The organism is Bradyrhizobium japonicum USDA 6 (assembly GCF_000284375.1).
GTDB lineage: Bacteria > Pseudomonadota > Alphaproteobacteria > Rhizobiales > Xanthobacteraceae > Bradyrhizobium > Bradyrhizobium japonicum.
Window position 1 is genome coordinate 2,651,050 of sequence record NC_017249.1, and the last position, 115,343, is coordinate 2,766,392.

The 115,343-nt window shown below is 64.7% G+C and carries 102 protein-coding genes and 1 pseudogene (2 of these 103 only partly in view); 46 read left to right on the forward strand and 57 right to left on the reverse strand.

Annotated features, from left to right (window positions below):
- Positions 1–1,017 carry the 3' portion of a carboxylesterase family protein gene (locus tag BJ6T_RS12445; protein WP_014492717.1) on the forward strand. Its footprint begins 468 nt before the window's first position, so only the last 1,017 of its 1,485 coding nucleotides appear in the window; its start codon lies off the left edge, out of view; it ends in the stop codon at positions 1,015–1,017.
- A gap of 25 nt (positions 1,018–1,042) precedes the next feature.
- Positions 1,043–2,707, forward strand: coding sequence for a carboxylesterase/lipase family protein (locus tag BJ6T_RS12450; RefSeq protein WP_014492718.1), 1,665 nt, complete (start codon positions 1,043–1,045; stop codon positions 2,705–2,707).
- 66 nt (positions 2,708–2,773) lie between these two features.
- On the opposite strand, the gene BJ6T_RS12455 is transcribed toward BJ6T_RS12450, so the two are convergent.
- Positions 2,774–4,468, reverse strand: a complete 1,695-nt coding sequence (locus tag BJ6T_RS12455) for a GMC family oxidoreductase (RefSeq protein ID WP_028170624.1) — start codon at positions 4,466–4,468, stop codon at positions 2,774–2,776.
- A 262-nt stretch (positions 4,469–4,730) separates the two neighbouring features.
- On the opposite strand from BJ6T_RS12455, the gene BJ6T_RS12460 reads away from it, so the two are divergent.
- Positions 4,731–5,471 (forward strand): metallophosphoesterase family protein, encoded by a 741-nt coding sequence (locus BJ6T_RS12460; protein WP_014492720.1) that lies wholly within the window; start codon positions 4,731–4,733, stop codon positions 5,469–5,471.
- A gap of 27 nt (positions 5,472–5,498) precedes the next feature.
- Here the strand turns inward: BJ6T_RS12460 and BJ6T_RS12465 are convergent, their stop codons facing one another.
- The 8 genes from BJ6T_RS12465 to BJ6T_RS12500 all read right to left on the reverse strand — a co-directional run bounded on the left by BJ6T_RS12465 (position 5,499) and on the right by BJ6T_RS12500 (position 12,594).
- On the reverse strand, positions 5,499–6,131 hold the full coding sequence (locus tag BJ6T_RS12465; protein ID WP_014492721.1) for a hypothetical protein: 633 nt from the start codon (positions 6,129–6,131) through the stop codon (positions 5,499–5,501).
- A gap of 8 nt (positions 6,132–6,139) precedes the next feature.
- The gene (locus tag BJ6T_RS12470; protein ID WP_014492722.1) at positions 6,140–8,389 is read right to left on the reverse strand and encodes a xanthine dehydrogenase family protein molybdopterin-binding subunit; all 2,250 of its coding nucleotides are present in this window, start codon (positions 8,387–8,389) and stop codon (positions 6,140–6,142) included.
- Between the two features lies 1 nt (position 8,390).
- Positions 8,391–8,852 (reverse strand): (2Fe-2S)-binding protein, encoded by a 462-nt coding sequence (locus BJ6T_RS12475; RefSeq protein ID WP_014492723.1) that lies wholly within the window; start codon positions 8,850–8,852, stop codon positions 8,391–8,393.
- A 357-nt stretch (positions 8,853–9,209) separates the two neighbouring features.
- Positions 9,210–9,662 (reverse strand): universal stress protein, encoded by a 453-nt coding sequence (locus BJ6T_RS12480; protein WP_014492724.1) that lies wholly within the window; start codon positions 9,660–9,662, stop codon positions 9,210–9,212.
- A gap of 75 nt (positions 9,663–9,737) precedes the next feature.
- The gene (locus tag BJ6T_RS12485) at positions 9,738–10,166 is read right to left on the reverse strand and encodes a universal stress protein (protein ID WP_014492725.1); all 429 of its coding nucleotides are present in this window, start codon (positions 10,164–10,166) and stop codon (positions 9,738–9,740) included.
- Between the two features lie 167 nt (positions 10,167–10,333).
- Positions 10,334–11,092, reverse strand: a complete 759-nt coding sequence (locus BJ6T_RS12490) for an amino acid ABC transporter ATP-binding protein (RefSeq protein ID WP_014492726.1) — start codon at positions 11,090–11,092, stop codon at positions 10,334–10,336.
- Positions 11,089–11,751, reverse strand: coding sequence for an amino acid ABC transporter permease (locus BJ6T_RS12495; protein ID WP_014492727.1), 663 nt, complete (start codon positions 11,749–11,751; stop codon positions 11,089–11,091). Before BJ6T_RS12495 ends, BJ6T_RS12490 begins: the two co-directional genes overlap by 4 nt.
- 6 nt (positions 11,752–11,757) lie before the next feature.
- Positions 11,758–12,594 carry a transporter substrate-binding domain-containing protein gene (locus tag BJ6T_RS12500; RefSeq protein WP_014492728.1) on the reverse strand — a complete coding sequence of 279 codons (837 nt, stop codon included), beginning with the start codon at positions 12,592–12,594 and terminating at the stop codon, positions 11,758–11,760.
- Between the two features lie 239 nt (positions 12,595–12,833).
- Here BJ6T_RS12500 and BJ6T_RS12505 point away from each other — a divergent pair, with 239 nt between their 5' ends.
- The 10 genes from BJ6T_RS12505 to BJ6T_RS12550 all read left to right on the forward strand — a co-directional run bounded on the left by BJ6T_RS12505 (position 12,834) and on the right by BJ6T_RS12550 (position 22,164).
- The gene (locus BJ6T_RS12505; protein WP_014492729.1) at positions 12,834–13,751 is read left to right on the forward strand and encodes an NAD(P)-dependent oxidoreductase; all 918 of its coding nucleotides are present in this window, start codon (positions 12,834–12,836) and stop codon (positions 13,749–13,751) included.
- Between the two features lie 15 nt (positions 13,752–13,766).
- Positions 13,767–14,120: a RidA family protein gene (locus tag BJ6T_RS12510; RefSeq protein ID WP_014492730.1), complete on the forward strand. Its 354-nt coding sequence runs from the start codon at positions 13,767–13,769 to the stop codon at positions 14,118–14,120.
- Positions 14,121–14,129: 9 nt separating this feature from the next.
- Complete coding sequence (locus BJ6T_RS12515) at positions 14,130–15,356, forward strand: pyridoxal phosphate-dependent aminotransferase (RefSeq protein ID WP_014492731.1); 1,227 nt, start codon at positions 14,130–14,132, stop codon at positions 15,354–15,356.
- Positions 15,353–17,014: a thiamine pyrophosphate-binding protein gene (locus BJ6T_RS12520; protein WP_014492732.1), complete on the forward strand. Its 1,662-nt coding sequence runs from the start codon at positions 15,353–15,355 to the stop codon at positions 17,012–17,014. The genes BJ6T_RS12515 and BJ6T_RS12520 overlap by 4 nt, the downstream gene beginning before the upstream one ends.
- Before the next feature lie 3 nt (positions 17,015–17,017).
- Positions 17,018–18,283, forward strand: a complete 1,266-nt coding sequence (locus BJ6T_RS12525; protein WP_014492733.1) for an NAD(P)/FAD-dependent oxidoreductase — start codon at positions 17,018–17,020, stop codon at positions 18,281–18,283.
- A gap of 9 nt (positions 18,284–18,292) precedes the next feature.
- A complete protein-coding gene (locus tag BJ6T_RS12530; RefSeq protein ID WP_014492734.1) occupies positions 18,293–19,036 on the forward strand; it encodes an aspartate/glutamate racemase family protein in 744 nt (247 codons plus the stop codon).
- Between the two features lie 120 nt (positions 19,037–19,156).
- Entirely contained in the window at positions 19,157–19,849 is a 693-nt protein-coding gene (locus tag BJ6T_RS12535; RefSeq protein WP_225005418.1) for a GntR family transcriptional regulator, read from the forward strand.
- A gap of 342 nt (positions 19,850–20,191) precedes the next feature.
- Positions 20,192–20,734 (forward strand): thiamine pyrophosphate-binding protein, encoded by a 543-nt coding sequence (locus BJ6T_RS12540; protein ID WP_014492736.1) that lies wholly within the window; start codon positions 20,192–20,194, stop codon positions 20,732–20,734.
- Entirely contained in the window at positions 20,734–21,324 is a 591-nt protein-coding gene (locus BJ6T_RS12545) for a thiamine pyrophosphate-dependent enzyme (protein WP_014492737.1), read from the forward strand. The genes BJ6T_RS12540 and BJ6T_RS12545 overlap by 1 nt, the downstream gene beginning before the upstream one ends.
- A gap of 57 nt (positions 21,325–21,381) precedes the next feature.
- The gene (locus tag BJ6T_RS12550; RefSeq protein WP_014492738.1) at positions 21,382–22,164 is read left to right on the forward strand and encodes an SDR family NAD(P)-dependent oxidoreductase; all 783 of its coding nucleotides are present in this window, start codon (positions 21,382–21,384) and stop codon (positions 22,162–22,164) included.
- Positions 22,165–22,368: 204 nt separating this feature from the next.
- On the opposite strand, the gene BJ6T_RS12555 is transcribed toward BJ6T_RS12550, so the two are convergent.
- From BJ6T_RS12555 to BJ6T_RS12565, 3 genes are read right to left on the reverse strand one after another with little or no spacing between them, the layout of a single operon-like run.
- A complete protein-coding gene (locus BJ6T_RS12555; RefSeq protein ID WP_014492739.1) occupies positions 22,369–23,163 on the reverse strand; it encodes an IclR family transcriptional regulator in 795 nt (264 codons plus the stop codon).
- A gap of 19 nt (positions 23,164–23,182) precedes the next feature.
- Entirely contained in the window at positions 23,183–24,916 is a 1,734-nt protein-coding gene (locus tag BJ6T_RS12560) for an FAD-dependent oxidoreductase (RefSeq protein ID WP_014492740.1), read from the reverse strand.
- 7 nt (positions 24,917–24,923) lie between these two features.
- Entirely contained in the window at positions 24,924–26,138 is a 1,215-nt protein-coding gene (locus BJ6T_RS12565; RefSeq protein WP_014492741.1) for an ABC transporter substrate-binding protein, read from the reverse strand.
- A 356-nt stretch (positions 26,139–26,494) separates the two neighbouring features.
- Between BJ6T_RS12565 and BJ6T_RS12570 the strand changes: the two genes are divergently transcribed.
- Entirely contained in the window at positions 26,495–27,796 is a 1,302-nt protein-coding gene (locus tag BJ6T_RS12570) for an MFS transporter (protein WP_028170626.1), read from the forward strand.
- 6 nt (positions 27,797–27,802) lie between these two features.
- Here the strand turns inward: BJ6T_RS12570 and BJ6T_RS12575 are convergent, their stop codons facing one another.
- Both BJ6T_RS12575 and BJ6T_RS12580 read right to left on the reverse strand, forming a co-directional pair.
- Positions 27,803–29,341, reverse strand: a complete 1,539-nt coding sequence (locus tag BJ6T_RS12575) for a glycosyl hydrolase family 79 N-terminal domain-containing protein (RefSeq protein ID WP_014492743.1) — start codon at positions 29,339–29,341, stop codon at positions 27,803–27,805.
- The gene (locus BJ6T_RS12580; RefSeq protein ID WP_014492744.1) at positions 29,338–30,306 is read right to left on the reverse strand and encodes a LysR family transcriptional regulator; all 969 of its coding nucleotides are present in this window, start codon (positions 30,304–30,306) and stop codon (positions 29,338–29,340) included. The genes BJ6T_RS12575 and BJ6T_RS12580 overlap by 4 nt, the downstream gene beginning before the upstream one ends.
- Positions 30,307–30,440: 134 nt before the next feature.
- Between BJ6T_RS12580 and BJ6T_RS12585 the strand changes: the two genes are divergently transcribed.
- From BJ6T_RS12585 to BJ6T_RS43300, 10 genes are all read left to right on the forward strand, one after another.
- Positions 30,441–31,754, forward strand: coding sequence for a C4-dicarboxylate transporter DctA (locus BJ6T_RS12585; protein ID WP_014492745.1), 1,314 nt, complete (start codon positions 30,441–30,443; stop codon positions 31,752–31,754).
- Between the two features lie 17 nt (positions 31,755–31,771).
- Positions 31,772–32,806, forward strand: coding sequence for a PdxA family dehydrogenase (locus BJ6T_RS12590; protein WP_014492746.1), 1,035 nt, complete (start codon positions 31,772–31,774; stop codon positions 32,804–32,806).
- Positions 32,796–34,250, forward strand: coding sequence for an MmgE/PrpD family protein (locus BJ6T_RS12595; protein WP_014492747.1), 1,455 nt, complete (start codon positions 32,796–32,798; stop codon positions 34,248–34,250). The genes BJ6T_RS12590 and BJ6T_RS12595 overlap by 11 nt, the downstream gene beginning before the upstream one ends.
- 17 nt (positions 34,251–34,267) lie before the next feature.
- Entirely contained in the window at positions 34,268–35,704 is a 1,437-nt protein-coding gene (locus BJ6T_RS12600) for an MmgE/PrpD family protein (protein ID WP_014492748.1), read from the forward strand.
- 40 nt (positions 35,705–35,744) lie between these two features.
- Complete coding sequence (locus BJ6T_RS12605; protein ID WP_014492749.1) at positions 35,745–36,716, forward strand: Bug family tripartite tricarboxylate transporter substrate binding protein; 972 nt, start codon at positions 35,745–35,747, stop codon at positions 36,714–36,716.
- 17 nt (positions 36,717–36,733) lie between these two features.
- Complete coding sequence (locus tag BJ6T_RS12610) at positions 36,734–37,522, forward strand: SDR family NAD(P)-dependent oxidoreductase (protein ID WP_014492750.1); 789 nt, start codon at positions 36,734–36,736, stop codon at positions 37,520–37,522.
- Entirely contained in the window at positions 37,522–38,340 is an 819-nt protein-coding gene (locus BJ6T_RS12615; RefSeq protein ID WP_014492751.1) for an alpha/beta fold hydrolase, read from the forward strand. Before BJ6T_RS12610 ends, BJ6T_RS12615 begins: the two co-directional genes overlap by 1 nt.
- 88 nt (positions 38,341–38,428) lie before the next feature.
- The gene (locus BJ6T_RS12620; protein ID WP_014492752.1) at positions 38,429–39,220 is read left to right on the forward strand and encodes a fumarylacetoacetate hydrolase family protein; all 792 of its coding nucleotides are present in this window, start codon (positions 38,429–38,431) and stop codon (positions 39,218–39,220) included.
- A 100-nt stretch (positions 39,221–39,320) separates the two neighbouring features.
- A complete protein-coding gene (locus tag BJ6T_RS12625) occupies positions 39,321–40,067 on the forward strand; it encodes a transporter substrate-binding domain-containing protein (RefSeq protein ID WP_225894941.1) in 747 nt (248 codons plus the stop codon).
- A 152-nt stretch (positions 40,068–40,219) separates the two neighbouring features.
- Positions 40,220–40,636 carry a hypothetical protein gene (locus BJ6T_RS43300; RefSeq protein WP_014492754.1) on the forward strand — a complete coding sequence of 139 codons (417 nt, stop codon included), beginning with the start codon at positions 40,220–40,222 and terminating at the stop codon, positions 40,634–40,636.
- Positions 40,637–40,646: 10 nt separating this feature from the next.
- Here BJ6T_RS43300 and BJ6T_RS12630 read toward each other — a convergent pair whose 3' ends face one another.
- The 4 genes and pseudogenes from BJ6T_RS12630 to BJ6T_RS12645 all read right to left on the reverse strand — a co-directional run bounded on the left by BJ6T_RS12630 (position 40,647) and on the right by BJ6T_RS12645 (position 43,959).
- Positions 40,647–41,390 (reverse strand): IclR family transcriptional regulator, encoded by a 744-nt coding sequence (locus BJ6T_RS12630; protein WP_014492755.1) that lies wholly within the window; start codon positions 41,388–41,390, stop codon positions 40,647–40,649.
- A gap of 17 nt (positions 41,391–41,407) precedes the next feature.
- On the reverse strand, positions 41,408–42,259 hold the full coding sequence (locus BJ6T_RS12635) for an HpcH/HpaI aldolase/citrate lyase family protein (protein ID WP_014492756.1): 852 nt from the start codon (positions 42,257–42,259) through the stop codon (positions 41,408–41,410).
- Positions 42,259–42,726 (reverse strand): annotated as a pseudogene (locus BJ6T_RS12640) (MaoC family dehydratase); the annotation flags it as partial. The pseudogene BJ6T_RS12640 and the gene BJ6T_RS12635, both read right to left, overlap by 1 nt.
- Before the next feature lie 30 nt (positions 42,727–42,756).
- Entirely contained in the window at positions 42,757–43,959 is a 1,203-nt protein-coding gene (locus BJ6T_RS12645; protein ID WP_014492757.1) for a CaiB/BaiF CoA transferase family protein, read from the reverse strand.
- 225 nt (positions 43,960–44,184) lie between these two features.
- On the opposite strand from BJ6T_RS12645, the gene BJ6T_RS12650 reads away from it, so the two are divergent.
- The 5 genes from BJ6T_RS12650 to BJ6T_RS12670 all read left to right on the forward strand — a co-directional run bounded on the left by BJ6T_RS12650 (position 44,185) and on the right by BJ6T_RS12670 (position 49,657).
- A complete protein-coding gene (locus BJ6T_RS12650; RefSeq protein ID WP_014492758.1) occupies positions 44,185–45,213 on the forward strand; it encodes a TRAP transporter substrate-binding protein in 1,029 nt (342 codons plus the stop codon).
- A gap of 40 nt (positions 45,214–45,253) precedes the next feature.
- A complete protein-coding gene (locus BJ6T_RS12655; RefSeq protein WP_014492759.1) occupies positions 45,254–45,829 on the forward strand; it encodes a TRAP transporter small permease in 576 nt (191 codons plus the stop codon).
- Positions 45,826–47,115, forward strand: coding sequence for a TRAP transporter large permease (locus tag BJ6T_RS12660; protein ID WP_014492760.1), 1,290 nt, complete (start codon positions 45,826–45,828; stop codon positions 47,113–47,115). The genes BJ6T_RS12655 and BJ6T_RS12660 overlap by 4 nt, the downstream gene beginning before the upstream one ends.
- A 111-nt stretch (positions 47,116–47,226) precedes the next feature.
- Positions 47,227–48,393, forward strand: a complete 1,167-nt coding sequence (locus BJ6T_RS12665) for an acyl-CoA dehydrogenase family protein (RefSeq protein ID WP_014492761.1) — start codon at positions 47,227–47,229, stop codon at positions 48,391–48,393.
- A 31-nt stretch (positions 48,394–48,424) separates the two neighbouring features.
- Positions 48,425–49,657 carry an acetyl-CoA hydrolase/transferase family protein gene (locus BJ6T_RS12670; protein ID WP_014492762.1) on the forward strand — a complete coding sequence of 411 codons (1,233 nt, stop codon included), beginning with the start codon at positions 48,425–48,427 and terminating at the stop codon, positions 49,655–49,657.
- Between the two features lie 30 nt (positions 49,658–49,687).
- On the opposite strand, the gene BJ6T_RS12675 is transcribed toward BJ6T_RS12670, so the two are convergent.
- From BJ6T_RS12675 to BJ6T_RS12715, 10 genes are all read right to left on the reverse strand, one after another.
- Positions 49,688–51,259, reverse strand: a complete 1,572-nt coding sequence (locus tag BJ6T_RS12675; RefSeq protein WP_014492763.1) for an AMP-binding protein — start codon at positions 51,257–51,259, stop codon at positions 49,688–49,690.
- A 33-nt stretch (positions 51,260–51,292) separates the two neighbouring features.
- Positions 51,293–51,928, reverse strand: a complete 636-nt coding sequence (upp, locus tag BJ6T_RS12680) for a uracil phosphoribosyltransferase (protein WP_014492764.1) — start codon at positions 51,926–51,928, stop codon at positions 51,293–51,295.
- Between the two features lie 158 nt (positions 51,929–52,086).
- The gene (locus tag BJ6T_RS49115) at positions 52,087–52,215 is read right to left on the reverse strand and encodes a hypothetical protein (RefSeq protein WP_014492765.1); all 129 of its coding nucleotides are present in this window, start codon (positions 52,213–52,215) and stop codon (positions 52,087–52,089) included.
- 90 nt (positions 52,216–52,305) lie between these two features.
- Positions 52,306–52,704: a hypothetical protein gene (locus BJ6T_RS12685; protein ID WP_014492766.1), complete on the reverse strand. Its 399-nt coding sequence runs from the start codon at positions 52,702–52,704 to the stop codon at positions 52,306–52,308.
- 17 nt (positions 52,705–52,721) lie between these two features.
- Positions 52,722–52,913, reverse strand: a complete 192-nt coding sequence (locus BJ6T_RS12690) for a hypothetical protein (protein WP_014492767.1) — start codon at positions 52,911–52,913, stop codon at positions 52,722–52,724.
- 114 nt (positions 52,914–53,027) lie between these two features.
- Complete coding sequence (locus BJ6T_RS43305; protein ID WP_048227957.1) at positions 53,028–53,420, reverse strand: hypothetical protein; 393 nt, start codon at positions 53,418–53,420, stop codon at positions 53,028–53,030.
- 27 nt (positions 53,421–53,447) lie between these two features.
- Positions 53,448–54,365 carry a 4-hydroxy-tetrahydrodipicolinate synthase gene (gene dapA, locus BJ6T_RS12700; protein ID WP_014492769.1) on the reverse strand — a complete coding sequence of 306 codons (918 nt, stop codon included), beginning with the start codon at positions 54,363–54,365 and terminating at the stop codon, positions 53,448–53,450.
- Between the two features lie 17 nt (positions 54,366–54,382).
- Positions 54,383–54,637 carry a hypothetical protein gene (locus BJ6T_RS12705; RefSeq protein WP_014492770.1) on the reverse strand — a complete coding sequence of 85 codons (255 nt, stop codon included), beginning with the start codon at positions 54,635–54,637 and terminating at the stop codon, positions 54,383–54,385.
- A gap of 133 nt (positions 54,638–54,770) precedes the next feature.
- Positions 54,771–55,049: a hypothetical protein gene (locus BJ6T_RS12710; protein WP_014492771.1), complete on the reverse strand. Its 279-nt coding sequence runs from the start codon at positions 55,047–55,049 to the stop codon at positions 54,771–54,773.
- 20 nt (positions 55,050–55,069) lie between these two features.
- Positions 55,070–55,537, reverse strand: a complete 468-nt coding sequence (locus tag BJ6T_RS12715; RefSeq protein ID WP_014492772.1) for a hypothetical protein — start codon at positions 55,535–55,537, stop codon at positions 55,070–55,072.
- 623 nt (positions 55,538–56,160) lie between these two features.
- Here BJ6T_RS12715 and BJ6T_RS12720 point away from each other — a divergent pair.
- From BJ6T_RS12720 to BJ6T_RS12745, 6 genes are all read left to right on the forward strand, one after another.
- A complete protein-coding gene (locus BJ6T_RS12720; protein WP_038965694.1) occupies positions 56,161–56,250 on the forward strand; it encodes a K(+)-transporting ATPase subunit F in 90 nt (29 codons plus the stop codon).
- Between the two features lie 112 nt (positions 56,251–56,362).
- On the forward strand, positions 56,363–58,066 hold the full coding sequence (kdpA, locus tag BJ6T_RS12725) for a potassium-transporting ATPase subunit KdpA (protein ID WP_014492774.1): 1,704 nt from the start codon (positions 56,363–56,365) through the stop codon (positions 58,064–58,066).
- Positions 58,067–58,084: 18 nt separating this feature from the next.
- Positions 58,085–60,199, forward strand: a complete 2,115-nt coding sequence (gene kdpB, locus BJ6T_RS12730; RefSeq protein WP_014492775.1) for a potassium-transporting ATPase subunit KdpB — start codon at positions 58,085–58,087, stop codon at positions 60,197–60,199.
- Between the two features lie 57 nt (positions 60,200–60,256).
- Entirely contained in the window at positions 60,257–60,862 is a 606-nt protein-coding gene (locus BJ6T_RS12735; RefSeq protein WP_014492776.1) for a K(+)-transporting ATPase subunit C, read from the forward strand.
- A gap of 40 nt (positions 60,863–60,902) precedes the next feature.
- The gene (locus BJ6T_RS12740; RefSeq protein ID WP_014492777.1) at positions 60,903–63,626 is read left to right on the forward strand and encodes a DUF4118 domain-containing protein; all 2,724 of its coding nucleotides are present in this window, start codon (positions 60,903–60,905) and stop codon (positions 63,624–63,626) included.
- Complete coding sequence (locus BJ6T_RS12745) at positions 63,623–64,312, forward strand: response regulator (RefSeq protein ID WP_014492778.1); 690 nt, start codon at positions 63,623–63,625, stop codon at positions 64,310–64,312. The genes BJ6T_RS12740 and BJ6T_RS12745 overlap by 4 nt, the downstream gene beginning before the upstream one ends.
- Positions 64,313–64,354: 42 nt before the next feature.
- On the opposite strand, the gene ku is transcribed toward BJ6T_RS12745, so the two are convergent.
- Positions 64,355–65,239 carry a non-homologous end joining protein Ku gene (gene ku / locus BJ6T_RS12750; protein WP_014492779.1) on the reverse strand — a complete coding sequence of 295 codons (885 nt, stop codon included), beginning with the start codon at positions 65,237–65,239 and terminating at the stop codon, positions 64,355–64,357.
- Between the two features lie 117 nt (positions 65,240–65,356).
- On the opposite strand from ku, the gene ligD reads away from it, so the two are divergent.
- The gene (ligD, locus tag BJ6T_RS12755; RefSeq protein WP_014492780.1) at positions 65,357–68,023 is read left to right on the forward strand and encodes a DNA ligase D; all 2,667 of its coding nucleotides are present in this window, start codon (positions 65,357–65,359) and stop codon (positions 68,021–68,023) included.
- Between the two features lie 45 nt (positions 68,024–68,068).
- Here the strand turns inward: ligD and BJ6T_RS42870 are convergent, their stop codons facing one another.
- Positions 68,069–68,233: a DUF3309 family protein gene (locus BJ6T_RS42870; protein ID WP_007595743.1), complete on the reverse strand. Its 165-nt coding sequence runs from the start codon at positions 68,231–68,233 to the stop codon at positions 68,069–68,071.
- A 182-nt stretch (positions 68,234–68,415) separates the two neighbouring features.
- Between BJ6T_RS42870 and BJ6T_RS12760 the strand changes: the two genes are divergently transcribed.
- A complete protein-coding gene (locus BJ6T_RS12760; protein ID WP_028170631.1) occupies positions 68,416–68,733 on the forward strand; it encodes a polyhydroxyalkanoic acid system family protein in 318 nt (105 codons plus the stop codon).
- Between the two features lie 3 nt (positions 68,734–68,736).
- Here BJ6T_RS12760 and treY read toward each other — a convergent pair whose 3' ends face one another.
- Genes treY through BJ6T_RS12790 form a run of 6 tightly spaced genes read right to left on the reverse strand, consistent with a single transcriptional unit; the run spans position 68,737 to position 82,745 of the window.
- Positions 68,737–71,523 (reverse strand): malto-oligosyltrehalose synthase, encoded by a 2,787-nt coding sequence (treY, locus tag BJ6T_RS12765; protein ID WP_014492782.1) that lies wholly within the window; start codon positions 71,521–71,523, stop codon positions 68,737–68,739.
- A 1-nt stretch (position 71,524) separates the two neighbouring features.
- Complete coding sequence (treZ, locus tag BJ6T_RS12770) at positions 71,525–73,279, reverse strand: malto-oligosyltrehalose trehalohydrolase (protein ID WP_028170632.1); 1,755 nt, start codon at positions 73,277–73,279, stop codon at positions 71,525–71,527.
- Positions 73,276–75,354 (reverse strand): glycogen debranching protein GlgX, encoded by a 2,079-nt coding sequence (gene glgX, locus BJ6T_RS12775; RefSeq protein WP_014492784.1) that lies wholly within the window; start codon positions 75,352–75,354, stop codon positions 73,276–73,278. The genes treZ and glgX overlap by 4 nt, the downstream gene beginning before the upstream one ends.
- Positions 75,355–75,357: 3 nt before the next feature.
- Positions 75,358–77,505: a 1,4-alpha-glucan branching protein GlgB gene (glgB, locus tag BJ6T_RS12780; RefSeq protein ID WP_014492785.1), complete on the reverse strand. Its 2,148-nt coding sequence runs from the start codon at positions 77,503–77,505 to the stop codon at positions 75,358–75,360.
- Positions 77,498–80,788 carry a maltose alpha-D-glucosyltransferase gene (gene treS, locus BJ6T_RS12785; protein ID WP_014492786.1) on the reverse strand — a complete coding sequence of 1,097 codons (3,291 nt, stop codon included), beginning with the start codon at positions 80,786–80,788 and terminating at the stop codon, positions 77,498–77,500. Before treS ends, glgB begins: the two co-directional genes overlap by 8 nt.
- A 10-nt stretch (positions 80,789–80,798) precedes the next feature.
- Entirely contained in the window at positions 80,799–82,745 is a 1,947-nt protein-coding gene (locus tag BJ6T_RS12790) for a maltotransferase domain-containing protein (protein ID WP_028170633.1), read from the reverse strand.
- 204 nt (positions 82,746–82,949) lie between these two features.
- Here BJ6T_RS12790 and malQ point away from each other — a divergent pair, with 204 nt between their 5' ends.
- Entirely contained in the window at positions 82,950–84,911 is a 1,962-nt protein-coding gene (malQ, locus tag BJ6T_RS12795) for a 4-alpha-glucanotransferase (RefSeq protein WP_014492788.1), read from the forward strand.
- 30 nt (positions 84,912–84,941) lie between these two features.
- Positions 84,942–86,744, forward strand: a complete 1,803-nt coding sequence (locus BJ6T_RS12800) for a glycoside hydrolase family 15 protein (protein WP_014492789.1) — start codon at positions 84,942–84,944, stop codon at positions 86,742–86,744.
- 28 nt (positions 86,745–86,772) lie between these two features.
- Here the strand turns inward: BJ6T_RS12800 and BJ6T_RS12805 are convergent, their stop codons facing one another.
- From BJ6T_RS12805 to BJ6T_RS12835, 7 genes are read right to left on the reverse strand one after another with little or no spacing between them, the layout of a single operon-like run.
- The gene (locus BJ6T_RS12805) at positions 86,773–87,456 is read right to left on the reverse strand and encodes a phytanoyl-CoA dioxygenase family protein (protein WP_244469621.1); all 684 of its coding nucleotides are present in this window, start codon (positions 87,454–87,456) and stop codon (positions 86,773–86,775) included.
- A gap of 19 nt (positions 87,457–87,475) precedes the next feature.
- Positions 87,476–88,288: a Cof-type HAD-IIB family hydrolase gene (locus BJ6T_RS12810; protein ID WP_014492791.1), complete on the reverse strand. Its 813-nt coding sequence runs from the start codon at positions 88,286–88,288 to the stop codon at positions 87,476–87,478.
- Between the two features lie 25 nt (positions 88,289–88,313).
- Positions 88,314–88,844: a gluconokinase gene (locus BJ6T_RS12815; RefSeq protein WP_014492792.1), complete on the reverse strand. Its 531-nt coding sequence runs from the start codon at positions 88,842–88,844 to the stop codon at positions 88,314–88,316.
- Positions 88,831–89,580, reverse strand: coding sequence for a 6-phosphogluconolactonase (gene pgl / locus BJ6T_RS12820; RefSeq protein WP_014492793.1), 750 nt, complete (start codon positions 89,578–89,580; stop codon positions 88,831–88,833). Before pgl ends, BJ6T_RS12815 begins: the two co-directional genes overlap by 14 nt.
- Positions 89,580–91,091 (reverse strand): glucose-6-phosphate dehydrogenase, encoded by a 1,512-nt coding sequence (zwf, locus tag BJ6T_RS12825; protein ID WP_014492794.1) that lies wholly within the window; start codon positions 91,089–91,091, stop codon positions 89,580–89,582. Before zwf ends, pgl begins: the two co-directional genes overlap by 1 nt.
- Positions 91,092–91,131: 40 nt before the next feature.
- Entirely contained in the window at positions 91,132–92,130 is a 999-nt protein-coding gene (gnd, locus tag BJ6T_RS12830) for a phosphogluconate dehydrogenase (NAD(+)-dependent, decarboxylating) (RefSeq protein WP_014492795.1), read from the reverse strand.
- A 12-nt stretch (positions 92,131–92,142) separates the two neighbouring features.
- Positions 92,143–94,992 carry a bifunctional transaldolase/phosoglucose isomerase gene (locus BJ6T_RS12835; RefSeq protein ID WP_014492796.1) on the reverse strand — a complete coding sequence of 950 codons (2,850 nt, stop codon included), beginning with the start codon at positions 94,990–94,992 and terminating at the stop codon, positions 92,143–92,145.
- Positions 94,993–95,294: 302 nt separating this feature from the next.
- Here BJ6T_RS12835 and BJ6T_RS12840 point away from each other — a divergent pair, with 302 nt between their 5' ends.
- The 4 genes from BJ6T_RS12840 to BJ6T_RS12855 all read left to right on the forward strand — a co-directional run bounded on the left by BJ6T_RS12840 (position 95,295) and on the right by BJ6T_RS12855 (position 101,041).
- Positions 95,295–95,969 (forward strand): STM3941 family protein, encoded by a 675-nt coding sequence (locus tag BJ6T_RS12840; protein ID WP_014492797.1) that lies wholly within the window; start codon positions 95,295–95,297, stop codon positions 95,967–95,969.
- A 299-nt stretch (positions 95,970–96,268) separates the two neighbouring features.
- Positions 96,269–98,212 carry a PrkA family serine protein kinase gene (locus tag BJ6T_RS12845; protein WP_028147053.1) on the forward strand — a complete coding sequence of 648 codons (1,944 nt, stop codon included), beginning with the start codon at positions 96,269–96,271 and terminating at the stop codon, positions 98,210–98,212.
- 19 nt (positions 98,213–98,231) lie between these two features.
- A complete protein-coding gene (locus tag BJ6T_RS12850; RefSeq protein ID WP_028170634.1) occupies positions 98,232–99,509 on the forward strand; it encodes a YeaH/YhbH family protein in 1,278 nt (425 codons plus the stop codon).
- A complete protein-coding gene (locus BJ6T_RS12855; RefSeq protein WP_014492800.1) occupies positions 99,506–101,041 on the forward strand; it encodes a SpoVR family protein in 1,536 nt (511 codons plus the stop codon). Before BJ6T_RS12850 ends, BJ6T_RS12855 begins: the two co-directional genes overlap by 4 nt.
- Before the next feature lie 89 nt (positions 101,042–101,130).
- Here the strand turns inward: BJ6T_RS12855 and BJ6T_RS12860 are convergent, their stop codons facing one another.
- From BJ6T_RS12860 to BJ6T_RS12885, 6 genes are all read right to left on the reverse strand, one after another.
- Positions 101,131–101,571: a DUF1801 domain-containing protein gene (locus BJ6T_RS12860; protein WP_014492801.1), complete on the reverse strand. Its 441-nt coding sequence runs from the start codon at positions 101,569–101,571 to the stop codon at positions 101,131–101,133.
- Between the two features lie 2 nt (positions 101,572–101,573).
- Complete coding sequence (locus BJ6T_RS12865) at positions 101,574–101,792, reverse strand: hypothetical protein (protein WP_014492802.1); 219 nt, start codon at positions 101,790–101,792, stop codon at positions 101,574–101,576.
- A 44-nt stretch (positions 101,793–101,836) separates the two neighbouring features.
- Positions 101,837–102,268: an SRPBCC family protein gene (locus tag BJ6T_RS12870; protein ID WP_014492803.1), complete on the reverse strand. Its 432-nt coding sequence runs from the start codon at positions 102,266–102,268 to the stop codon at positions 101,837–101,839.
- A complete protein-coding gene (locus tag BJ6T_RS12875; protein ID WP_028170635.1) occupies positions 102,265–102,588 on the reverse strand; it encodes an ArsR/SmtB family transcription factor in 324 nt (107 codons plus the stop codon). Before BJ6T_RS12875 ends, BJ6T_RS12870 begins: the two co-directional genes overlap by 4 nt.
- A 220-nt stretch (positions 102,589–102,808) precedes the next feature.
- Positions 102,809–103,258 (reverse strand): DsrE family protein, encoded by a 450-nt coding sequence (locus BJ6T_RS12880; protein ID WP_014492805.1) that lies wholly within the window; start codon positions 103,256–103,258, stop codon positions 102,809–102,811.
- Between the two features lie 39 nt (positions 103,259–103,297).
- Positions 103,298–103,918, reverse strand: coding sequence for a hypothetical protein (locus BJ6T_RS12885; protein WP_014492806.1), 621 nt, complete (start codon positions 103,916–103,918; stop codon positions 103,298–103,300).
- 208 nt (positions 103,919–104,126) lie between these two features.
- Between BJ6T_RS12885 and BJ6T_RS12890 the strand changes: the two genes are divergently transcribed.
- The 3 genes from BJ6T_RS12890 to BJ6T_RS12900 all read left to right on the forward strand — a co-directional run bounded on the left by BJ6T_RS12890 (position 104,127) and on the right by BJ6T_RS12900 (position 107,054).
- On the forward strand, positions 104,127–104,711 hold the full coding sequence (locus BJ6T_RS12890; RefSeq protein ID WP_014492807.1) for an STM3941 family protein: 585 nt from the start codon (positions 104,127–104,129) through the stop codon (positions 104,709–104,711).
- 262 nt (positions 104,712–104,973) lie between these two features.
- Positions 104,974–106,590, forward strand: a complete 1,617-nt coding sequence (locus tag BJ6T_RS12895) for an SUMF1/EgtB/PvdO family nonheme iron enzyme (RefSeq protein WP_028170636.1) — start codon at positions 104,974–104,976, stop codon at positions 106,588–106,590.
- A 17-nt stretch (positions 106,591–106,607) separates the two neighbouring features.
- Positions 106,608–107,054: a DUF4399 domain-containing protein gene (locus tag BJ6T_RS12900; RefSeq protein WP_014492809.1), complete on the forward strand. Its 447-nt coding sequence runs from the start codon at positions 106,608–106,610 to the stop codon at positions 107,052–107,054.
- Here the strand turns inward: BJ6T_RS12900 and BJ6T_RS12905 are convergent, their stop codons facing one another.
- From BJ6T_RS12905 to pqqC, 8 genes are all read right to left on the reverse strand, one after another.
- Positions 107,055–108,110 carry a 2-oxoacid:ferredoxin oxidoreductase subunit beta gene (locus BJ6T_RS12905; protein WP_014492810.1) on the reverse strand — a complete coding sequence of 352 codons (1,056 nt, stop codon included), beginning with the start codon at positions 108,108–108,110 and terminating at the stop codon, positions 107,055–107,057.
- Positions 108,107–109,954: a 2-oxoacid:acceptor oxidoreductase subunit alpha gene (locus tag BJ6T_RS12910; RefSeq protein ID WP_014492811.1), complete on the reverse strand. Its 1,848-nt coding sequence runs from the start codon at positions 109,952–109,954 to the stop codon at positions 108,107–108,109. The genes BJ6T_RS12905 and BJ6T_RS12910 overlap by 4 nt, the downstream gene beginning before the upstream one ends.
- The gene (locus tag BJ6T_RS12915; protein WP_014492812.1) at positions 109,924–111,723 is read right to left on the reverse strand and encodes an FAD-dependent oxidoreductase; all 1,800 of its coding nucleotides are present in this window, start codon (positions 111,721–111,723) and stop codon (positions 109,924–109,926) included. The genes BJ6T_RS12910 and BJ6T_RS12915 overlap by 31 nt, the downstream gene beginning before the upstream one ends.
- Positions 111,724–111,958: 235 nt before the next feature.
- Positions 111,959–112,636 (reverse strand): DUF4286 family protein, encoded by a 678-nt coding sequence (locus BJ6T_RS12920; RefSeq protein WP_014492813.1) that lies wholly within the window; start codon positions 112,634–112,636, stop codon positions 111,959–111,961.
- A 141-nt stretch (positions 112,637–112,777) separates the two neighbouring features.
- Positions 112,778–113,764 carry a prolyl aminopeptidase gene (gene pip, locus BJ6T_RS12925; RefSeq protein WP_014492814.1) on the reverse strand — a complete coding sequence of 329 codons (987 nt, stop codon included), beginning with the start codon at positions 113,762–113,764 and terminating at the stop codon, positions 112,778–112,780.
- On the reverse strand, positions 113,754–114,947 hold the full coding sequence (pqqE, locus tag BJ6T_RS12930; RefSeq protein WP_014492815.1) for a pyrroloquinoline quinone biosynthesis protein PqqE: 1,194 nt from the start codon (positions 114,945–114,947) through the stop codon (positions 113,754–113,756). The genes pip and pqqE overlap by 11 nt, the downstream gene beginning before the upstream one ends.
- Complete coding sequence (pqqD, locus tag BJ6T_RS12935) at positions 114,944–115,255, reverse strand: pyrroloquinoline quinone biosynthesis peptide chaperone PqqD (RefSeq protein WP_014492816.1); 312 nt, start codon at positions 115,253–115,255, stop codon at positions 114,944–114,946. The genes pqqE and pqqD overlap by 4 nt, the downstream gene beginning before the upstream one ends.
- A gap of 11 nt (positions 115,256–115,266) precedes the next feature.
- A protein-coding gene (gene pqqC, locus BJ6T_RS12940) for a pyrroloquinoline-quinone synthase PqqC (protein ID WP_014492817.1) crosses the window boundary here: on the reverse strand, positions 115,267–115,343 show its 3' end. It continues 703 nt past the right edge of the window; only the last 77 of its 780 coding nucleotides appear in the window; its start codon lies beyond the right edge, outside the window — the gene reads right to left on this strand; its stop codon occupies positions 115,267–115,269.

The window sequence follows — 115,343 nt, forward strand, 5'->3', positions numbered from 1 at the left end:
GCCAACATCGCGAACTTCGGCGGCGATCCGGATGCGATTACGCTGTCGGGACAATCCGCCGGCGCCTCCATGGTGATCGCGCTCGCAACCCTGCCGCAGGCCAGAGGCAAGTTTATCCGTGCGCTCGCGCTAAGCGCGCCCGGGCGCGACATCATGAGTGCAGGTCACGCCGACGATGTCGCGCGCCACGTGCTCGAGGAGCTCGAGCTTGCGCGCGATCCCGGCGCGATTGCGTCCGTGCCGCTGCCAAAGCTGTTCGCGGCGGTGGAGCGCGTCGGGCGCAGGTTCGCGGACGAGACGGACGCAGGCACCTTGTTCGGTCCGGTGCTCGACGGCACGGTCATCGCGCGCGAGCCGCGCGATGTTTTCACCGACGGAACTTTGCGCGACATTCCGCTCTGGCTCGGCTCCTGCCGCGACGAGATGGTGATGTTCCTGAAGAGCAATCCGCCGGCTGCGATGATCCGCACCACTGAGCGGCAAGTGCGCGCTGCGTTCGGCGATGCCGGCTGGTGCCGGCTGCTATCCTATTACCGCGCCACCGCGCGCCTCGACGAGGATCCATACGAGGCGTTGTTGTCGGATGCGTTCTGGCATCGCCCCATGGCCGATCTCGCGCGGCGTCATGCTGCGGCGGGCGGCGCGGTGTGGTTGAGCCGGTTCGATCATCGCCCGGCGCTGGAGCCGTTCCTGTCGCAGGGACCAACCCATGGCGCGGACAATGCCTGCCTGTGGGCGCATCTGCCTGATTTCATCTACCGGCCGATCCTCAAGCGTAAGGGCGGGCCGATGACGCCTGCCGACATCGACGTCGCGGCGCGGCTTCAGGCGAGCCTTCTATGCTTTGTCACGACTGGCGTGCCTGATGTCGAGCAGGCCTGGCCGCGGTTCGCGCCCGGCAATGAACCGCTCGCAATCTTCGGCCAGCCGTTCCATATTGTGCCTCTCAATGACGGCGCGCGCTTCCGCGTGTGGGCGGAGCTGACCGAACAGTCCCGTCCCGAAGTGGTGGCCTGACAAGAAAAGAAAAAGGGGAGACCGGATGAGCGTTTCAGACAGCGGGCGCGTGCTCCCGCGCGCGATTCTTGCGATAGCCTCGATCCTCTCTGTGCTGGCGGCCTCGCCGGCGCCGGCGCAGGTCGTCGTGACGCCGATTCCCGAAGATCCCGTCGGCATCGATAGCGGCGCTGTCTCCGGCAAGGTGCTGCCGTCCGGCGTGAAGGCGTATTTCGGCATCCCCTATGCTGCGGCGCCGCTCGGCGATCTGCGCTGGCGCGAGCCGCAGAAAGTCGAGGCCTGGAAAGGCACCTATCACGCCGACCGGTTGGCGCCCGAATGCATCCAGGTGCTGCGCCGGCACAACCTCAATCATTATTTCGGCGAGGAGGCGACCAGCGAGAATTGTCTCTATCTGAACATCTGGGCGAGCGCTGACGCGAAAGCGGGCGCAAAGTTGCCGGTGGTGGTCTGGATCTATGGCGGCGGCTTTACGCTCGGCTCCAGCGGCATGGCGATGTATGACGGCGAGAATGTCGCCAGGAAGGGCACGATCTTCGTCAGCTTCAATTACCGCGTCGGCATCTTGGGCAATCTGGCCCATCCCGAACTGACCGCGGAATCGCCGCATCGTGCTTCCGGCAATTGCGGCCTGATGGACCAGGTCGCGGCGCTGCAATGGATCAAGCGCAACATTGTGACGTTCGGCGGCGATCCCGACAACGTCACCATCACCGGGCAGTCCGCGGGCGCCATGTCGGTCTCCGCGCTGGAGGCGAGCCCGCTGGCGAAGGGCCTGTTCCATCGCGGCTTCGCGATGAGTCTCAGCATGTTCGACAATCGATTCAAATTCCCGGCGCTGCCGGCCGCCGAGAAGATCGGTCTGGACGTGCAGGCGGCGCTCGGCGCGTCCTCACTCGCCGAGATGCGGCTGATCCAGGCCGACAAGATCCTGGCAATCCAGAAGGATTGCCAGCTCGGCTGCGCCGGAACGATTGCGGTGACGCCCGACATCGACGGCTACGTCCTGCCCGACACCGGGCCGAACATCTTTGCCGCAGGGAAGCAGAACGATGTCGCAACCGTCGCGGGCTTTACCAGCGACGAAAGCTCCAACGACCTCCGCACCGCGGCCAATCTGGAAGGTTATGTCGCCGCTGCGCGAAAGCTCTACGGCGATCAGGCCGATCGTTTCCTCGCACTCTATCCGGCGAAGACCGACGAAGAGGCCAAGGTGATGGGACTGCTCGCCGCACGCGAGGGGCTGGTCGAGGTCGGCACGCGCAACTGGGCCATGGCGCAGGCGAAGACCGGCAAGGCGCCGTTCTACATGTATATGTTCTCCCGCGTGCACCCGTTTGCAAAGGACGTGCAGTTCTTCGACAGCCCGCAGAAGATCGGCGCCTACCATACCTCGGACGTGCCCTATTGGTTCGGGACCCAGGACGCCTTCAACAAATTTCGCGCCACGCGGGTCTGGACCGAATTCGATCGCGCCATGTCCGAACGCATGATGGATACGCTGGTCGCGTTCGCACGGACCGGCAATCCCGGCACGCCGGCAACGCCGTGGCCGCAGTGGAATCAGAACGCCCAGAAATATGTCGAGTTCGGTGACGATTCCGGTGTTCGCGAGGAGAACATGGCGCGGCTGGACTTCCACACGCCGGCGAATGTCACGCCCTCGACGCCACGGGTCTCGCGGGACTGAGATTCCCCAGCATCAGGGCCGGGCTTGTTGTCCCGGCCATCCAGCTCTTGCCTCGAACGCCGCCACTCACTGCATCGCCGCAGCGATCTTCTCCGCCGACATCAGCACCGGAAAATTGGTGTTGGCGCATGGCACCACAGGGAAGATCGAGGCGTCGACGACGCGCAGGCCCTGAACGCCTTTGACACGGCCTTGATTATCGACCACCGCCATCGGATCGTCGGCCCGGCCCATGCGGCATGAGCACGAGGCGTGCCACACCCCGATGGTCGCCTTGCGGACGAAGGCTTCCAGCGCATCGTCGTCGTTCATCACCTGGTCGAAGGTGAAACCTTCGACGACGAAATTGTCGATCAGGTAGTGGCGCAGCGCCGCCGGCCCGTCCATCAAGGTCGCGGCGATCTTGGTCAGGATCCTGTTTTTGGTATTGACCACGCCGATCTTGCGCACCTTGTCCGTATAGGCGGCCGGAAACGGCTTGTCCGTCACCGCTTTCACCACGTCGCTCATCTGCACGGCCGCCATCTTGCGGAAGCCGCTCATCAGGCGATCGAGGTCGCGGCGGTCGGACAGCAGATTGAACTCGACGATCGGCTCGGCGGCGGGATCGCGCGAGGCGAGCTTGACCTGTCCGGTCTCGGAATAGGTCTTGTTGACGAAGGTCAGCAGCGAGCCGATCTGCTCGCCGACCGCGTGCCAGGCCGATTTGCTGAGCAGGACGACGAACATGTCGCCCTTCGGTACGCCCGACAGCCCGGATGAATAACGCAGGCCAAGCTGCATGTGGCGCCTGGTGTGCTCGTTCATGCGCGCGCCGCGGCGGACAAAGGAGGACAGCGAAATCGAGGGATGATCCATCAGGCGCTGGCCGACGCCTGCCAGCCCCATCAGGACCGGAATGCCCATGTCCTTGAGATGACCGACCGGGCCGATGCCGGCGCGCAGGAGATGCGCCGGCGAGTGGATCGCGCCGCTGGAGAGGATGATCTCGCGGCCGCGGAATTCCTGTTCCCGTCCGTCGACCAACGCCTTCACGCCGACGCATTGCGTGCCTTCGAACAGCAGCTCTCTCACCTGCGTGTTGGTGGAGACGGTGAGATTGGCGCGCTTGCGCGTGTCGCGATCGAGATAGCCCATCGCGGCCGAGACGCGTTGCTCGGCCTGATTGGAATGCGTCACCGGAAAATAGCCGTCGACGAACTCGCCGTTCTGGTCCGGCACGAACTGGTGGCCGGCCTGCTGGAAGGCGTCGGCGAACGCCTGCGAATGCCTCGTCCAGTGTTCACGTGGAATTCTGCGTACCGGAATTCGGCCGTCCTTGCCGTGGTACGGCCCGTCGAAATCGAGGTCGCGCTCGACCTTCTTGAAGAAGGGCAGCACGTCGTGCCAGCTCCATCCGTCGGCGCCCCGCGCGTCCCATTCATCGTAGTCGGTCGGTGCGCCGCGGTTGGCCATCTGGCCGTTGATCGACGAGCCGCCGCCGAGCACGCGCGCCTGCTCGTATTTGCGCAAAGGAGGACGCGCTTCGTTGGGATTGTTGTGGCTGACGATCTGGGTCGTGACCTTGAGGTCGGTCCAATGGAAGCGGGGATCGAAATAGGCCGTGCCCGGATAGCTGTCCCTGATCTCGGCGGGCTCGTTGCCGGGCGGTGTGTCCTGTCCGGCCTCGCACAGCAGGACCTTGTTGGCGCTCTTTGCGGAGAGCCGGTGGGCCAGCACGGACCCCGCCGAGCCGCCGCCGACGATAATGAAGTCGTACACGATTGGCATTTCCTCTTGGTCTTGCCCGGGAAACGTAGCGCGTTATTTTCCCGAGGTCACGTCGGCATTGCCGCGACAGTTCGCAACTTGCATCGCTTGCCTGGCAACCACGATCGTGCAATTGTTCTGGCAGCGCCGATTTGATCCTCAGCTTGCGGGCGCTTCTACAAATGCAGCTAAAGAGACGTAGCTAAATTGACTAGCCAGTCCTGCATCCCCCGCATAGCGAGAACGATCGGCCATTCCGAATGGGAGGGGCCAAATGAGATTTGCTGCCATCGCGGACGTGCATGGGAATCGTCCGGCACTTGAAGCGGTCCTTGCGGACATTGCCATGCTCGGCATCGACGAGGTCGTGAATCTCGGCGACCATGTCAGCGGTCCACTCGAGGCGGCCAGGACCGCGGACCTGTTGATGGCGCGGGGCTTCCCGTCGATACGGGGCGATCAGGATCGAATCCTTGTCGAGCTCTGGCAGGCCGGCGGCTCCGCTCGCACCGATTTCCGTGAGCTCGCGCGGAAGCATTTCGATTGGATGGCAAGCATGCCGTCCACGCTCGTGTTTAAGGAACGGGTGTTCCTGTGCCATGGATCGCCGAGGGATGACGCGGCTTTCTGGCTCGACCACGTCGCCGATGACGGCTGCCCGCGCCCGAGCGGCATCGACGCGATCGAGGCTGAAGCTGAGGGGATCGACGCCGAGATCATCCTGTGCGCCCACACCCACATTCCGCGCGTGGTGCGCCTGAGGGATGGCCGGCTGGTCGTGAATCCCGGCAGCGTCGGGTTGCCCGGCTATGACGGGAAAGTGCCCGTGCCCTACGTGGTCGAGGTCGGTACGCCGCATGCGTGCTACGCTATTCTGGAGCATGCCGGCGCAGGCTGGTGCGCGACGATCCGCTACGTGCCCTATGACACCGCGGCCATGGCTGCACTGGCGCGAGCCAAGGGCATGCTCAGCTGGGCAAGCGCGATTGCGACGGGTTGGGTGGAGCGCGAGTAGGCCTGCCGCCAGGCAACGGCAAGATCGTCAGTTCGGACACGGTTGTCCGGCAGCGCCCCACAGGGCCATGTCCTTGACGTGGTCCTCGAAGGTGCCCGGCGGGGTCGTGCGGCCGGCTCCGGGCGCCCATCCGCGCGGGATGAAGCCGTTCAAGGATGCGTCGTGCCGCAAATGCGCCAGCAGGCCCACGGCGTCGCGGCCGCCATTGCGCTTGGGGTCCTTCAGCTGCGTACAGATCTCGGCGCCGCTCTTGCCGAACCAGATGAACTCGACTGGCGCCAGCTGCCAGTCGATGCCGGCACGCGGCGGTGACGGCGCCGGGTCGTTCGCCTGGGTGGAGGTCATGTGACAGGTCGAGCAGGCGACCTTCTCGGCCCCGATGCGGCTGTCGCCGCCGTGGATGTTCATGCCGTGCACGCGCGGCCTGGTTTCGCCTGCCGGCGTCCAGATCGGTATGGCCTTGGCGTCGACGTGGCAGTTGGCACAGCGCGGATGGGTCACCACGGCTTCAATCCGCTTCCAGGCCTCCAGACCTTCGGCGCGGCTGACGCTGCCCGGCGGCAGAGCGTCCTTGTTCGCATCGTCCTTGGCCGCGACAATCCCGGTGAGAGCCGCAATTGTCGAGGCAGCGAAAGCGAGCGCAATGAGAGAACTCTTCATGGCTCGCCTCACACGAAATCGATGAACTTGTTGAACGGCATTTCGCGGATGCGCTGCCCGGTCGCGGCGAAGATCGCGTTGGCGAGTGCCGGGGCGGCTGGCGGAACAGGCGGCTCTCCGACGCCTCTCACCTTGGGATCGTTCTCGAGCCCGCGAACTTCGATGACGGGGCATTGGTAGATCCGCATCGCTTCGTGATGATTGTAGTTGGTCTGCTGCACCGCGCCCTTGGCGTAGGTGAGCTCGCAATTGATGGCGTGGCCGAGGCCCCAAATGACGCCGCCCTGCACCTGGTTCTCGAAGTTGACGGGATCGACCACCTTGCCGACGTCCACGGCGACCCAGACCTTGTCGATCCTGATGCCTCGCTCCGTCTTCGTGACTTCGACGACTTCGGCTGTCGGTGTGCCGAAGGATTCAACGAATGCGACGCCGCGGCCCCTGCCGTTTCCGAGCGGTCCCTTCCAGTCCGACATCTCCGCGACTGTTTCCAGCACCTTGCGATAATGCGGCACGGTGCACATCGCGATGCGTGCCTTCATGGGATCGAGACCCGCGGCATGGATCAGCTCGTCGATGAAGCTTTCGGTGAAGAAGCCGGATGTCGAGGCGCCGACCGACCGCCACGTGGTGCTCGGCGAGAGTCCCTGCGCCTCGTAGCTCGTGGCCCGGAAATTGGGGATGTCGTAATAGACGTTCCACAGGCCGGCGGCCAATTGCCCGTCGGGATCCTTCGAGGGTGTGCCCGAACGCTCGAGCAGCCCCTTGAGCGGAGCAGTCGAGGCCAGCTGCAGATCGGCTGCGACGATCTTGCTCTTGTCGATGCTGCCTCGGTGCCGGGCGATCGCAATCTGCCGCGGAATGTCCTGGAGGAAATCCTCTTCGCGCGAGAACACCAGCTTGATCGGCGTTCCCTTCATCTGATTGGCGATCTCGGCGAGGACGCGGACGTTCTCGTACTCGAGACGGTGGCCAAAGCTTCCACCCGTCCACTGATTGTGGAAGGTGACCTGTTCCGGCTTGAGGCCGATCGCCGTCGCCGCGACATATTGCACGAAACGGGGGCTCTGATGGCCGACCCAGATCTCCATCCCCGTGTCGGTGACGAGGCCGATCCCGTTCAACGGCTCGAGCGGCTGATGCCCCACATAGGGCGCGCGATATTCGGCCTCGACAAGCTTGCCCGTCTTCAGCCCGGCTTCGATATCGCCGATCTTCCGCCACTCCTTGCCCAGGAATTCAGGCTTGAACGAGGATTCAAGAACCTTCCAATGATCCGCCTGCTCGGCGGGATAGGCCGAGGGCGCCCACTCGCAAGTGACGGCGTCGACCGCCTTCATTGCGTACCAGCTGTTCGTGGCGATCACCGCGACGCCATTCTTGATTTCCAGGATCTTCTTGACCCCCGGCATCGATCGCGCCTTGCTGGCGTCGTACGACTTCAGGGGCTGGCCCTTGCCAGGGTTCAGCTTGACGGCGGCATACAGCATGCCGTCCATCTTCAGGTCGATGCCGAACTTCAGCTCGCCCATGACCTTCGCGCGAACGTCGAGGCGCATCATCGGCTTGCCCAGCATGCGCCATTTCGACGGATCGCGCGGCTTGGCATCGAGCACAGGCGGAATCTTTGCGGCGTCCACGGAGAGATCGACGTAGGCGATCTTGGTGCCGTTGGGCAGGATTACATGGCCCGATTGGGTGCGCAGGTCGGCCACGGCGAGACCCGAACGCTTGGCAGCGGCAGCCTTCAGCGTCTCGCGCGCGACCGCGCCGGCAACGCGCAGCTTTTCATAGGTGTCCGGCACCGTGCTCGACCCGCCGGTCATCTGCAGGCCAGACTCTCTGAGCCATTCGAGCGTCTTGGCGCGCGCTTCCTCAGCGGCGGGACTTTGGTCCGCAGCCACGAACGGCGCGAACTCGTCGGCAAAACCGGTGTTGAAATAGGCGGGGCTGGGGCCGGCGAAGCGAACTTCGAACTGGCCGGGATCGAGGTCCATCTCTTCGGCGATCATGATCGGCTGCACCGAGCCGACACCCTGGCCGATATCGGCGTGCTGGGCGATCAGCGTGATTTTGTCGGGGCTGATCTCGACCCAGGGATTGAAGGTCACGGAGTTCGGCGCAAGGCCCGCGGTCAGTGGATTGTCACCGGCCGTCGCGGCCTGCGCTGCGTCGCTGTAGGAGCCGAAAGCGATGCCGCCGGCAACCGCGGCGGAGCCGAAGACGAAAGCCCGGCGGGAAAGCTTCTGAAGTCCCATGTCACTTCCCCGCCATCTTTACGGCTGCCGCATGGATCGCGGTGCGGATGCGCGGGTAGGTACCGCAACGGCACAAATTGCCGGACATCACCTCGTTGATGTCCTCGTCGGTCGGCTTGCCGATCAATCCAAGCAGCGAGATGGCCTGCATGATCTGGCCGGTCTGGCAGTAGCCGCATTGCGGAACCTGATGTTCGATCCAGGCCTGCACAACGGGATGGTGCTCCCTGTTGTCCAGCCCTTCGAGCGTGACGACCGACCTGCCGGCGAGATCGCCGATGCGGGCCTGGCAGGATCGCACGGCGGCTCCGTCGATCTGGACGGTGCAGGCGCCGCATTGCGCGACGCCGCAGCCATATTTCGGACTGGTGATACCGAGCTCGTCGCGGAGCACCCAGAGCAGGGGCATCTCGGGAACGACGTCGACCTGGCGCTTGGTCCCGTTGACCGTGAGCTCGATCATGTCGATGTTCCTTTCGCGCGTCCTCGCGGGACGTGAGGTCGAACAGGCACGCTCCAGCGAGCGTCGTCGAAGGTTGGACCGGCGCGGTCAGCGTGCCGCGCAAGCGCCGATGCTGTCAAACGACGGCCCCGCAGCATTTGCGAATTCGCACGAAGAGTATGGTGTGTATTTTTGCCGCGCCTTTGGCGCGATCGATGTCAATCAATTGTTTCGGAAGGGTATCGGCCTGAACCAGGATCGACTTCGCCGCCTGTTGCTCCGTTGTGCCCAAGTGTTGGGCAGCATGCGCCGCAGCCGGCGGCTGGCCATGCTTCTTGCGAGATCCGGATCGTCGAGCGTTTCAAAGTGGAGTGTTTCTCAGTGCACGACCAGCACGGGTACGTTTCCGTCCGCCAGGACTTCTGATGTTTGGCTTCCAAGGAATAGCTTCTTGAGACCTCGGCGCCCGTGAGAGCCCATGACGATCAAGTCGCAACCCGCGGACTTTGCTGTTGCGATGATCGTGGTGGCCGGATGCGCATTTGGAACATGCAGGAGTTTTGCAGATATCCCGGCCTGCTCCGCTATGGCGCGGGCTTCACCGAGGAATTTGTCCGCGCGCTGCCTGGAGGCAGCGTCGAAGGCATCAATTTCCTGCTGCGAGGGTATCCAGCCAGAGGCATGTCCGCTGCCGTAGTCGATCGGCAGCGATTCCGTGACGGCGATGACTGTCACCCTCGCCTTTAGGGCCTCGGCCAATGCAATTCCATGCTTGAGGCCGTTTCGCGCCACATCCGATCCATCCGTGCTCAAGAGAATATGGGCGTACATTTGCGAACTCCCTTATCGGCGACAATGTCTCTATCTCGCGGCGCGCAGGTCTGGTCTCGATACGGGCTTATATTTTCAGGGACAGACCAGCACGGGTATCTTCGCGTGCGTCAGCACCTTGCTCGTCACACTGCCGATGAGAAGCGCGGCAACTCCGCTGCGCCCGTGCGACGACATGACGATGAGATCGCATCCCTTATCCGCGGCTGCTGCGATGATGGCTTGATGGGGTTGCCCGCTCTCCACTTGAATCGTTTGGCAGGAGATACCGGCTGTCTTGGCCTCATTTGCCACGCGATCGAGCACGCTCGTGGCCTGCTGCTTGCGGAACTCGACATAAGCGACGACGGCTTCGAGGAACCGGCTCGACACTTCGGAAAACGGTTCCACGACGAAGATGACGGATACGGTGGCTCCAAGGGATTTCGCCAGCGCCATTCCGTGCGCCACCCCGCGCTCCGCTAGTTCGGATCCATCCGTCGGAATGAGAATATGACTGTACATGCTTTACCTCCCGAATTGTCCGGACGTATCGCTGTCTTGCGGAGGTATGCTCAGCTCGCCTTTCGGATGTAGTCTTGAGATAGATCAATCCTTATAGATGTCGGCAGTTGGCCTGATCGGGCGCTGCCTGGATCTGCGTGCGGGTTTGACTGCCGCGGGTCACGCCCCTAATGCGTCTCGTGGAACCGGCTCAGGAACGCTTTCAGCCGTTCGCTGCGGGGCTGGCGGATGGTCTCCTCGGGCGTGCCGATCTCGGCCATGATGCCGTCGTTCATGAAGCCGACGCGGGTGGAGACGTCGGCGGCGAAGGCCATTTCATGCGTCACCAGCACCATGGTCATGCCTTCGCTCGCAAGGCTGCGGATGACGGAGAGCACTTCACCGACGAGTTCCGGATCGAGCGCCGAGGTCGGCTCGTCGAACAGCATCACGTCCGGCTTCATCGCGAGCGCACGCGCGATCGCGACGCGCTGCTTCTGCCCGCCGGACAGGCGGCTCGGAAAGGCGTCGGCCTTGTCGGCGAGGCCGACCTTGGCGAGCAGATCGCGTCCGAGCGCGTTGGCCTCCGCCTGCGCCATGCCCTTCACCTGCACCGGGCCTTCGGTGACATTGGCGAGCACGGACATGTGGGGGAACAGGTTGAAATGCTGGAACACCATGCCGACGCTGCGCCGAAGCAGCGCGAGCTGAGCATCGCCGGCGGCGCGCATGCCTTTGCCGAAGGCGAATTTATGCGTGCCGATGGCAAGCTCGCCCTGCTGCGGCATTTCCAGGAGGTTCAGGCAGCGCAGGAAGGTGGACTTGCCGGAGCCGGAGGCGCCGATCAAGGTGACGACCTCGCCGCGGGCGACCGAGAGCGAGACACCCTTGAGCACCTCGTGGTCGCCGAACGCCTTGTGGATGTTGTCAGCGATCAGAGCACTCATCGGTGCGCTCCCATCTTCAGCTCGACCCTATCAGCGACCAGCGTCAGCGGGAACAGCACGACGAAATAGAGCACGGCGATCGTGGTGTAGACCTCGAGCGGCTTGTAGCTCGACGCCGTGATGACAGTGCCCTGGTAAAGCAGGTCGCCGACCGCGACCACCGACACCAGCGAGGTGTTCTTGAGCTGCATGATGGTCTGGTTGATGAAGGAGGGGATCATCACCTGCGTCGCCTGCGGCAGCACGATGCGGCGAAAGATCTTGCCGCGGCGCATGCCGATGGCGCGGCCGGCCTCCCACTGGCCGGTGTCAACGGCCTCGATGCCGCCGCGGAAGATTTCCGCATAGAACGAGCCGGCATAGAGCGACAGCGCGATGAAGCAGGCCATCGCCGGCGACATGTCGACGCCGATCAGCACGGGCAGGGCATAGTAGACCCAGATCAGCTGCACCAGCAGCGGCGTGCAGCGGAACACCTCGATATAGAGACGCAGCGGCACCGTGACCCAGCGCGGTGCCGTCGTGCGCAGGATGCCGACGAACAGTCCGATGGCGAGACCCGCGACCACCGTGGTCACCGTGTAATACACGGTGACCAGGAGCCCTTGCCAGATCAGGCCCCAATACGGCTTGAGCGCCGCGAAGTCCCAGACATACATGGCCGATCAGAACTGCACTTCGGCCGGAAGATCGTCGGCGCTGAGGCCGACGGCCTCGAAGCCTTTCAGCATCCATTCGCGGGTCTGGCCCATCGAGCGGTTGTAGTCGGCCCAGGCGCTGAGGAAATCCTTGTAGCGGCGGTCGCTCTCGGCGCGGATGCCCATGTTGGTCGGCAGGGTCAGCAGCGGGCGCGGAATGGCGAGATCGCCGAGGTTCGGGTTCTTCTTCAGCGTCGAGACCGAAAGCACCGCCAGCGAGACGTTGCAGTCGGCACGTCCGGTCGCAACGGCAAGGATCGCCTCGTCGCGGTTCTTGAAGCCGAGGATCGTCGCCTTCGGGCAGTAGCGGCGCGCGATGGTTTCATGGGTCGAGCCGATGTCGACGGCGATCTTGACCTCGGGCTTGTTGAGCTCGGCCCAGGTCTGCGGCTTGGCGAAGCCCTTCTTGGTGATGACGGTGAAGGAGTGCACCAGGATCGGGGTCGAGAAGTCGATGACGAGCGCGCGTTCCGGCGTCGGGTTCACCGCGAAGGCGAGGTCAACCTTGTCGGCCTGGAGGTCGAGGATCTGGTTGCCCCAGGTCGATTCCAGCGTCTCGAGCTTGACCCCCAACTTGCCGGCGATGTCCTTGGCCATGTCGATGCAGGCGCCCGACCATTCGTTGGTGGCGAGGTCCTTATGGAAATAGGGCTCCTGGCCGACGATGACGGCGACGCGCAGCACGCCATTCTTCTTGATGCGGTCGAGCGTGGAGGCCGGCGCATCGGCCTTGGCCGGGCCGCTCGCGGCGGCGATCGCTGCGCCTGCCAGCGCGACGGTGGTGAGAGCATCCCTGCGATTCATGGTCTCTGTCTCCCTGCAATCTGGGTCGGATCGTGTGTCCGGCCTCTGGACTATTTCTGTATTCAGGATAAAATGCAATACGGTATTTCAATTTGCTGACCATTTGGGCGGCAAGGCAGAAACGAGCTCAATATCTTGGCAGGATTGCGTAAAATTCCTGATGGGCAGGGGTTGTAAATTGCATTTAAGTCTGAATACAAGACTGAACGCAATATGGAAGTGAACTGAAGGAGAGGCCTGTGCGCGCCCTATTCGTCGATGCGAACGAGACCCTAGCGGCGGTGACCGACAAGCTGCTGGCCTCGCAGAAGCTGCCGGTCAGCATCAACCGCAATCCCTCGATCAAGCCCGACGATCTGCCCGGCCTGCTCAGCGATGCCGAGATCATGATCGTCGACCACACGGCGGTGCCATCAGCGATTGCCGCGAAATGCGCGAAGCTGAAGCACGTCGTCTTCCTCGGCACCGGCGCGCGCAGCTACATGAATCCGGAAGAGCTCGCTGAGCGCGGCATCTCCGTCCACACCATCAAGGGTTATGGCGATACGGCCGTTGCCGAATGCGCGATTGCGCTGATGTGGGCGTCTGCGCGAAATTTTGGCGAGATGGACCGCGGCATGCGCGAGGGCAACTGGCTGCGCCGTGACGCGATGCAGCTCACCGGCAAGACGCTCGGCCTGATCGGCTTCGGCGGCATCGCGGCGGAAGCCGCGCGTATGGCGGCGGGCTGCGGTATGAAGGTGATTGCCTGGAACAGGACGCCGAAGACCCATCCCGGCGTCGAGTTCGTCTCGCTGGAGAAGCTGCTCGCCGAGAGCCACGTCGTCTCGCTGCACCTGCTGCTCAACGACGAGACCAAGGGTTTCCTGTCGCGCGAGCGTATCGCGCAGATGCGCCCCGGCAGCATTCTGATCAACACGGCGCGCGGTGCTGTGGTCGATGAAGACGCAATGCTGGATGCGCTGCGCTCTGGCCACATCGGCCATGCCGGCCTCGACGTCTTCACCGTCGAGCCGCTTCCCGCCGGTCATCCCGTGACCAAGCTGCCGAACGTGACGCTGTCGGCGCATTCGGCGTTCCGCACACCCGAGGCGAGCGACAACCTTATTGGTGCTGCGCTCGACCACTGCCGCCGCATCATCGCCACCGGCAAGTAAAGTTAAGGACATCCCATGTCGGATATCACCCGCATCGACCAGAACGCCCGCCGCAGCCGCGCTTCCGTGTTCGGCGATCTCGTTTTCCTCGCAGGTCAGGTGGCGGACACCAAGACCGCCGATATCACCCAGCAAACGAAAGAGGCGCTGGCGAAGGTCGACGACATGCTGGCACGCGCCGGCACCGACAAGTCCCGCCTGCTCAGCGTGCAGGTCTGGCTCAGGACCATGGACGATTTCGACGCCATGAACGCGGTCTATGATGCCTGGGTCGTGCCGGGCAACACGCCGACCCGCGCCTGCGGCAAGGTCGAACTCGCCGATCCCGCCTTCCGTATCGAGGTGATCGCGATCGCCGCACGCAGTTGAGGCTCGGCCGTGACCGTCCAGGCGCCCACATCGACCTTCCGTCCCGCCCAGCGCATCGGCGCGATCGGTGTCTCCGAGATCTTGAAGATCGGCGCAGTCGCGCAGCGGCTGAAGCGCGAGGGGCGGCCGGTGATCGTGCTGGGCGCCGGCGAGCCTGACTTCGATACGCCTGATCATGCCAGGGACGCGGCCGTGCGCGCCATCCGCGCCGGCCAGACTAAATACACCATTCTCGACGGCACGGTGGAATTGAAGGCGGCGATCGCGGAAAAATTCCGCCGCGAGAACGATCTCGTCTACGCTGCGGACGAGATCACCGCCGGCGCCGGCGCCAAGCAGGTGATCCACAACGCCTTCATGGCGAGCTTAAGTCCAGGCGATGAGGTCATCCTCGCCGCCCCCTATTGGACCAGCTATGCCGACATGGTGCGGATCGCCGACGGCACGCCGGTCGACGTGCCCTGCCGCGAGGAGAACGGGTTTCGGCTCGATGCCGCCAATCTCGAACGCGCGATCACGCCGAAGACGCGCTGGCTGCTTTTGAACTCGCCGTCGAATCCGACCGGAGCCGCCTATTCGGCCGCGCAGCTTCGCCCGATCCTGGATGTGCTCAAGCGCCATCCGCATGTCTGGTTGATGGCGGACGACATCTACGAGCACCTGATTTATGACGGCATGCCGTTCGCGACCGCAGCGGCGCTCGAGCCGAGCCTGAAATCACGCACCCTGACCGTGAATGGTGTTTCCAAGGCCTACGCCATGACCGGCTGGCGCGTCGGCTATGGCGGCGGTCCGCGCGAATTGATCGCGGCGATGGCGGTGGTGCAGAGCCAGAGCACGACCAATCCCTCCTCGGTGAGCCAGGCCGCTGCGATCGCCGCGCTGACCGGCCCGCAGGACGTGCTGATCGAACGCCGTGCCGCGTTCCAGCGCCGCCGCGACATCGTGGTCGATGCGCTCAACGCCATCGACGGCGTCACCTGCCGCCTGCCGGAGGGTGCGTTCTACACCTATGCCAGCTGCGCCGGCCTGATCGGCCGCCGCACGCCCGATGGGACCCTCATCGACAGCGACGCGGCGTTCTGCCGCTTCCTGCTGGAGAGGCATGACGTGGCCGTGGTGCCGGGCAGCTGTTTCGGCCTTGCACCTTATTTCCGCCTGTCCTACGCCACCTCGGAACAAAACTTGCGCGAGGCCGTGATGCGCATCGCCAAAGCCTGCAGGGAGCTGTCATGACCATTCGCAACACCCGCACCGGGGGCCAGATCCTGATCGATCAGCTCGTCGCCCAAGGCGTCGAGCGCGTCACCTGCGTGCCGGGCGAGAGCTACCTCGCGGCGCTCGATGCGCTGCACGACAGCCCGATCGACGTCGTGATCTGCCGCGCCGAAGGCGGTGCTGCGATGATGGCGGAAGCCTATGGCAAGCTCACCGGCCGTCCCGGCATCTGCTTCGTCACCCGCGGCCCCGGCGCCACAAATGCGAGCCACGGCGTCCACATCGCGATGCAGGATTCGACGCCGATGATCCTGTTCGTCGGACAGGTCGACACCGGCATGCGCGAGCGCGAGGCGTTCCAGGAGCTCGACTACAAGGCGGTGTTCGGCACCATGGCCAAGTGGGCCGTCGAGATCGATCGTCCCGACCGCATTCCGGAGCTAGTCGCGCGCGCCTTCCGCGTCGCCATGCAGGGCCGCCCGGGTCCCGTGGTGATCGCGCTGCCGGAGAACATGCTGACCGAGACCGCGGCCGTTGCCGATGCCATGCGCATCGAGGCGGCCGTGAGCTGGCCGGCACCATCAGATCTCGAGCGCGTCGGCGCCATGCTCGCGAGCGCCAAGGCGCCGCTCGTCATCCTCGGCGGCTCGCGCTGGACGGATGACGCGACCAGGAGCATCGCGCGCTTTGCCGAGCGGTTCGACCTGCCGGTCGCGACCTCGTTCCGCCGTGCCTCGCTGATCGACGCCGATCATTCGCATTATGCCGGCGATCTCGGCATCGGGCCGAGCCCAGGCCTGAAGGAGCGCATCGACAACGCCGACGTCATTCTCCTCATCGGCGGCCGCATGTCGGAGATGCCGTCCTCGTCCTACACACTGTTCGATATCCCGACGCCGAAGCAGAAGCTGATCCACGTGCATCCGGGCTCGGAAGAGCTCGGCCGCGTCTACCAGCCTGAGCTCGCGATCCAGGCGACGCCTGCCGCGTTCGCGGCCGCCGTCGAGACGCTGAAGCCCGCTGGCGCCGTTGCCTGGAAGGGCGAGGCCGCCAAGGCGCATGCCGATTACCTCGCCTGGACCGACAAGGCGCGCGAGCTGCCGGGCACATTCCAGTACGGCCAGGTCATGACCTGGCTGCGCGACCGCCTGCCGAAGGACGCGATCGTCTGCAACGGCGCCGGCAATTACGCCGGCTGGATCCACCGTCATCACCGCTTCCACAGCTTTGCCGCCCAGCTCGCGCCGACCTCGGGCTCGATGGGCTATGGCGTGCCGGCGGCGGTGCTCGCAAAACGGCAATATCCGGATCGCGTCGTCGTCGCCTTTGCCGGTGATGGCTGCTTCCTGATGAACGGTCAGGAATTCGCGACCGCCGTGCAGTACGATGCGCCGCTCGTGGTCATCGTCGTCGACAATTCGCAATACGGCACCATCCGCATGCACCAGGAGCGCGACTATCCCGGCCGCGTCGTCGGAACCCAGCTCAAGAACCCTGACTTCGCGATGTACGCCAAGGCGTTCGGCGGCCATGGCGAGCGCGTCGAGCGGACCGAAGAGTTCGCGCCGGCCTTTGAGCGCGCACTGGCCTCGGGCAAGCCGTCGATCCTCCACTGCATCATCGATCCCAGGGCGATCTCGGTCGGCAAGGACTTTACGCCCGCGGTGAAGGCGTAAGCGATGCCGGAAAGCCGCCACGTCGCCATCATCGGAGCCGGCGCGATCGGCGTGGTCAGCGCCATCGAGGCGCTACGCGAGGGTCATCGCGTCACGCTGATCGACGCGGGCGAGCCCGGTGGCGAACAGGCGGCGAGCTATGGCAATGCCGGCTGGCTCTCCTCGCATTCGGTGATTCCGCCGGCCGAGCCGGGCCTCTGGAAGAAGGTGCCGGGCTATCTGATGGACCCGCTCGGCCCGCTCGCGATCCGCTGGTCTTACTTGCCGAAGGCGCTGCCCTGGCTGATCAAGTATTTGCTGTCGGGCTGGACCGAGGCACGGGTCGAGAAGACGGCGTTTGCGCTGCGCGATCTGCTGAAGGACGCGCCGCTGCTGCACAAGAAGCTCGCGGAAGAAGCGGGCGTGCCTGAATTGGTCGAGCGCAACGGCGTGATGCACGTATTCCCGTCGCGCGGCAATTTCGACAGCAATCTCGGCTGGCGCCTGCGCAAAAAGGTCGGCGTCGAATGGCTGGAGCTCAACGCCGACGAGATGCGTCAGCGCGAGCCGGATCTGCATCCGCGCTACACGTTTGGCGTGGTGGTGGAGGAAGCCGGCCGCTGCCGCGATCCCGGCGCTTACGTTGCGGCGCTGGCCCAGCATGCGCTCGCGAGCGGTGCCAAGCTCGTTCATGCCAGGGCGACCGGTCTGAAGCTTTCAGGCAACAAGCTCGTTGCCGTTCTCACCGAAACCGGTGAGATTGCTTGCGATGCCGCGGTGGTCTCCGCCGGCGCGCGGTCAAAGCCGCTCACCGCATCGGTCGGCGATCCCTTGCCGCTCGAGACCGAGCGCGGCTATCACGTCATGATCGAGAACCCGGAATCGGGTCCGCGCAGCTCGATGATGGCGTCCGACGTCAGCATGGTGGTGAACTGGACCGATAAGGGCCTGCGCGCCGCCGGCACGGTCGAGATCGCCGGCCTTGAGGCCGCGCCGAACTGGAAGCGCGCCGAGATCCTGCGCAACAACCTCTTCAGCATGTTCCCGAAACTGCCGAAGGACATTCCGCCCTCGCGCATCAAGACCTGGTTCGGTCATCGGCCCAGCATGCCCGATGGCCTGCCCTGCATCGGCCATGCGCGCGCCTCGCGCGACATCGTCTACGCCTTCGGCCACGGCCATGTCGGCCTGGTCGGATCGGCCCGCACCGGTCGTCTCGTCGCACAGCTCCTGAGCGGCAAGCAGCCGGAGATTCCGCTCGCGCCGTTCGCGCCCACTCGCTTCCTCTGAGAACGCACCATGACCTATCCAGCCAACTCGTCCTCTCGCATCGCCCGCGGCGGCAAGGCCATCTATGGCGCGCCGCTCGGCATCTTGATGCTGGAAGCGCGCTTTCCCCGCATTCCCGGCGACATGGGCAACGGCACGACCTGGCCGTTCCCCGTGCTCTATCGCGTGGTGAGCGGCGCGTCGCCGGAGAAGGTCGTGCTGAAGGGCGCCGCTGGCCTGCTGCCTGACTTCATCGATGCGGCGAAGGACCTGGTCCGGTTGGGCGCGGAAGCCATCACCACCAATTGCGGTTTCCTCTCGCTGTTTCAGAAGGAGATCGCGGCCGCCGTCGGCGTTCCCGTTGCGACCTCGTCACTGATGCAGGTGCCGTGGGTGCAGGCGACCTTGCCGCCGGGCAAGCGTGTCGGCCTCGTCACGGTGTCAGGCTCGACCTTGACGCCGGCCCATCTCGAAGGCGCCGGCGTGCCGCTCGATACGCCGCTGGTCGGCACCGAGCACGGCAAGGAATTCTTTCGCGTCCTGATCAAGGCCGAGAAGGACGACATGGATGTGGCCCAGGCCGAGCGTGACGTGGTCGAGGCGGGCAAGGAGTTGGTCGCGAAAAATCCGGATGTCGGCGCCATCGTGCTCGAATGCACCAACATGCCGCCTTATGCGGCAGCTTTGCAGGCCGAAGTTGGACTGCCGGTCTACGACATCTATTCCATGATCACCTGGTTTCATGCTGGACTGCGCCCGCGCGCGTTTGCCTGAGTCCGGCTGTCGCAAAGCTCTGCACAAGATGTGCTAGGCAGCTGTTTGGATTGCAATCGTCCATACAGCCCCGGTATATTGGGCTGTGTTCGGGCATGAATGCAGCTTATGAAGAGCAACGTGGAACTGGCTTCCGATAGTATCGTCGATCGCGTCTATGAACAGCTCAAGGCGATGGCCGTGAGCTATGAGTTCAAGCCGGGCGAACGGCTCAACGAGGGCGAGCTGGCAAAACGCCTCGGTGTCAGCCGCACGCCGCTGCGCGAAGCGCTCAACCGTCTCAACACCGAAGGCTTCCTGCGCTTCACGCCGGGCAAGGGCTTCTTCTGCCGCGAGCTCGATGCGCACGAGATCTTCGATCTCTACGAGCTGCGCAAATCGATCGAGGTCGCCTCGATCCGCCTCGCCATCAAGCGCGCCAGGGACGAGGACATCGACGCGCTCCTGAAATTCCTCGAAGCCACCGGTCCCGATCCCGGCGAGCGTTCATCGGTGGAGCTGGTCGAACTCGACGAGACTTTTCACGAGCGGCTGATGGGGATGTCGAATAACGCCGAGATGCTGCGCGTGCTGCGCAACGTCAACGCCCGCATCCGCTTCGTGCGCTGGATCGACATGGACCGCATCAACCGCTCCAACACCCAGGCCGAGCACCGCGCGGTCGTCGAAGGATTGAAGGCCCGCGACGAAGAGGCCTGTGTCTCGGTGCTTGAGAAGCACATCGACCGCCGCCTCGACCGCATCACCTCCGCGATCAAGGAAGGCTACGCGCAGATCTACATGCCGGCTGCGGCGAGGTCCGCGGCGAATTGAGATTCTTTCTTCCCTTCTCCCCTCATGTCCGCCGAAGCCTTGGCGATGGCGGATGTGGGAGAAGGTGGCGCGAAGCGCCGGATGAGGGGTATCTCTCGGCGCGTATCGACGCATGTGAATGCGCCGAGAGATACCCCTCACCCCAGTGAGTTTGTGTCAGCCTGTTGTGATGCCCTCTCCCGCAAGGGGAGAGGGCGCAGTCATGCGCATCGTGCTCTGGTCCCGCAGGCGACAACGGAAAAGGCAGCTATACAATCCTTCAATACCTGATCGTGCCAGACGGTCAGAGCCGTCGCGCGGAATAATCGCTAGCGTGCCGCTCGACATTCATGGAGACACGCGGTGCACAGCCCCCAGCCCAATCCCGAAGCGCGCAGCAGCGATGACTGGCCGTCCGAGCTCTATCGCATCCTCAAGGCCGCCGACGTCAGGCAGATGTCGTACGTGCCGGATGCCGGCCACAGCCAGCTGATCCGCATGTTCTCGGCCGACCGCGATGTCACCACCAATGTGCTGACGACCGAGGAGGAGGGCATTGCGATCGCCGCCGGCGCCTGGCTCGGCGGGCAGCGTAGCGTGCTGCTGATGCAGTCGAGCGGCGTCGGCAATTGCATCAACATGCTGTCGCTGTCGGCGATCGGCCGCTTTCCCCTGCTGATGCTGGTGACGATGCGCGGCGAATGGGCCGAGTTCAATCCGTGGCAGGTGCCGATGAGCCGGGCGACGCAGCCGTCGCTGGAAGCGATCGGCCTGAAAGTGATGCGCGCGGAGACGCCGGAAGATCTGGTCGAGACCGTCGAATCGGCGGCATCGCTCGCCTACGAGTCCGATCAGCAGATCGCGGTCCTGATCGGGCAGCGCCTGATCGGCAAGAAGAAGTGGTGATGCCAATGCAAGCTCAACTCGATCGTCGCGCCGCTGTCGCCGCGCTCCTGAAGGACCGCAAGGACACGCTGGTCGTCTCCGGTCTCGGCTCGCCCACCTACGACCTGCATTCCGTGGGGGATCACGGCGGCAATTTTTATCTCTGGGGCGCGATGGGCGGTGCCGCGCTGATCGGTCTTGGGCTCGCGCAGGCGCAGCCGGGCAAGCGCGTCCTCGCCTTGACGGGCGATGGCGAGCAGTTGATGGGGCTCGGCGGCATCGCCACCATCGGCGTCGCGCGTCCGAAGAATCTCGACATCGTCGTGATCGACAACCAGCATTTTGGCGAGACCGGGATGCAGGCGAGCCACACCGGCCGCGGCGTCGATCTTACGGCAATTGCCGCCGCCTGCGGCTTCGCCGCGACCGGAACCGTGCGGACGCTCGAGGACGTGCAGCGCCTCGCCGCAGAGATCACCGGACCGTCCGATGGCCCGCGGCTTTTTGTCATAAAGGTTCTGGCTGAAAATCCGCCGCGTTCGCTGCCCTCGCGCGATGCCGTCTTTATCAAGAACCGGTTCCGTGCTCATCTCGGCTTCGCGGCGGCTTGAACCGGGGTCTTCTCCGGGATAGCTCGCTGCCCAAGCAGCTATCCTGGAGTGAGACCCATGAAACTATCCGGCAAGGTCGCCGTCATCACCGGCGCGGCGCGCGGCATCGGCAAGGCGTGCGCAAAGCGATTCCTCGACGACGGCGTCAAGGTCGTCATCTCGGACGTCGATACGGATGAGCTCGAGAAGACGGTCAACGAGCTGGGCAAGCCCAAGGAATTGTATGCCGTGCCATGTCACGTCGCGCGGCGCGCGGACGTCGACCGTGCGGTGGCGACCGCGGTCAGGGAATTCGGCCGGCTCGACATCATGGTCAACAATGCCGGCGTCGCCCGCAACCGCGACATCCTGGAGATTTCCGAAGAGGAATTCGACGAAATCATCGGCATCAACCTGAAGGGTGCGTTCTTCGGTGTGCAGGCCGCGGCCAAGCAGATGATCGCGCAAGGCAGCGGCGGCGGGGTCATCATCAACATGTCCTCGGTCAACGCGCTGCTGGCGATTCCAGCGCTTGCGACCTACGCCATCTCCAAGGGCGGCATGAAGCAGTTGACCTCGGTCGCTGCGGTTGCGCTCGCCCCGCACAACATCCGCGTCGTGGCGGTCGGGCCGGGCACGATTCTGACCGACATGGTGGCGTCGTCCATCTACACCTCGGAGGATGCCCGCAAGACAGTGATGTCACGCACGCCGGCGGGTCGCGGCGGTGAGCCGAGCGAGGTGGCCTCCGTCGTGGCGTTCCTTGCGAGTGATGACGCGTCCTACATCACCGGGCAGACGATCTATCCGGATGGTGGCCGGCTGATCCTGAACTACACGGTGCCGGTGAAGGAGAAGTAGGGGGTGGCTCCATTCTCGGTGTCATCGCCCGGCTTGACCGGGCGATCCAGTACTCCGAGACAGCGGCGATAGATGCGATGGGCCGCGGCGTACTGGATGCCCCGCTTGCCGCCTACGCTAAAGCTTCGGCGCCCCTAGACCGCATCCCCGACGAAGCCTTGGCGCAGCCGGGTCGCGGGGCATGACAGCGGTCGTTGTATGCGGCTATTCCGCCGCCACCGTCATCCCGTACCCCAGCCGCTTCGAAATCCCACCCGCACAATCCCGCAGGGCGTGGGCGATGGGGCTGTCCCAGCGCGCATCAAAGGTGCCTTCCGGTCCCATCGCGGTGATGACCAGTGCGACATGGCCGGAATGGTCGAACACCGGTGCCGAGAATGCGTTGACGCCGGGCAGGGGATCGCCGAGCGCGCGGGCGAGGCCGTGCTTGCGGACCTCGGTCAGCATCTCGGCGACCTTCGCGCCTTTCACCGCGCGCTTCGGATTGTAACCGACGCCGTGGCGGTCGAGGCCGCTTTCAAGCGCGGCATTGATCGTTTTCTCCGGCAGGAAGGCGGCAAAGGCGCGGCCGGTGGCGGTCTCCAGCAGCGCCATCACCGAGCCGGCGCGCATCACGATGTGCATGGGTTGGCCGGGCTCCTCCAGCTGCACCACAGTCGGGCCATGCGTGCCCCAGACTGCCAGCGAGACCGCGTGCCCGATCTGGCTTGCGAGCGCCGCGATTTTGGGCTGCGCGATCCGCACGCCGGAGAGCCGGCGCAGGCTGATCAGGCCGAGCTCCAGCGCCAGCGCGCCGATCTCGTAGCGGCCGGTGGTCTCGTCCTGCTCGATCAGCCCGATGCGGGAGAAGCTGGCGAGATAGGGATGCGCCTTGGCCGGCGTCATGCCGGCCTCGCGCGCGAGATCGCGCAGCATCATCGGTTCGCCGCATCTCGCGAGCGCGCGAAGCAATTCGCCGCCGACCTCGATCGACTGGATGCCGCGGCTTTCTCTCTTCATGCGTCTCCTGGCGCGTGGCTTACGCCGCGTTGCGCTTCGCGGCGCTGTCGGCGAGATGACGGCCGGCAATGTAGCCGAAGGTTAGCGCCGGCCCAAGCGTGATGCCGGCGCCCGGATAATTACCGCCCATGATGCTCGCCATGTCGTTGCCGGCGGCATAGAGCCCGGGAATCACCCGGCCTTCGGCGTCCAGCGCCCGCGCATTCTCGTCGGTGACGATGCCGGCATAGGTGCCGAGATCGCCGATCACCATCTTGATGGCGTAGAACGGGCCGTTCTTGATCGGTGCGATGCAGGGATTTGGGCCGTGCATGGCGTCGCCCTGGTAGCGGTTATAGGCCTTCGAGCCCTTGCCGAAGGCGGCATCGTGACCCAGGGGCGCGGTCGCATTGAACTGCTCGACGGTCGCCGTGAACGCCTTGGCGTCGATGCCGGCCTTCGCCGCCAGCGCCTCCAGCGTGTCGCCGCGCATGAGATAGCCGGTATCGAGGTGATGACCGAGCGGCATCGGGAACGGCGGCACGCAGCCGAGGCCGTATTTGCGCAGCGTCGGGTGATCGCAGACGAGATAAGCGGCGATCTCTTCGCCGGGCTTCGCCGCCTTGATCATGGCCTGGACGAAGTCGTGATAGGAATTGCCCTCATTGGCAAAGCGCTTGCCGTCCCGCATCACCGCGATCACGCCGGGTTTGGCGCGGTCGATGAAATGCGGCATCACGCCGCTCGAACCATCCTTGCGTTTGGTCACTGACACCGGCACCCAGGCCGCCGCGTTCGGCAGGCGAGCCTCGACGTGTCCGCCGGCGCTTTCCGCAAGGCGCAGGCCGTCGCCGGTGTTGCCGGCCGGTCCGGGCGAATAATGCTCGTGGCCGGTCGGTGCGTGTGGAAACATCTTCTTGCGGCGTTCGACGTCATGCGGGAAGCCGCCGCAGGCGAGCACGACGCCCTGCCGCGCGCGGACGCGCACCTCGCGTCCTTCGCGGGTGACGATGGCGCCGGTCACCGCGCCGTTCTCGACCATCAGCTCGCGCACCGGCGAGGACAGCCACATCGGGATTTTCAGGTCCTGCGCGGATTTTGCGAGGCGCCCGGCGAGCGCGTTGCCGTTGGTCAAGGTCATGCCGCGGCCATAGCGCAGCACGTCCATCAAATGGCGCGACAGCCGCTTTGCGACATAAGCTGCCGAAGTCAGCGACTTGGTCGCGCGCATGAAATGGATGATCTCCTTGCCGGAGCCGAGCATCATGCCGAACACGGTGAGCTCGGGCAGGGGCATGCCCAGCGTCTTGATCTGGTCGCCGAGCTCGCGGCCGTCGAACGGGCGCGTCACCATGGAGCGGCCGCCCTGTGCGCCGCCCGGCGCTTCGGCATGATAGTCGGGAAACACCAGCGGCATGTCGAACCGCAGCGCGGTCTTGCTGGTGAAGAAGTCGACCGCTTCGGGGCCAGCGCTGAGGAACGCATCGACCCGCGCGGCATCGAAATTGTTGCCGGCTTCGTGCCGCAGGTAGGTGCGGGCCTGCTCCGGCGCCTCCTCGATGCCGTAGGCCTTCGCCAGCGACGTGCCGGGGATCCAGAGCCAGCCGCCGGAGCGGGCGGTGGTGCCGCCGAAGCGCGGCTCCTTCTCGACGATCAGCACGTCGAGGTCGCGATATCTAGCGGTGATCGCGGCCGACATGCCGGAGGCCCCCGATCCGGCCACGAGCACATCGCACTCGTAAGTTTCAATTGCGTTGCGCTCGTTGCCGGTCATGCGGGCCTCATTTCTTCAGCAGCGGACATTTGGATTCGGAAACCGGGCGGAAGGCGTCCTCGCCCTTCACGGTCTTGACGATCTCCAGATAGTCCCACGGCTCCTTGGACTGTTCGGGCGATTTCACCTTGGCCAGGTACATGTCGCGGATGACGCGGCCGTCCTCGCGCAATTTGCCGCCGTGGACGAAGGTATCCTCGATCGGCAGCTCGCGCATCTTGGCCATCACCTTGGCGGGGTCGTCGGTGCCGGCGGCCTTGATGCCTTTCAGATAATGCAGCACCGAACCGTAGACGCCGGTCTGGATCATGGTCGGCATCACCTTGGTCCGCTCGTAGAATTTTTTGGACCAGGCGCGCGTGGCCTCGTCCATGTTCCAGTAGGACGCCGTGGTCATGTAGGTTCCCTGCGCGGCCTTGAGGCCGACCGCATGCACGTCGGTGTCGAACATCAGGAGGCCGACGAGCTTCTGGCCGCCCTGGACCAGGCCGAACTCGCCGGACTGCTTGATCGCGTTGTCGGTGTCCTGGCCCGCATTGGCGAAGGCGACGACGTCGGATTTCGAGCTTTGCGCCTGGAGCGCAAAGGAGGAGAAGTCGGCGGTGTTGGTCGGATGCTTGACGCCGCCGAGCACCTTGCCGCCCATCTCGTTGATGAAGCGCGTGGCGTCCTTCTCGAGCTGCTGGCCGAAAGCGTAGTCCGCGGTGATGAAGTACCAGGATTTTCCGCCCTCCTTGATGACGGCGGAGGCAGTGACCTTCGACAGCGCGTAGGTGTCGTAGGTGAAGTGCACGGTGTTCGGGCTGCACAGCTCGTCGGTCAGCGAGCTCGCGCCGGGGCCGGAGAGCAGGGCGATCTTGTTGCGCTCGCGCACCATGTTGTGGACTGCGATCGCGATGCCGGAGTTAGGGATGTCGACGACGGCGTCGACCTTGCCGTTGTCGAACCAGCCGCGCACGATCTGCACGCCGACATCGGTCTTCATCTGGTGGTCGGCGCTGATGATCTCGATCGGCTTGCCGAGCACGGTCGGCCCGAACTCCTCGACCGCCATCTTGGCCGCCTCGACCGACCCCGGCCCGCTGTTGTCACGGCCCCAGCTCGACAGATCCGTCAGCACGCCGATCCGCACCGCGTCGTCGGAGACTTGCGCGCTAGCGACCGTGGTCATGGCAGCCGAAGTCATGGCCGCGAGCAAGGTGCAGGCCAAAAGCCCTCTCATCGTCGATCCCTCTGTTATTGGCCGCTTGGCGCGGCTGGTTATTCTGGAGGCAAATTAGATATTGGCGAATGAGTTTGTCAATGGCGAATAATGGGGGGTGGAGAGGTTCCTCCTGGCGGACGGGACGACGGAGCCGCGACTGCCTCAACACCCGTCATTGCGAGGAGCCCTTGCGACGAAGCAATCCAGACTTGCTCTACGGAGAAGGTCTGGATTGCTTCGCTGCGCTCGCAATGACGGGTGTGGAGCAGCGGCGCATAAATCTCGCGCAGTCATCCTGTGAGAGCTATCGCGCCCGCAGGTTGCAACCCTCTGCACGATTGGCCATGATGCCCCAGAAATCTTTGGGGCAGGGCATGACGGCAGCAACGGGGGTCTCCGCGGCCGCGGAGAAATCGACGACGGCGCATGTGGTGTGGGCAAGCGCGCTCGGCACCGCGATCGAGTGGTACGATTTCCTGATCTACGGCACGGCAGCTGCGCTGGTCTTCAACAAGCTGTTCTTTCCGAGCTTCGATCCCTTCGTCGGAACGCTGGTGGCGTTCTCGACCTATGCGGTCGGCTTCGTGGCGCGTCCGATCGGCGGCGCGATCATCGGGCATTACGGCGACCGGCTCGGCCGCAAGACCATGCTGGTCGCGACCATGATCGCGATGGGGCTCGGCACCTTCCTGATCGGTTGCCTGCCGACTTACAGCCAGATCGGCGTCTGGGCGCCGATCCTGCTCATCATCCTGCGCTTCGTCCAGGGCATCGGGCTCGGGGGCGAATGGAGCGGCGCGGTCGTGATGGTGATCGAGCACGCCGGTGATCGCCGCGGCTTCTACGGCAGCCTGGTGCAGATCGGCTTTCCCGTCGGCGTCGCCGCCTCGACCGGCATCTTCGGTCTGATGACGCAACTGCCCGAGGCCGACTTTTTGAGCTGGGGCTGGCGCGTGCCGTTCCTGATCAGCATCCTGCTCGTCGGCGTCGGCTTCATCGTGCGGCTCAAGCTCGCGGAAACGCCGCACTTCAAGGAAGTCGTCGAGCGCAAGGAAGTGCTGGCGCAGCCGGTGCTGGAGGTGTTGCGCCGCGACTGGCGCAGTTTTCTGCTCGCGATCGGCATCACGGTGTCGGAGGTCGGGCTCGCTTATCTCCTCACCGTCTTCACCGTGGTCTATGCGACGACGAAACTCGGCTTGCCTCGCCAGGTGATCCTGAACGCGGTGGTCTATGCCGCGCTGGTCGAGTTCGCGACGCTGCCGCTCGCCGGCTGGCTCTCCGACGTCTTCGGCCGCAGGGCGCTGTATCTCGCCGGCGGGGTGTTCTCGGTGGCGCTGGCGTTTCCGCTGTTCTGGTTCCTCGACACCAGGGAGCCGGCGCTGATCACGTTCGCACTCGTCGTCACGATGACGCTGACGCACGCCCTGCTGTTCGGGCCGAAGGCGGCGTTCATGCCGGAGCTGTTCCGCACCCAGGTGCGCTACAGCGGCGCATCGCTCGGCGCCAACGTCGCGGCCGCGCTCAGCGGCGGCTTCTCGCCGCTGATTGCGGCCGCACTGCTGGCATGGGCCGGCTCGTACTGGGCGGTGTCGGTCTACATCATCGCGCTGTCGGTCATCACGATCATCGCGACGCTGATGGCGCCGGAGACGGCGCGCGACGCGCTGAAGTCGTAAGCGCGGTCACCGGCAGGCGGGGTTTGCTGCGTCCGGAAACGCCAGGAAGGTGACGGTCGCCGGCACAAGCCGGATCGCTCCCGCAGGTGTTGCGCGCGGCTCAAGTCGGGGCAGTTCGTCATCGGCACTCAGCGCGAGCGTCTTGCCGTTCAACCGAACTGCCGCGTCTTGCAGCCACGTCGCATGTATCGTGTAACGCTCGGCGGGATGTGACAGCGTGAGGGTCGATGATGCGTGCCGCGACGCGTTGATTGCGAGCACGGACACGGCGCCCCGCATGCCCGGATGGCAATGCGCGTAGAGATGGAGATCCGGCGCGGTGACCGGGGTCGCGTCGAGCACGATCGTTCCCATCAGCCGATGCCAGAGCAGCGCAGCCCAGTAGTTCGGCCGTGGACGGAAGGTTCCCTCGTCGAGCAGGCCGTAATCGCTGGCGGCCAGCGTGTTGTGCATCACCACCTGGACGCCGGCCCTCGCCAAGCGTCCGAGCTGGTCGAGATAGCGGAATGCGTCGAGAAACGTCTTGTCCGATGGGTTGCCGCCGCAGGCGGCGTTTGCCGTCTCCGTCAGCCAGATCGGCTTGCCCGGCTCGAATGCGTCGCGCAGGGCCCGATAGGTCGCGAACGTCGTGTCGGTGCGTGCCAACCAGTCCGCGGAGAGCGCCTGCGCCGGATCGTCGCGGCCGCCGCAGCGCGGCGAGAGCGTGTTGTAGTGATGATAGGAGAAGCGATCGATGCCGCGGGCGGATGCGGCGAGCAGATCGCGCGTGGTGATGCCCGACCCGGATGGCGACGGCGCGTCGCCGGTTGAACCCGGACCGACGATCAGCGTCTCGGGCGCCACGCGTTGCATCCATTCGCGAAAGATCCTGAAGTCCTGGCCGTAAGCGGCCGCATCATATCCCGGCGGCGCGCCGTTCGTCGCCGCAAGCGTTGGCTCGTTCATGAATTCCACCGCCGCGATGTGGCCACCCAGCGAACGCGTCGTGTCGATCAGGCGTTGCGCCTGACCGGTCTGCCACGCGCCATCTGCATCGCGGCTGCCCGGACTGATCGCGAAAGAGGTGACGATCTCCGCGTCGACTGCGCGCGCGAAGTCGATCACGCCACGCCACTGTTGACGGCTGAGCACAGAGTCGAATCCCGGCGGGGGCTTGGCCGGTGCGCGGTCCGTGTCGGCAACGAACGTCGCATTGGCCCAGGTGCCGCTCACGCGCAGATAGGCCGGCGCCAAAGCGGCGGCGAGATTGCGTAGCCGCGCATTGGCAAGATCGATCGGCGGCCTCTCGCCGTAACGATCCCGCTCATCGAGCGCGCGCATTGTGCGCGGAAAGGGCTTCCAGAACCGGCCGCCGGTCACCTCCACCATCTCGATATTGTAGGATTGAAAGCGCGCATCGATTGTGCCGATCGCCTTCAGCTCGGCGGGTGCGATGGAGGCGCCGCCGGCGTGCGCCGCGTCTAACGTTGTGGCAGCGAGCAGGCTCATCAGCAGCATCTGCGGCCGAGGCAGCCCGAAGGCCGACTTGATCCGCGACACGGTCATCTGGTCCGCGGCGCAGCGGCGATGGATTTCACTCCCGGCCGGCCCTTGCGCACCGAATTCCAGAAATTCTCGGCCGCCCGGGTCATACGGGCCCGCGTGCGGAACAGCGAGACGCTGATCGGAATGTCCCAATCCGCGCCGCCGGCGCGCAACAGGCGGCCGCCGTCGAGATCGGCGCGGACGAGGCTCATCGGAGCCCACGTCACGCCGCGCCCTTCGCGCGCCATGTCGACCAGCAGCATGACCGGCGCGGCGAAGCCGGGCGCCAGCCACGCCGTCGGATCCTTCGCGGCAAGGAACGAGGTGACGAGCCGCCCCACGCCCGAGCCGGGGTGATAGGCGAGATAGGGCAGCGGCGCGCCCGATGCGCCGGGCAGGGCGTAACGAGGCTGCGCCTTTTTACTGCTGCGTCCACCGCGGCCCGGTTTTGCGGCCGGCGCGCTGATCGGGATCAGCACGTCGGTCGCGAGATCGACGCGCTGGAAGCGGTCCATGTCGAGCCGGCTCACCAGCGTCGGATGGTAGTGCGCCAGCATGAAATGCGCCTGCGCATCCAGAAGTAGCTTCTCGCAGCCGGCGAAATTCGAAGCGACGAGCTGCACGGCGGAGTCGGCCCGCGCGCTGTCGGAGTTGCGGATCCATTCCGGAAAGAAGGTCTGCGACAGTGAATGCGTGGCGGCGAAGGTGATGGTCTCGGCCTTCAGGCGTGCGACCTCGAGCGCCTCCTCGCGTCCGACCAGGACCCGGCGCAGCACGTCCTCCGCGACGGGGCGGAAACTCTCGCCGGCCGGCGTCAGTGTGATCGTGTGGGTCGAACGTTCGAACAGCGGCGTGCCCAGCCACTCCTCGAGCGACCTGATGCGGCGGCTGAGCGCCGGCTGGGTCACATGCCGTCGCTGGGCGGCGCGCGAGAACCCGCCTTCCTCGGCGATGGCAAGGAAATCCTCCAGCCAGACCAGGTCCATGATGCGGTTTCGTCCTCAAATCATACCGATACGGCATTAGCGCCTCGGGCGCTGCTGGTCCAATGTAAACGTCATCACAAAACCAGAACAAGGCGCCACGCCGCATGGCGCGACGATGCGTCGGAGGAAATCAATTGCAGATCGCCGCAACTCAATTGTCTGAGCCCCTGTCGAAGCCAGTCTCCGAAAGCCGCCGCAAGCCGTTCTGGCGTGAGCAATATTTTCTGGTGGTTGCCGGTGCCGCGCTCGGTGCGCTCCTTGGTGCTTTGTTTCCGGCCTTTGCGGTGGAGCTCAAGCCGCTCGGCGATTGCTTCATTTCACTGATCAAGATGACGATCGCGCCGCTGATTTTCCTGGTCGTGGTCACCGGCATCGCGCAGGTCGGCGACATGAAGGCGGTGGGCCGTATCGGCCTCAAGGCGTTCGCCTATTTCGAGGCGGTGACGACGGTCTGCCTGCTGATCAGCTTTGTGGTGGTGCGCTGGGTGCAGCCCGGTGCGGGCGTGGCGCATGCGACAGCGCAGCAAGCCGAGACGGTCGCGCGTTATCAGCAGGCCCATGTCGGCTCGCTGTCGGCCTACATCCAGCACATGATCCCCGAGAGCTTCGTCGGCGCGTTCGCGGCCGGCGACGTGCTCCAGGTGCTCGTGCTTGCGCTGCTCTGTGGCATCGGCCTGCTGCTGCTCGGCGACAAGGCCGCGCCGCTGCGGACCGGCCTGGAGCGGATCACCGAGCTCGTGTTCAGCGTCGTCCATGTCGTCGTCGCGCTGGCGCCGATCGGCGCGTTCGGCGCGATGGCCTTTACGGTGGCGAAGTTCGGTGCCGCCACGCTCTATGCGCTGGCGCTGCTGGTCGGCACGGCCTGGGCGATGATGGGGTTCTTCATCTTCGTCATTCTCAACGTGATCTGCCGCATGGTTGGCATCCGCCTGATGGATCTGTTGCGCCTCTTGCGCAACGAGCTGCTCGTCGTGCTCGGCACCTCGTCGTCGGAGACCGCCATCCCCGGCATGATGGAGAAGCTGCCGAAGGCGGGCGTCGGGCGTGCCGTCGCCGGCCTCGTCATTCCCTCCGGCTATTCCTTCAATCTCGATGGCGTCGCACTGACGCTGCCGCTCTCCACCATCTTCGTCGCCCAGGTCTACGGCATCGAGCTGACCGCTGCGCAGGAGCTCAGCCTGTTCGTGGTGATGCTGTTCACCAGCAAGGGCGCAGCCGGCGTCACCGGCGGTGCGTTCGCCGCGCTCGCCGCGACCGTCGTCGCGGCAGGGCTTCCGGCGGAGGGCCTGGCGCTGCTGCTCGGCATCGACCGCTTCATGTCGCTGGCGCGCGCCATCACCAACACCATCGGCAATGCCGTCGCCGCGATCGTGGTCGCGAAATGGGACGGGGAATTCAACCGCGAGGACTGGGCCCAGTCCGCCGCTCAAATCCAGGCAGTGAAGTAAGGATCCAAGGTTTCGATATGGCTACCAGCACCAATGAACGGCCCGTCATCGCGCTGACATCAGGCGATTGCACGGGCATCGGCCCCGAGCAGATCGCGCGCATCCTCTCTGATAACAGGCTCGCGGATGCCGCGCGCCTCGTCGTGGTTGGCGATGCCCGCGTGCTCGAAATGGGTATGGAACATGCCGGCGTGAAGCTGAAGGTCGAGCGGATTGCCTCGCCTAAGTCCGCCAACTGGGGCAGCAGCGCGGTGCAACTGGTCGATCTCGGCAATACCGACCCCGCGAAATTCCCGATCGGCAAGGCCAGCGCCGAATCCGGCCGACTGACCGGCGAGACGCTGTCGCGTGCGATCGATTTCTCCAGGGCGGGCGAAGTCGACGCGATCACCTTCGCGCCGCTCAACAAGCGCGCGATGTTCGACGGCGGCTGGAAGTTCCCCGACGAGCACAAGATGTTCGCGAGCCTGCTCGGCCACAAGACCTATTTCTCCGAGATGAATGTGCTCGACGGCCAGTGGATGTCGCGCGTCACCGGGCATCAATCGCTGCGCGAGGCGCTCGACGGCATCAATCCGGCGAGCATCACCGACTCGATCGAGCTGGTCGACCGCATGATGCGGAGGGCTGGCGTCGCCAGGCCGCGCATCGCGGTCGCCGCGCTCAATCCGCATGCCGGCGAGAACGGCCTGTTCGGCCGCGACGAGATCGAGATGATCCGGCCAACGGTCGAAGCCGCCGCGAAGCGCGGCATCGCCTGCACCGGGCCATATCCCGCCGACACCGTCTACGTCCGCGCCTTCGCCGGCGAGTTCGACAGCGTGGTTGCGATGTATCACGACCAGGGCCAGATCGCGACCAAGCTGCGCGGCTTCAACCGCGGCGTCACCGTCACCGCGGGGCTCGAGACCGTCTTCACCACGCCATCGCATGGCACCGCGTTCGACATCGTCGGCACGGGCGTCGCCAAGACCGGTGCGCTCGAAAGCGCGGTGCGGCTCGCGGCACAACTGGTATCGATCAAGGTCAAGGAGGCTGCCCGTGCACACTGATCGCAGGACCCTGCTCCAGGCGGCGGCCGCACTGCCGCTCGCAACCGTCGGCGCCAACGCCGCCTTCGCGGAGACGCCGGCCGCAACGCCCGTCGCCGCACCGCCCAAGGAGGTGACGCGCGCGCTGGCGCATTATCTCGTGACCGCGAAATACGAAGACCTGCCGGCCAATGTGCGGAAGGAAGGCGTGCGCACGCTGCTGAACTGGGTCGGCGTCGCCATCGGCGGATCGCATCACGAGACGGTCGATATCGCGGTCTCCGCGCTCGGTCCGTTCTCCGGGCCGCAGCAAGCCTCGCTGTTCGGGCGGCGCGAGCGGTTCGACATCATGAACGCGGCCTTCATCAACGGTGTGTCGAGCCATATCTTCGACTATGACGACACCCACCTGAAGACGATCATCCATCCTGCCGGTCCGGTGGCCTCGGCCATCCTCGCGCTGTCGGAAATGCAGCCGGTATCGGGCAAGGATTTCCTGAACGCGCTGGTGCTCGGCGTCGAGACCGAGTGCCGGATCGGCAACTCGGTCTATCCGAACCATTACGATGTCGGCTGGCACATCACCGGCACCGCCGGTGTGTTCGGCTCGGCTGCGGCCGTCGGCAAGCTGTTGAAGCTGAACGAGCAGCAGATGACATGGGCGCTCGGCCTTGCCGCCTCGCAGCCGGTGGGCCTGCGCGAATCCTTCGGCTCGATGAACAAGAGCTTCAATCCAGGCCGTGCGGCATCAAGCGGCATTTTCGCGGCGATCCTGGCCTCGAAGAATTTCACCTCGTCCGACGCCATGATCGAGGCCAAGCGCGGCTGGGCCAACACGATCAGCACCAAGCAGGACTACAACGAGATTCTGGGCGACCTCGGCAAACGCTATGAGGCCGCGCTCAATACCTACAAGCCATTCGCCTGCGGCATCGTCATGCACCCGGCGATCGACGCCGCGATCCAGCTCCGCAACGAGAGCAAGGTGACTGCGGACCAGATCGAGCGCGTCGACCTCAAGGTCCATCCGCTGGTGCTGGAACTGACCGGCAAGAAGACGCCGAAGGCAGGCCTCGAAGGCAAGTTCAGCATCTATCACGCGGTCGCGGTCGCCATCGTCGAGGGCGCCGGCGGCGAGAAGCAGTTCAGCGACCGGGCCGTGACCGACCCCACCATTGTTGCGCTGCGCGGCAAGGTCAATCCGGTCGTCACGCCCGGCATCAAGCCCGAGCAGGTCGATCTCACCATCGTGCTCAAGGACGGCCGCAAGCTCAACCGCTACATCGAGCATGCAATCGGCAGCGTCGAGGTGCCGATGACGGACAAGCAGCTCGAAGCCAAATTCTCGGACCTTGCAGAGGGTGTCATCCCTGCTGCGACGATCCGGCGCGTGATGGACGCGTGCTGGAATGTCGAGAACCTGCCGAACGCGGCGGAGATCGCAAGGATGTCGGTCGCAACCTGACCGCGGAGGAGAAAAGCATGCCGTCACGCCGCCGCTTCCTGCAGTCCGCCGGTTCGGTTGCCGCCCTGGTCGCCACCGGCGGCCGTGCGGCTCTCGCCGAAGGTCCGGGCGTGACGGAGCGCCTTGCCCGCTACATGGTCGTCGCGCGCGATCAGGAGCTGCCCGCACAAGTCCTGCTCGAATGCAAGCATCGCATTCTCGACACGCTCGGTGCGATGGTGTCGGGCTCGCGCATGCGGCCGGGCGAAATGGCGCTGAAATATGTGCGCACCCTCGGCGGCGATGCCCAGGCGTCCGTGATCGGTTCCGATTTCCGCACCACGGCGGTCAACGCGGCATTGGCCAACGCCATGTGTGCGCATGCCGACGAGACCGACGATTTCGAGCCCGTCACCAAGGCGCATCCGGGTTGTTCGGTCGTGCCGGCTGCACTTGCGATTGGCGAGCGCGAGCATCGCAGCGGACAGGATTTCATTCGCGCCGTCGCTCTCGGCTACGACCTGACCTGCCGGCTGCTGTTCGCTCTGGGTCCCGACCTCGTCCGCGGTTCGCATCGAAGTGCCGAAGGGACGTCCTCGACGTTCGGCGCGCTCGGGGCCGCCGCATCGCTGGCGCGGCTCGATGAAAAGGGAATGCGTTACGCGATCTCCTATTCGTCGCAGCAGGTATCCGGCCTGTGGAGCTGGGTGAAGGATCACGATCACATCGAGAAGGCGTCCGACTTCGCCGGCATGGGCGCACGCAACGGCGTCATGGCAGTCGACATGGTGAAGGCAGGCCTGACCGGCGTCGACGACGTGCTCGACGGCACTCATAATCTCTTCATCGCGCTGTCGACCGATCCGAAGCCGGAGGAGATGGTGAAGGATCTCGGCAAGCGCTTCTATGTCACGGAGACGGCGATCAAGACCTTCTCGGTCGGCTATCCCATCCAGTCGCCCCTGGATGCGATGCTGACGCTGCGCAAGCAGCACAGCCTCACGCCAGACAACGTGCGTAGCATCCTGGTCAAGTTGCCGACCGATGCGATGGGAATTGTGGGCGAGAGCGCGATGCCTGATGTCAACTGCCAGCACCTCGTGGCCGTCGCGCTGGTCAAGGGCGCCGTGTCGTTCAACGACAGTCACGACGTCGCGCTGATGCATGATCCAAAAATCCTGGAGCAGCGCGCCAAGGTGACGCTGGCCGGCGACAAGGCGCTGATGGACCCGGCAGCGCCGCGCGGCGCTGTCGTCGAAGTGACATTGACCGATGGCAAGAAGGTCGAGCACTTCACGAAATATCCGCCGGGCACCAAGGAGAATCCGCTGAGCACGGAAGCGGTGGCGGCCAAGACGCGAGATCTGATTGCACCGGTATTGGGCAGTGACAGGGCCGAGAAGCTGATCGACCAGATCGGCAATCTCGAACGGCTTGACGACGTCGGCAAGTTGAGGCCATTGCTGACGGCGTGATGAATCAATCAACAACAAGACAAACATCAAGGAAGTGCCCATGCGCGGGGTTATGCGACGCACCTTTCTGGCCGCCTGTGCGGCCGTTCTGTTCTCCGGCGCGGCCCTAGCGCAGGATTATCCATCCCGCCCGGTCAAGATCATCGTGCCGTTCCCGGCCGGCGGATCCAACGACATCATCGCCCGCATCGTCGCGCAGAAGCTGACCGAGCGGAACGGCCAGACCTTCCTCGTTGAGAACCGCGGCGGCGCCGGCGGCAATATCGGCGCCGAGACGGTCGCGAGCGCAGAGCCCGACGGTTACACCTTGCTGCTGACCGCGCCGCCTCCGCTGACGATCAATGGCGCGCTCTACAAGAAGCTGCCGTTCGATCCCGCCAAGGCCTTTGCGCCGGTGGCGCTGATCGCCTCGGTGCCGATCGTGCTGGTCGTCAATCCGTCGGTGCAGGCGAAGAACGTGAGCGAGCTGATCGCGCTCGCAAAGGCCAAGCCGGGTACGCTGAACTTCGGCTCGTCCGGCATTGGCTCGACCAACCACCTCGCCGGCGAGTTGCTCAAGAGCATGGCCGGTGTGGACATCGTCCACGTGCCCTATCGCGGCGCGGCGCCGGCGATGAACGATCTGCTTGCGGGGCAGATCCCGTTCATGTTCGACAACATGCCGGCAGTGCTGCCGCAGGTGCAGGGCAAGGCCATCAATGCGATCGCGGTCGCGGGCGCCAAGCGTGCGGAAGCACTGCCCGACGTGCCGACGGTCGCCGACACTGTTCCGGGCTTCGAGGCCTCGTCCTGGTTCGGGCTGGTTGCGCCGGCCAAGACGCCTGCGCCCGCGCTCGCCAAGCTGAGCGGCGAGCTCGAGACCATTCTGAAGATGCCGGATGTCAAGAAGCGGCTTGCTGAACTCGGGGCCGAGCCCGGCACGGTTTTCGGCGACGCATTCGGGCAATTCATGACGGACGAAACCGCAAAATGGGGCAAGCTCGTCAAGGCCTCCGGCGCCACGGTCGATTAGCGAGTTGGGGTAGCGTCATGGATCTGAACCTGGGCGGCAAGGTTGCCGTCGTCACCGGCGGCAGCATCGGCATCGGCCGTGCCATTGCCGCCGAACTCGCGCGCGAGCAGGCGCATGTCGTCATCGTCGCGCGCGACGCCGAGCGGCTTGCGGCGTCGGCGCAGGAGATGTCGCGGGACACCGGCCGGCGCGTGATCGCCTGCGCCGGCGACATGACCAAGCCCGACGACATCGCCCGCGCGATGGTCACCGCGCGCGAGGCTTTTGGCCGGATCGACATCCTCGTCAACAACGCCGGCGCCTCGCCGATGGGCCGAATCGCGGAGACACCTGATGCGACCTGGGCCAAGTCCATCGAGTTGAAGCTGCTGGGCTACATGCGCTGCGCGCGCAATGTCCTGCCGGAAATGCGCGACCGCCGTTGGGGCCGTGTCATCAACATCATCGGCCGCAGCGGCCACCAGCCGCGCGCGGCCTATATGGCGGGCGGTGCGGTCAACGCGGCGCTGCTCAACTTCACGCTGGCGCTCGCCGAGGAATGCGCGCCGGACAATGTGCTGGTCACCGGCGTCAATCCCGGACCGGTGCAGACCGATCGTTGGGACAGCCTGATCTCGCAAGGAGCCGCCATCTCCGGGCAGGATCAGGGCGCGACCAATGCCGCGGCCATCGCTTCGGTCCCGCTCGGCCGCGTCGGGCAGCCGCACGAGGTGTCCGGCATCGTCGCGTTCCTCTGTTCAGACCGCGCGTCCTTCATTACTGGTACCTGCATCAATGTCGATGGCGGTGGAACGAGGTGTATCTGATGGCTAGCGAACTGCGGAAGATCGGTGTCAGCGAGGATTGCGAGCTTGCGGTTCGCATCGACGACTATCTGCTGCCGTGGGACGTCAAACCGCCGGTCGTGATGCTGCACGGGCTCGCCGAAAGCGGCGAGGCGTTCCGGCGCTGGGTGCCCTATTTCGCCACGCATCACCTCGTGGTGCGGCCTGACCTGCGCGGCTATGGCGATTCGACGCCGATGCAGGGCGATTATGTCTATCGCTTCGCCGGCCTTGGCGACGACATCATCCGGATGCTGGACGCGCTGAAACTCGACCGCGTCTTCCTGGTTGGCGGCAAGATCGGCGGCACGCTGGCGATGCATCTGACCGCCAAGCACCCGGATCGCGTGATCGCAGTCGCCGCGGTCGGTGCGCCGGCCTCGCTCACCTCGTTCAACGAGCGGGCGCCGACCTGGCGCAAGCAGATCCGCGAGCGGGGCGTCGAGCCCTGGGTGCGCGAGACCACCGCGGGCCGACTCGGTTCGTCGCTGCCGCCGGCGGCGCTCGACTGGTGGATCAAGCTGATGTCGAAGACCAAGGCTTCGACGCTGGAGGCATTCCTACAGATGGTGCCGACGGTCGACGTCACCGGCGAGCTTCCGTCCATCAAGCGTCCGACGCTGGTGATCACCACGACCGGCTCTGGTCTTGGCGACGTCGCCTCCGTGAAGACGTGGCAGGAGACGATCCCGGGCTCGAAGCTGGAAGTGCTGCCGGGCGATTCCTATCACGTCGCCGCGACCGACCCGGACGCATGTGCGCAAAAAGTTCGCGCGTTCTTCGATCGCGTAGCGACTTAAGACGTAACGGGCGGGCCATTGGCCCGCCCTGCATTTGGCTCTAAGACTACCGTTCGACAAGAAACGGCAAATATCAGGGAGTGAAGCCATGACGAAAACCACGCGACGCAGCGTGCTCACGGCCGCAGCCGCGATGACCGCAGCGGGCCTTACTGAGGCGGCGCCGGCCGCCGCGCAGGCCGGACCGAAGCCGATCTTCCCGGTGCCGATGGTCGCAATCCCGATCGTCGGCGAGACCCAGGTGTTCCAGGTCCGCCGCATCTACTGCATCGGCCGCAATTATGCCGCGCACGCCATCGAGCGCGGCTCGGATCCGAACCGCGAGCCGCCGTTCTTCTTCCAGAAGCCGACGGATGCGATCCAGAACGTTGCGGTCGGCGAGGTTGCCGACCATCCCTATCCGTCGCTGACCAAGAACTATCACCACGAGGTAGAACTGGTCGCCGCGCTGAAATCCGGCGGCACCAACATCCCGGCCGACAAGGCACTCGACCATGTCTATGGCTACGCGCTCGGCCTCGACATGACCCGGCGCGATCTCCAGAACGGCATGGCCGCGGAAAAGAAGCCTTGGGAGATCGGCAAGAGCTTTGACCACGCCGCGGTGATCGGACCCATCCACCCCGCGAGCAAGACCGGCCATTTTGAGAAGGGCGCCATCTCGCTCGCGATCAACGGGACGGTGAAGCAGAGCTCGGATCTCAGCAAGATGATCTGGAGCGTGGCCGAGCAGATCGCAAAGCTCTCCGAAGCGTTCGAGCTGAAGGCCGGCGACATCATCTATTCCGGCACGCCGGAGAATGTCGGCCCGGTGGTGAAGGGCGACGTGCTCTTGTGCAAGCTCGAGGGGCTGCCTGATATGTCGATCAAGATCGTGTAGTTCTTTACCTCTCCCCGCTTGCGGGGAGAGGTCGGATCGCCTTTGGAGGCGCAGAATGTTGCGGCGTGGTCTGATTGCTGCGTTGGGCTTGGTCTTCATCATGACTTCCATTCCCAGCTTGAAAGCCGAAGGCCCCGTCGACATCGCGCCGACGGGAGCGCTCCGCGTGGCGGTGGCCGTCGGCCCGGCCGCGTCGGCCTTCTGGACCACGCGCGATCCTTCCACCGGAAAGCCGCGCGGCGTCACCGTCGAGCTCGCCAGGGCCGCCGCTGACAAGCTGCACGTTCCGCTCCAGCTCGTCGAATATCAGAGCTCCGACGAGATCGCCGCGGCCAGCAGCAAGGACGTCTGGGATCTCTCCTTCATGCCGGCGGACGTCAAGCGCGAACAGTTCGTGGACCAGGGCCCCGCTTACGTCGCCTATATGAGCGGCTATCTCGTGCGGGCCGGTTCGGACATCCGGATCGTTGCGGATGTCGATCGCGCCGGCATGCGGGTCGGCTGCATCGAGGGAACATCGACGTTACGTACGGTCGAGAAATCGCTGAAGCAGGCGAAGCTGACAAAGTTCGTGAAGCCGGAAGAGGCAGCCGAATTGATTGGCAAGGGGCAGCTCGATGCTCTGGCGATGGGCATGGGAGCTCTGGAAGACCTTTCGCGAAAGCTGCCCGGAACCAAGGTGCTCGATGAGGTGATCCAGTCGACCGGCGTGGTCGTGGTCGTTCCCAAGGGCAAGGCCGCGGCGAAGGCCTGGGCGGCGCGCTTCCTGGATGAAGCCAAGGTAGACGGCACCGTGCGTCGTGCGCTCGATGGTAACGGATTTACCAGCGACAAGATCGCGCCGTAGTTGTGCCGAACTGCGTCCGCTGGAACCGCGACTGGCGGCGCGGGTCTTTGAATTGCCGGAGTTCCATCGGCCATTGCCTCGTGTTGGGCAACGAACAAACCTCGTGCGGCCATATTTGAGTAAGAGTGATCTCCCGAGAGGGAGGCGCTCCGATGAAGAAAGTTTTGATCACTGCGGTACTGCTGCTGGCTGGCGTGCCTGCGAGCGCCGTTGCGCAGGAGCGCGCTGGTGCTGCGGCGATAGGCGCCGTGTCCGGGGCCGTCGTGCTCGGTCCGGTCGGTGCGGTCGCGGGTGCAGTGATTGGCTATACCGCCGGTCCTTCAATCGCGAGGTCATGGGGCGTGAGAGGTTCGCGGTCGGCAAGACACCAGCAGCCGCCACGCCGCGAGGCGTACCGCGCAGCCGCGACCGGCGCTCCGCCGCGCGCACGTGAGGCGATGAATGCCAACGGCCAGATCGGAGCTGCCAGCAATCCGCCGGCTCAAGCCGCCCCCCCGGTGCAGCCAGTTCAAGCTGCCCCGGCTCCGCCGGCGGAGACTTCGACCCCGCCCGTTCAGGGACTCGAATGAGGCTCCGGCTCTAGGCCGCGGTCGTCTTCGGCCGCAGCCGGTCGACGGTCCGTGCGATCAGCGCGGCCACCTCAGGCACTTTTGGACCAATGCGAAATTCCGGCCCTGCGACGACCACGGAGAGCCGGCGATCACCGATCGGCAGCGGGATCGCCGCGCCGGCGAGGTCGCGGCTGTAATCGGCGAAACTCTGGCAGTAGCCGCGCGCGATCGAATTGCGCAGCTCGAGTTCGACCGCCTCGATGCTGATCGGCGTCGAGGGCCCGTATTGCTTGAACTCGATCTTGCGATAGACGGAGTCGCGCTCTTCCTGTGAATATTGCAGCAGCAGGGCGCGACCACTCGCGGTAGCGTGGATCGGCACGCGGTGGCCGATGGTTGCGAAATAGCGGATCGCGGCCTGGGATTCGACGACGTCGATGAAGACAGCCATCACGCCGGCCGGCGCAACGATCGACGCCGTCTCGCCGGTCTCCGCGGAGAGATCGGCGATGAGCTGATGCGTCCACGGCGGCAGCGGCTCGACCTCGGAGATCATTCGCGCCATCGCCAGCCATCGCGGTGTCGGATAGAAGCCGGCACGCGGCCGCGGCTCGTAGAGATAGCCCTTCTCCGAGAGCGTCGCGAGCAGGTTGAAGGTCGACGAGCGCGGCCAGCCGAAATGATCGGCGATCTCGGCAAGCGTCGCCGGCTTCCTCGTTTGTGCGAAGAATTCCATGATCTCCAGGACGTTGGCGGCTTGGCGAACGATCATGGTGGCGGCGTTCCGATCTAGGGCTGGCCGAGGATCTTCTTCGCGGCGCGAAGATGCGGCTTGTCGATCATCTGGCCGTCGAGACGCAGCGTGCCGGAGTTCGGATTGCTCGCGAATGCGGCGATCACCTTTTCCGCCCAGGTGCGCTCAGCCTCGGTCGGCTCGAATGCCGCGTTGACGACGTCGACATGCTTGGGGTGGATCAGTGCCTTCGCCGAAAAGCCGTCGCGCCGCGCGGCGCGCGTTTCCTGCTCGAGGCCGGCGAGGTTGTCGATATCGGTATAGACGGTGTCGATCGGCGCGACCTCGGCTGCGGCCGCCGCCATCAGGCAGAGATCGCGCGCGAGGCGGTAGGGGCTGTGGAACATGCCGCCCGAGGCTTTCTCGGTGGCGCCGAGCGAAGCCGAGAGATCCTCCGCGCCCCACATCAGGCCTGCGAGGCGGGGGGAGCAGCCCTTGTAGCTGCCGAGGCCGAAGATCGAGCTGGCCGTTTCCGTCGCGACACAGACGATGCGGGTCGCGCCGACCGTGATGCCGGCAGCCGCTTCCAAGGCTTCGAGCCAGGTTGCGACCTGCCGCACGTCGTCGCCGCCTTGCGATTTCGGCAGCACGATGCCGTCGGGCTTGCCGGGCATCACCGCGGCGAGATCGGTGAGCGTCAGGCCGGTGTCGAGCGCGTTGACGCGGACATAGAGCTGATGCGGGCCGGGGCGGCCCTTCAGCATCGCAAGCGTTAGCCCGCGCGCTTCCGGCTTCTTCTCCGTGACGACGGAATCCTCGAGATCGATGATCAGCGCGTCGGCCTTGCCTTCGCTCGCTTTCTCGAATTTGCGCGGGGAATCCCCCGGCACGAACAGCATCGAACGCATCAGACCGGCCTCTTGTGCATCATCGCCATGCGGCGGCATTTGCCGACGATCTCGTCGTTCTGGTTCAAGGCGTGGTGCTCGAACTCGACGATGCCCGCCTTCGGGCGCGATTTGGATTCCCTCAAGGAAAGCACCTTCGTCGTCGCCCGCAAGGTGTCGCCATGGAAGACCGGTTTTGGGAACGTGACGTCGGTCATGCCGAGATTGGCAACGGTGGTCCCCATGGTCGTATCATAGACCGTCATGCCGATCATGATGCCGAGGGTGTAAAGGCTGTTGAAAATGCGCTGGCCGAACTCGGTCTTTTCAGCGAAATGCGCGTCGATATGCAGCGGCTGCGGGTTGAGCGTCAGCAGGCTGAACATGGTGTTGTCCATCTCCGTGACGGTCCGGGTCAGCGGATGCCTGAACTCCTGGCCCACGGAAAAGTCTTCGAAATAAAGTCCGGCCATCGCGGTTTCCTCCCTCTATCGCTGCGATTCCGGCCAGCGCTGCCGTTAGGGTGGCGCGGCCAGGTGAACTGCCTTTTGCTCTGCGAGCTGCTCGATGTCGTCGGTCGAGAAGCCGGCCTCGCGCAAAATGTCGCGGCCATGCTGGCCGAGCGTCGGTGCGGGGCCGGCGGCTTCCGGCTGGGTCACGCTCCAGGTGGAGGGCACGCGCATCTGGCGGATGCGGCCTTCGACGGGGTGATCCACGGTCCTGAAGAAATCGATCGCATTGAGATGCGGATCTTCGAGGATCGTTTCCAGCGTATGCATCGGCATCACTGGAATGTCGGCGCGCTCGAGCAGATCACGCCATTCTGCGGTGGTACGTGTGAGGAAGATGTGGCCGATCTCCTCGTAGATCTCGTCGATATGCTTCGTTCGCGCGGCGTGGTTGGCGAAGCGAGGCTGATCGAGGAAATGCGGCTGCCCGATCGCCTCGAAGAAGCCGCGCCAGTGCTTGTCGTTGTAGATGAGCACGCAGAGATAGCCGTCGCTGGTCTTGTAGGGGCGGCGATAGCGCGACAGCAGGCGGGCATAGCCGCCATGGTCGAGCGGCGGATCGTAGGTCAGTCCACCCAGATGATCGACCAGCACGAACTCCGTCATCGACTCGAACATCGGCACGTCGATGCGCTGGCCGACGCCGGTGCGGCTCTGATGCATCAACCCGCCCATGATCGCATTGACCAGCATCAGGCCGACGATGCGGTCGGCGATGGTGACGGGGACGTAGCGCGGCGTGCCGTCGCCGGCCGCCGCAAGCAGCGTCGGAATGGTGGCGGCGCCCTGGATGAGATCGTCGTAGGCGGGCTTTGCGGCATAGGGCCCGGACTGGCCGTAGCCGAACGCGCCGACATAGACGAGCGCGGGATTGATTTCGCGAAGTGTCTCGTAGTCGAGACCGAGCCGCGCCATTGCCTGTGGGCGCACATTGTAGACGAGCGCGTTGGCGTGCTTCGCCAGCCGCAGCAAGGTGTCGCGGCCTTCCGTCTTCTTCAGGTCGAGCACGATGCTGCGCTTGCCGCGATTGGCATTGAGGAACATCCCGCCCATGCCGGGCGTGCGGCCGGGACCGATCTGGCGAACGATGTCGCCCTCGGGGCTTTCGACCTTGATCACGTCGGCGCCCATGTCCGCCAGCACCTGGGTGCCGTAGGGGCCCATCAGCACCGAGGTCAGGTCGAGAATGGTGAAGCCGGCGAGCGGTCCCATGAGGCCTCGTTGGATGAATTCATATACGTGGAATTAGAGTTCATAAAGCAGCTGTGTCAATTCGACGGCTCCGGTGTGCGGCGCATAGCACTATGCGTAGTTCATATACTTGACAGATAAATTCACCTATATGTACATTTTCAGGCAAGAAATAGAGCGAGGGCCGGACGATGCCGCAGCAATTCGCTGCCGCGTTCGGCGTGGGGACGCGTCAAGGAGAACGACATGAAGAAGAATCTGGTCAGGGCCGCAGCAGTGCTCGCTCTCTCGCTGCCGGTCTCGACGCTGCAGGCGCAGGCCCTGGAGCTGAAGGTCGCCGATAGCTTCCCCGCCGGCCACTATCTCGTTCGCTTGATGCTGAAGCCCTGGATGGACGACGTCACCAGGCGCACCAATGGCGCGGTGACCTTCACCTATTATCCGAACCAGCAGATCGGCAAGGCAGCCGACATGCTGCGTCTGACGCAGTCCGGCGTGGTCGACATCGGCTATATCGGGCCGTCCTATGTCTCCGACAAGATGCCGCTGTCGGAAGTCGCGCAATTGCCGGGCGCGTTCGCAACCAGCTGCCAGGGCACACTCGCTTATTGGAAGACCGCGCGTGAAGGCATTCTCGCCAAGCAGGAATACGCGCCGAACAAGATCAAGCTGCTGCTCGCCGTCGTGCTGCCGCCCTACCAGGTGTGGACCGTCAAGTCGAAGGTGGAAACCACCAAGGACATGCAGGGCCTGAAGCTGCGCACCACGGGCGGCGCGCAGGACCTGACGCTGCGTGCGCTCAGCGCCGTGCCGGTGCGCATGGCTGCGCCCGATGCCTATGAGTCGCTGTCGCGCGGCACGATGGACGGCCTGCTGTTCCCGCTCGACAGCGTCGTCTCCTACGGCCTCGACAAGCTGGTCAAGCACGCCACCGAAGGCGTCAGCTTCGGCAGCTTCATCGTCGCCTATTCCATCAACCAGTCGGTCTGGGACAAGCTGCCCGACGACGTGAAGAAGGCGATGAACGAGGCTTCGGAGGCGATTACGCCGCAGGCCTGCGCCGGCGTCGAAAAGGAAGGCGAAGTCACCAAGAAGCAAATGCAGGACGAAGGCATCAGCTTCGATCCGCTGCCGGAGGCGACGCGCACGGAGATCAAGGACAAGCTCAAGGGCGTCGGCAAGGAGTGGGCGGGCGGGCTCGACAGCCGCGGCAAGCAGGCGTCTGCCGCGCTGAAGGAGTTCGACGATCTGCTCGCCGCCGGCGGCGCCAAGTAGAGCGCCAGATAGTCCGACATCCAACAGGGAGGCGCTAGAGGTGATCAAACGGGCAGGAGATGTGCTCGGCGCGCTGGAGCGCGCGCTGACGGTGATCGCGGTGGTGTTCATGTTCGTGATCATGCTGCTGGTGGTGGCCGACGTGTTCATGCGTTACGCGCTGAACAGCCCTTTCTCCTTCACCTATGACCTGATCGGGCTCTATCTCCTCGCCGGCGTGTTCTTCTTTACGCTGTCGGATGCGTTGCGCGAGCATGTCCATGTCGGCGTCGACATCCTCCTGTCGCGCTTCTCGCTGACCGGGCGACGGTTGTCCGAGATCGTCACGGCGCTCGCCGGCCTGTTCGTGTTCATCCTGATCTGCAAGGTCGGCTTCGAGCGCGCGCTGGAGAATTACGAGCAGCACGACGTCCTCTCCGGCGCGATCCCCTGGCCGACCTGGATTTCGGCTGCGCTGGTGCCATTCGGTTGCGGCGTGCTGGTGCTGCGGCTGGTGCTGCAACTCGTCGGCAATGTGCTGAGCCTCGTCAGCGGCCGCGATCTCTATCCGCTGCCGCCGGTGACCGGCGTCGGGCGAAACGGCGCGCGGCTTCGAGTAAACGGCAGGCCTCCATGACCCCTTTCATCGTTCTCGCGCTGCTGTTCGGCCTGCTCGCACTCGGCACGCCCGTCGGTTTCGCCATGGCCTTCTCCGGCTCGGTCGGCCTCGTGATGGTCGGTGGATGGAGCACGCTGCTCGGCATCCTGCAAACCGCGCCGCTCTCGACCGTCTCGTCCTACGAGCTGATCACCATTCCGATGTTCCTGCTGATGGCGGATCTGGTGCTGCTGTCGGGTGTCGCGGACGATCTGTTCAAGACCGCTTCGGCCTGGGTCGGCCGCATTCCCGGCGGCCTCGGCATGGCGACCGCGCTCGCCGGCGCCGGTTTTGGTGCCATCTGCGGCACCTCGACCGCCTCGGCCGCGACGCTGTCCTCGACCAGCCTGCCGGCGATGATCCGCCAGGGCTACGAGCCGAAGATGGCCGCCGGCGTGGTCGCGATCTCAGGTACGCTGTCGATGCTGCTGCCGACCAGCGTCGCGCTCGTCATCTTCGGCCTGCTGGCCGAAGTGAATATCGGCAAGCTGCTGATCAGCGGCATCATCCCGGCGATCCTGGTGACGTTCACCATCATGGCCACGATCTATTTCCTGGTCTGGCAGGACCCTTCGCGCGCGCCGGCTGCGAAGTCGGTGCCGTGGCGCGAGAAATTCGCGCTGCTGTGGCAGGTCTCGCCGATGGTGGTGCTGTTCTCGATCGTGACGGGCACGATCTATCTCGGCGTCGCGACGCCGACGGAAGCCTCCGCTTTCGGTGCGTTCGGCGCCTTCCTGCTCGCGATCGTCAAGGGCAAGATCACGCCGTCATCGCTCTATGCGACGCTGCTGCGCGCCTGCCACGGCACCTGCATGATCATCATGATCCTGGTCGGTGCCTCGATCTTCGGCTACTTCTTCACGCTCACCCACGTCACGCAGGACCTCGTCGCCTGGATCGGCAGCCTGCCGGCCTCGCGCTGGGTGATCATCACATTGATCCTGTGCGGCTACATCGTGCTCGGCTCGTTCATGGATCAGATCGCAATCCTGGTGCTGACCGTGCCGATCGTGCTGCCGCTGATCAAGACGCTCGGCTTCGATCCGATCTGGTTCGGCGTCATCAAGATCGTCACCGCCGAGGTCGGCATGATCACGCCGCCGGTCGGGCTCAACTGCTTCATCGTCGCCCGCTATGCCAAGCGGCCGGTGGCGGAAGTGTTCCACGGCACCTTCCCGCATTTCATCGCGCACCTGATCGCAATCGCGATTCTGGTGGCGTTTCCGTCTATCATCCTCTGGCTGCCCTCGCAGATGGGGCGCTAGGCACCACAGCATGATCCGGAAAAGTGTCCTGCGGTTTTCCAAAGATCATGCGCAACCAAAGAACTCGAGTGCAATGTCATTGCGCTTGAGAGCCTCCACAAGGAGACCATCATGGATTTCGCGCTTACCGATCAGCAGGAAGCCATTCGCGACGCTATCGCAAAGATCTGCGAAGGCTTTCCCGACGCCTATTGGCTGAAGAAGGACCATGACGGCGGCTTCCCGCACGACTTCCACAAGGCGCTGGCGGACGCCGGCTGGCTCGGCATCTGCGTGCCCGAAGCCTATGGCGGCTCTGGTCTCGGCATCACCGAAGCCGCGATCATGATGCGCACCATCGCGGAATCCGGCGCCGGCATGTCCGGGGCCTCCGCGGTGCACATCAACGTGTTCGGCCTCAATCCCGTGGTCGTGTTCGGCACCGAGGAGCAGCGCAAGCGCATGCTGCCGCCGATGGTCGAGGGCCGCGAGAAGGCGTGCTTCGCCGTCACCGAGCCCAACACGGGCCTCAACACAACCCAGCTTAAGACCCGCGCCGTCGCCAAGAACGACCGCTACATCGTCAATGGCCAGAAGGTCTGGATCTCGACCGCGCAGGTCGCGCACAAGATTTTGCTGCTGGCGCGCACGACGCCGCTGGAAGAGGTGCGCTCGCCGACCCATGGCCTCAGTCTCTTCTACACCGATTTCGACCGCAAGAAGATCAAGGTCCACGAGATCGAGAAGATGGGCCGCAAGATCGTCGATTCCAACGAGCTGTTCTTCGAGGATTTCGAGATCCCGATGGAGGACCGGATCGGCGAAGAGGGCAAGGGCTTCCAGTACATCCTCGAAGGCATGAACCCGGAGCGAATCCTGATCGCCGCCGAAGCCGTCGGCCTCGGCAAGCTCGCGCTGTCGCGCGCGACCGAATACGCCAAGACGCGCGTGGTGTTCAACCGGCCGATCGGCAAGAACCAGGGCATCCAGCATCCGCTCGCGGTCAACTGGGTCGAGCTCGAGGCGGCCTGGCTGATGGTGATGCAAGCGGCCTGGCAATACGACAAGGGTTTGCCCTGCGGCGCTGGCGCGAACGCCGCGAAATATTTTGCGGGCGAAGCCGGCTACCATGCCTGCGAGCAGGCAGTGATGACCCATGGCGGCTTCGGCTACGCCAAGGAGTTCCACGTCGAGCGTTATCTGCGCGAGGTCCTGATCCCGCGCATCGCGCCGGTCAGCCCGCAGCTCGCGCTCAGCTTCATCGCGGAAAAGGTGCTCGGACTGGCGAAGTCTTACTAGTCTTCGCGCGGATCGCTTAGCGGGGACGCCAATGAACCTCGACTTCTCCGGCCTGATCCGGGAGGGCGACCGCGTCGTATGCGGGCAGGCAACGGCTGAGCCGGTCACCCTGACCGAAGCGCTGGTCGCGCAAGCCGCGCATCTGCCGGCGTTCCGCATGATGGTCGGTCCGATGTTCTCCGACACGTTTTCCGCCGCGTGCGCGCCCAGCATCTCGTTCCAGAGCTATGGCGTGATCGGCAATGCGAGGCGGCTTGCGAAAGCAGGGCGGCTCGACGTGGTCCCGAGCAATTACAGCGCCTTCTGCGCCGATTTCGCCTCACGGCGCCACCGTGCGGATGTGGTGCTGGTGCAACTCGCCGAGTCCGGCGATGGTCGATTGAGTGCGAGCCTCTCCAACGATTATGTCATCGATGCCGCACGGCGCGCGCGCGTCGTCATCGCCGAGATCAATCCCGATGCGCCTTGGACGTTTGGCGCGGAATGGCCTGCGGACGCGCCGATCCATCGGCGGGTCGCCGCTCGCCGTCCGCCCGTCGAACTGCCGCCGGCACCGCTGGATGACATCTCACGAAAAATCGCGTCACATGCGGCGAGCCTGATCGACGACGGCAGCACGCTTCAGTTCGGGGTCGGCCGCATTCCGGATGCGATCCTGTCCTCGCTGTCGCATGGGCGCAATCTCGGCGTCCATTCCGGCCTGATCAACGACGCGGTCGTCGATCTGATCGAGCGCGGCGCGGTGACGAATGCGCAGAAGGGGATCGACGCCGGAATCACGGTGACGAACCAGGTGATCGGCACGAAGCGGCTCTATCGCTTCGTGCACGAGAACAAGGCGGTTTCGGTGCGACCGACGTTGTACACGCACGGCCAGAACGTGCTGGCGCGGATCAACCGGCTGGTCGCGATCAACTCGGCGCTCCAGGTCGGGCTCGACGGCAGCGTGAACTCCGAAACGCTGAACGGCGTCGCGATCGGCGCCATCGGCGGGCAGCTCGATTTCGTGCGCGGTGCCAATGCATCGCCCGGCGGCAGGGCGATCATCGCGCTGCCGGCGACGGCGTCCGACGGGACCAGCCGCATTGTCGCCAACGTGGAGACCGTGACGACGCCGCGGGCCGATGTCGATGCCATCGTGACCGAATGGGGCGTTGCGGAGTTGCGCGGCTGCGGGCTTGCCGAGCGTGCACGCCGCATGATCGCGATCGCGGCGCCCGGGCACCGCGATGCGCTGTCGGCGCAGCTTCGCGCCGCGCTCTAGAATCTCGCGATCTATCTGAAACAGGCCGGCCTATTCGGCGGCGATCCGTTCCATCGCCATGGCGCGAAGCCGGGCGCGCTGGATTTTCACACCGTTGGCGCTGTCGGTGACCGGGAAAGCGTCGACGATATAAATTCGTGCCGGCACCTTGTAGCCGGCGAGCCGCTCGCGCAGGCGCGCCACCAGCATCTCCTGCTGCGGCGGCTCCTCGGCCGGAATCACGAAGGCGACGCAGCGCGCCTGACCCTTGAGATCGACCGCGACAACTTGGGCGTCGGCAACCCCCGTGCAGGCTTTGAGCTCGTCCTCGATCTCGCCGGGCGCAACCAGGAAGCCGCCGAGCCGCATCGCATCTCCCGCGCGGGTCTCGTAGACGAAAGCGCCGTCGCCGCGCAGGCGGCCGATATCGCCGGTGCGGAAGAAGCCGTCGGCGGTGATCGCATCGCGCGTCGCATCCGGGTTGTTGAAATAGCCGAGAAAGCGCGAGGGCGCGCTGATCTCGATCTCGCCGGAGACGCCTTGCGCCGCCAGCTCCCCGGTCTCGGTATCGCGCACGCGCACCTTCGCATCGGGAGACATCGGCCGGCCGCCGCCGTCGATGCGATCGGCGAAGGCATCATCGGGGCGGGCGATCGAGAACAGCGCCTGCACCTCGCTCGAACCGTAGAGGCCGAACAGCGGCATGCCGCGCGCCTCAGCCTCCGCGGCGAGCTCGCGCCAGCCGGGTTGGAACGCAGCGAAGCCGCAGACTTCGAGACGCGGGAATGGCCGTGGTGTGTCGGCGAGCGCGAGGATGCGGCGGAACATCTCGTCGGAGCCGAAGGCGTGCGTGATCTTGTGTTCGCCAAGGACCTTCAACGCCGATGCCGCCTCGAAAGCATCGAGCACATGGATGGTCGCGCCGGCTGCGATGAAGCCGAGCAGGCTGGTCATGCCGAAGGTGCCGCAGAACGGCAGCATGGCCAGCAGCGAATGGCGCCGTGGCGAGAGTTTGAGCGCCTCGGCGACGGAGGCGGCGTGGGTGGCGAGCGTCCGCTGCGAATGCGCGACGAGCTTCGGCCCTTTGGTTGTGCCCGATGTCGTGTAGAGCAACACCGGCTGATCGACATCGTCCTGCGCCGACGGCGCAGGCGGATAGGACGTCTCGAACGCATCGAAGCGCACACAGGGCCAATGTGCGGCAATCGCATCCCCGCCGACCACCGCGAGCCTTTGCAGCGCAGGCACTTCGTCCCTGCTGATCTCGGCGAGGATGGCGGCAAAATCGATCGAACGGAACGCAGCCTCGACCACCATGAGCTTGGCGCCGGACACCTTGAGCAGATGGCCGACTTCCGCACTGCGGTAGCGGGTATTAACCGCGGCGACGATCGCACCACGGCGGGCGGCGGCGAACAGCAGTGCGATCCATTCGACCCGGTTGACCAGCCACGCCGCGACCACGTCGCCCTGGCCGATGCCTTGCGCCGTAAGCCATGCGGCGGTCTGCTCGACCTTCCCGGAGAATTCCGCGCGCGAGACCGGCCTGCCGTCAAACACGAAGGCGGGCTCGGCGCCTTCAGTGCCGATCAGCGATTGAAGCGAGAATTGGCTGACGCTCATGGCAACCGGACTAACCCGATCGCGCAGACCTGTCTACTTGGTGCCGAACATCCGGTCGCCGGCATCGCCCAGGCCCGGCACGATGTAGCCGTGGTCGTTGAGCCGCTCGTCGATCGCGGCGGTCCAGACCGGCACGTCGGGATGCTCGCTCTGGAACTGCGCGATGCCTTCGGGCGCGGCCAGAAGGCAGACGAAGCGGATGTCGCGGGCCCCGCGCGCCTTGAGCAGGGAGGCACCGGCGCAGGCCGAGTTGCCGGTCGCCAGCATCGGGTCCATCAGGATCACTGTGCGGTCGGACAGGTCCTGCGGCGCCTTGAAGTAATATTCCACCGCCTGCAATGTCTCGGGGTCGCGGTAGAGGCCGATATGGGCGATGCGCGCCGAGGGCATCAGCGCCAGCATGCCGTCGAGGAAGCCGACGCCGGCGCGCAGGATCGGCGCGAGCGTGAGCTTCTTGCCGGCGATCTTCGGCGCCCGCATCGGCGAGATCGGCGTCTCGATCTCCACCAGCTCCAAAGGCAGATCGCGCGTCACCTCGTAGCCGAGCAGCATCCCGATCTCGTTCAGGATCTCGCGAAAACTCTTGGTCGAGCGGTCCTTCTCCCGCATCAGGGAGAGCTTGTGCTGGACCAGGGGGTGGGCGACGACGTTGACGCTGCTTGTGCTCATGAAACCGCTCTACACGGTTCCGTGAAATTGCGCCAGATCGGCCAGATCTTTTCGCGGGGATACGCGGCCTCAGGCGGGCATCGCGACGGCGCCGCACACCCGGCTGCTCGCCTCGTAGGCAGCCATGGTCAATTCACGCTCCATCGATCTGCCGGGTTCTAAACTCCCAGCCCGCGTGCCACGAGCGTGATCACGATTGTCAGGATCGCGCCCCAGACCAGGCTCAGCGTCATGGTCAGGATCGTCGTCGTGACCGCCTGCTCCAGATTTCCCTTGAGGAGCTGCATGCTACTTGTCCGTGGCGGGCGCGACGCCGATGCGCAGGCCGAGGAGCAATGCACCCATCACCGCAAGCAGGATGGCGATCTTGAGCTCGATCATGTCCGCAGCCATGTCGCCGCGCGGACCAGGAGCCGCCTCGCGCCCTCCGCCAGCGCAATCAGCGGATTGCCGCGGTTCTCGATATCGAGCTCGAAGGTCTCGACGGGAAACACCAGCGCGCATCTTGCGAGGCCACTCTGCCGGTTGGCGAAATCGACCGCGGAACTCCTGAACAGGAACAGACCGCCGATGCGCCCATGCGCCTCGCGCGCGACCCAGAGGCCGGCGCCGTTGCGCCCGATGAAGAAGGCGGGGATGGCGGTGCTTATGACATCCGGGTCGATCGGTCCAAGCCCCGCCGCGGACGCGGCCATGGTCGGTCGCTCGGGCTGGCGACGCGTGGCTTGAAGGGCAATCGCGGCCATGGCGGCTTCCTCACACATCTGCAAGGTCATGATGGTCTCCCATGCCGTCAGGCGTGGAGATGCCAGACATAGATCGCGGTCTTCAGCGCGATCAGCGCCGTCAGCACGCTGCCCATCGAGAGCAGGGTCAGCGCGCTGAGCGCGAGGCGCTTGAGCTGGGCCTTGCGCTCCGGCGAGATCCGTGCGGGGCGTTCGGCCCAGCCAAGAGGGCGCTCAACGCCTTGTGTCAGCATCGACATGTCTGCATTCCTTCGTCGGCATGGCGGTGGCCGAGGCCGCCGCAATCTGTCTCGAATGATGGCCATGAGCGCGTATGATTGCGAGATGAGCGCCGGGCTCGCGGCATAGGAATCTCATAAGGAAGCCGTCCGTCGCGATGGCAGTCCTCTGAAGAGGTCCGGGCTCCGCTTGCGGCGAAGTTCGGATGGAGCAGGGCGCGAAGCAGCGATTCCCAGGGCTGCCGCAAAGGCGAGCCGCAACCGCGCCTCGTCAATTTGTTCGCAGAAGCGACCCAGAACAGCTTCGGCGTCCTCGCGCTGTCCATCGATGGCCGCGCAGAGCCGGGAGCTGGATCGACGGAAGAAGTGACAGGAACAGTCGGTGTTGCGGCGGCCGAGACGATCGAGTTCGCCGGCGAGCGCGGCGACATTCAGCCGGTCGCAATCTTCCCGCGTTACGGCGAAGCGTAGCAGCGCCAACTGCCAGGCGCGGAGCAGCCTGTGAGGCCCTTCGATTGATTGCCGCATGGGGATACCCGAATGCCGTGCGACGCGTCAGGCACTGACACCGTCGATCAGCTCCTCGTCGGCGATCGCGGCGAATGCGCGTACCACTTCCCTCTGCGCGGCTGCGTCCAGCGGAACGATCGGAAGTCTTGTGGCAGGCGACATCAGGCCAAGCACGCCGAGTGCACATTTAAGTGCGGCCGGGCTCTCCTTGGCGAGACATGCGATGAGCGGCATCAGCCTCCTGTCGAGGTAGCGGGCGGATTGCAGCCGGCCCTGCCTGACATGTGAAAAAATCGTGCGGCAGAGATCCGGCGCGACGTTGGCAATCTCCGAGATCGCGCCATCGCCGCCGTCCGCGATGAAGCCGAAGGCGGTGGTGTCGTCGCCGGATAGACAGCGAAAGCCGGCAGGCAGGTGGCGGGACAGGCGCATCGGACGGGTGATATCGCCGCTCGCATCGCGCAGGCCCACGAACTGGCGCGATTCGACGAGACGCAGAAGCGTCTCGTCGGCGAGCGGGCGCAGCGTGCGGGAGGGTGCGTCGTGCAGGATCACGGGCAGGCCGATCGCGCCGGCAATGGCGCGGAAGTGCGCGAGCATTCCTTCCTGCATCGGCCTGTTGTAGGCGGGCACCACGGACATCACGGCATCGGCGCCGGCGGCTTCCGCGCGCCGCGCGAGTTCGATGGCGTGGCCCGTTGAATTGGAGACGGCGCCGGCAATGATCCGCACGCGGCCACGCGCGACATCGACCGCGGTGCGGATGATCAGCGCCTGCTCGGCCGGCGAGAGCGTCGGTGCCTCGCCGGCGGTCTCGCACACCACCAGTGCAGGCACGCCGGCTGCGATCTGACGCTCGCAGAGCGCGGCGAACGCCTTCAGGTCGATCGCGTCGGCCGAATCGAACGGCGTCGGCAGGTCCGGTATGAACCCGGTGAACCAGGCGGAGGGCGGGATGAACATGTTTTTTACCGAGGAGCTCAGGCGGCGCGCTTGGGAGCGGCGGCATCGGGCTTCCTGCCCATGTCGAGCTCGATCTCGCGTGGCAGCTCGATGATGGTCTCGGGGTGCTGTCCGTTTTCGAACAGCGCATATTTGATGGCCTGGGCGCGGTTGACGAACAGGCCACCGTAGAGGCCGTTCTGCTGCTGGGCGACCCACTGTCCCCTGTGGTTGCGGCCGATGAAGACGACGGTCGAGGGAGAGCTGCACGAGGGAGGTTCGACGAGTTTCACTTTCGTATTCCTTCCAATTGACGCGGGCGGCGGGTGCGTGTCCCGCGACCACCCGATCAATATCTTTTCAAGCGAATATGATTTCGAGTGAGGCTGCGCGACGATCTCATAGGAAGGTCATAAAGCCTGATGTTCAGGCCAGCCCGTTGACGACCTGAACCAGCGCGAACAGAGCGCCGAAGGCAACGCCCTCGTCCCAATGATTGAGGAAGGCACCGAACAGCGGCTCGCGCCTGACGAGGGCGGCGAGAGTGCACAGGATGATCGACATCCAGAGCAGGGCGGAGAGGCTGCGTGCAAAGCCGACGCTGCCGAAGGCTGCAAAGGCGGCGAGCAGTGCGATGCGGACGGCAAAGCGCGCGATCACCCGCGTCGGGCTGAGGACCCGCGACATGTCCGAAGATTGCGGCAAGGCGCGAACCTCCGCTTGGCCTAGCTGAAATTCTCGCACGCGACCGGCTGATAGAGCGGGTCCGGGGCGGGACGCACTGTGGGAACGCTCGGCCGCGATACCTCCACGGCCAATGCCTGCACCTCGATGAAGGCCGACAGCAATGCCAGCGCGAGATCGGCATGCCGGGCTTCGACAGCGGCGTCGAGCCAGTCCGGCAATTCGCGCTCGCGCGACAGCGCGCAATGCCACTCGCCCTCGTCATAGGCAATGCGACGGACCTGCCACAGCGGCAGCTCGAGCTCGATCAGCGCCAGCGCGGCGTCGGTCCAGGCCTCGGCATCGACCAGGCGCGTGATACGCGCACTGCGCTCGCTCCGCCCGCGCGACGGGAAGCGCCGGCAGGCGTGATCGATGATGTCGAGCATCAGCGGGCGGGTCATTGCCGGTGCCGCGCGAAGCCGCTGGTTGAGGGAGGGTGGGTCAAGGCGTCGAAGAGCGGCGGTCATGTCAGGCCTCCTGGAATTGGCGTCGGTCAGTCGGCCGGCCTCTCCAAGATGGCTGGAAGCGCATTTGAAAACGAGATGGGGACGGGACGGGAGATATAGGGATTTCATAAGTGCACGGAATCTTCCGGATAAGAGCGACAGATCCCCAACCGCCGTCTCCGCCGAAGGTCGAGACTTATAGAAGCAGGGCTTTTTGAAAAGACCCTGGCCATGGCCTGCCTTAACAACGGTCGTGAAAGCGATGGTGGTTTGTGTCGCTGCGCTGCCTGCTCGGAACGACCGCCCGGAATACAGTGTCGGTGCCACATGGCGGCCGGCCACGACGTGCCGGCCTTTATGGGATTCCTATAACTTCGCCATAGGCCTCATCTCGAAAACCTATGCGCGCGGTGGCACTTCAGCGCGGTGAAAGTCCCGGCCGGGTGCCGAAGGACATGCTTTGCGTTCGCGCGCAGCAAGCGGCCCGCCGGGATCCAGAGACAGTCTACGCCGGATGCCGGATATCGTCTCGTAATGAGGAGTATCGTCATGATGGACTTTCTGATGCTGGCGCTGGGCTTCGGCTTCTTCGCGCTCGCGATCGGCTACACTTATGCCTGCGAACGGCTGTGAGGGAGCGGACCATGATTTTCGATTATGCGCTCGCCGGTGCCGTCTCGTTCGGCCTCCTGTTCTACCTCACCTACGCGCTGCTGCGGCCCGAGCGGTTCTGACCCGTGCTGCTACTTCTCGAATTGCTGCTGGCCGACGCTGCGCTCGTCGCCTGCCTCCTTGCGGTGCTCCTGCCGCTCTTGCACCGGACACAAAGTCTAAAGGGTTAATACCATGACTATGATCGGCTGGCTCCAGATCATTCTCTTTTGCGCCATCATCGTCGCGCTGACCAAGCCGCTCGGCTGGTACATGACGCGTGTGTTCAACGGCGAGCGGACGTTCTTGTCGCCGGTGCTGCGCCCGATTGAGGCCGGGATCTATTGGTTCTCCGGCGTCGACGAGAGGCGCGAGCAGCACTGGGTGACCTACACGGTCTCCATGCTGCTGTTCCATGTCGGCGGCTTCCTCATTATCTACGGCGTGATGCGATTGCAGGCGATTCTCCCCTTCAATCCGGCCGGGCAGGGTGCTGTCGCGCAAGATCTCTCGTTCAACACGGCGATCTCCTTCATCACCAACACCAACTGGCAGAACTACGGCGGCGAGAGCACGGTCTCCTATCTCGTGCAGATGCTCGGCCTGACGCACCAGAATTTCCTGTCGGCGGCGACCGGCATCGCGCTCGCGGTCGCCCTGATCCGCGGCTTCTCGCGTGCTTCGGTGCGCACGATCGGCAATTTCTGGGTCGACGTCACCCGCACGACACTTTATGTGCTGCTGCCGATCTGCGTCGTCTACGCGCTGTTCCTGGTGTCGCAGGGCATGCCGCAGACGCTCGGCGACTATGTCGAGGCCACGACGCTCGAAGGCGCGAAGCAGACCATTGCGGTCGGCCCGGTCGCCTCGCAGGTCGCGATCAAGATGCTCGGCACCAATGGCGGCGGCTTCTTCAACGCCAACGCGGCGCATCCCTTCGAGAACCCGACCGCGCTGTCGAACCTCGTGCAGATGCTCTCGATCTTCCTGATCGGCGCGGCCATGACCAATGTGTTCGGCCGCATGGTCGGCAACCAGCGCCAGGGCTGGGCGATCCTCGCCGTGATGGGCGTGCTGTTCGTCGCCGGCGTCGCGGTCACCTATTGGGCGGAAGCCAACGGCACTTCGATGATGCACGCGCTGGGCCTGACCGGCGGCAACATGGAGGGCAAGGAAGTCCGCTTCGGCATCGTGGCGTCTTCGCTGTTCGCCGTGATCACCACGGCCGCCTCCTGCGGCGCGGTCAACGCCATGCATGACAGCTTCACCGCGCTCGGCGGCATGATCCCGCTGATCAACATGCAGCTCGGCGAGATCATCGTCGGCGGCGTCGGCGCAGGCCTCTATGGCATGCTGCTGTTCGTCGTGCTCGCGATCTTCGTCGCCGGCCTGATGGTCGGCCGCACACCGGAGTATGTCGGCAAGAAGATCGAGGCGCGCGAGGTCAAGATGGCGATGCTCGCGATCCTGGTGCTGCCGCTGATGTATCTCGGCTGGACCGCGGTCGGCGTGGTCTATCCGGCGGCGGTCGCCTCCATGGCAAATGCCGGCCCGCATGGCTTCACCGAGGTGCTCTATGCCTTCACCTCGGCGACCGGCAACAACGGCTCGGCCTTCGCGGGCCTCACCGGCAACACGTTGTTCTACAACCTCACCCTCGCATCCGCGATGTTCGTCGGCCGCTTCTTCATGATCGTTCCGGCGATGGCGATTGCGGGCTCGCTGGCCGCCAAGAAGTCGATCCCGCCGTCGGCGGGCACGTTCCCGACCACCGGCGGCCTGTTCGTCGGCCTCGTCGTGGGCGTGATCCTGATCATCGGCGGCCTGACCTTCTTCCCGGCACTCGCGCTCGGCCCGATCGTCGAGCAACTCGCGATGAACGCCGGCAACGTCTTCTGATTGTTTGGAGTGACCTCCATGGATACGATGAAACTGCAAAAACGTGCCCCGATGTCGGCAATGCTCGATCCCAAGATCGTTCTGCCCGCGATCAGCGCGTCCTTCACCAAGCTAGACCCGCGGCTGATGATCAAGAACCCCGTGATGTTCGTGGTCGAGGTCGTGGCCGCGCTCACCACGGTGATCTTCCTGCGCGATCTCGTCACCGGCGGGGAGAATCTCGCCTTCACCTTCCAGATCATCCTCTGGCTCTGGTTCACGGTGCTGTTCGCCAACTTCGCCGAAGCGGTGGCCGAAGGCCGCGGCAAGGCACAGGCCGAATCGTTGCGCAAGACCCGCACCGAGAGCCAGGCCAAGCTCCTGACCGGTGCCGGCCAGGCCTTCAAGCTCGTGCCCGGCACGAGCCTCAAGGTCGGCGACATCGTGCTGGTCGAGGCCGGTGACGTCATCCCCTCCGACGGCGAGGTGATCGAAGGCGTCGCTTCCGTCAACGAAGCAGCCATCACCGGCGAGTCCGCGCCCGTGATCCGCGAGTCCGGCGGCGATCGGTCGGCCGTGACCGGCGGCACGCAAGTGCTGTCCGACTGGATCCGGGTCCGCATCACGGCCGCGCAAGGCTCGACCTTCATCGACCGCATGATCAAGCTGGTCGAGGGCGCCGAGCGGCAGAAGACGCCGAACGAGATCGCGCTCAACATCCTGCTCGCCGGCCTCACCATCATCTTCGTGTTCGCCACCGTCACCATTCCGAGCTATGCGGCTTATGCCGGCGGCTCGATCTCGGTGGTCGTGCTGGTCGCGCTGTTCGTGACGTTGATCCCGACCACGATCGGCGCGCTGCTGTCGGCGATCGGTATCGCCGGCATGGACCGCCTGGTCCGCTTCAACGTGCTGGCGATGTCGGGCCGCGCGGTCGAGGCTGCCGGTGACGTCGACACGCTGCTGCTCGACAAGACCGGTACGATCACGCTCGGCAACCGTCAGGCCACCGCGTTCCGCCCGGTCCGCGGCGTCACCGAGCAGGAGCTCGCGGACGCAGCCCAGCTCGCCTCTCTCGCCGACGAGACGCCGGAAGGCCGCTCCATCGTCGTGCTGGCGAAGGAGAAGTATTCCATTCGCAGCCGGGACATGGCCGAGCTTGGCGCCACCTTCATTCCGTTCACGGCACAGACCCGCATGAGCGGCGTCGATGCCGGCGGCTCGTCGGTGCGCAAGGGCGCGGTCGATGCCATGCTAAACTATGTCGGTGGCGGCGCACCTCTGGCTGTCGCTTCGGGTAACGCGGCGCGCGCTCTCCAGCCTGCCGCGCTTTCGGACGCCGGTCGTGAGATCCAGGCCATCGCCGACGAGATCTCGAAAGCGGGTGGTACGCCGCTGGCTGTCGCCAAGGACGGCAAGCTGCTCGGCGTGATCCAGCTCAAGGATATCGTCAAGGGCGGCATCCGCGAGCGCTTCGCAGAACTGCGCCGCATGGGCATCCGCACCATCATGATCACGGGCGACAACCCGATGACGGCCGCTGCGATCGCGGCGGAGGCGGGCGTCGATGATTTCCTCGCGCAGGCAACGCCCGAGGACAAGCTCAAGCTGATCCGCGACGAGCAGGCCAAGGGCAAGCTGGTCGCCATGTGCGGCGACGGCACCAACGACGCGCCGGCGCTCGCGCAGGCCGACGTCGGTGTCGCCATGAACACCGGTACCCAGGCCGCCCGCGAGGCCGGCAACATGGTCGACCTCGATTCCAACCCGACCAAGCTGATCGAGGTGGTCGAGATCGGCAAGCAGCTGCTGATGACGCGCGGTGCGCTGACGACGTTCTCGATCGCCAACGACGTCGCAAAGTATTTTGCGATCATCCCGGCGATGTTCCTGGCGTTCTACCCGCAGCTCAACGTGCTCAACGTCATGAGCCTGTCGAGCCCGCAGAGCGCCATCCTGTCGGCGATCATCTTCAACGCGCTGGTCATCATCGCGCTGATCCCGCTGGCGCTGAAAGGCGTCGCCTACCGCGCGGTCGGTGCCGGCGCGTTGCTCCGTCGCAACCTGCTGATCTACGGCCTGGGTGGAATCCTCATTCCCTTCATCGGCATCAAGGCGATCGACCTCGTCGTCACCGCCTTGCATCTGGCTTGATCGTCGTCGCGCGGCGCGATGCGCCGCGCGCAATGACGAGGACTTAGGAGACATAACATGCTCAGAGAAATCCGCCCCGCCATCGTCCTGCTGCTGGTGCTCACCGCCATCACCGGCCTGGCCTATCCGCTCGCAATGACCGCTATTGCCGGTGCGATCTTCCCCTCACAGGCGCAGGGCAGCCTGATCGAGCGGGACGGCAAGGTGATCGGCTCCGCCCTGATCGGACAGGAGTTCAAGGACGACAAATATTTCCACGGCCGCCTTTCGGCGACTTTGGCGCCGGACCCGAATGATCCGACCAAGACGGTCTCGGCGCCCTACAACGCGGCCAACTCGGGCGGCTCCAACCTTGGCCCCACCAGCAAGGCGCTGGCTGACCGGCTCAAGGAGGATGTGGACAAGTTGAAGGCTGAGAATCCGAACGCCGCCGTGCCGGTCGACCTGGTCACCACCTCGGCCAGCGGCCTCGACCCGGACATCTCGCCGGAAGCGGCGCTATTTCAGGTGCCGCGGGTGGCGAAGGCGCGGAATCTGCCGGACGATCAGGTCAAGCAGCTCGTGGCCTCCAACACCCAGGGCCGTTTGCTCGGCCTGATTGGCGAACCGCGGGTTAACGTTCTGGCACTGAACCTCGCGCTCGATCGCGCCGCCGCGAAGTAGCGGTCTAGGCTGGGGGCGGGCGGATGATTATATTGGCCTGATGGTCCGAGAGCGCCGCGATCCCGAACAACGTCCGTCCCCTGAGGCGCTGCTTGAAGCCGCGCGCCGGGAAGAGAGCGCGAGCGGCAAGCTGAAGATCTTCGTCGGCGCCGCCCCCGGCGTCGGCAAGACCTACGAGATGCTGCAAAGCGCCCATGCCAGGCGCAAGGCGGGTATCGACGTGGTGGTCGGCTTTGTCGAGACCCATGGCCGCGCCGAGACCGAGGCGCTGGTGCGCGGGCTCGAGGTAGTGCCGCGCAAGAGGTTCGATTACCGCGGCCAGATCGTCGAGGAGATGGACCTCGATGCCGTGATCGTCCGCCGCCCTCGGATCGCGCTGGTTGACGAGCTCGCTCATACCAATGCCGCCGGTAGCCGCCATCCCAAGCGCTATCTCGACGTCGAGGAGCTGCTGTCCCACGGCATCGACGTCTACACCGCCGTCAACATCCAGCATATCGAGAGCCTGAACGACGTCGTCGCCCAGATCACCCATGTGCGGGTGCGCGAGACCGTGCCGGACTCGGTCTTCGACCGCGCCGATGCGATCGAGTTGATCGACCTCACGCCCGACGATCTGATCCAGCGGCTGCGGGAGGGGAAGGTCTATGTGCCCAAGCAGGCCGAGCGGGCGCTGGAGCACTATTTCTCGCCCGGCAATCTGACCGCGCTGCGCGAGCTGGCGCTGCGGCGTACGGCCGAGCGGGTCGACGAGCAGCTTCTCAATCACATGCAGGCGAATGCCATCGCCGGCCCCTGGGCCGCGGGCGAGCGGATCCTCGTCTGCATCAGCGAGGATCCGCGCGCGGCCGGGCTCGTCCGCTACACCAAGCGGCTGGCCGACCGGCTGCATGCGCAATTCACCGCGATCTCGATCGAGACCCGGCGGTCGCTCCAGCTTTCGGACGAGGAACGCGACCGTCTCGCCGATACGCTGCGGCTTGCCGAATCGCTGGGCGGTGAAGCGCTGACCATTCCCGCTGTGGGCCGCCGCATCGCCGACGACGTCATCAACTTCGCGCAAGGGAACAACGTCACCCAGATCGTGATCGGGAAATCGACGCGCTCGCGGTGGTTCGAACTGACGCGCGGCTCCGTCGTGCACGATCTCGTGCGCAGTGCCGGAAATATCAGCGTTCACGTCATTCCCGGCGATGAGCTCGCCGCCGAGCCGGCGCCTAAGACTGCGGTTCAGACGGCGGCACGCGTAGAGGCGTTTGATGCGCGTCCCTATCTGAAGGCGCTCGGGATCACCGCGCTCGGCCTTGCCGCAGCGGTGGCCATCAAGCCGTATTTCGGCATCGAAAACGTCGACCTGATGTTCCTGACCGCGGTCGTTGCCGTGGCTGTTCGCTACGGGTTGTGGCCGTCGCTTCTTGCGAGCGTCGCGGCGTCGCTGGCGTACAACTTCTTCTTCCTGCCGCCGGTCTACACTTTCACGATTACCGACCCGACCAATGTCGCGGCGTTCTTCTTTTTCATGTTGATCGCGTTCGTGGTGTCGAACGTCGCCGGGCGGGTGCGCACGCAGGCGGACACCGCGCTCGGCCGCATCCGCACGACCGAGCAGCTCTATGCGTTCAGCCGCAAGCTCACCGGCGCCGGGACGCTCGACGACGTGCTCTGGGCAACAGCCTATCAAACTGCGCTGATGCTGAAGGTTCGCGTGGTCCTGCTGCTGCCGGAGGAAGGGCTGCTCACGGTGAAGTCCGGCTATCCGCCCGAGGACCAGATCGACCAGGCCGATCTCGCCGCCGCCAATTGGGCCTGGAGCAACGATCGTCCCGCCGGCCGCGGTTCGGACACGCTGCCCGGCGCCAAGCGGCTGTTCCTGCCGATGCGCACCGGGCGTGGTCCGATCGGCGTCATCGGTATCGACAATGATCGCACCGGTCCGCTGCTGACCCCCGACCAGCGCCGGCTGCTCGATGCACTCGTCGACCAGGGCGCGCTGGCAATCGAGCGCGTGCTGCTGGTCGAGGACGTGGATCGCGTCAAGCGGACCGTCGAATCCGAGCGGTTGCGCTCTGCGCTGCTGACCTCGATCTCGCACGATCTCAAGACGCCGCTCGCCTCCGTGCTTGGCGCGGCCTCGACCATGCGCGATCTCGCCGGTGCCTTGTCCGACACCGAGAAGCGCGATCTGCTCGCCACCGTGATCGACGAGTCCGAGCGGCTCAACCGCTTCATCGCCAATTTGCTCGACATGACAAAGCTCGAATCCGGCGCCGTCGTGCCCAACGCGGCACTGCATGATCTCGGCGAGATCGTCGGCAGCGCGCTGCGCCGTGCGACCAAGATATTGACGGCGCACAAGGTGGAACTGGTGCTGGCCGCCGATCTGCCGATGCTTCAGCTCGATGCCGTGCTGTTCGAGCAAGTGTTGTTCAATCTGCTCGACAATGCCGCGAAGTATTCGCTGCCGGATACAACGATCTCGATCCGCAGTCGGCGCGAGGGGAATCATGTCGTGCTGGAGATCGCCGACCAGGGTGGCGGCATTCCGCCTGACGAGCTCGAGAGCGTGTTCGACAAGTTCTATCGCGTGCAGAAGGGCGACCATGTCCGTCCTGGTACCGGGCTGGGGCTCGCCATCTCCCGCGGCTTCGTCGAGGCGATGCAGGGCACGATCTCGGCCGCCAACCGCAGCGACCGCAGCGGCGCGATCCTCACCATTCGTCTGCCCGTTCCGGAACGGACCCACGCATTGGATACCGCAGCATGAGCGCCGCCCCGATCAAGGTTCTGGTCATCGACGACGAGCCGCCGATCCGAAAATTGCTGCGGATGGGGCTCTCGACGCAAGGCTACGAGATACTGGAAGCGTCGAACGGAAAGACCGCGCTCGAGAAGCTCGCGGAAGAACCCGCGCTGATCATTCTCGATCTCGGCCTGCCGGACATCCAGGGCCACGAATTGCTGCGCACCATCCGCGGCCGCAACGAGGGCGTGCCGATCGTGGTGCTGTCGAGCCGCGGCGACGAGGCCGGCAAGGTGCAGGCGCTCGATCTCGGCGCCGACGATTATCTGACGAAGCCGTTCGGCATGGACGAGCTGCTGGCACGCTTGCGCGCCGCGCTGCGCCACCAGCTTCAGGTGCAGGGCGAACGCCCGATATTCCGCACCGGCGATCTCTCCGTCGATCTGGTGCGCCGGATCGTCAAGGTCGGCGAGCGCGACGTCAAGCTGTCGCCGAAGGAATATGATCTCCTGCGCGTGCTGGTGCAGCACGCCGGCAAGGTGCTGACTCATCGCTTCCTGCTCAAGGAGCTCTGGGACGAACTGACGGACGCGCAATATCTGCGCGTCTACGTCCGTCAGCTCCGCCAGAAGATCGAAGCCGATCCGGAACGTCCGCAATATGTGCTGACGGAGACCGGGATCGGGTACCGGCTGAAGGCGGGGGATTGATTCCCGCAGATCCTACGACAACTGCATCAATGACGGAGCAAATTACCCCGCCTTCCTCTGCCGCGCCGTCGACCGGTGCGTCTTCTTCGCGCTGCGCTGGCGCCCGGCGGCGCGACGCGCATGGGACTTCGCCGCCGTCTTCTTCCCGCCGCGTCCCTTCAGGCTCTGCTTCAGCGCGTCCATCAGGCTGACGACGTTGCTCGGCCGCTCCTCGCGTTCCGGCAGCTCGATTGTCTTGCCGCTGGCCTTGCGCTTCACCAGCGTCTTCAGCGCGGTCTCGTACTCGTCCTTGAACTTGCTCGGGTCGAAATGGGCGGCCTTGGTATGCAGGATGTGGCCGGCGAGCTCGACCATGTCCTTGGTGATCCTGGGGCTCTTGATGTCGTCGAAGAACTGATCCTCGTCGCGCAGCTCATAGGGGAAGCGCAACGTGGTGCCGAGCAGGCCCTTGCCGAGCGGTTCGATCGCGATGATGTGCTCGCGGTTGGTGAGCACGATCTTGGCGAGGGCCACGCGGTCCTGGTCTTTCATGGCGTCCCGGATCACGGCAAAAGCATCGACCGCAGCCTTGCCGTCGGGCGCGATATAATAGGGATGATTGAGATAGCGCTGGTCGATCTCGTCGCTCGGCACGAAACTCTCGATGTCGATGGTGTGGTTGCTTACGATCTGGACCGCCTCGAGCTCCTCCGGCTCGATCTCGACATATTTGCCCTTGCGCAGCTCGTAGCCGCGTCCCTTCTGGTCGCTCTCGACCACGTCGCCGGTCTCGAAGTCCACCATCTGCTGCTTGAGCCGGTTTCCGGTCTCGCGGTTGATCATGTGAAACCGCGTCTTCTCGGCGGCGGTGGTCGCCGGATAAAGCGCGACCGGGCAACTGACCAGCGAGAGCTTTAACGTTCCCTTCCAATAGGCGCGCGGGGCCATTCCGTTCTCCAGCGTTTCAAGGCATTTTGGAACCCCAACAGCCCCATCGGGTTTTGGTTCCGGGTGGGACTTTTGTCGTGATAGGCTTCAACGCCGAAAGAGAATGCGGGACCGGTCGTGCTGCGAAAACTCTCCACCTACCGACAGAAACGCGATTTCGAGAAGACACCGGAGCCGTCGGGCAAGACCGCGGTGGCGCCATCGGCGCAGCGGCGCTTCGTGATCCAGAAGCACGATGCGACGCGGCTGCACTATGATCTGCGGCTCGAGTTCGACGGCGTGTTCAAGTCGTGGGCGGTCACCAAGGGACCCTCGCTCGATCCGCATGACAAGCGGCTGGCGGTCGAGGTCGAGGACCATCCGCTCGACTATGGCGATTTCGAAGGCACGATTCCGGAAGGACAGTATGGCGGCGGCACGGTCATGCTCTGGGACCGCGGCACCTGGGAGTCGGAGGATCCCGAGCGCGGTTTCCAGAAGGGCGACCTCAAGTTCACGCTCCACGGCGACAAGCTGCATGGAAGCTGGGTGCTGGTGCGGATGAGGCATGACCGCAACGGCGGCAAGCGCACCAACTGGCTCCTGATCAAGCATCGCGACGAATATGCCAGCGAGAGCGACGACATTCTAAGCGAGGACAAGTCGGTGGCCTCCGGCCGCGCGATGGCAGAGATCGCCGATGGCAAGGGCCGCGCGCCAAAACCGTTCATGCTGGCGAAGGGTGCCAAGGCCAAGGCCGATGCGGTCTGGCAGTCCAATCGTGCCGAGGAGCCGAAAGGGCGCACCGTCAGGCCGGCGCCCGGCGCGGCGTTGAAGCGCGGGACGGGCGCAAAGACAAAGGCGACGACCGCGACAAATGCGAAAAAGGTCTCGGAGATGCCGGACTTCGTCGCGCCGCAGCTCTGCACCCCGGTCGAGCGGCCGCCGGCGGCCGACGGCTGGTGCCACGAGATCAAGTTCGACGGCTATCGCGTCCAGCTCCGCGTCGAGGACGGCGAGGCGACGCTGAAGACGCGCAAGGGCCTCGACTGGACCGACAAGTTCGCGGCCATCGCGAAGGAGGCGGGGGAGCTTCCCGACGTCATGATTGACGGCGAGATCGTCGCGCTGGATCACAACGGCGCGCCGAATTTCTCCTCGCTCCAGGCCGCGCTGTCGGACGGCAAGACCGAGGACCTGATCTTCTTTGCCTTCGACCTCCTGTTCGCCGAGGGGCTCGATTGCCGGCGCCTGCCACTCGGCGAGCGCAAGGACCGCCTCAGGCAACTCCTGGACGCGGGCAAGAGGAAGTCGAGCCAAATCCGCTATGTCGAGCATTTCGAGAGCAGCGGCGATGCCGTGCTGCAATCGGCCTGCAAGCTCGAGCTCGAAGGCGTGGTGTCGAAGAAGCTCGATGCGCCTTACCGGTCGGGGCGAACGGAAAGCTGGACCAAGGCCAAATGCCGCGCCGGCCATGAGGTCGTGATCGGCGGCTGGAAGACCACCAACGGCAAATTCCGCTCGCTGATGGCCGGCGTGCACCGCGGCGATCATCTCGCCTTCGTCGGCATGGTCGGCACCGGCTTCGGCGCGGACACGGTCAAGCGCATCATGCCGTCCTTGAAGGCCATGGAGGCCGGGCAAAGCCCCTTCGGCGGCAAGAACGCGCCGAAAAAGACGCGCGACGTGCACTGGCTGAAGCCGGAGCTCGTCGCCGAGATCGAGTTCGCCGGCTTCACCGCCGACGGCAATATCCGCCAGGCCGCCTTCAAGGGCCTGCGGCAGGACAAGCCGGCCGAGGAGGTCGAGGCGGAAACACCCGCCGATACCGAACTCGCCAAGCCCTCGGCCAGGAAGCGTGCCGTGCCGAGTGCAGGCAAGCGGAAGGATGCCGGCACGGCCGAGGTGATGGGTGTCGTCATCTCGAAGCCGGACAAGGAGCTGTGGCCGGATGGCGGCGACGGCGAGGGTGTCACAAAGCTCGATCTTGCGCGCTACTTCGAGGCCGTCGGTGCCTGGATGATCGAGCACATCAAGGGCCGGCCCTGTTCGATCCTGCGCGCGCCTGATGGCATCGGCGGCGAAAAATTCTTCCAGCGCCATGCCATGCAGGGCACGTCGAACCTGCTGGAGCTCGCGAAAGTCTCGGGCGATCGCAAGCCGTATCTGCAGATCGATCGCGTCGAGGGGCTCGCCGCGGTCGCGCAGATCGGCGGCGTCGAGCTGCATCCCTGGAATTGTGCCCCGGACGCCTACGATACGCCGGGCCGGCTGGTGTTCGATCTCGATCCCGCGCCGGACGTCAAATTTGCAGATGTCGTGGACGCCGCCAAGGAGATGCGGCAGCGCCTTTCCGACGTCGGCATGGAGAGCTTTTGCAAGACCACCGGCGGCAAGGGCCTGCACGTGGTGGTGCCGCTGCTCCACGGCGCGCGCGACAAGGTGAGCTGGAAGGAGGCCAAGGCGTTCGCGCAAGGCGTTTGCCAGTGGATGGCCGACGACGATCCCGAGCGCTATCTGCTCAACATGTCAAAGAAGCTGCGCAACGGAAAGATCTTCCTGGATTATTTGCGCAATGACCGCCTGTCGACGGCGGTGGCCCCGCTGTCGCCCCGTGCGCGCGATGGCGCGACCGTGTCGATGCCCGTGACGTGGGCGCAGGTGAAGGGCGATCTCGATCCGAAGCGGTACACGGTGCGGACGGTGCCGGGTCTGCTGGCGCGCTCGAAAGCCTGGGATGGCTATGACGACGCGGCGATATCGATCAAGGCGGCGGCGAAGAAGCTCGCGGGGAAAAAGAAGTAGGGTGGGTTAGCCGGAGGCGTAACCCACCCTACATTCGAGCGTTGGCTAGATCCGTCCCAGCAACAGCAGGATCAGCAGTATGACGATGACGAGCCCGAGGCCGCCGCCGCCGTAATAGCCGGTGCCGTAGAACGGGCCGCCGCCGATACCGCTGAAGCCGCCGAGCAGCGCGATGACCAAAATGATCAGAATGATCGTACCGATAGACATGCTAGTCTCCTCCAGCCCTTTGTTGAAAGGGTCGTTTGCACCTGTCCCGTGGTGCGAGGGCAACTTGCCGCAGGTTCTATAGTTCCCACGATGAAACACGGCGAACGGGGCCAACGTGCATGGAACCTTTGCCAGTCCAGGCGGCATGACTATGTGAGGATCAATCACCACAGGGCAGGGCCATGTCAGCACCGCTTGTCGTCTCCATTCCGCATCGTCTCGGCCGCGAGGAAGCCGTGCGCCGGCTCAAGACCGGGCTCGGCCGCGCGGCGGCCAGCATTCCCGTGATGCAGGTCGAGGAGGAGCGCTGGAACGGCGACAGCATGAGTTTTCGCATCCGCGCGCTCGGGCAGATCGCGAGCGGCCAGGTCGATGTCGCCGACGACCACGTCAAGGTTGAGGTTGTGTTGCCGTGGCTGTTGCAGCGCTTCGCCGAGATGGCGCAGGCGACCATCCGCAAGCGCGGGCAGCTGCTGCTGACCAAGGACGGGGGCAAGTAGCCGTCAGCTACGAGCGCGCTGTTGCCTGGGTCTCGCACTGCTTGCGGCACGTGCTTCGATAACCGCAGCCGGAAAATCCCGGAAGGCTTGCGCGAGCGGCAATTGATTGCCAGCAAGGTCCGGCCCGGTGTAGCCGGTGATGTCGATCGTCGCGTCAACGCCCTCGAAGGCGGGCCATTGTCGGCCTTCTTGCGTGAACGGCGCAAACTGGCGCCCGACCACGACGATCGCTGCCGTGCGGCCGTGTCGGCGGGTAAAGGCAATGACGTGGTCAGCGTGCGCGCCCCGAACCTGCAGCGGCTGATACTCGCCCTGCGCGAACACGTCGGCGAGTTCGTTGCGCAGTTTGAGCAGGTGCCGCGTCCAGGCCAGCTTGAGCTGGCCGTCCGGCCAGGTCTTGATCAGCCCGCGCCAGTCCGGCGCTTCCAGTGACGTCAGCGCCGTCTGCCGCGCGGCAAAGTCCACCGGACGGCGGTTGTCGGGATCGACCAGCGACAGGTCCCAGCATTCGGTGCCCTGATAGAAGTCCGGCACGCCGGGCAGCGTCGCCTTGAGCGTGAGCTGGCTCAGCGAGTTCAGGGCCCCGAGCAGCGCGACGCGGCGTGCCAGGGTTTGCAGCGCCTCCAGGAACTCGCTGGATTGCGCTGGATCGAGGATCTTCCCGATGAAGCTCTCGACGCCGTTCTCATAGGCCTCGTGCGGGTTGAGCCAGCTGGTCTCCTCCTTGCCCTCGCGCGCGGCCTTGAGCGCATAGGCCTGGATGCGCTCGACAAAGCCGGCATCGGCTGTCTCCCCAAGCGACCAGGCGCCGAGCAGGGTCTGGTAGAGCATGTATTCGAACGTCGCCGACGGGGCGCGCAGATTGCCGTCGAGCGCGAGGTGCGGCGCGTTCAGCACCTTCCAGCGCGCCACCGCGCTGGTCCATTCGCCGGGAAACTCGCTGAGGGCCGCGATCCGCGCGCGCGCGTCCTCGCCGCGCTTGGTGTCGTGGGTCGCGGTCGCCGTCATCCCTTGCGGCCATTCCTTGGCACGCGCGCGCATGGCCTCGTGGAAGGCAGGTATCGTGAAGCCGTTGCTCGCGGGATCGCCGCCGACCTCGTTGAGGGCGAGCAGCCGGTGGAATTGATAGAACGCGGTGTCCTCCAGCGACTTCGCCATCATCGGTCCCGTGAACTGCTGCACCTTCAGCGCGAAGCGGCGCACCCGCGGGGCGCTGTGCGGAGGCCGGCCGGGCTTGAGCAGGTCCATGGTCAGCGCGTCGCGCAGGAAGTCGAAAATGCCTTCATCCGCAGCGAACCATTCCGCGCGGGCCCGTTCGATGGTGTCGTCGATCAGCTTGCGGTCGAGCGCGGTCGGGCCGCTATGCGTCAAATAGGTGCGATAGACCGGGAAGTGCAGCACATACAACTCGAGCGCCTGGCGCAGACTGTCGGCGGAGAAGTCGCGCGACGAGTAGTGCCCGTTGGCGATGCGCGCGAGCAGGCGGGTCAGCACGGTGAATTCGCTGGTCAGCAGCGTCTCCAGCACGCGCCGCTTGGCGTCCTTGACGTAAGGCGCCAGCCGTGGTGGGCGGTTGCTGATCTGCCGCCAGGTCTCGTTCAGCGCCTCCAGCCCTTTCGCATCGACCAGAACCTGGGTGATGATATTCATCCACTCATAGCCCGTGGTGCCCTGAACGCCGGCAAAACGCGGCAAGCGCTCGTGCTCGCACAGGATCTTTTCGATCACGGTATAGAACGGTTTGGTGTTGCCTTGCGCGTCGCGCACCAGCCGGCGCAGCCGCTGGCAATATTGTGCGGGATCGCGCAGGCCGTCGATGTGATCGAGGCGGATGCCTTGCAGCTTGCCATCAGCAATGAGCTGCTTCACCAGCCGGTGCGTTGCGGCGAACGTGCTCGCGTCCTCGACGCGCAGGCCCGCAAGCCCGTTGACGTCGAAGAAGCGGCGATAGTTGATGTCGCTGGAGGCGAGCCGCCAGTGCCCGAGCTTGTAGTGCTGGCGCTCCAGCAGATGATGCAGCGCCAGTGTCTGCGCCGGACGATCCTTGGCGGAACGATAGGCGGCGAGGCCGCGGTCGATGATGTCGGCGCTGCCTGCGATCTCCTTGAGCTCCGCCTTGAAGCCGGGCGCTTCCCTGCGGTTGGGGCGACGCAGCCCGGTGTAGCGGGCCGCGAGCGCGAGCAGGCGCTCGCCGGGCTCGATCTCGGCGGCGTCGTCTTCCTTCACGATCACGCGCAGCATTTCGCCATAGCGTTCCGGTGCGATCGGCAGGCGATGCTCGAAATACCAGGCGGAAAAACTGCCTTCATCGGCATCGTAGCGCAGCTCGATGTCGCCGCGCTCCAGCGCCTCGCCATAGGGCGAGCCGAGGATCGGCAGCAGCACGCCGCCGCGGGCACGATAGGCCAGTTGATCCCAGTCGATGTCGAAGGAAACCGCATGCGGCGAGGCCTGGCCCCATTCCAGCACGTCGAGCCACCAGGGATTGTCGGCAAAGTGCACGCCGACATGGTTCGGCACGAAGTCGATGATGAGGCCGAGGTCGTGCTGCGCGAGGGCGTCGCTCAGCCGGGCAAAGCCGGCCTCGCCGCCGAGCTCGGGATTGAACTGGCTGTGATCGACGGTGTCGTAGCCATGGGTCGAGCCCTTGCGCGCCTTCATCACCGGCGAAGCGTAGAGATGCGTGATCCCGAGTGTCTTGAGGTAAGGCACGACCGCGGCGGCCTTGTCGAAGTCGAAATCCGCGGTGAGCTGAAGCCGATAGGTCGCAAGAGGAATGGCAGGAGGCATGCTAACCTCCGAGATGCCAGATCACCGACCAGGGTGGGAGCCGATTGCCGCTGACAGAGCCCCAGATCGGCGTGCCTGTCGCGTCGCTGGGACGTGCGATGTCCTTGTCCGAGAGATTGGCGGTCAGGCGCAACGTCGTGCCATCGCCCATGTGCCAATGCGCGGAGAGCAGGCCGCTATCGGCCGTCGCGGCATCGCCGAACCTCGCACCCTTCAGCCGCGGTGCGATCTCCTTGTGACGGAGCGCGAGCAGCTCCCGCACCAGCGCCAGCCGCGCATCCTGCTCCGGCGTGTGGCCGGTCCAATCCAGCACGGCCGATTGCAGCGTTTCGGGATCGAGCGGGTCGGGGACCTCGTCGCCGTATTTCTCGTAGGCCCAGGCATATTCCTGCTTGCGACCCTTGCGCACAGCCTCGGCAAGGCCGCCCTGGAAATCGCAGAAGAACGGGAAGGGTACCGTGGAGCCCCATTCCTCACCCTGAAACAGCATCGGCACCATCGGCGCGAGCAGGGTCACCGCGAGCGCGGCTTCGATCTGCCGCGGCGATGCCAGGCTCTCGAGCCGCTCTCCCAATGGGCGATTGCCGATCTGGTCGTGGTTTTGCAGGAAGTTGACGAAGGTCGCCGGCGGCAGCTCGCCGCTCGCCTCGCCGCGCGGCTTCTTGCCCCAGAACTCCGAGATCTCGCCCTGGTAGACGAAGCCCGAGGCGAGCGCGCGCGCGAGATCCATGCGCGGCGTCTGGTAGTCGGCGTAATAGCCCGCGAGCTCGCCGGTCAGCATCACGTGCCAGACGTGGTGATAGTCGTCGTTCCACTGCCCGCGATATTTGCCGTTGGGCGGATCCTGCGCGGCATCGAGCAGGCTGGCGCGGTTGTCGCCGTTCTCAAGCACGAGATGGATGTGCCGTCCGGTGGCCTTGGCGAGCTCGCCGGCGGCGACGCTGAGGTCCTGCAACATCGACTGCTCGCCCGGGATCGCCATGATGTGATTGGCGGCATCCAGTCTCAGGCCGTCGAAGCGGTAGCCGGTGAGCCAGGACAGCGCGTTCTCGACCGCGAAGGCCCGGATCTGCGGCACGCGATAATCGATCGCGCTGCCCCAGGGCGTATGCGCATCGGTGAAGAAAGCCGGCGCATAGCGGCCGAGATAATTCCCCTCGGGGCCGAAATGATTGTAGACGACGTCGAGGAACACCATCAGTCCGCGCAGATGCGCCTCGTCGATCAGTGTCTTCAGGTCCTCGGGCCGGCCGTAGGCGCTGTCGGGCGCGTACCACAGCACGCCGTCATAGCCCCAGCCGCGGCGGCCGGCGAAATCGGCCAGCGGCATCAATTCCAGCGCGGTGATCCCGGTCGCAACGAGATGATCGAGCTTGTCGATCATGGCGCTGTAGGTGCCCTCGGGCGTGAAGGTGCCGACATGGGTCTCGATCAACACCGTCTCTTCCCAGGGACGTCCGCGCCAGTCGCGCGCGCGCCACGTGAAGGCATCATGGTCGACGACTTCGCTCGGGCCAAAAACGTCGTCCGGCTGGAAGGCGGATGCGGGATCGGGCACGTCGATCTCGTCGTCGATCCTGAACTGGTAGGGACTGCCGACGGGCAGGCCGGCAATCTCGGCGACATACCAGCCATCCTGCCGGCGCTGCATCGCGTGCCGCCGGTCGAGCAGGAGATCGACTCGGCGAGCGCCGGGCGCCCACAGCCGGAACGACGCGCCGTCCTTGGTCGGCCTCGCCCCGAAGGATGGTCTCATAGCGCCCCCGCGAAGGCGAGCACGGAGCGCGGCGGCGCCTTGCTGTCGCTTCCGGGCTGTAAATCAACACTGTTCGGCCTGGCATCGGTGGTATTCAGGATCTGCTGCCAGCTTTTGTACTCGGCCATTTTGGGCAATTTGAATGCGATCTCTTCGGGGGCGGCGTTCAGTACGATAAAGATCGCGGCGCTCCCCGGTTCCATCGGCCCCATCACATAGGAGAGGAACCGCCCTTCCGGGAATTTCCAGTCGCTCTCCGTCATCTCGTCGCCGGCGGGCGTCAGCCACAGCGCGCCGTAGGAAGCGCCGTCCTTGGGCCGGCCGTCGAGCCAGCGATGGCTGCGAAGCTGCGAGAAGCGGCGGCGGATCTCCGCGAGCCCGGCGACGAAATCGACCATGTCGTCGCCGTCCTTGCCGAGATTGTCCCAGCCGACCCAGCCGACCTCGTTGTCCTGGCAATAGGCGTTGTTGTTGCCGGACTGCGAATTGCCGACCTCGTCGCCGGCCAGGATCAGCGGAACGCCCTGCGCCAGCATCAGGCAGGCCAGCACGTTCTTGCGAAGCTGCCGCCGCAGCCCGAGAATCTCGGGATCGTCGGTCGGACCCTCGACACCGCAATTGTTGCTGTGGTTGTCGCTGGAGCCGTCGCGATTGTCCTCGCCATTGGCCTCGTTGTGCTTCTCGTTGTAGCTGAAGAGGTCGGCGAGCGTGAAGCCGTCATGCACCGTGATGTGGTTGATGCTGGCGCGCGGTCGCCGTCCGTCATGGTTGAACAGGTCGGATGAGGCCGTCATGCGGCTCGAGATATCGCCGATCAGGCTGCCTTCGCCGCTCCAGTAGCGACGCATGGCGCTGCGATACCGATCGTTCCACTCCGACCATTGGGAAGGGAATGCGCCGACCTGGTAGCCGCCGAGCCCGAGATCCCAGGGTTCGGCGACGAGCTTCACCGCCGCCAGCACCGGGTCCTGCCGGATCGCCGTCAGGAACGAGCTGCCGCGATCATAGCCGTTCGGTCCGCGCGCGAGCGTGGTGGCGAGGTCGAAGCGGAAGCCGTCGACATGGCAGACCTCGACCCAGTAGCGCAGCGAATCCATCACCATCTGGAGCACGCGCGGATGGGTGAGGTTCACCGACGAGCCGCAGCCGGTGAAGTCGTCGTAATAGCGCGGGTTCTCGCGATTCAGCCAGTAATAGGAGGCATTGTCGATGCCGCGGTAGCACAGGGTCGGACCGAGGTGATTGCCTTCGGCCGTGTGGTTGTAGACGACGTCGAGCATCACCTCGATGCCGGCATCGTGCAGGCGCGCGACCGTGGTGCGGAAGGAATCGAGCGCATTGTCCTGGGCATAGCGCGGCTCGGGCGCGAAGAAGGACAGCGTGTTGTAGCCCCAGTAGTTGGCGAGCTTCTTCTCGACCAGAATACGGTCGTCGATGAAGCTGTGGATCGGAAGCAGCTCGACGGTGGTGACGCCGAGCGTTTTCAGATGCTCGATCATCGCCGGCGACGACAGGCCGCCATAGGTGCCGCGCAAATTCGGCGGCACGTCGTCGCGCTTCTGCGTCAGGCCCTTGACGTGGGCCTCGTAGATGACGGTGTCCTCCCAGGGGATGTTGGGCCGGATCTCGCGACGGCCCCAGTTGAAGGTCTCGTCGACGACGACCGCCTTGGGCATGCCGCGCGCGTTGTCGCGCCGGTCGAAGGAGAGGTCCTCGCGCGGTGAGCCGGTGCGATAGGCGAAATGGGCATCGCTCCAGACCAGCCGCCCGGCGAGCCGTTTGGCGTAGGGGTCGAGCAGCAGCTTGTTGGCGTTGAAGCGGTGGCCGTGCTCGGGCTCGTAGGGGCCGTGCACGCGATAGCCGTAGAGCTGGCCCGGCGAGATGTCGTTGAGATAGCCGTGCCAGACATCCTCGGTCCGCTCGGGCAGCTCGACACGCTCGAGCTCGCGCCTTCCTTGCGTGTCGAACAGACACAGCTCGACCTTCTGCGCATTGGCGGAGAACAGCGCGAAATTGGTGCCGCGTCCGTCCCAGCTTGCGCCGAGGCGTGCGGGCGATCCGGCAGTCAGGCGCATCGGTCAGCTTTCCGGAACGAGGAAGATCGCGGCGAGCGGCGGAACGGTGAGGCGAAGCTCGGGCACCTTGCCGCCAGCGGCATGAACCTCGCCGATGTTTCCGACATTGGTGCCGCCGTAATGGGCGGAGTCCGAATTGAACACCTCTTTCCACTTGCCGGCGAGGGGCACGGGGACGCGATAGTTGCGATAGACGTTGGGTGAGAAGTTGATGATCACGAGACACCGTGCGTGCTCGTCGAATCCCTTGCGCAGCCAGGCGAACACGTTGCGGTTGGCGTCATCCGTGATCAGCCATTCGAATCCGCCCTGTTCGCAATCCATCTGGTGCAGCGCCGGCACCGCGCGATAGAGCCGGTTGAGGTCGCGGATCAGCGCCTGGATGCCGGAATGGTACTTGTATTCGAGCAGGTGCCAGTCGAGCGACTGGTCGTGATTCCATTCGCGGCTTTGCGCGATCTCCGCGCCCATGAACAGCAGCTTCTTTCCGGGATGGCCGAACATGAAGCTGTAATAGGCGCGCAAATTCGCAAAGCGCTGCCATTCGTCGCCGGGCATGCGGCCGAGGATCGAACGTTTGCCGTGCACGACCTCGTCATGCGACAGCGGCAGGATGAAGTTCTCCGAGAAAGCGTAATGCAGGCCGAACAGGATCTCGCCGTGATGATGCTTGCGGTGAATCGGATCCTTGCTGATGTAGTTCAGCGTGTCGTGCATCCAGCCCATGTTCCACTTGTAGCCGAAGCCGAGCCCGCCGAATTCGACCGGGCGCGAGACCTGCGGCCACGCGGTGGATTCCTCGGCCGCCGTGGTTGCCTGCGGGAAGCGCGCGAACAATTCGGTGTTGAAGCGGCGCAGGAACGCGATCGCCTCGATGTTCTCGCGGCCGCCATACTGGTTCGGAATCCAGGCGCCCGGCGGGCGGCTGTAGTCGAGATAGAGCATGGAGGCGACCGCATCGACGCGCAGGCCGTCGATCGCGTAACGCTCGAGCCAGAACAGTGCGTTCGACACCAGGAAGTTCGTCACTTCGGTGCGGCCGTAATTGTAGATCAGCGTGCCCCAGTCGAGGTGGCGGCCCTGGAGCGGATTGGCATGCTCGTAGAGCGAGGTGCCGTCGAAGCTGCCGAGCCCGTGCGGATCGTCGGGGAAATGGCCGGGCACCCAGTCGAGCAGCACGCCGACGCCCTCGCGATGGCAGGCATCGACCAGCGCGGCAAAATCCTCAGGCCCGCCGAAGCGACTGGTCGGCGCATAGAGGCCGGTCGGCTGATAGCCCCAGGAGCCGTCGAACGGATGCTCGCTGACGGGCAGGAATTCGAGATGGGTAAAGCCCATGTCGCGGGCATAGGCCGGCAGCTGCTCGGCCAGTTCGCGATAGGTGAGCCATTCGTCGCCGTTCTTGCGCCGCCAGGAGCCGAGATGGACCTCGTAGATCGACATCGGCGCCGAGAGCGCGTTGATGCCATCCGGTGCCGGGCGCGGGCGTGCGAGATGTGCCTCGTCGAACACGATGGAAGCCGTCTTCGGCCGCACCTCGCTCGCAAAGGCCATGGGATCGGACTTCAGCGGCAACTGATGGCCGTGCGGACCGATGATATCGAACTTGTAGTGGTCGCCGCCCTTGGCGTGCGGGATGAACAGCTCCCAATAACCGGCACCGCGGACCCGCATCGGATGGCGCCGCGCGTCCCAGAAATTGAAATCGCCGACCACGGACACCCGCCGCGCGTTCGGCGCCAGCACAACGAAGCCGATTCCGTCGATGCCTTCGAGCCGCATCGGATGCGCGCCGAGCTTGTCGTAGAGGCGCTGATGGGTGCCTTCGCCGAGCAGATAGAGATCGAAGTCGGTCAGGATCGGCGGGAAGCGATAGGCGTCCTCGAACTCGACGATGTTGTCGCCGAACCTGGCGCGGAGCTGGTAGCGCTTCGAGCCGTTCGGCAGGGCGCCGATGAACAGGCCCGAATCGTGGACGCGATCGAGCTTCGCCACCTCGCCATGTTCGCCCACCGCCTCGACATTGGTGGCCTCGGGGAGGAACGCGCGCACCACGCTCTTGCCGCCCTCGGGATGCAACCCGAGATAATGGAAGGGGTCGGAGTGGCGGCCCTCGATGATCGCGTAGGCCTCGGCTGGCAGTTTAGGCATGGGCTTCGCTCTCATTGGACAGAATGCGAAGCAGTCCGGTCAGCGGCGCGCGGAGCCCCTCAGGCCGGTGGGACAGCTCGTACTCTACTTCGTCGAAGGCTTGATCAAGCAGGAAAAACCTTAACAGGCCTTCCGCGGATTGCCGATCTTCCGGCCACACCCGGCGATCGGTCATGGCTTCGCGGTAGGCGTTAAGGAATGTCGCGGCGGCGCGTTCGCGCCATTCGCCGAGTGCGGTCGCGAGCCGGTCCTGCTCGTCGGATGCGCCCGTCAGCGCCCGACTGAGCGCTGCGTTAACCGAAAGCTCAATCGAGCGGATCAGGCCGGCAACGTCGCGCGCGGCAGGCAGCTTGCGTCGCTTGTCGGACAGCGCGAGATGCGGATTGCCGTCGAAATCGATGATGAAGATATCGTCCTTCACGATCAGGGTTTGCCCGAGGCGGAAGTCGCCATGATGGCGGATGTTCAACCCGGCGATGCCGGATGGCAAGAGGGCGTCGAGGTGGTCGGGCAGGGTCGCACGCATCGCGACGAGCTGATCGATCAGCGGCCGGTCGGATTCCCGCAGGCCGTCGCGGCTGTCGGCGAGCCGTTCAAAAACCCGTTCGGCCCGTGCCTTGAGGTCGGAGGCCCAGCGTTTGACGTGCGCGGGGCCGATTGGCTCCGGCGCGAGATTGTCGGGCTTGGCGGCGGCCAGCGCCACATGCAGCTCGGCAAGCCGCCGGCCGATCTGCGCCACGAAATGCAGATAGGGCGCCTGCTCCTGGGTCTCGCGGGGCGCTTCGCTCATCGGCGCCAGCCGCTGCTCATCGACGTAGCGGTCGAGATAGCCCGTGGTGACGGCCCAGCCGTCGCCCTGGTTCTCGACATAAGCGTGCAGGACGCCGATCGCGCTGCTTCGATCGCCCTCGATCAGCTCGACGCTGCCGAGCAGCGCGGGCGTATTGGCGAAGCGCGCCACCTCGGTGAGATAGCGGCCGATCTCGATCTCGGGATTGATGCCGCTTTCGAGTTGGCGATGAATTTTGGCGACGTACTGGTTGTCGACCAACGCCGTGCTGTTCGACTGCTCGATAGTGCGGATGCGTCCGGGCTCCTTGATGGTGTAATCGGCAAACCGGCTGGTCGCCTTGAATTCCAGCCGCAGATTGTTCTCATCCACCACCAGGTTCTGCGACAGGCCCCGCAGGAAAAGCCCGATGAAGATCTGCTCGGTTGCGACGTCGAGCAGCGTGCCTTCGCGCGCGCCCTGGCGCACGGCAGCGAGCGCCTTCGGGTTGAACCGCTCGCGGTCGAAGCGCACCCACTCGATCTGCATCGGCAGCACGTAGCGCGTGGTAACGTCGTTCTGCGTGGTCTCGAAGAACGCGATCCAGGGTCTGTTGTCGCCGATGTCGCTGAAAGGCACCGCCGAGGTCAGCGTGGCCTGGATGTGCTTGGGATTGTGCTCGGGATACCAGCGGGTCCGCGACAGGAAGCCCGGCAGCACGTCGCGCTCGAACACGCCGCGCTCGCGCGCGAGCGACACCCAGTTCGAATTGACCGGCACCACCAGCGTCTCGAACTCCGGCACCGCGCGCGGCGTCACCGGCTCGGATTTGTTGCGCTCGGTGAGCTGGAACCAGTAGAAGCCGTAGGGCCCCAGCGTGATCATGTAGGGCAGCTCGCCGATCGGCGGAAAACGCGTGCGTCCGAGCATCTCCTGCGGAATGCGGTCCTTCCACGGCGACAGGTCGAGCTCGGTCGCCTGGGCTGCGCGCGAGAGGTTGGCGACGCACAGGATCACCTCGTCGTTGTACTGCCGGACATAGGCCAGCACGGCGCGGTTGGCCGGGCGGATGAAGGTCATGGTGCCGCGGCCGAAGGCGAGGGTCGATTTGCGCACCGAGATCAGGCGCTTGGTGGCGCTGAGCAGCGAGGACAGGCTGCGCGACTGCGCCTCCACGTTCACCGACTCGTAGCCGTAGACGGGGTCCATGATCAGTGGCGCGTAGAGGCGGGCGGGATCGCAGCGGGAGAAGCCGCCATTGCGGTCCGGGCTCCACTGCATCGGCGTGCGCACGCCGTTGCGGTCGCCGAGATAGATGTTGTCGCCCATGCCGATCTCGTCGCCGTAATAGATGATCGGCGTGCCCGGGAATGACAGCAGCAGCGAGTTCATCAGCTCGATCTTGCGGCGGTCATTGTCCATCAGCGGCGCCAGCCGCCGGCGGATGCCGACATTGATGCGGGCGCGGGGATCGTTGGCGTAGGTGGTCCAGAGATAGTCGCGTTCGACGTCGGTGACCATCTCCAGCGTCAGCTCGTCATGGTTGCGCAGGAACAGCGCCCATTGGCAGCTCGCGGGAATGTCCGGCGTCTGGCGCAGGATGTCGGTGATCGGAAAGCGGTCTTCCTGCGCGATCGCCATGTAGATGCGCGGCATCAGCGGGAAGTGGTAGGCCATGTGGCACTCGTCGCCGCGGCCGAAATATTCCTGCACGTCCTCCGGCCATTGATTGGCCTCGGCCAGCAGCAGCTTGCCCTTGGAGTAGGAGTCCAGTTCCTGGCGCAGGCGCTTGATGATCGCATGCGTCTCCGGGAGGTTCTCGTTCGAAGTGCCCTCGCGCTCGCAGAGATAGGGAATGGCGTCGAGCCGGAAGCCGTCGACGCCGGCATCCAGCCAGCGCTTCATCACCTGGATCAGCGCGCTGACCACGCGCGGATTGTCGAAATTGAGGTCCGGCTGGTGCGAGAAGAAGCGGTGCCAGTAGAACGCCCCGGCCTCGGGGTCCCAGGTCCAGTTCGATTTCTCGGTGTCGGTGAAGATGATCCGCGTGCCCTGGTATTTCTGGTCGGTGTCGCTCCAGACATACCAGTTGCGGGCGCTCGAGCCCGGATGGCTGCGGCGCGCGCGCTTGAACCATTTGTGCTGGTCGGAGGTGTGATTGACGACGAGCTCGGTGATGACGCGCAGGCCGCGCTTCTGCGCTTCCTGGATGAAGCGCTTGAAGTCCTTCATCGTCCCGAAATCGGGATTGACCGAGCCGTAGTCGGCGATGTCGTAGCCGTCGTCGCGCCCGGGCGATGGATAGAACGGTAGCAGCCACAGCGCGGTGACGCCAAGCTCCTGGAGATAGGGCAGCTTCTCGGTCAGTCCGGCGAAATCGCCGATGCCGTCATGGTTGCTGTCGGCAAACGCCTTGACGTGGAGCTGGTAGATGATGGCGTCCTTGTACCAGAGTTCATCCACGATCTCGGCTGCCTCGGCTCTTTGGGTCTCGACGGAAGACAAAACATTCATGGCGTGATCCTTACGCCAGGCAGCGGAACAGCAGCGCCGGGTCGCGGTCGGGGTCGATACGTAATTTGATCCCGCCCCATTCGATGCGGGACTGTTCGCCTGTGATGAGATTTTCGAGTGCGGTGACGTGGCGGCGTGCGCCGCCGGCGTCGATGGTGAGGTCGCCCAGCGGCAACCAGACTTCGCGCACATGGCCCGAGAGGGCGATGACCGCGACGACGGCGTTGGCTGGATCGGCCGCCTCCTTGGCAAAGGCGATCGTCTCGCCGTCCTCGACGCCGAGGAAGCGCAAATTCTCCGTTTGCTGAAGTGCGGCGTTATCGTTGCGGATGCGATTGAGCGCGGCGATGTAGGGCTTGATGTTGCCGGGCCGGTCCCAGTCGCGCGGCTTGATCTGGTATTTCTCGGAATCGAGATATTCTTCGCGGCCGGGAATTGCGTCATGCTCCAGCAGCTCGAACCCGCTGTAGATGCCATAGCTGCCGGACAGCGTCGCGGCCAGCGCGACACGCGACCTGAACGCCCAGGGCTCGCCGCCCTGGAGATGATAGGGCAGCAGATCGGGCGTGCTCACGAACAGATTCGCCCGATAGAAATCGCGCTCGGGATAGCGCGTCAGCTCGCCCAGATATTGCTCCAGCTCCCACTTGGCCGTGCGCCAGGGGAAATAGCTGAAGGACTGTGCAAAGCCGAGCTTGGCGAGGCCCTGCATCAGCTTCGGCCGCGCAAAGGTCTTGGAGAACAGGATCACCTCGGGATGACGGCGGCGGATGTCGCTGATCAGCCACTCCCAGAACGGAAGCGGCGCGGTGTCGTGATTGTCGATGGCGAAGATGGTGACGCCGTGGTCGATCCAGAAGAGCATGGCATCGCGAAACGCGTTCCACAGCCCGGCCCTGTCGACGGAGGCGAAATCGGGGATGACGATGTCCGAATAGGGATCATCTGCCGTCCGCACCGCACGATTCGGCCGCCATTTGAACCATTCCGGATGCTGCGTCAGCCAGGGATGGTCCGGCGAGCATTGCACGGCGAAGTCGAGCGCGAGCTCGAGGCCGTATTCGAGACAGGTCGCGACCAGCGCGCGGAAATCCTCGATCGTGCCGAGCTCGGGATGCAGTGCATCGTGCCCGCCCTCGGCCGTGCCGATCGCATAGGGCGAGCCGGGATCGCCTTCGGTCGCCACCGGCGCATTGTTGCGGCCCTTGCGGCGGGTGCGGCCAATGGGGTGGATGGGCGTGAAGTAGAGCACGTCAAAGCCCATCGCGGCGATGTCGGGCACGCGCGCGATGCAGTCGCGCAGCGTGCCATGCCGGCCGGGGCTCTGGCTCTGGCTGCGCGGCATCATCTGATACCAGGCGCCGAAGCGTGCCTTGTCGCGGTCGACGATCAGCGGGAAGTTCTGCGAGCGGGTCAGGTCGGGCCGCGACTGGCTCTCGGCCATGGCTGCGCCGAGATCGGCTGCAAGCAGCGAGCCGACGTCGCCGGTCTGCAGATAATCCTCGCATTGCTTCACGATGACCGCCGCGGCGTCCTGCCGGGCGCCATGCGCCTTGGTCAGGAGGCCGGCGCCCTCGATCGCGTCGAGGCTGACGTCCGCGCCGGCACGCCGTTTGCGCACAACGCCGCGCGACCAGGTGGCGAACTCGTCGGTCCATGCTTCGATCGCATAGACATATTGGCCGGGCTCGACGGGGGTGAACGCGCCGGACCAGCGGTCATTGCCGTGATGGATCATCGGCTCGCTCCGCCATTCCCGGTCCTGTTCTCCTCGCCAGATCAGCGCGGCACCGATCACCGCGTGGCCGTCGCGATAAATGTCGGCCCAGACGTCGACCCGTTCGCCTGCAATACGCTTCACGGCGAAACGGCCGCCGTCGATCGAGGGATAGATATCTTCGATAAGGAAAGCGCCGCCGGCTGCGGCACTCTCGACAGTTTGAATTGTCTTGTTCACGGTGATGCCATTGACAAGAAAGCAGGAGCCCGTTTCCCTTGTCGGGAACCTACGCTTGATACCAATATAGAAAGCCGCTTGTGTGTCATTGGTTCCCTTGGGAACGGCAGGCACGGTTTGCGAGTTACCCCTGACTAACCTCTTCCACGACCTCGTTAAAATCCATGCCCCCGGCCGGATGACGGCCTGCAAGCTGCGTGCCGAATGGATCTTTTAGCTCAAGCCCGGATCAAGGGCGTTCAGTCCGAATTCGTCGATGCCCTCGGAAAGCTGCGGGTCACCGATCCCGTGGCCCTCAAATCCATCCTCGAGGCCCTGCCGGAGAAGCGGGTTTACCGCTTCGTCGGCGGGCCCGTGGTGGTGCGCGCCCTGGGACATCCGCGCACCGAATTGACGACAATCGGCGCGCCGCCGCTGCAATGGACATTGCGCGCAAACGGCAATGTGATCGCGCAAGGCGAGACGCGCGAACCCGTGATCGCCTGGCCCGCCAGCCTGCCGCTCGGTTATCACCGGTTGACGCTGACCGATGCCAAGGGTGTTGCGGAAGAGGTGCCGATGATCGTGGCGCCCGAACGCGCCTTCGGCGGCGATTTCGCCCGCGGCTGGCTGCTTGCCGTGCAGCTCTACAGCGTCCGCTCGGACCGCAATTGGGGCATTGGCGATTTCACCGACCTCGCCGATCTCGTCCGGCTCGCCAGGCAGCTCGGCGCCGATGGCGTCGGGCTCAATCCGCTGCATGTCCTGTTCGACAACCATCCCGCCGATTGCAGCCCCTATTCGCCGAACAGCCGGCTGTTTCTCAATCCGCTCTATATCGACGTCGAGGCGATCCCGGAATTTTCCGTCGACCTCGTCCCCGACGCGGCCGCGACCGCCGCGCGGCTGCGCGAAGGCGATCGTGTGCCCTATGCGGACATGGCGGCGTTGAAATGGCTCGGCCTGCGCGCCGCCTACAACAGTTTCGTGACGAGTGCGAGCGAGGCGCGCCGCAAGGAATTCGACGCCTTCCGCGCCGACCGGGCGCCGCTGTTGTCCCGCTTTGCCTGCTTTGAGGTGCTGCGGCATCGCTTCGCCGGGCCTTGGTGGGAGTGGCCGCAAGAGTGGCAGCAGCCGGATGAAGCCAAATGCGCCGAGCTCCGCAACGGTCCCGACAAGCGCGAGGTCGAGTTCGTCGAATTCGTGCAATGGACGGCCGATAGCCAATTGCATGCCGCCAAGGAATTGGCCGGCCAGCTCGGCATGCGCGTCGGGCTCTATCTCGACGTCGCCGTCGGCGTGCAGTCCAACGGCTTCGACGCCTGGAACGAGCAGATGGCGATTTCGCGCCATCTCGCCGTCGGCGCGCCGCCCGACGTGCTCAACACCGTCGGACAGGATTGGGGTCTTGCCGGCTTCAATGCCGGCGGTCTGGAGGCGCAATCCTTCGTGCCGTTCGCCGACATGCTGGCCGCCTCGATGCGCCATGCCGGCGCGATCCGGCTCGATCACGTGCTGGGCTTGAAACGGCTGTATCTGGTGCCGCGCGGCTTCAAGCCGGACAACGGTGCCTATGTGCAGATGCCGTTCGAAGCGCTGCTCGGCGCCGTGGTGCGCGAGAGCGCGGCGCACAAATGCATCGTGATCGGCGAGGACCTCGGCACCGTGCCGGAAGGTTTTCGCGAGACCATGCAGGATTTCGGCATCTGGTCCTACCTCGTCATGATGTTCGAGCGCGACGATGCCGGCCGTTTCCGCAATGCCGACCATTACCGGCCCAACGCGCTGGTCACGCTGAACACGCATGATCTGTGCACCTATGCCGGCTGGCGCTCCTTCAGCGATCTCAAGATGAAGCGCTCGCTCGGGCTCGACCCCGGCGAGAACGACCAGGCGCGCTGGGATGCGCTCGGCAGGCTCGACGAGATCCTGCGCCAGAACGGCATCAACGCCAACGATCTCTATTCGGTGCTCGCCTTCCTGTCGCGGACGCCGTCGCGACTTCTGGCGGTGTCGCTTGAGGATCTGCTCGGCGTGATTGACCAGCCCAACATTCCCGGTACGATCGATGAGCATCCGAACTGGCGCCAGCGCCTGCCGGTGGCGCTCGACAAGATCGCCGCCAAGGTCGATGCTACGGCCTTGAAGGCGGCGACGCGGGAACGCTCGTTGACCGGCGGGAGTTGAAACGGCGGATTTTCCGGGGCTCGTAACACATTGGCTCAGAGGATCGAGGACTATGCGCTGATCGGCGATTGCGAGACCGCAGCGCTGGTCGGGCGCGACGGCTCGATCGACTGGCTGTGCTGGCCGGCCTTCGATTCCGATGCCTGCTTTGCCGCGATCCTCGGCACGCACAAGAACGGCCGCTGGCTGATCGCGCCAGGCGAAGACATCACCGGTATCTCGCGCCGCTATCTCGGCAACACCCTCATCCTCGAAACGCGCTTCGAGACCAGGAGCGGCGCCGTGGCGCTGATCGACTTCATGCCGCCGCGCGGCAAGGCCTCCGACATCGTGCGGCTGGTCCGCGGCCTCACGGGCACGGTGAAGATGCGGATGGAGCTCGTCATCCGCTTCGGCTTCGGCGTCGACATTCCCTGGGTGCGACGCATCGACCATTCGCTGCTGGCGGTCGCCGGCCAGGACATGACGGTGCTGCGCACCCCGGTGGAGACCCGCGGCGAGGATCTCACCACGGTCTCCGACTTCGACGTGAAGGCGGGCGAGACGGTGCCGTTCGTGCTGACCTACGGCCCCTCGCATCTCGATCCGCCGGCGCCGATCGATCCGGAGATCGCCTTCCAGGAGACCGAGAAATTCTGGAGCGAATGGTGCAGCCGCTGCACCCGCGACGGCGAATATCACGATCTGATCCTACGCTCGCTGATCACGCTGAAGGCGCTGACCTTCGCCCCGACCGGCGGCATCGTCGCGGCGCCCACCACCTCGTTGCCGGAGAAGCTCGGCGGCGCCAGGAATTGGGATTACCGCTTCTGCTGGCTGCGCGATGCGACCTTCACGCTGCTGGCGCTGATGAACTCGGGTTACACCGAGGAAGCATTGGCCTGGCACAATTGGCTGCTGCGCGCGGCGGCAGGCTCGCCGGCGAACATGCAGATCATGTACGGCATCTGGGGCCAGCGGCGTCTGCTGGAATGGGAAGCGGACTGGCTCGACGGCTATGAGGGCGCTCAGCCGGTGCGGGTCGGCAACGCCGCGCATGCGCAGCTCCAGCTCGACGTCTACGGCGAGCTGATCGACGCCTTCCACCAGTCCCGCATGGCCAAGCTCAAGCTCGACGACGAGACGACCTGGGCGCTGGAATGCGCCGTGCTCAACCATCTCGCCGAGGTCTGGGACCATCCCGATCACGGCATCTGGGAACGGCGCGGACAGCCGAGGCACTACGTCTTTTCCAAGGTGATGACCTGGGTCGCGTTCGACCGCGGCATCAAGAGCGCCGAGACCTTCGGCTTCAAGGCGCCGCTGCTGCACTGGCGCGCGTTGCGCGAAGCCATTCATCGCGACGTCTGCAACAGGGGATTTGACGCGGAGGAAAACGCCTTCGTCGAGTCCTACGGCACGAAACTGCTCGATGCCAGCGTGTTGCTGCTGCCGGCGGTCGGCTTCCTGCCGGCGCAAGACCCGCGCATCCGCGGCACCATCGCGGCCGTCGAACGGCACCTGATGCGCGACGGTTTCGTGCTGCGGCACGATCCGCGCGAAGTGTCCGAGGAGACGCAGCCGATCGAGGGCGCGTTCCTGGCGTGCAGCCTGTGGCTGGCCGATGCGCTCGTGCTGGCGGGCGATCTCGACAAGGCGCAAGCCTTGCTCGACCGCGTGGTCGGCATCGCGAACGACGTCGGCCTCCTGGCCGAAGAGTATGATTCAGGCGCCCGGCGCCAGACCGGCAATTTCCCGCAGGCCTTGACCCACATCGCGCTGATCAACACCGCGCACAATCTGTCGGCGGCGAGGCAGGAGAGCGAGAAGCCGGCGGTGCAGCGGTCGAAGTAGAGACGGCGTGGTCGAGGCCGCTTGCGCCCTAGACCCCGAGCCACTCCAGGCCGCAGGGAAGCTCGCCGGCGGCAAAGTCCACTTGGAGGACACGGCGATGCATCAGAGCGATCGCCGCGTCCGACGCATGGAGAACGGGTGTTGCATAGAGCCAGACGTCGCCGGGCTCGGCAAGGCATGCGACCGTGCCGCAATGCCGGACGACGTCCTTCACGTCCTCCTCAGGAATTCGGCCAAGCTTGTGCGATCCGGGTGCGATCAAGAGCGGTGCATTGCTGGCCGGGACCGGATCAATATGAACTCGCAGGGTCACCATGCCGGAGAGCAGCGTGAAGGGCGGTTCGACATGCTGCATGCCGCTCTTGACGCTCCATGTCTCGAAACCATCGACCGGGACGCGCGCCTTCACGGCGATGGTGCGATCCTGGTGCCAGCCCAGCGCCCAGTTCGTCGCAGCCGTCTTGTCGAACAGGATAGCCCTGACCGGGCGACAAGTGTCTCCAAGCACCGACGCGGCACAGCATCCGATATCTCCGCTCGCGGCAAGGAACGGCGCGAGACCCTCGACGTCTCTCAGCCTCAGCCCGGCGTGATCGGGCGGCAAATGGGACAGAACCGCCTCGAGCCGGTGCAATCGATCCGCGGTCAGTGCCTGCCGGAACAGCTGCGCACCATCGTCTCGAAAAGTCAGCTGCTCAAGTCCCAAGGTCACGCACCGATAGATTGATCGCTCAGCCCACCGCGTTCCGCTTCAAAATCACCTCCATCGCCTCCGCAAAGCCGTCCTGTTCGTTGGTCGCGGTGACGTGGGTGGCCTGGTCCTTGACGCTGTCGGTGGCATTGCCCATGGCGATCGAGGTGCCGCTGACGCGGAACATCGCAAGGTCGTTCTGCATGTCGCCGATGGTGGCGACCGCGTCGGTCGAAATACCAACGCGCTTGGCTATGGCCTGCACGAAGGTGCCCTTGTCGAAGCCGGGCGGCGTGATGTCGAGATAATAAGTCTGCGAGCGCACCGCGGTGGCCGCGCTGCCGAGCGCCTCCTGCATCGCCTTCTCGCAACGCTCCAGGCCGGCCGCATCGGCGCTGGCGCCGACGATCTTGCAGGCGCTGGTGAGATACGGCGCAAAATCCGTCACGATGGTCGGGGCGGAGCGGATCGTGTGCTCTTCATGCGCGACGTATTTCCCGCTGGGATTGTCGATCAGCCATTTGTCGGTGGTGAAGAGCCAGATGTCGGCACCGAACTCGCGGAGGATTTTTAGCGACCGTTCGGCGGCGCTCGCCGGGATCAGGTGCTGCTCGACCGGATGCATCTCGGGATCGACGATCGAGGAGCCGTTGAACGGGCCGATCGGCAGCCAGAGCGCCAGCGGCTCGATCAGGAACCGCATGCCGATCGCGGGGCGGCTGGAGGTGATGGTGAAGCCGATGCCGGCCTTGTGCAGCCGCTGGACCGCGGACCGCGCGCGCTCCGTCAGCGTCTTGTCCTTGGTCAGCAGCGTGCCGTCGACGTCGGAGACGACCAGTGAGATTTTCGTCATGGCAGGACCTCAGGGTTTCTCGGCCTCAGCGTTTCGCCCCGCTCAGCTTCAATTGCCGGACCACGCCGTCGACGATCGCCTCGACGGACTCGTCGATCGAAACGGTGACGACGTGCTCGCCAGCCTCGGGCGGCTCCAGCGTCGTGAACTGGCTCGTCAGCAGTTCGGGCGGCATGAAATGGCCCTTGCGTTGGGCGAGGCGGGCGGCGATCAGTTCCCTGGTACCCCTCAGGAAGACGAAGCGGACGTCGTCGCGCCCACGCAGCAGCACGTCGCGATAGGTGTGCTTCAGTGCCGAGCAGGCGATGATCACGTGCTCGCCCTTGTCGCAGACCCGCGCGATCTCGTCGGCAATGGCGTTTAGCCAGGGCCAGCGGTCCTCGTCGGTGAGGGGATGGCCGGCCCGCATCTTCTCGACATTGCTGGCGGGGTGAAAGCTGTCGCCGTCCTCGAAACGCCAGCCGAGCCGCTGCCCGAGCGCCTCCGCAACCGTACTCTTGCCTGAACCCGACACGCCCATCACGATCAACGCACAAGGTGCTTCAACGCCCGCCACGAATTCCCTCCGGAAGCGCGGCCTGGTCGACCAGCCAGACGGTCTCACCATTCGAGCGCGCGCGTACAGCCGGCAGAGTCTCGCCATTGAGCAGGCGCGTCAAGATCGGCTGCTTGTCGTGCCCGGCAATCTCGAACAGCATTTCGCGGCAGGAGGCCAAGGCGGGCAGGGTCAGCGACACCCGCGGCACGAACGGCGCGACATTGGCCTTGGGGACGCCGACCACCCAGCGGATGGTCTCCTCGATCGCGGGGTAGCCGGGGAAGAGCGAGGCGGTGTGGCCGTCGGGGCCCGCGCCCATCAGGACCATGTCGAACAGCGGCCGTGCCGGATCGAGGTTTTTGGCACCGTAGAAGGACTGAAGCTCGCGCGCGTAGGCCTCGGCACCCGCTTCGGGGCTTTCAGCCGTGGTCGGGATCGGGTGAATATGGCCAGACGGCGCACTGCGGTCGAGAAAGGTCGCGCGCGCGACTGCCATGTTGTTGAGGGGATCGCTCGAAGGCACGAAACGCTCGTCACCGATGAACCAGTGCACGCGGTCCCACGGGATCTTGCCGCGATACACGTCGCTGCCGAGCAATTGATAGAGCTTCCTCGGGCTGGAGCCGCCGGTGAGGCAGATCGCGATCCGCCCGGGATTGGTGGCGATCCGCGCCATCACCCGTTCGGCCGCGGCCTGCGCCAGCGCCTCGGCGTCGGCCTCGACGATCAGTTTCGGCTGGTCGGCCGCTGCCATCACGAATACTTCCGCCAGCTGCGCCCGTCGCGCCGGAGTAGTTCATCGGCGCAGGCCGGGCCGTCGCTGCCGGCGTCATAGGTCTCGATGCCGTTGGTGCCTTCACTTTTCCAGGCGTCCAGGAACGGCTGCACCGCCTGCCATCCGGCCTCGATGCCGTCGGCGCGCTGGAACAGGATGTTGTCGCCGATCATGCAGTCGTAGATCAGCGTCTCATAGCCGGTCGAGGGGTCGGCGCGGAAATAGTCGCCGTAGCGGAATTTCATCTCGACGCCGTCGATGGTGACGCTCGGCCCCGGAATCTTGGCATTGAACTGAAGCTCGATGGTCTCGGTCGGTGCGATGCCGATGGTGAGGAAGTTCTGCGACAGGCGGTCGACCGTCGTGCCTGAGAACATCGACAGCGGCGCCTGCTTGAACTTGATCGCGACTTCGGTTCGCTTGTGGCCGAGCGCCTTGCCGGTGCGCAGATAGAACGGTACGCCGGCCCAGCGCCAATTGTCGATCATCAGTTTGAGCGCGACAAAGGTCTCGGTGGTGCTGCCGGGCTTGACATCCTCGGTCTTGCGATAGTCGGTGATCTCGTCGTCGCCGATGCGGCCTGCCAGATATTGCGCCCGCACGGAGTTCTTCAGCGCTTCCTCGCGGCTCGGCTGCTGGATCGACGTCAGCACGTCGGCCTTCTCGGAGCGCACGGAATGCGCGTCGAAGCGCGCCGGCGGCTCCATCGCAACCAGCGACATCAGCTGGAACAGATGGTTCGGCACCATGTCACGCAGCGCGCCGGTGGCGTCGTAGAAGCCGCCGCGATGGCCGACGCCGAGCTTCTCCTCCACCGTGATCTGGATGTGGTCGATGTGGTTGCGATTCCAGATCGGCTCGAACATGCCGTTGGCGAAGCGCAGCACCATGATGTTCTGCACCGTCTCCTTGCCGAGATAGTGATCGATCCGGTAGATCTGGTGCTCGTCCATGATCTTCAGCAGCTCGGCATTCAGCGCCTTGGCCGAGGCGAGGTCGGTGCCGAACGGCTTCTCGATCACGAGCCGCCGCCAGGCGCCGTTCTCCTTCATCATGCCGGTGCGGCCGAGCTCGCGCGCGGTCGGCGCGAAGGCGGCGGGCGGCGTTGCCAGATAGAACAGGCGGTTGCCGCCGGTGTCCTGCGCGCATTCCAGCGAATCCAGATGCTCGCGCAGGCGGTCGAAGGACGGTGGATCCTTCGGATCGGCCTCGACGAAGGTCACGCATTCCAGCAGCTTCCGGGCAATGTCGTCGTCCACGGGCCGCGTCGCGAATTGCCGCAGACCCTTCAGCAGGCTGTCGCGCAGCTCGTCATCGGACTGGCGGTTGCGGGCCACGCCGACGACGCAGAACTTCTCCGGTAACAGGTGCTCGGCGGCGAGATTGTAGAGCGACGGCAGCACCAGCCGATGGGTGAGGTCACCGGTCGCGCCAAAGATGACGAAGGCGCAATTTTCGGGCTTGCGCTTGGCCTGCGGGTCTTTTGTCACGAATGATCGGCCTTCGCTCTGTTACCTGTTACTTCGGCTTTTATTTGGGTTTCGAAGCGCCCGGCTGCTTCGGCTCCTTGTGGCCGCCGAAACCCGCGCGCATCGCGGAGAGAATTTTTTCGGCGAAGGTGTGTTCCTTGCGGGAACGGAAACGTGTGTAGAGGGCGGCGGTCAAAACTTCGGCCGGCACGGCCTCGTCGATCGCGGCATTCACGGTCCAGCGGCCTTCGCCGGAATCCTCGACGAAGCCGGAATATTCCGCAAGCGCAGGGCTGTCGGCGAGCGCCGTCGAGGTGAGGTCGAGCAACCAGGACGGGATCACGCTGCCGCGCCGCCACACCTCGGCGATGTCGGCAAGGTCGAAATCGTAGCGATGATCGACCGGCAAAGCCTCGATGTTGGCATTCTTGAGGATGTCGAAACCTTCGGCATAGGCCTGCATCAGGCCGTATTCGATGCCGTTGTGGATCATCTTGACGAAATGGCCGGCGCCCACGGGACCTGCATGGATGTAGCCCTGCTCGATGCGGGGATCGCGCCCCTCACGTCCTTCCGTGCGCGGAATGTCGCCGGCGCCGGGCGCGAGCGCGGCGAAGATCGGATCGAGCCGGTCGACCACCTGCTTCTCGCCGCCGATCATCATGCAATAGCCGCGGTCGAGCCCCCAGACGCCGCCTGAGGTGCCGACGTCGACATAATGGATGCCGCGTTCCTTCAGCGCCTTGCCGCGGCGGACGTCGTCCTGCCAGAACGTGTTGCCGCCGTCGATGATGACGTCGCCGGCCTGCATCACGGCCGCGATCGTGTCGATCGTCGTCTCGGTGATGTGGCCGGCCGGCAGCATCACCCACGCCGCGCGCGGCCGCTCCAGTTTGGCGACGAACTCCTCCAGCGTCGCCGAACCCTGTGCGCCGTCTGCGGCGAGACCCGCGACGGCCTTGGCGTCCTTGTCGTAGACCACGGTCGTATGACCGTGGCGCATTAGGCGGCGAACGATGTTGCCGCCCATCCGGCCGAGGCCGATCATGCCGAGTTGCATCGAGAGATTCCCTTAGTTCAGCGCATCGTTAAGCGCCGCGTTGAGCGCCGCGAGACCTTTCTTGAGCCCGCCCTTGAGGTGGACCCGGAGCGCGCGCCGGCCGCGCTCGGTGAGCACGTCGAAGTCGCCGCGCGCCTGCGCGGCCTTGATCACGCCGAAGCTCGCCTTCTGGCCCGGCACCGACAAGTCCTTGGCATCGTCGGCGGTGATCTGGAGAAACACGCCGCTGTCGGGCCCGCCCTTGTAGGCCTGCCCGGTCGAATGCAGGAAGCGCGGTCCGAACTCGGCGCAGGTCGCGACGTGACGCTTCTCGCGCACTTCGAGACGCATCGTCTGGAGTGCGTCGATCGTCGCCTTGTCGCGCGCGATGTAGCCGAGCAGGGCGACATAGTCGCCATGGCCCGAGCGGGAGAGATGCGCCTTCAGCCACGAGGTGAGGTCGCCGTTGGCGCCGGCGGCGCGCAGCGCCGTGGCGTTGGCCTCGTCGGTGTAGAGGTCGGCCTCGTCGGTGCTGACCACCGGCTGTTCGGCCGGCAACGCACCGGTCTTCTCGAACGACGCGGTGAGCTCGCGGGTCTTGATCTTGGCCGCTTCCACGTCCGGCTGGTCGAACGGGTTGATGCCGAGGATGCTGCCCGCGACTGCCGTCGCCATCTCGAAGCGGAAGAACTCCTGGCCGAGATGGTCGATCGATTTCATCACGATGCGCACGACGGGATGGCCGGCGGCTTCGACCGCGGCAAGCTTGGAGTCATGCGCGGCGTCCGCTTCACCTTCGGTGCGAATGTCGATGAAGAAGCGGTCGTTGCCGTACAGCGCGGGCTCGCCCAGCGGCTCGCCGGCGATCGGGATCAGGCCCTTGCCTTCCTTGCCGGTCGATTCCGCGATCAGCTGCTCGGCCCAGGCGCCGAAATCGGCGATCTTCTTCGACGACAGGATCGTCACCTTGTCGCGGCCTTCGAGGCCGGCGAGGCCCATGGCGAGGCCGAGCTGGACGCCCGGGTTCTCACCTGGCGGCACGTCCGGTCCGCAGGAGCGGGCCATGGAGAGCGCGTGTTTGATCAGCGTCTTGACGTCGATGCCCGCGGTTGCCGCCGGCACCAGGCCGAACGGCGAGAGCACCGAATAGCGGCCGCCGATCGAGGGTTCGCCATGGAAGATGCGGGCGTAGTCGAGGCTCTTCGCCGCCTTCTCCAGCGACGAGCCGGGATCGGTCACCGCGATGAAGCGATGGCCGGTCTTCACTTTCGGCCCGACCGCCTGTGCGACGCGTTCGTGGAAATAATCCTTCATCGCGTTCGGCTCGGTCGTCCCGCCGGATTTGCTGGATACGATGAACACGGTGTTGGCGATGTCGATCCTGGCCTCCATTGCCCGGACCTGTGCCGGATCGGTGGAATCCAGCACGTGCAATTTCGGGAAGCCGGACTTCCGCGCAAAAGTCTCGGCCAGTACCTCGGGGCCAAGGCTCGATCCGCCCATGCCGAGCACGACGGCATCGGAGAACTTTTGGCCCTTCACGCGGCTCGCATAGTCCTCATAGTCGGCGACGTCGGCCTTCGCCGCGCTGTCGAGCCAGCCGAGCCATTTGTCCTCGTCGGTGCCGGTCCAGACGGATTTGTCGTGCTGCCACAGCCTGCGGATCTTTGCCGACGCGCGCCATTCCTCGGTGCTCTTGGCCACCGCCTTGCCGAGGCCGTCGCCGAGCGAGAGAAGCTGGTAGTCGATCGCGGGCCCGAGCACGGTTGCCCGCTTGTGGGCGACGGCGCCATAGAGCTTGTCGGCGGCATCGGCGAACTGCTTGACGCCGTCCTTGACGAGTTCCTTGGTGATTGCCTCGAGCGAGACGCCGGAGCGCTCCAGTTCTTCCAGTACGCGGCGGGCGTCGTCGACGTTCTCTTCAAGGCTGTCGCGCGGCTTGCCGTGGTCGCGGAAAGCATCGAGCGTCGCCGGCGGCACGGTATTGATGGTGTCGGGGCCGATCAGCTCCTCGACATAGAGGACGTCGCTGTAATCCTTGTTCTTGGTGCCGGTGGAGGCCCACAGCATCCGCTGCGGCTTGGCGCCCTTGGCAGCGAGCTTGTCCCAGCGCGGGCCGGAAAACAGGCGCTTGTAATCCTGGTAGGCGACCTTGGCGTTGGCGATCGCGACCTTGCCCTTCAGCGCGGCGAGCCGCTCCTTCTCGGATGGATCGTTGGCGCGGGCGATCTTCTCGTCGAGCTGCTTGTCGACGACCGAGTCGATGCGGCTGACGAAGAAGCTCGCGACGCTCGCCACGTGGGACGGGTCGCCGCCGCCGGCGACGTATTTTTCCAGACCGGCGAGATAGGCCTCGGCGACCTGGAGGTAGACGTCCCTGGCGAACAACAGCGTGATGTTGATGCTGATGCCGTCGCCGATCAGCGTCTCGATCGCCGGCAGGCCCTCCGGCGTCGCCGGCACCTTCACCATCAGGTTCTTGCGGTCGACATCCTTCCAGAGCCGCCGCGCCTCGGCGACCGTGCCGGCGGTGTCCATCGCCAGATAGGGCGAGACTTCCAGGCTGACATAGCCGTCGCCGCCCTTCAGGCGGTCATAGACCGGGCGGAGCACGTCCGCGGCGTTCTGGATGTCCTCGATCGCGACGGCTTCGAACAGGTCGGCCACGGTCCGGTCGCCGCGCTTCAGCGCCTTGCCGATCGGGGCGTCATACTCGTCCGAGCTGCCGATCGCCTTCTCGAAGATCGACGGGTTGGAGGTGACGCCCTTGACGCCGTCGGTGTCAATCAGCCGCTTCAGGTCGCCCTTGGCGATGAAGCCACGGGCAAGGAAGTCCAGCCAGACGGCTTGTCCGTGCTTTTCCAGTTCTTTGACGGGATTCATGATGATTATTTATCTCCAAGCCTGCGGGCGAGGGGTTTCCGCCCCGGTCCTGACGCGCTATCCTCTAGCCTACATGCTCCCGGGAGGGAACCAATCAAGGGGATAGGCGTCTACCCTCCAGTGTAACTCCGTCGCGATCATGGCGATCCAGGCGGAAGTAGCCGTGTTGCGTAAAAAGTCGTCGGCCGGAGCAGTGGCCAGGGCTCGTTACGCAACGGAGCCGCTTCGTCTCGTCAGCCCAGTCTGCGTGGAGTGTCATCTGCGGATTACGGTCCGCCTGATAGATCGTCGCTCGGCCGCGAATGGCCATGCTGGGGAAGAGCATGCACGCACATCACGACCGCCTGACGCTCGCTGCTGCCGACAGTCCGCAATCGGTCGCGCCGGCCGCATGCATCGATGCGACCCACGATCTCGAAATCAGCCCATGTACGACCCAGCTGCGGCTGCTGGTCGCGGCGGGCTTCGCATTGACCCTGTTCAGCGCGACCCTTGCTTTCGACTGGTGGGACGGTCTGGGCGACTACGATACGACGGTCGGCTATGCCGGCGTCGTGCTGTTCGGCCTGGTGACCGGCCGGCTGATCTGGCTGCTGCCCGCCGAGCGGGGACCGGTGGTGATCGTCACCCCCTATGGCATCCGCGACCTCCGCATTGGCAATGAATTTCTGCTGTGGGACTCGATTGCGGAGATTTCGGCTGAGGAAAGCCGCGGCCACAAGGCGATCGTGCTGACGCTGACGCCGGCCTTGCAGCGGCAGCTCTGCACCATGAGCACCTTGGCGCCCCGTGCGGAGAACGAACGGCAGAATGAACGGCAGAATGAACGGATTGTCATCCGCTCCGAGGGGTTGGCGACCGATTTTGATACACTGCTGCGCGCTTGCCGCGATTGTCATGCCGCGAGCGCTGTGCGCACCGCATTGCAGCAGGAATATGAACGCGGCACGCAGGGCTTCGCCGTACAAGCGTCATAAGATTGCCGCTCGTAGATCGCTCCATGTTGCAGTGCCGGATGGGCTCATCCCCGGTAATGCCCGGATGTTGCGACCAAGTGACATTTTCTGGAAATGAGCGAAGATAGATACAGATTCGCACAAATTACAGGCATGTGCCTGTTCGTAACTCAATGAGTGCCTACGTTGTGCGTTGCGTCGTGTCGGCACCAGGGTGTCCAATGATCGTCATGTGCTCACGCTGATTCGAAATGGCCTGAGGAACGGTCCGGTAACTGCTTTCGTTTCAGCTTGTGGCGGAACTCACGCGGAGAGGGATCATGTATAACGATTCTCTATTCAACGCTTTCGCTAAGTCGTTCGAGGCGAGAAGCCAACACGACATGTCGATGGCGGAATATCTGGAATCGTGTCGAAGCGATCCCATGAAATACGCGAACGCGGCCGAGCGACTGCTAGCAGCCATCGGTGAGCCCCAGACGATTGACACGGCCAAGGACCCACGCCTTGGCCGTATTTTTTTGAACCGCACCATCCGGACCTATCCAGCTTTCGCCGGCTTCTACGGCATGGAAGAAACCATCGAGCGCATCGTCGGTTTCTTCCGTCACGCGGCGCAAGGCTTGGAGGAGCGCAAGCAGATCCTCTATCTGCTCGGCCCCGTCGGTGGCGGCAAATCCTCGCTCGCCGAGCGCTTGAAGTCGCTGATGGAAGTGCAGCCGATCTACGTGCTCAAAGCCGGCGATGAATTGAGCCCGGTGTTTGAAAGCCCGCTCAGCCTGTTTGATCCCGATCATCTCGGGCCGATGCTGGAGGAGAAGTACGGCATTCCGCGCCGGCGTCTCACCGGCCTGATGAGCCCGTGGTGCTACAAGCGGCTGGAAGCCTTCGGCGGCGACATTTCTCAATTCAGAGTCGCAAAAATCCAGCCGTCGCGGCTGCGCCAGATTGCGGTCTCCAAGACCGAGCCCGGCGACGAGAACAACCAGGACATCTCGTCGCTGGTCGGCAAGGTCGACATCCGCAAGCTCGAGACCTACGCGCAGAACGATCCCGACGCCTACAGCTATTCGGGCGGCCTCAATCGCGCCAACCAGGGCATCCTTGAATTCGTCGAGATGTTCAAGGCGCCGATCAAGATGCTGCATCCGTTGCTGACCGCAACGCAGGAAAACAACTACATCGGCACCGAGAATATCGGCGCGATTCCCTTCACCGGCGTGATCCTCGCGCACTCGAACGAAGCCGAGTGGTCGAGCTTCAAGGCCAACAAGAACAACGAGGCCTTCATCGATCGCATCTGCGTGATCAAGGTGCCGTACTGTCTCCGCGTCACCGAAGAGCAGAAGATCTACGAAAAGCTGATCCAGGGCTCGGAGCTGGCGGCTGCGCCGTGCGCACCCTCGACCCTGGAGACGCTGGCGCGGTTCTCGGTGATGTCGCGCCTGCGCAAGCACGAGAACTCCACGCTGTTCGGCAAGCTGCGGGTCTATGACGGCGAGAGCCTGAAGGAATCCGATCCGAAGGCACGGAGCGTCCAGGAATATCGCGATGCCGCCGGCGTCGACGAAGGCATGGACGGCGTCTCCACGCGCTTTGCCTTCAAGATCCTGGCTGCGACCTTCAACCACGATCCGCAGGAAGTCGCGGCCGACGCCGTGCATCTGATGTACGCGCTGGAGCAGTCGATCCGCCGCGAGCAGCTCCCCGAGGAAGTCGAGAAGCGCTATCTCGAATTCATCAAGGCCGAGCTGGCGCCGCGCTACGCCGAGTTCATCGGCAACGAGATCCAGAAGGCCTATCTCGAATCCTACTCGGATTACGGCCAGAATCTGTTCGACCGCTACGTCGACTACGCCGATGCCTGGATCGAGGATCAGGACTTCAAGGATGCCGACACCGGTCAGCTGCTGGATCGCGAGCTTTTGAACCAGGAACTGACGAAAATCGAGAAGCCGGCGGGCATCGCCAACCCGAAGGACTTCCGCAACGAGGTAGTCAAATTCTCGTTACGGTCGCGGGCCCAGAACAGCGGCAAGAATCCGACCTGGATCTCCTACGAGAAGATTCGCGACGTGATCGAAAAGCGGATATTCTCGCAGGTCGAGGACCTGCTTCCGGTCATCTCCTTCGGGTCGAAGAAGGACGGCGAGACGGAGAAGAAGCACGGCGAGTTCGTCGCACGCATGGTGGAGCGCGGCTACACCGAGCGTCAGGTTCGCCGGCTCGTCGAATGGTACATGCGTGTGAAGCAGGCCGGTTAAGGCGGATGGAAAAGTGCCCATTCACATTATTGACAGGCGCCTGAATCCAGGCGGCAAGAGTCTTGAGAACCGGCAGCGGTTCTTGCGTCGGGCCAAATCCCTGGTGCAGGGCGCCGTCAAGAAGACCTCGCAGGAACGCGACATCAAGGATGTCCTGGAGGGTGGTGAGGTCACGATACCGCTCGACGGCATGCACGAGCCGCGTTTCCGCCGTGAAGGCGGAACGCGTGACATGGTGTTGCCCGGGAACAAGAAGTTCATCGAGGGCGATTACCTCCAGCGATCCGGCCAGGGCGGCGCCAAGGATTCCGGTCCCGGAGAAGGCGACAGCGAGGACGCGTTCCGCTTCGTCCTCTCCCGCGACGAGTTCGTGGATCTGTTCCTCGACGACCTCGAGCTGCCGGATCTTGCCAAGCGCAAGATCGCGCAGACCGAGAGCGAGGGCATCCAGCGCGCCGGCTACACCACGTCCGGCTCGCCCGCCAACATCTCGGTCAGCCGGACGGTGAAGCTCGCGCTGGCGCGCCGCATCGCGCTCAGGCGTCCCCGCAAGGAGGAGATCGAGGAGCTGGAAGCCGCGATCGCGGCATGCACCGACGAAGACGAGCGTGTGCTGCTGCTCGCCGAGCTCGAAAAGCTGAAGGCGAAGACCAAGCGCATTCCCTTCGTCGACCCGCTCGATATCCGCTACCGTCGCTACGAGAAGGTGCCGCGGCCGGTCGCGCAGGCGGTGATGTTCTGCCTGATGGACGTCTCCGGCTCGATGTCCGAGCACATGAAGGACCTCGCCAAGCGCTTCTACATGCTGCTCTACGTGTTCCTGAAGCGGCGCTACAAGCATGTCGAGATCGTCTTCATCCGCCACACCGACCGCGCCGAGGAGGTGGACGAGCAGACCTTCTTCTACGGTCCGGCCTCGGGCGGCACGCTGGTCTCCAGCGCGCTCCACGCCATGCACGAGATCGTGCGCGAGCGCTTCAACCCGTCGGACTGGAACATCTACGCTGCGCAAGCCTCGGACGGCGACAATTCCTATTCCGACGGCGAGCTCACGGGCATGCTGCTGACCGACAAGATCCTGCCGGTCTGCCAGTTCTTTGCCTATCTCGAGGTCGGGGAGTCCGGCGGCAGCGCCTTCGATCTCTCTGACTCCTCGCTCTGGACCCTCTACGACCGCCTGCGCAACAGCGGCGCACCGCTCTCGATGCGCAAGGTCAGCGAGCGCAGCGAGATCTTCCCGGTGTTCCACGATCTGTTCCAGCGCCGCGAAACTTCCCAGGAGAAAGCCGCTCCATGACGGAACGCTTGTTCGAAGGCGCCGATTGGGATTTCCACACCTTGCAGCGCATCACCGATGCCTGCGAGGAGGTGGCGATGAAGGATCTCGGGCTCGACGTCTATCCGAACCAGATCGAGGTCATCACCGCCGAGCAGATGCTGGATGCCTACTCCTCCGTCGGCATGCCGCTGTTCTACAAGCACTGGTCGTTCGGCAAGCACTTCGCGTTCCACGAGGCCTCGTATCGCAAGGGCCTGATGGGGCTCGCCTATGAGATCGTGATCAACTCCTCGCCCTGCATCTCCTACCTGATGGAGGAGAACACGGCGACGATGCAGACGCTGGTGATCGCGCACGCCGCCTTCGGCCACAACCACTTCTTCAAGAACAACTATCTGTTCAAGCAGTGGACCGACGCCGACGGCATCCTGGACTATCTCGACTTTGCCAAGAACTACGTCATGACCTGCGAGGAGCGCTACGGCCGCGTCGAGGTCGAGCGCACCCTGGATGCCGCGCATGCGCTGATGTCGCACGGCATCGACCGCTATCCCGGCAAGAAGAAGCTGGATCTGCGCTCCGAGGAGAAGCGGGCAGGGCGCCGCCGTCAGCACGAGGAGGAAGTCTTCAACGACCTCTGGCGCACCGTGCCGAAGGGGGCGTCGAAGACCCGCTCCGCGCTCAGCATCGAACGCCGCCGCAAGCTGCTCGGCCTGCCGCAGGAAAACCTGCTCTACTTCCTGGAGAAGAGCGCGCCGCGGCTGGCGCCCTGGCAGCGCGAGCTTTTGCGCATCGTCCGCCACATCGCGCAATATTTCTATCCGCAGAGCCAGACCAAGGTGATGAACGAGGGGACGGCGACCTACGTCCACTATCGCATCATGACCAAGCTGCATCAGCAAGGCCGCATCTCCGACGGCAACTTCCTCGAATTCCTGCAATCGCACACCAATGTGGTGTTCCAGCCCGAATTCGACGATCCGCGCTTCTCCGGCTTCAATCCCTATGCGCTCGGCTTTGCAGTGATGCAGGACATCGAGCGCATCGTCACCAGGCCGGAGGACGAGGACCGCGAGTGGTTCCCCGATATTGCTGGCAAGAACGACGTGATGGGCGTGCTGCGCGACGTCTGGGCCAACTACCGTGACGAAAGCTTCATCGCGCAGTTCCTGAGCCCGAAGCTGATGCGGCACTTCCGCATGTTCCACCTGCACGACGATCCCGAGGAGCGCGCCGGCATCCGGGTCGATGCCATCCACGACGATCGCGGCTTCCGCCGGGTGCGGCGCGAGCTGGCGCGGCAGCATGATGTTGGCTTCATCGATGCCAATATCGAAGTGGTCGACGTCGATCTCTCCGGCGACCGCCGGCTGATCCTGCATCACCACGTCATCAAGGGCTCGCAGCTCAACGAGACCGACGCCAAGCGCGTGCTCCAGCACCTCGCCGATCTCTGGACCTACGACGTCTCGCTGATCGAGGTCGATGCCAACGACAAGGTCCTGCGCGAATATGTCGTAAGCCCGCGTCCGATCCCGGCGGCGGCCTGAGGCAGCTGAGGAGACCGCAGAGCGGTCGTCTCGAAGGACGAGGCGCTCGCTCCGGCCGTCACCAAGAACTTGCATCGACCTAATGTGGTCTAAGTCGATCGCTTCTTCGCCGGCTTCTTCTTGGACGCATTCAGCTCCACCGCCGCGCGGATCAGCGCCTTCAATGCCTTCTCGTTGATCTTTTCGCCTTCGCGAATGTCGATCGCGCGGCGCACGTTTCCGTCGAGGCTCGAATTGAACAGGCCGGCCGGGTCGTCCAGCGCCGCGCCCTTGGCGAAAGTCAGCTTCACGACGGCCTTGTAGGTCTCGCCGGTGCAGATGATGCCGTCGTGCTCCCACACGGGAACGCCGCGCCATTTCCATTCCTCGACGACGTCAGGATCGGCCTCCTTGATCAGGCCGCGGATTCGCCCCAGCATCTCGCCGCGCCAGTCACCGAGCTCCTTGATCCTGCCGTCGATCATCCTGGAGGGTGAAGCGCCGTCCGTCTTGGTCGCGCTGCTTGTCTTCGCGGTTACCGCCTTCTTCATGATCACGCCTCTTGCCGCGCGTCGCTGCGACGGCCGACATAGGGCAGCGCGAACATGTAGAGCCCGGTAGCGAGCAACGGAATCAGCGGGACGAATGCCAGCAGCCCGATCCAGGTGGCCTGGATTTGCAGCGTCAAGGCAACAATGTTCGCGATCACGGCGAGCGTGAAAGCAATGGACAGCCAGCGATGGATCTGTCGAACCCACATATTCCCGGTCAATGAAACCTCCTCTTGAGATGATCGAATGAAGGCCGGCGACGGACCTAGTCAGCCCGCGCCAGCACCTCGTCCAGCTTGGCGAAGAACTGCTTCCAGCCGGCATGCGCGCCGCCATAGGCCTGCTTCTGCGTCGGGCTGAAGCCCGCCTGCTCGACGCGCAAATGCGTGCCCGCGTTCGTCGGTGTCAGCGTGAAGGTCACCACGCTTTTCAGATCGAACGCCGCGTCCTCATGCGAGAAATTCCAGGTATAGGCGAGCGCGCGCTGCGGCTCGATGGTGAGGACCTCGCAGTCCAGCACGCCGCCCCATTCGCCGCGAAGATTGAAGCGATGACCGACGACCGGCTTGAAGTCGTTCTTCATCAGCCATTCCTCGATCAGATGCGGCTGCGTCAGCGCGCGCCAGATCCGCTCGGCCGGAAAGGCGAATTCGCGCTCGATCACCACGGAGCGCATCTCGGCGGCGGCTTCGGTCATTGGTCCATCCTCTTCAGGAGATCGTCGAGTGCATCGAGCCGGTTCTGCCAGAAGCCGGCCATCTGGCCGGTCCAGTCGATCAGCGGATTCAGCGCGCCCGGCTGCGCGCTGTAATGGGTCTGGCGTCCTGCATGGCGGTCGCGCACCAGCCCGGCCTGCTTCAGCGCGCCGAGATGTTTCGAGACCGCCGGCTGGGAAACGCCTGAGGTCGCGGTCAGTGCTCCGACCGTCTGCTCGCCGTCGCGGCACAGCCGCTCGAAGATCGCCCTCCGGGTCGGATCGGCGAGCGTCCTGAACAGAAGATCGTGCGCGGCGGACATGTGAAATCCATAACCCATAAGTTATGGATAAACTCATAACTCTGGAGTTATGGATAAGTCAAGCGGATTGGGAGGATGTGGCGTTCGCTGGCGCAACCCTATCCACCGTCATTGCGAGGAGCCCTTGCGACGAAGCAATCCAGTCTGCCTCCGCGGAGGGGACTGGATTGCTTCGCTGCGCTCGCAATGACGGAGAATGTGGCGGCGCCGCGCGCAGCGCCTAAGGCCGCAGGTAGAGATAACCCTGCGACTGGAGCTCGGCCAAACGGACCACGCCGCCCTTCTCCGCGCTGACGAAGCCCGGCAGCAAACCCGTCAGCGTGACGTTCTGCGCCTTCATCGTGTTGGCGCACGCCGCGAGCTCGACACCGTCCCTGGAGAAATCGCCGACGCGCTTGCCGAGGTCGGGGTTGGCCTGCGCCCGGTGAAACGCCTTCAGCGCCGGCCCGTGGATCACCAGCGCGATGGTGACGTGTTGGGGACCGCCGACGCCGTCAATGTGGTTCTGGATGTTGCCGAGCACGAAATTGACCTTCTCGGCGTCGCTCAGGTGATAGACGACCTTGAGCTTGTTGCCCGCGCCGGCTTCCGTCGCCGCCTTCGCGCTGGAGCCGCCAAGCGCCGCGCCCAGGGCCGAGACGGCGCTCCACAAGATGCTCCGGCGGTTCATGGCGATCTCCCTCGACTGGCCTGATTTCGCCGAGGCCTATCACTTGTGACGCAGCGCGGCGAGTTCCTTGCGGTCCGTCACCAGCGAGGCGCATTCGCTGTTGTCGGTGCGGTCGAGGCGGAAAATGCCGTCGTCGGCACCAGCGACCAGCGATTGCTCGGCTTCGTCATCCGGCTTGTTGTTCTGCCAGACCCTGACCCGCGCCAGCCGTACGATCGCCGACTTGTCGTCCCTGGAGAGCGCAACGCCGATACCGCCGCCTTCGCAGTCGACACCGCAGCCGAGCCGGATCTCTATGCCGTCCTCGGTGAAAACAGCGTGGTTACAGGAGCCACTGGAGTCGAAATCGCCGGCGCGGTGGCGGTATCTGAAGCCGAGCCGGAAGGAGTTGTGCAGCTCCTTGTCCTCCTTGTCCAATTCCGCCGAGACCAGCAGTTTCATCGAGGCGACCTTCTGCTTCGGATGCCGCGCCAGATGCGCGGCATCGTAGCGGCGGACGAAGCAGGCATAGGCCTTGCGGCCGGGCGTCCCGGCATACATGCGCGTGTTGAAGGTTTCGGCCTCGGCCTTGGTCGGCTCGCGGATATCGTCGGCCTCCTCGGCGCGGGCGGCGCCGACGAAGGCGGCAAGGACAAGCGGAAGGAGGAGGGCAAGCTTCATGGTCGCACCGGGCGCGTGAACTGTTGACGGCCGCATCGGAGGGGGTGAGAGCCGACTGGCGGTTAGTCGCAAGCCGAACGCCGCGCGTTCAAGTGCCGATGCCTTGCATTCCCGAGGGCAGCCTCGCGCAAGGTTCCAGTCCTAATGACTTGGAAGACGGGGCGTTCGTAAACCCAGGGTTGCTGCAAAAGGCTGGTGGCGGTCGAACATGTCCGTAGGTCAGAACTTGCCCAACATTACGATCGGCTATTCCCGGGGACGGCTGCTGGTGTCTTTCGGCGCCGGTCTGCTGTTGACGCTGCTCTGCGCTGCGCTCGCATTCACGTGGCAGCAAGGCAAGAACATCACCACGTTCGAGGTCGCCGCCTGCTATGTCGGCGCGGTGTTTTTCGGCCTTGCCACCTTCAGGATGCTCTGGAGGTTGATCTCCGCCAGGTCGCCGGTCGTCTTCATCAGCCGCGTCGGCATTCGCGACATCAGGCTCGGCGACGAGACCATCGCCTGGAGCTCCGTGCGGAAGATACAGATCTGGGAGCAGCGCCTGCAGAAGTTCGTGGTGCTCAAGCTCGATCCCCTTGTTGCCGGGCGGTTCTCCGGGGGCTTCCTGCGGCGTGCCTTGTCGCTGATGAACAAGACGCTTGGCGCTGACAGCGTGATCGTCAATGCGGGCGGCCTGACCATGGACGTCAAGACATTGCTCGAGGCCTGCAGGCAATATTGGGGCGCCGGACGACCGGCCCCTTCGGACCACTCCGTCCCGGAGCCTGAACCGGAGCCCGAGGCTGTCAGCTGAAGCGGGCGAGGAATCGCCGGCATCGGGTAAGATGCCGCGCATCGCAGCGGCGGTCGAAGCAGGCATAGGCTGCGTCGCCGGGTGGTCGCGCGAGCCTTAGTCCGCCGTCGGTCCGAGAAGGTTCAATCCATGCGGCGCTTCTGCCCGGGAACTCGGCGCCGCTGATTTCTACGAGATTGTCGCGGATCATCAATGTGATAGTCTTCACAGACAGCTGAAATTCGATGTCGTAAGCTCACCCGCGTTTGTGGAGTTCCCCGCAATGGGCGAGATTCGTAACTTCAGATCCGGAAATCATGACGAGCCGCCTCCACACGGCTCGATGCCGCGTCGTCTCGCCGCAATCATCGTCGGTGACATCGCTTCCTACAGCCGCTTGATGCAGGCCGACGAGGAAGGCACGCATGTTCGCGTCAAGCGGATCGAGCGGGATCTCATCCAGCCCAGCATCATCGAACACCACGGAGCGTTGGTGAAGACGACGGGAGACGGCTTCATCGCGATCTTCGACAGTCCCGTCGAGGCCGTTCGCTGCAGCATCGTCATTCAGCAAAATCTCGTCGGGCGCAACGCTTCGCTTCCGAAGGACTCTCGGATCGAATATCGGATTGGCGTCAATCTTGGTGATGTGATCGTAGAGCCGGACGATATCTACGGCGACGGCGTCAACATCGCCACGCGCATCGAGGGTATCGCCGAACCCGGTCAGGTCTATATCTCGGGCGCGATCTACGAGCAGATCAAGCACAAGGTGGTATGCGGCTATGAGTCGCTCGGCGACCGCAAGGTCAAGAACATCACCGATCCGGTGCGCGTCTATCGCGTGCTGCCGGACGCAGATGCGATGGGGCGGACGCGAGGCCGGCGCGAGAATACCTTGATCTTCCTTCTGGGCGTCACGCTCCTCGTGATCGCTGCCGGTGTGCTGTGGTATCTGCTGGCGCAGCCGTGGCGCAGGGGGAGTGAGCAGGCCGCCGCGCCGAGCGTTGCTCCGGTCGCATCACCGAGCCCGCAACCTGCACCGCGAGAAGCCGCGACACAAACGCCGCAGCCGTCTCCTTCATTGGCGGCACCATCTCCATCGCCCGCTCCGGCGCCAAGTGCTTCGGCGCCAAGTGCTGCGGCGTCAAGTGCTTCGGCGCCAAGTGCTTCAGCGCCAAGTGCTTCAGCGTCAAGTCCAGCACCAAGCCCATCGGCCACACCCATCCGTGAACCCGAGATGGTCGCCATTCGCGGCGGCAACTTCGCGATGGGAAGCAATGACGACCCGACCGAACGTCCCGTCCACCAGGTCACGGTCAAGCCGTTCTCGATCGGCAAATATCCGGTGACCGTGCAGGAATGGAACGAATGCGCGGCTGCAAAGGCATGCGGCTTCACCGCCATCGGCAAGGACGATGCGCCGATCACCAATGTGAGCTGGACCGACGCGCAGCAATATGCGGCCTGGCTCGCGCGGAACACGAAGAAGTCGTACCGGCTTCCGAGCGAAGCCGAATGGGAATACGCCGCGCGCGGCGGGACGCAGACGAAATATTGGTGGGGCGACAAGCTCCAGCCGGGCATGGCGGGATGCAAGGATTGCGGTGACCTCGCGGCCGAGCAGCCGGCGAAGGTCGGCAGCTTCAAACCGAATCCGTTCGGCCTCCACGACATGGGTGGCGGTGTCGATCAGTGGGTCGAGGACTGCTGGCGCAGGACCTATCAGGGCGCACCCGGTGACGGCTCGGCATGGACCGGCGGCGACTGCTCGTCGCATGTCCTGCGCTCGGGTTCATGGAAGAACGATTCGAGATATGTGAGGCCGTCCAACCGCGATGGCTACGATACCAATGTTCGCTATCCGACGCATGGATTCCGCGTTGCTCTAAGTCCTTAAGTGGTGGAGTCATTTCGATGCAGATCATTCGTTGCGCCGCCCTTGCGGCGGCGCTCGCATTGCTCCCAGGCGTCGCCTATCCGCAGGGCAAGACCGCTCCCAAGGATGCCAAGCTTTATTTCATCACCCCGCGCGACGGGCAGAAGGTTCGCGGCGGGTTCTGGGTCCGGTTCGGCTTGCGCAACATGGGCGTGACGCACGCCGGCGACGAGTACCAGAACGCAGGCCATCATCATTTGCTGGTCGACGTCAAAGATCCCATCGATCCCAAGGAGCCAATCCCGCAGGACAAGTCGCATCTGCACTTCGGGGCGGGGCAGACCGAAACCATGCTCGAACTTCCCCCCGGGACGCACACGCTGCAACTGGTGCTGGGCGACGCGAAGCACTATCCGTTCGAGCCGCCTGTCGTATCGGACAAGATCACCATACGTGTCAGGCAGCCGGTCGAGCGCGGGAGATGATCACCGCAGGCTGGCGTTGAACTTGTCCAGTGCCGCCGAGCCCGGGCACAGCGTATCCGCTTCCAGCGTATTGAGCGGCGTCTCGACGGTGTTGAGATGCGCGTGCAGGTCTTCCGCGTCAGGATCGACGTAGAGCAGACCGGTGACGATCTGGCCCTTGGCGGCGTGCTTCTGCAGGAAGGTCTGGGCGCCGAGCCGGTCATGCGGATCGTAGTCGGCGTCGATCTTGCGCAGTGCGATCTTGCTGCCGTCATGCTGCTCGACCACCTGCACCGTTCCCGGCGCGTAATCGACGGCGATGGGATCGCGGCCGACCAGCACGTCGAGCCGGTTCACGGCGTCATTGTGCTCGCGCACATAGTCGAAGCTCTTGGTCGAGCCTGCGTGGTTGTTGAAGGCGATGCAGGGGCTGATGACGTCGATGAAGGACGCGCCCTTGTGGCGGATCGCGGCGGCGATCAGCGGCACGAGCTGGGTCTTGTCGCCGGAGAACGAGCGCGCGACGAAGGTGGCCCCTAGCTGCAGCGCGATCGCGACGAGGTCGATCGCGTTGTCGGTGTTGGTGACGCCTTTCTTGGACTTCGAGCCGCGGTCGGCGGTCGCCGAGAACTGGCCCTTGGTCAGGCCATAGACGCCGTTGTTCTCGACGATATAGGTCATGTTGACGCCGCGCCGGATCGAATGCGCGAACTGGCCGAAGCCGATCGAGGCCGAATCGCCGTCGCCGGAGACGCCGAGATAGATCAGGTCGCGGTTGGCGAGGTTGGCGCCGGTGAGCACGCTGGGCATGCGGCCGTGCACCGAGTTGAAGCCGTGCGAATTGCCGAGGAAATAGTCCGGCGTCTTCGACGAGCAGCCGATGCCCGAAATTTTCGCGACCCGATGCGGTTCGATCGAGAGCTCGTAGCAGGCCTCGATGATCGAGGCCGTGATCGAGTCATGGCCGCAGCCGGCGCACAGCGTCGAGATCTTGCCCTCGTAGTCCCGGTGCGTGTAGCCGAGCTCGTTCTTCTTCAGGCCCGGATGATGAAACTTCGGTTTGGCAATATAGGTCATGACACGGCCTTGCGGAGCGGGGTCACCTTGAGGTGATCCTGGTGGTCGCCAATGGCTTTTGCGATGAAGCGGGCGGTGATCGGGGTGCCGTCGTAATGCACGATCGGCACGAGGCGCACCGGGTCGATGCCGTTCTCGTTGACGATGAGCTGGCGGAGCTGGGCGTCGCGGTTCTGTTCGACCACGTAGACGAAGTCGTGCTCGGCGAGGAAGCTCGCCACGCTCGAGTGGAACGGGAAGGCGCGGATGCGCAGGCGGTCGAGCTGATGTCCGCGCGCCTCCAGCAGGCCGATCGCCTCGTCCATCGCGGGTGAGGTCGAGCCGAAATAGATCACGCCATATTTGGTCGGCCGTTCCGCGTTGGCCTGGAGCGGGCGCGGGACCAGGTCCTGCGCGGTCTCGAACTTGCGCACCAGGCGCTGCATGTTGTCGGCATAGACCGAGCCTTCCTCGGAGTAGCGCGCATAGCGATCGCGCGAGGTGCCGCGGGTGAAATAGGAGCCCTTGGTCGGATGTGTGCCGGGATAGGTGCGGTAGGGAATGCCATCGCCGTCGACGTCGAGATAGCGGCCGAAGTCGCGGCCTTCCTCCAGCATCTCCGTAGTCATCACCTTGCCGCGGTCATACTGTTTCGCGTCGTCCCACTTCAGCGGGCGGCAGAGACGGTGGTTCATCCCGATGTCGAGGTCGAGCATCAGGAAGATCGTGGTCTGGAGCCGCTCGGCAAGATCGAATGCGGCCGCCGCGAACTCGAAGGCCTCGGCCGGATCTTCCGGGAACAGCAGCACGTGCTTGGTGTCGCCATGCGAAGCATAGGCGCAGGCGATGATGTCGCATTGCTGGGTGCGGGTCGGCATGCCGGTCGAGGGACCGGCGCGCTGGATGTTCATGATCACGGCCGGGATCTCCGCGAAATAGGAGAGGCCGATGAACTCGGTCATCAAGGAGATGCCGGGGCCGGAGGTCGCGGTGAAGGCGCGGGCGCCGTTCCAGGAGGCGCCGATGACGATGCCGATCGAAGCCAGCTCGTCCTCGCCTTGCACGATCGCGTATTTCGCCTTGCCGGTCTCGGGATCATGCCGGTACTTCTTGCAGTGGGCGGTGAAAGCCTCCGCCACCGACGAGGACGGCGTGATCGGATACCAGGCGCACACGGTGGCGCCGCCATAGACCGCGCCGAGCGCGGCGGCGCTGTTGCCCTCGATGAAGATGCGGTCGCCGACCTTGTCGGTTTTCTTGACCCGCAGCCCGATCGGGCATTTCAAATTCTGCAGCGCCCAGTCGCGGCCGAGATGCAGCGCATGGACGTTGGAGGAGAGCAGCTTCTCCTTGCCCTTGTACTGCTCGCCGATCAGCTGCTCGATCAGCTTCGGGTCCATGTCGAGCAGCGCCGAGAGGCTGCCCAGATAGATGATGTTCTTGAACAGCTGGCGCTGGCGCGGATCGGTGTAGGTCGAGTTGGTGATCGCGGTGAGCGGCACGCCGATCACGGTGATGTCGTCGCGGAATTTCGTCGACGGCATCGGCTTGGTGGAATCGTAGAACAGATAGCCGCCGGGCTCGATGCCGGCGACGTCCTTGTCCCAGGTCTGCGGGTTCATCGCCACCATCATGTCGACGCCGCCACGGGCGCCGAGATGGCCGTCTTCCGTCACCCGCACCTCGTACCAGGTCGGCAGGCCCTGGATGTTGGAGGGGAAGATGTTGCGGGGGGAGACCGGAACGCCGTGGCGCAGGATCGCGCGCGCGAACATCTCGTTGGCGCTGGCCGAGCCCGAGCCGTTGACGTTGGCGAAACGGACGACGAAGTCGTTTACGCTGCTGAGCGGCTTTTTGTCGGACATGTCGAACCTGCGTGAGTCATCTCGATGAAATATTTCTGCATGTCCCAGGCTCCGGTGGGACAACGCTCGGCGCACAGCCCGCAATGCAGGCAGACATCCTCGTCCTTGACCATCACGCGCCCGGTCTTGAGGTCGCTGGACACGTAGAGGTCCTGGTCCGGATGCGGCGAGGGCGCCTTTAGGCGATGGCGCAGGTCGCTTTCCTCGCCATTGTCAGTGAAGGTGATGCAGTCCATCGGGCAGATGTCGGCGCAGGCGTCGCACTCGATGCAGAGCGAGGTCGAGAACACGGTCTGGACGTCGCAGTTTAGGCAGCGCTCGGCTTCGCCCAGCGCCAGCTTGACGTCGTAGCCGAGCTCGACCTCGGTGCGGATGTCCTTCAGCGCAATCACCTTGTCGCGATGCGGAACCTTGAAGCGCTTGTCGTTGGAGATGTCGTTGTCATAGCTCCATTCGTGGATGCCCATCTTCTGCGAGGAGATTTGCACCTCCGGCAGTGGCCGTTCGGTGATGTCATCGCCCGACAGCATCTTGTGGATCGACAGCGCGGCGTCGTGGCCCTGCGCCACGGCCCAGATGATGTTCTTCGGGCCGAACGCGGCGTCGCCGCCGAAGAACACTTTCGGATTGGTCGAGACGAAGGTCTTCGGATCGACCTTGGGCATGTGCCATTTGTCGAACTCAATGCCGCAATCCTGCTCGATCCAGGGGAAGGCATTCTCCTGGCCGACCGCGACCAGCACGTCGTCGCAGGGAATGGTCTGATCGGGGTCGCCCGAAGGCACCAGATTGCGGCGGCCTTTGGCGTCGTATTCGGCTTTGACGTGCTGGAAGGTGACGCCGATGAGCTTGCCGGCGACATGCTTGAATGCCACCGGCACCATGTAGTTGAGGATCGGGATGTCCTCGTGGATCGCGTCTTCCTTCTCCCAGGGCGAGGCCTTCATCTCCTCGAAGCCGGAACGCACGACCACGGTGACTTTCTCGCCGCCGAGCCGGCGCGCGGTGCGGCAGCAATCCATCGCCGTGTTGCCGCCGCCGAGCACGATGACGCGTTTACCGATCTTGTCGACATGGCCGAACGACACGTTGGCTAGCCACTCGATGCCGATATGGACATTGCCAGCCGCTTCCTTCCGGCCGGGAACGTCGAGCTCGCGTCCGCGCGGCGCGCCGGAGCCGACGAAGATCGCGTCGTATTTCTCTGCGAGCAGTGCCTTCATGCTCTCGATGCGATGACCGCCCTTGAACTCGACGCCGAGATTGAGGATGTAGCCGGTCTCCTCGTCGATGACCGAATTGGGCAGGCGGAATTTCGGGATTTGCGTGCGCATCATGCCGCCGGCCTCGGGATCGCCGTCGAACACGGTGCAGTGATAGCCGAGCGGGGCAAGATCGCGCGCCACCGTCAGCGAGGCCGGGCCACCGCCGACGAATGCGACGCGCTTGCCGTTCTTGGCTGAAGGCTTCGGCAGACGCTGCCTGATGTCGTCCTTGAAGTCAGCGGCGACGCGCTTGAGGCGGCAGATCGCCACCGGCGTTTCCTCGACGCGTCCGCGCCGGCACGCCGGCTCGCATGGACGATCGCAGGTGCGTCCCAGAATTCCGGGAAACACGTTCGATTTCCAATTGATCATGTAGGCGTCGCTGTAGTGGCCTTGTGCGATCAGTCGGATGTATTCGGGAACCGGGGTGTGTGCAGGACAGGCCCACTGGCAATCGACTACTTTGTGAAAGTAGTCGGGGGCCGCGATATCGGTCGGTTTCATTCCTACCCTGTCCGCACAGGCCCAAAGACCCGGCGGCCTTTTCTTGAGCTTGGCGAACGCTAATGCGCGTCGATCTGGTTTATGAATGACGTCATTGGGTTAGCTTATTAGAACCGTTCCGAAGTACAACGGCAAATTTACGCGATCACCTGCTTTCATAGGTGCTGCGCGCGCTCAGCATTAACGGCCGCACGCATGATGCGTGCGGTGCAATATGTTGCGTTGCAGATGGCCGCTAGCCGGGCGCGATATCGCTCTTCGCGAGATCCCACATCAGGCTGTAAGTGCCGACTGAGACGGGAAGCGGGAAGGGCGATGCGGCGGGGCCGGTGAAGCGTTCGGCAATGACGGCGGAGACCGCGCCGACATGCGTGCCGTCGATCAGCACGAACCAGTCGCGCGCGCCCTCATTGTGCACAGCTGGAATGTCGGCCGTTGCGCCCGACAATTCCGGCTCGCTTTCGAGCAGATGCATCGAGATGATGCCCTCGCGCTCCCCGGGCGTCAGCTTTTCGTGCAGTGCATCACGCCATGTCCCCGCGTTGTCGGTGCTCGGCCGCAGCCGCACCACACCGAGCGCTGCGCCGCGGCCGGTGCCCTTGCTGATGGTGATGCGCGCGACCACGCGCAGCATGTTCTTGAAATTCGCCATGGTCCGCTGCGACCATTCGGTCTGGTTGGCGAGGCGGGCCCGGTAGGCGGGACTGTCGAGCACCTCGAGCGTCGCGGTCGAGTACAGCGAGAGATATTTGGGGTTGGCGGCATGCGCGACATAGCGCCGCGCCTCCAGGAAACCCTCGATCGCGACGCGCTCTTCCAGATGCTCGCGATCGTACCAGCGGTTGAAATCGGCCTCATCTGGAACGTCGATGTTCATCGACGTCAGCAGCATGCCTTGCCCGGCGAGCGGCATTGTTCTTGTCCTTCCCATTCAGACCCTCACGGTGAGGAGCGCGCCTTCGCGCGTCTCGAACCATGAAGGAGCCGCTGCTACATCTCGGCCTTATCCTTAGACGCGCTCCCTTGGAGCGCTCTTCTGGATGAGGAGATCGATCTAGCGCGCGGCTTTCGACGCGAGATCGGCAATCGACTTCATGACCGCGTCCCGCACGCCGGCATCATAGAGCGAATGTCCGGCTTCTTCCACGATCCGAATCTCGGAACCCGGCCAAACTTTCGCAAGCCGCTCGGATGTCTCGGGAGGGCACAACAGATCGTAGCGGCCTTGCACGATGATGCCGGGAATGCCGGTGAGCTTGCCCGCATTCCGCAATAGCTGGTTGTCCGTCATGAAGCTGTCGTGGACGAAATAATGCGCCTCCATAAACGGCGTCGCCGGCAGCGTGCGCCACACGTTCAGCGATGCCAGGTCCAGCCGCGTCTTGGCCGCCTTGTGCTCGGACAAGACGCGCTCGGTGTCGTGCCAGGCCCGCGCCGCGGGACCATGCACGGCCGGATCGGCATCGAGGATACGGCGCCAATAGGCGTCCACCGGCTGTGCGCGCTCATCGGGCGGCAGCACGCTCAGAAAATCCTCGTGGAGCGCCGGATAGAATTGCGACAGGCGCGATGTGAAAGCGGTTTCGACCTCGGCACGGGTGCCCAGGAAGGTTGCGCGGAGCGCAATGCCGGAGACGCGCGCGGGATGCGCCTGCGCATAGGCCAATGCCAGCGTCGCGCCCCAGGAGCCGCCGACCACCATCCAGCGGTCGAAGCCGAATTTCTCGCGGATCTTCTCCATGTCCGCGATCAGATGCGCCGTCGTGTTGTGCTCGCGGGATCCCTTCGGACGGCTGCGGCCGCAGCCGCGCTGGTCAAACAGCACGGCGCAGAAGCGGTCGGGATCGAACAGCCGGCGGTGATCCGGCTGGCAACCGCTGCCGGGGCCGCCATGCAGGTAGATCGCGGGGATGCCGTCGGCGCGGCCGACGCTCTCGACATAGAGCTCGTGGCCGTCGCCGACGTCGAGCATGTCGGAGGTCAGCGGCGCAAAGGGATCGGCACGTTTGGCGGATGCGGCCGCGTCGGCGTCAGGCATCATTCCCGGATTCCAGAGTGCCGCCGGCGAAATTGCGATAGAGGAAGCGGTTGGTCTCGCCCTCGGCCTCGCGCTCGGCCTGCTTGAAGATGGTCTCGTGCAGCGGCGACAGGGCGCAAGCGGGATCGGTGTTGGCGGCGTCGCCCGTCAGCGCAAAGGCCTGGCAGCGGCAGCCGCCGAAATCGATCTCGCGGAATTCGCAAGACTTGCACGGCTCCTTCATCCAGCCGGTGCCGCGATAGCGGTTGAAGGCATCCGAGTTCTGCCAGATCCAGGCGATCGAATGATTGGAGCGCACGGATTCGAACTCGAGCCCGGTGATGCTCTCGGCGGCGTGGCAGGGCAGCACCTTGCCGGCGGGCGAGATGTTGAAGAACTGCCGGCCCCAGCCGCCCATGCACTTCTTCGGCCGCAGCGCGTAATAATCGGGAACGACGTAGTCGATGGCGAGTGTGCCCTTGAGCCGCTCGCGCGCCTCCTCGACAATGCGGGTGCATTCATCTAGCTGCGCCACGGTCGGCATCAGCGCGGCGCGGTTCTTCAGCGCCCAGCCGTAATACTGGACGTTGGCGACCTCGAGCCGGTCGGCATCGAGATCGATCGACATCTGGATGATGTCGGGGAGCTGATGCAAATTCTGCCGGTGCATCACCGCGTTCACGGTGAGCGGCAGCTCGAGCTCGCGGGTCCATTTCGCGACTTCGAGCTTCTTGCGATGACCGTTCTTGTAACCGGCGACGCGGTCGGCGATACCTTCCTCGACGCCCTGGAAAGAGATCTGCACATGGCAGAGCCCGGCATCCGCCAGCTCGCTCAGCCGCTCGCGCGTCAGCAGCACGGCGGAGGTGATCAGATTGGTGTAGAGGCCGGCGTCGCTGGCGTGCTTGACCAGCTCGACGAGGTCTTTCCGCGCGGTCGGCTCACCGCCGGAGAAATGCACCTGGAGCACGCCGATCTCGGCGAGCTCGCTCAAGACCTTCTTCCACTCCTCGGTCGTCAGCTCCTTGCCGGAGCGGTCGAGCTCGACCGGGTTGGAGCAATAGGGGCATTGCAGCGGACAGCGATGGGTGATCTCGAGCAGCACGGCGAGCGGAATGCCGAACGTCTCCGCGGTCGAGCGGCTCTTCTCCAGCACCGCGAGACTGTCGCTGGCGTGAGGCGGGACGGTCGGGAGCACATCGCTCATGACGTCTTCTCCCGGGCCTCGGTGAGGAAGCCCTTGTCGGCGAGATCCTGCAGCATGACGATGACGTCCGCCAGGATCGCCTCGCGCGGCGCGGCGTATTTCGCGGCCAGCTGGTCGGCGACGTCGCCGACATTGCGCTCGCCATTGCAGAGCTGCAAGACCTCGACCGCGATCTCGTCGGGCGCCAGCACCCGTTCCGGCGCCAGGATCACCCAGACCTTGCGCGTCTCGTCATATTTCAGCTTGGCATGCCGCGGCAGCACCGGGCGGCTTGCCTCGCTGACGCTGATGTTCCGCGGCCCGGCCATTGCTCTGATCCTCAGCTCGCTTTGGGCACGAACGCGCCCGGCGGAATGTGGCCCTCGACATAGGCGTGCTGGAGCGCGTCCAGCTGCA

Coding starts and splice junctions, on each gene's coding strand:
- BJ6T_RS12450 (WP_014492718.1), top strand. CDS start 1,043: ATGAGCGTTTCAGACAGCGGGCGCGTGCTCCCGCGCGCGATTCTTGCG.
- BJ6T_RS12460 (WP_014492720.1), top strand. CDS start 4,731: ATGAGATTTGCTGCCATCGCGGACGTGCATGGGAATCGTCCGGCACTT.
- BJ6T_RS12465 (WP_014492721.1), bottom strand. CDS start 6,131: ATGAAGAGTTCTCTCATTGCGCTCGCTTTCGCTGCCTCGACAATTGCG.
- BJ6T_RS12470 (WP_014492722.1), bottom strand. CDS start 8,389: ATGGGACTTCAGAAGCTTTCCCGCCGGGCTTTCGTCTTCGGCTCCGCC.
- BJ6T_RS12475 (WP_014492723.1), bottom strand. CDS start 8,852: ATGATCGAGCTCACGGTCAACGGGACCAAGCGCCAGGTCGACGTCGTT.
- BJ6T_RS12480 (WP_014492724.1), bottom strand. CDS start 9,662: ATGTACGCCCATATTCTCTTGAGCACGGATGGATCGGATGTGGCGCGA.
- BJ6T_RS12485 (WP_014492725.1), bottom strand. CDS start 10,166: ATGTACAGTCATATTCTCATTCCGACGGATGGATCCGAACTAGCGGAG.
- BJ6T_RS12490 (WP_014492726.1), bottom strand. CDS start 11,092: ATGAGTGCTCTGATCGCTGACAACATCCACAAGGCGTTCGGCGACCAC.
- BJ6T_RS12495 (WP_014492727.1), bottom strand. CDS start 11,751: ATGTATGTCTGGGACTTCGCGGCGCTCAAGCCGTATTGGGGCCTGATC.
- BJ6T_RS12500 (WP_014492728.1), bottom strand. CDS start 12,594: ATGAATCGCAGGGATGCTCTCACCACCGTCGCGCTGGCAGGCGCAGCG.
- BJ6T_RS12510 (WP_014492730.1), top strand. CDS start 13,767: ATGTCGGATATCACCCGCATCGACCAGAACGCCCGCCGCAGCCGCGCT.
- BJ6T_RS12520 (WP_014492732.1), top strand. CDS start 15,353: ATGACCATTCGCAACACCCGCACCGGGGGCCAGATCCTGATCGATCAG.
- BJ6T_RS12525 (WP_014492733.1), top strand. CDS start 17,018: ATGCCGGAAAGCCGCCACGTCGCCATCATCGGAGCCGGCGCGATCGGC.
- BJ6T_RS12530 (WP_014492734.1), top strand. CDS start 18,293: ATGACCTATCCAGCCAACTCGTCCTCTCGCATCGCCCGCGGCGGCAAG.
- BJ6T_RS12545 (WP_014492737.1), top strand. CDS start 20,734: ATGCCAATGCAAGCTCAACTCGATCGTCGCGCCGCTGTCGCCGCGCTC.
- BJ6T_RS12550 (WP_014492738.1), top strand. CDS start 21,382: ATGAAACTATCCGGCAAGGTCGCCGTCATCACCGGCGCGGCGCGCGGC.
- BJ6T_RS12555 (WP_014492739.1), bottom strand. CDS start 23,163: ATGAAGAGAGAAAGCCGCGGCATCCAGTCGATCGAGGTCGGCGGCGAA.
- BJ6T_RS12560 (WP_014492740.1), bottom strand. CDS start 24,916: ATGACCGGCAACGAGCGCAACGCAATTGAAACTTACGAGTGCGATGTG.
- BJ6T_RS12565 (WP_014492741.1), bottom strand. CDS start 26,138: ATGAGAGGGCTTTTGGCCTGCACCTTGCTCGCGGCCATGACTTCGGCT.
- BJ6T_RS12570 (WP_028170626.1), top strand. CDS start 26,495: ATGACGGCAGCAACGGGGGTCTCCGCGGCCGCGGAGAAATCGACGACG.
- BJ6T_RS12575 (WP_014492743.1), bottom strand. CDS start 29,341: ATGACCGTGTCGCGGATCAAGTCGGCCTTCGGGCTGCCTCGGCCGCAG.
- BJ6T_RS12580 (WP_014492744.1), bottom strand. CDS start 30,306: ATGGACCTGGTCTGGCTGGAGGATTTCCTTGCCATCGCCGAGGAAGGC.
- BJ6T_RS12590 (WP_014492746.1), top strand. CDS start 31,772: ATGGCTACCAGCACCAATGAACGGCCCGTCATCGCGCTGACATCAGGC.
- BJ6T_RS12600 (WP_014492748.1), top strand. CDS start 34,268: ATGCCGTCACGCCGCCGCTTCCTGCAGTCCGCCGGTTCGGTTGCCGCC.
- BJ6T_RS12605 (WP_014492749.1), top strand. CDS start 35,745: ATGCGCGGGGTTATGCGACGCACCTTTCTGGCCGCCTGTGCGGCCGTT.
- BJ6T_RS12610 (WP_014492750.1), top strand. CDS start 36,734: ATGGATCTGAACCTGGGCGGCAAGGTTGCCGTCGTCACCGGCGGCAGC.
- BJ6T_RS12615 (WP_014492751.1), top strand. CDS start 37,522: ATGGCTAGCGAACTGCGGAAGATCGGTGTCAGCGAGGATTGCGAGCTT.
- BJ6T_RS12620 (WP_014492752.1), top strand. CDS start 38,429: ATGACGAAAACCACGCGACGCAGCGTGCTCACGGCCGCAGCCGCGATG.
- BJ6T_RS12625 (WP_225894941.1), top strand. CDS start 39,321: ATGACTTCCATTCCCAGCTTGAAAGCCGAAGGCCCCGTCGACATCGCG.
- BJ6T_RS43300 (WP_014492754.1), top strand. CDS start 40,220: ATGAAGAAAGTTTTGATCACTGCGGTACTGCTGCTGGCTGGCGTGCCT.
- BJ6T_RS12630 (WP_014492755.1), bottom strand. CDS start 41,390: ATGATCGTTCGCCAAGCCGCCAACGTCCTGGAGATCATGGAATTCTTC.
- BJ6T_RS12635 (WP_014492756.1), bottom strand. CDS start 42,259: ATGCGTTCGATGCTGTTCGTGCCGGGGGATTCCCCGCGCAAATTCGAG.
- BJ6T_RS12645 (WP_014492757.1), bottom strand. CDS start 43,959: ATGGGACCGCTCGCCGGCTTCACCATTCTCGACCTGACCTCGGTGCTG.
- BJ6T_RS12650 (WP_014492758.1), top strand. CDS start 44,185: ATGAAGAAGAATCTGGTCAGGGCCGCAGCAGTGCTCGCTCTCTCGCTG.
- BJ6T_RS12660 (WP_014492760.1), top strand. CDS start 45,826: ATGACCCCTTTCATCGTTCTCGCGCTGCTGTTCGGCCTGCTCGCACTC.
- BJ6T_RS12665 (WP_014492761.1), top strand. CDS start 47,227: ATGGATTTCGCGCTTACCGATCAGCAGGAAGCCATTCGCGACGCTATC.
- BJ6T_RS12670 (WP_014492762.1), top strand. CDS start 48,425: ATGAACCTCGACTTCTCCGGCCTGATCCGGGAGGGCGACCGCGTCGTA.
- BJ6T_RS12675 (WP_014492763.1), bottom strand. CDS start 51,259: ATGAGCGTCAGCCAATTCTCGCTTCAATCGCTGATCGGCACTGAAGGC.
- upp (WP_014492764.1), bottom strand. CDS start 51,928: ATGAGCACAAGCAGCGTCAACGTCGTCGCCCACCCCCTGGTCCAGCAC.
- BJ6T_RS49115 (WP_014492765.1), bottom strand. CDS start 52,215: ATGCAGCTCCTCAAGGGAAATCTGGAGCAGGCGGTCACGACGACGATC.
- BJ6T_RS12685 (WP_014492766.1), bottom strand. CDS start 52,704: ATGACCTTGCAGATGTGTGAGGAAGCCGCCATGGCCGCGATTGCCCTT.
- BJ6T_RS12690 (WP_014492767.1), bottom strand. CDS start 52,913: ATGTCGATGCTGACACAAGGCGTTGAGCGCCCTCTTGGCTGGGCCGAA.
- BJ6T_RS43305 (WP_048227957.1), bottom strand. CDS start 53,420: ATGCGGCAATCAATCGAAGGGCCTCACAGGCTGCTCCGCGCCTGGCAG.
- dapA (WP_014492769.1), bottom strand. CDS start 54,365: ATGTTCATCCCGCCCTCCGCCTGGTTCACCGGGTTCATACCGGACCTG.
- BJ6T_RS12715 (WP_014492772.1), bottom strand. CDS start 55,537: ATGACCGCCGCTCTTCGACGCCTTGACCCACCCTCCCTCAACCAGCGG.
- BJ6T_RS12720 (WP_038965694.1), top strand. CDS start 56,161: ATGATTTTCGATTATGCGCTCGCCGGTGCCGTCTCGTTCGGCCTCCTG.
- kdpA (WP_014492774.1), top strand. CDS start 56,363: ATGACTATGATCGGCTGGCTCCAGATCATTCTCTTTTGCGCCATCATC.
- kdpB (WP_014492775.1), top strand. CDS start 58,085: ATGGATACGATGAAACTGCAAAAACGTGCCCCGATGTCGGCAATGCTC.
- BJ6T_RS12735 (WP_014492776.1), top strand. CDS start 60,257: ATGCTCAGAGAAATCCGCCCCGCCATCGTCCTGCTGCTGGTGCTCACC.
- BJ6T_RS12740 (WP_014492777.1), top strand. CDS start 60,903: ATGGTCCGAGAGCGCCGCGATCCCGAACAACGTCCGTCCCCTGAGGCG.
- BJ6T_RS12745 (WP_014492778.1), top strand. CDS start 63,623: ATGAGCGCCGCCCCGATCAAGGTTCTGGTCATCGACGACGAGCCGCCG.
- ku (WP_014492779.1), bottom strand. CDS start 65,239: ATGGCCCCGCGCGCCTATTGGAAGGGAACGTTAAAGCTCTCGCTGGTC.
- BJ6T_RS42870 (WP_007595743.1), bottom strand. CDS start 68,233: ATGTCTATCGGTACGATCATTCTGATCATTTTGGTCATCGCGCTGCTC.
- BJ6T_RS12760 (WP_028170631.1), top strand. CDS start 68,416: ATGTCAGCACCGCTTGTCGTCTCCATTCCGCATCGTCTCGGCCGCGAG.
- treY (WP_014492782.1), bottom strand. CDS start 71,523: ATGCCTCCTGCCATTCCTCTTGCGACCTATCGGCTTCAGCTCACCGCG.
- treZ (WP_028170632.1), bottom strand. CDS start 73,279: ATGAGACCATCCTTCGGGGCGAGGCCGACCAAGGACGGCGCGTCGTTC.
- glgX (WP_014492784.1), bottom strand. CDS start 75,354: ATGCGCCTGACTGCCGGATCGCCCGCACGCCTCGGCGCAAGCTGGGAC.
- glgB (WP_014492785.1), bottom strand. CDS start 77,505: ATGCCTAAACTGCCAGCCGAGGCCTACGCGATCATCGAGGGCCGCCAC.
- treS (WP_014492786.1), bottom strand. CDS start 80,788: ATGAATGTTTTGTCTTCCGTCGAGACCCAAAGAGCCGAGGCAGCCGAG.
- malQ (WP_014492788.1), top strand. CDS start 82,950: ATGGATCTTTTAGCTCAAGCCCGGATCAAGGGCGTTCAGTCCGAATTC.
- BJ6T_RS12810 (WP_014492791.1), bottom strand. CDS start 88,288: ATGACGAAAATCTCACTGGTCGTCTCCGACGTCGACGGCACGCTGCTG.
- pgl (WP_014492793.1), bottom strand. CDS start 89,580: ATGGCAGCGGCCGACCAGCCGAAACTGATCGTCGAGGCCGACGCCGAG.
- gnd (WP_014492795.1), bottom strand. CDS start 92,130: ATGCAACTCGGCATGATCGGCCTCGGCCGGATGGGCGGCAACATCGTT.
- BJ6T_RS12835 (WP_014492796.1), bottom strand. CDS start 94,992: ATGAATCCCGTCAAAGAACTGGAAAAGCACGGACAAGCCGTCTGGCTG.
- BJ6T_RS12840 (WP_014492797.1), top strand. CDS start 95,295: ATGGCCATGCTGGGGAAGAGCATGCACGCACATCACGACCGCCTGACG.
- BJ6T_RS12845 (WP_028147053.1), top strand. CDS start 96,269: ATGTATAACGATTCTCTATTCAACGCTTTCGCTAAGTCGTTCGAGGCG.
- BJ6T_RS12855 (WP_014492800.1), top strand. CDS start 99,506: ATGACGGAACGCTTGTTCGAAGGCGCCGATTGGGATTTCCACACCTTG.
- BJ6T_RS12860 (WP_014492801.1), bottom strand. CDS start 101,571: ATGAAGAAGGCGGTAACCGCGAAGACAAGCAGCGCGACCAAGACGGAC.
- BJ6T_RS12870 (WP_014492803.1), bottom strand. CDS start 102,268: ATGACCGAAGCCGCCGCCGAGATGCGCTCCGTGGTGATCGAGCGCGAA.
- BJ6T_RS12875 (WP_028170635.1), bottom strand. CDS start 102,588: ATGTCCGCCGCGCACGATCTTCTGTTCAGGACGCTCGCCGATCCGACC.
- BJ6T_RS12880 (WP_014492805.1), bottom strand. CDS start 103,258: ATGAACCGCCGGAGCATCTTGTGGAGCGCCGTCTCGGCCCTGGGCGCG.
- BJ6T_RS12885 (WP_014492806.1), bottom strand. CDS start 103,918: ATGAAGCTTGCCCTCCTCCTTCCGCTTGTCCTTGCCGCCTTCGTCGGC.
- BJ6T_RS12890 (WP_014492807.1), top strand. CDS start 104,127: ATGTCCGTAGGTCAGAACTTGCCCAACATTACGATCGGCTATTCCCGG.
- BJ6T_RS12895 (WP_028170636.1), top strand. CDS start 104,974: ATGGGCGAGATTCGTAACTTCAGATCCGGAAATCATGACGAGCCGCCT.
- BJ6T_RS12900 (WP_014492809.1), top strand. CDS start 106,608: ATGCAGATCATTCGTTGCGCCGCCCTTGCGGCGGCGCTCGCATTGCTC.
- BJ6T_RS12905 (WP_014492810.1), bottom strand. CDS start 108,110: ATGACCTATATTGCCAAACCGAAGTTTCATCATCCGGGCCTGAAGAAG.
- BJ6T_RS12910 (WP_014492811.1), bottom strand. CDS start 109,954: ATGTCCGACAAAAAGCCGCTCAGCAGCGTAAACGACTTCGTCGTCCGT.
- BJ6T_RS12915 (WP_014492812.1), bottom strand. CDS start 111,723: ATGAAACCGACCGATATCGCGGCCCCCGACTACTTTCACAAAGTAGTC.
- BJ6T_RS12920 (WP_014492813.1), bottom strand. CDS start 112,636: ATGCCGCTCGCCGGGCAAGGCATGCTGCTGACGTCGATGAACATCGAC.
- pip (WP_014492814.1), bottom strand. CDS start 113,764: ATGATGCCTGACGCCGACGCGGCCGCATCCGCCAAACGTGCCGATCCC.
- pqqE (WP_014492815.1), bottom strand. CDS start 114,947: ATGAGCGATGTGCTCCCGACCGTCCCGCCTCACGCCAGCGACAGTCTC.
- pqqD (WP_014492816.1), bottom strand. CDS start 115,255: ATGGCCGGGCCGCGGAACATCAGCGTCAGCGAGGCAAGCCGCCCGGTG.